This is a genomic window from Pseudotabrizicola sp. 4114 (assembly GCF_031457365.1).
GTDB lineage: Bacteria > Pseudomonadota > Alphaproteobacteria > Rhodobacterales > Rhodobacteraceae > Pseudotabrizicola.
Genome location: NZ_JAVDWP010000002.1, coordinates 286,920 through 402,262, shown reverse-complemented (window position 1 = coordinate 402,262; position 115,343 = coordinate 286,920). Strand labels below are relative to the sequence as shown.

At 63.1% G+C, this 115,343-nt stretch carries 101 protein-coding genes (2 of these 101 cut by a window edge); 59 read left to right on the top strand and 42 right to left on the bottom strand.

The features are described 5' to 3' along the window. Both J2X53_RS06420 and J2X53_RS06415 read left to right on the top strand, forming a co-directional pair. Positions 1 to 1,854 carry the 3' portion of an ATPase gene (locus J2X53_RS06420; protein ID WP_349036647.1) on the top strand. Its footprint begins 324 nt before the window's first position, so 1,854 of the gene's 2,178 nt are visible here — the last part of the coding sequence; its start codon lies beyond the left edge, outside the window; its stop codon occupies positions 1,852 to 1,854. Further along, entirely contained in the window at positions 1,851 to 2,528 is a 678-nt protein-coding gene (locus J2X53_RS06415) for a response regulator transcription factor (RefSeq protein ID WP_349036646.1), read from the top strand. The genes J2X53_RS06420 and J2X53_RS06415 overlap by 4 nt, the downstream gene beginning before the upstream one ends. A gap of 133 nt (positions 2,529 to 2,661) precedes the next feature. Here J2X53_RS06415 and J2X53_RS06410 read toward each other — a convergent pair whose 3' ends face one another. The 5 genes from J2X53_RS06410 to J2X53_RS06390 are packed head-to-tail and all read right to left on the bottom strand — an operon-like array spanning position 2,662 to position 7,544. Further along, on the bottom strand, positions 2,662 to 3,249 hold the full coding sequence (locus tag J2X53_RS06410; protein WP_349036645.1) for a DJ-1/PfpI family protein: 588 nt from the start codon (positions 3,247 to 3,249) through the stop codon (positions 2,662 to 2,664). Between the two features lie 57 nt (positions 3,250 to 3,306). Further along, positions 3,307 to 4,269: a substrate-binding domain-containing protein gene (locus J2X53_RS06405; protein ID WP_349036644.1), complete on the bottom strand. Its 963-nt coding sequence runs from the start codon at positions 4,267 to 4,269 to the stop codon at positions 3,307 to 3,309. 43 nt (positions 4,270 to 4,312) lie between these two features. Then, entirely contained in the window at positions 4,313 to 5,299 is a 987-nt protein-coding gene (locus J2X53_RS06400; RefSeq protein WP_349036643.1) for an ABC transporter permease, read from the bottom strand. Beyond that, positions 5,296 to 6,858, bottom strand: coding sequence for a sugar ABC transporter ATP-binding protein (locus J2X53_RS06395; protein ID WP_349036642.1), 1,563 nt, complete (start codon positions 6,856 to 6,858; stop codon positions 5,296 to 5,298). Before J2X53_RS06395 ends, J2X53_RS06400 begins: the two co-directional genes overlap by 4 nt. Next, complete coding sequence (locus tag J2X53_RS06390) at positions 6,855 to 7,544, bottom strand: GntR family transcriptional regulator (protein WP_349036641.1); 690 nt, start codon at positions 7,542 to 7,544, stop codon at positions 6,855 to 6,857. Before J2X53_RS06390 ends, J2X53_RS06395 begins: the two co-directional genes overlap by 4 nt. Positions 7,545 to 7,784: 240 nt before the next feature. Between J2X53_RS06390 and J2X53_RS06385 the strand changes: the two genes are divergently transcribed. The 6 genes from J2X53_RS06385 to J2X53_RS06360 all read left to right on the top strand — a co-directional run bounded on the left by J2X53_RS06385 (position 7,785) and on the right by J2X53_RS06360 (position 13,689). Next, positions 7,785 to 8,984 carry an iron-containing alcohol dehydrogenase gene (locus J2X53_RS06385; protein ID WP_349036640.1) on the top strand — a complete coding sequence of 400 codons (1,200 nt, stop codon included), beginning with the start codon at positions 7,785 to 7,787 and terminating at the stop codon, positions 8,982 to 8,984. A gap of 12 nt (positions 8,985 to 8,996) precedes the next feature. Then, complete coding sequence (locus J2X53_RS06380) at positions 8,997 to 10,463, top strand: NAD-dependent succinate-semialdehyde dehydrogenase (protein ID WP_349036639.1); 1,467 nt, start codon at positions 8,997 to 8,999, stop codon at positions 10,461 to 10,463. Positions 10,464 to 10,471: 8 nt separating this feature from the next. After that, complete coding sequence (locus J2X53_RS06375) at positions 10,472 to 11,317, top strand: alpha/beta hydrolase (RefSeq protein WP_349036638.1); 846 nt, start codon at positions 10,472 to 10,474, stop codon at positions 11,315 to 11,317. Positions 11,318 to 11,487: 170 nt separating this feature from the next. Beyond that, positions 11,488 to 12,000, top strand: a complete 513-nt coding sequence (locus tag J2X53_RS06370; protein ID WP_349036637.1) for a helix-turn-helix transcriptional regulator — start codon at positions 11,488 to 11,490, stop codon at positions 11,998 to 12,000. Then, positions 12,001 to 12,708, top strand: a complete 708-nt coding sequence (locus J2X53_RS06365) for an autoinducer binding domain-containing protein (RefSeq protein ID WP_349036636.1) — start codon at positions 12,001 to 12,003, stop codon at positions 12,706 to 12,708. Between the two features lie 105 nt (positions 12,709 to 12,813). Then, positions 12,814 to 13,689 (top strand): acyl-homoserine-lactone synthase, encoded by an 876-nt coding sequence (locus J2X53_RS06360; RefSeq protein ID WP_349036635.1) that lies wholly within the window; start codon positions 12,814 to 12,816, stop codon positions 13,687 to 13,689. Between the two features lie 205 nt (positions 13,690 to 13,894). Here the strand turns inward: J2X53_RS06360 and arsJ are convergent, their stop codons facing one another. The 6 genes from arsJ to J2X53_RS06330 all read right to left on the bottom strand — a co-directional run bounded on the left by arsJ (position 13,895) and on the right by J2X53_RS06330 (position 19,978). After that, the gene (gene arsJ / locus J2X53_RS06355) at positions 13,895 to 15,166 is read right to left on the bottom strand and encodes an organoarsenical effux MFS transporter ArsJ (protein WP_349036634.1); all 1,272 of its coding nucleotides are present in this window, start codon (positions 15,164 to 15,166) and stop codon (positions 13,895 to 13,897) included. Further along, complete coding sequence (locus tag J2X53_RS06350; RefSeq protein WP_349036633.1) at positions 15,163 to 16,173, bottom strand: ArsJ-associated glyceraldehyde-3-phosphate dehydrogenase; 1,011 nt, start codon at positions 16,171 to 16,173, stop codon at positions 15,163 to 15,165. Before J2X53_RS06350 ends, arsJ begins: the two co-directional genes overlap by 4 nt. A gap of 5 nt (positions 16,174 to 16,178) precedes the next feature. After that, positions 16,179 to 17,033 (bottom strand): metalloregulator ArsR/SmtB family transcription factor, encoded by an 855-nt coding sequence (locus J2X53_RS06345; protein WP_349036632.1) that lies wholly within the window; start codon positions 17,031 to 17,033, stop codon positions 16,179 to 16,181. 112 nt (positions 17,034 to 17,145) lie between these two features. Continuing rightward, complete coding sequence (locus tag J2X53_RS06340) at positions 17,146 to 17,910, bottom strand: ABC transporter ATP-binding protein (RefSeq protein ID WP_349036631.1); 765 nt, start codon at positions 17,908 to 17,910, stop codon at positions 17,146 to 17,148. Next, complete coding sequence (locus tag J2X53_RS06335; protein ID WP_349036630.1) at positions 17,907 to 18,947, bottom strand: iron chelate uptake ABC transporter family permease subunit; 1,041 nt, start codon at positions 18,945 to 18,947, stop codon at positions 17,907 to 17,909. The genes J2X53_RS06340 and J2X53_RS06335 overlap by 4 nt, the downstream gene beginning before the upstream one ends. After that, complete coding sequence (locus J2X53_RS06330) at positions 18,944 to 19,978, bottom strand: ABC transporter substrate-binding protein (RefSeq protein WP_349036629.1); 1,035 nt, start codon at positions 19,976 to 19,978, stop codon at positions 18,944 to 18,946. Before J2X53_RS06330 ends, J2X53_RS06335 begins: the two co-directional genes overlap by 4 nt. Positions 19,979 to 20,155: 177 nt before the next feature. Here J2X53_RS06330 and J2X53_RS06325 point away from each other — a divergent pair, with 177 nt between their 5' ends. Both J2X53_RS06325 and ligD read left to right on the top strand, forming a co-directional pair. Continuing rightward, the gene (locus J2X53_RS06325) at positions 20,156 to 20,992 is read left to right on the top strand and encodes a Ku protein (protein WP_349036628.1); all 837 of its coding nucleotides are present in this window, start codon (positions 20,156 to 20,158) and stop codon (positions 20,990 to 20,992) included. Between the two features lie 4 nt (positions 20,993 to 20,996). Continuing rightward, entirely contained in the window at positions 20,997 to 23,507 is a 2,511-nt protein-coding gene (gene ligD / locus J2X53_RS06320) for a DNA ligase D (RefSeq protein WP_349036627.1), read from the top strand. Between the two features lies 1 nt (position 23,508). On the opposite strand, the gene J2X53_RS06315 is transcribed toward ligD, so the two are convergent. Continuing rightward, positions 23,509 to 24,312 carry a Ku protein gene (locus J2X53_RS06315; protein ID WP_349036626.1) on the bottom strand — a complete coding sequence of 268 codons (804 nt, stop codon included), beginning with the start codon at positions 24,310 to 24,312 and terminating at the stop codon, positions 23,509 to 23,511. Between the two features lie 354 nt (positions 24,313 to 24,666). Continuing rightward, entirely contained in the window at positions 24,667 to 25,698 is a 1,032-nt protein-coding gene (locus tag J2X53_RS06310; RefSeq protein WP_349036625.1) for a sensor histidine kinase, read from the bottom strand. Between the two features lie 238 nt (positions 25,699 to 25,936). Between J2X53_RS06310 and J2X53_RS06305 the strand changes: the two genes are divergently transcribed. Beyond that, positions 25,937 to 26,938: a DNA topoisomerase IB gene (locus tag J2X53_RS06305; protein ID WP_349036624.1), complete on the top strand. Its 1,002-nt coding sequence runs from the start codon at positions 25,937 to 25,939 to the stop codon at positions 26,936 to 26,938. A gap of 233 nt (positions 26,939 to 27,171) precedes the next feature. Continuing rightward, on the top strand, positions 27,172 to 28,359 hold the full coding sequence (locus tag J2X53_RS06300) for a response regulator (protein ID WP_349036623.1): 1,188 nt from the start codon (positions 27,172 to 27,174) through the stop codon (positions 28,357 to 28,359). Between the two features lie 40 nt (positions 28,360 to 28,399). Here J2X53_RS06300 and J2X53_RS06295 read toward each other — a convergent pair whose 3' ends face one another. Together J2X53_RS06295 and J2X53_RS06290 are read right to left on the bottom strand one after the other, a co-directional pair. After that, positions 28,400 to 29,401: an ABC transporter permease gene (locus tag J2X53_RS06295; RefSeq protein ID WP_349036622.1), complete on the bottom strand. Its 1,002-nt coding sequence runs from the start codon at positions 29,399 to 29,401 to the stop codon at positions 28,400 to 28,402. Positions 29,402 to 29,414: 13 nt separating this feature from the next. Then, positions 29,415 to 30,155: an ATP-binding cassette domain-containing protein gene (locus J2X53_RS06290; protein WP_349036621.1), complete on the bottom strand. Its 741-nt coding sequence runs from the start codon at positions 30,153 to 30,155 to the stop codon at positions 29,415 to 29,417. Between the two features lie 154 nt (positions 30,156 to 30,309). Here J2X53_RS06290 and J2X53_RS06285 point away from each other — a divergent pair, with 154 nt between their 5' ends. The 13 genes from J2X53_RS06285 (at position 30,310) to J2X53_RS06225 (ending at position 49,521) form a co-directional block, all read left to right on the top strand. Further along, positions 30,310 to 31,284, top strand: a complete 975-nt coding sequence (locus J2X53_RS06285) for an NAD(P)-dependent oxidoreductase (protein WP_349036620.1) — start codon at positions 30,310 to 30,312, stop codon at positions 31,282 to 31,284. A gap of 50 nt (positions 31,285 to 31,334) precedes the next feature. Continuing rightward, positions 31,335 to 32,324 (top strand): substrate-binding domain-containing protein, encoded by a 990-nt coding sequence (locus tag J2X53_RS06280; protein WP_349036619.1) that lies wholly within the window; start codon positions 31,335 to 31,337, stop codon positions 32,322 to 32,324. 66 nt (positions 32,325 to 32,390) lie between these two features. Next, positions 32,391 to 33,335, top strand: a complete 945-nt coding sequence (locus J2X53_RS06275) for a sugar-binding protein (protein WP_349036618.1) — start codon at positions 32,391 to 32,393, stop codon at positions 33,333 to 33,335. Between the two features lie 70 nt (positions 33,336 to 33,405). Then, positions 33,406 to 34,956 carry a sugar ABC transporter ATP-binding protein gene (locus J2X53_RS06270; RefSeq protein ID WP_349036617.1) on the top strand — a complete coding sequence of 517 codons (1,551 nt, stop codon included), beginning with the start codon at positions 33,406 to 33,408 and terminating at the stop codon, positions 34,954 to 34,956. Next, positions 34,953 to 35,915, top strand: coding sequence for an ABC transporter permease (locus tag J2X53_RS06265; protein WP_349036616.1), 963 nt, complete (start codon positions 34,953 to 34,955; stop codon positions 35,913 to 35,915). The genes J2X53_RS06270 and J2X53_RS06265 overlap by 4 nt, the downstream gene beginning before the upstream one ends. Positions 35,916 to 36,044: 129 nt before the next feature. After that, a complete protein-coding gene (locus J2X53_RS06260) occupies positions 36,045 to 36,812 on the top strand; it encodes a FadR/GntR family transcriptional regulator (RefSeq protein ID WP_349036615.1) in 768 nt (255 codons plus the stop codon). Between the two features lie 83 nt (positions 36,813 to 36,895). Then, positions 36,896 to 38,866 (top strand): 3-hydroxyacyl-CoA dehydrogenase NAD-binding domain-containing protein, encoded by a 1,971-nt coding sequence (locus J2X53_RS06255; RefSeq protein WP_349036614.1) that lies wholly within the window; start codon positions 36,896 to 36,898, stop codon positions 38,864 to 38,866. 361 nt (positions 38,867 to 39,227) lie between these two features. Then, positions 39,228 to 40,457, top strand: coding sequence for a ferric reductase-like transmembrane domain-containing protein (locus J2X53_RS06250; protein ID WP_349036613.1), 1,230 nt, complete (start codon positions 39,228 to 39,230; stop codon positions 40,455 to 40,457). A 19-nt stretch (positions 40,458 to 40,476) separates the two neighbouring features. Continuing rightward, positions 40,477 to 44,013: a c-type cytochrome gene (locus tag J2X53_RS06245; RefSeq protein WP_349036612.1), complete on the top strand. Its 3,537-nt coding sequence runs from the start codon at positions 40,477 to 40,479 to the stop codon at positions 44,011 to 44,013. Positions 44,014 to 44,029: 16 nt separating this feature from the next. Next, the gene (locus J2X53_RS06240; protein ID WP_349036611.1) at positions 44,030 to 45,208 is read left to right on the top strand and encodes an OmpA family protein; all 1,179 of its coding nucleotides are present in this window, start codon (positions 44,030 to 44,032) and stop codon (positions 45,206 to 45,208) included. Then, positions 45,198 to 46,775 (top strand): caspase family protein, encoded by a 1,578-nt coding sequence (locus J2X53_RS06235; RefSeq protein ID WP_349036610.1) that lies wholly within the window; start codon positions 45,198 to 45,200, stop codon positions 46,773 to 46,775. The genes J2X53_RS06240 and J2X53_RS06235 overlap by 11 nt, the downstream gene beginning before the upstream one ends. Before the next feature lie 68 nt (positions 46,776 to 46,843). After that, positions 46,844 to 48,697: a caspase family protein gene (locus J2X53_RS06230; protein ID WP_349036609.1), complete on the top strand. Its 1,854-nt coding sequence runs from the start codon at positions 46,844 to 46,846 to the stop codon at positions 48,695 to 48,697. Next, entirely contained in the window at positions 48,691 to 49,521 is an 831-nt protein-coding gene (locus J2X53_RS06225; protein ID WP_349036608.1) for a M15 family metallopeptidase, read from the top strand. Before J2X53_RS06230 ends, J2X53_RS06225 begins: the two co-directional genes overlap by 7 nt. Before the next feature lie 53 nt (positions 49,522 to 49,574). Here the strand turns inward: J2X53_RS06225 and J2X53_RS06220 are convergent, their stop codons facing one another. The 4 genes from J2X53_RS06220 to J2X53_RS06205 all read right to left on the bottom strand — a co-directional run bounded on the left by J2X53_RS06220 (position 49,575) and on the right by J2X53_RS06205 (position 53,009). Then, on the bottom strand, positions 49,575 to 50,810 hold the full coding sequence (locus J2X53_RS06220) for a saccharopine dehydrogenase family protein (RefSeq protein ID WP_349036607.1): 1,236 nt from the start codon (positions 50,808 to 50,810) through the stop codon (positions 49,575 to 49,577). Positions 50,811 to 50,855: 45 nt separating this feature from the next. Beyond that, a complete protein-coding gene (locus tag J2X53_RS06215; RefSeq protein WP_349036606.1) occupies positions 50,856 to 51,950 on the bottom strand; it encodes a carboxynorspermidine decarboxylase in 1,095 nt (364 codons plus the stop codon). A 92-nt stretch (positions 51,951 to 52,042) separates the two neighbouring features. Beyond that, positions 52,043 to 52,747 carry a hypothetical protein gene (locus J2X53_RS06210; protein WP_349036605.1) on the bottom strand — a complete coding sequence of 235 codons (705 nt, stop codon included), beginning with the start codon at positions 52,745 to 52,747 and terminating at the stop codon, positions 52,043 to 52,045. Further along, positions 52,719 to 53,009: a hypothetical protein gene (locus J2X53_RS06205; protein ID WP_118154142.1), complete on the bottom strand. Its 291-nt coding sequence runs from the start codon at positions 53,007 to 53,009 to the stop codon at positions 52,719 to 52,721. The genes J2X53_RS06210 and J2X53_RS06205 overlap by 29 nt, the downstream gene beginning before the upstream one ends. A gap of 210 nt (positions 53,010 to 53,219) precedes the next feature. Here J2X53_RS06205 and J2X53_RS06200 point away from each other — a divergent pair, with 210 nt between their 5' ends. From J2X53_RS06200 to J2X53_RS06180, 5 genes are all read left to right on the top strand, one after another. After that, positions 53,220 to 53,801 (top strand): hypothetical protein, encoded by a 582-nt coding sequence (locus J2X53_RS06200; protein ID WP_349036604.1) that lies wholly within the window; start codon positions 53,220 to 53,222, stop codon positions 53,799 to 53,801. 115 nt (positions 53,802 to 53,916) lie between these two features. Continuing rightward, the gene (locus J2X53_RS06195; protein WP_349036603.1) at positions 53,917 to 54,552 is read left to right on the top strand and encodes a ribonuclease HII; all 636 of its coding nucleotides are present in this window, start codon (positions 53,917 to 53,919) and stop codon (positions 54,550 to 54,552) included. Between the two features lie 90 nt (positions 54,553 to 54,642). Then, on the top strand, positions 54,643 to 55,776 hold the full coding sequence (locus tag J2X53_RS06190) for a site-specific DNA-methyltransferase (RefSeq protein ID WP_349036602.1): 1,134 nt from the start codon (positions 54,643 to 54,645) through the stop codon (positions 55,774 to 55,776). Positions 55,777 to 56,127: 351 nt separating this feature from the next. Further along, positions 56,128 to 57,441, top strand: coding sequence for a mechanosensitive ion channel domain-containing protein (locus J2X53_RS06185; RefSeq protein ID WP_349036601.1), 1,314 nt, complete (start codon positions 56,128 to 56,130; stop codon positions 57,439 to 57,441). After that, positions 57,441 to 58,592, top strand: a complete 1,152-nt coding sequence (locus J2X53_RS06180; protein WP_349036853.1) for a TIGR03862 family flavoprotein — start codon at positions 57,441 to 57,443, stop codon at positions 58,590 to 58,592. The genes J2X53_RS06185 and J2X53_RS06180 overlap by 1 nt, the downstream gene beginning before the upstream one ends. 60 nt (positions 58,593 to 58,652) lie before the next feature. Here the strand turns inward: J2X53_RS06180 and J2X53_RS06175 are convergent, their stop codons facing one another. From J2X53_RS06175 to J2X53_RS06160, 4 genes are all read right to left on the bottom strand, one after another. Continuing rightward, complete coding sequence (locus J2X53_RS06175; protein ID WP_349036600.1) at positions 58,653 to 58,964, bottom strand: hypothetical protein; 312 nt, start codon at positions 58,962 to 58,964, stop codon at positions 58,653 to 58,655. A gap of 100 nt (positions 58,965 to 59,064) precedes the next feature. Further along, entirely contained in the window at positions 59,065 to 60,078 is a 1,014-nt protein-coding gene (holA, locus tag J2X53_RS06170; protein WP_349036599.1) for a DNA polymerase III subunit delta, read from the bottom strand. A gap of 87 nt (positions 60,079 to 60,165) precedes the next feature. Continuing rightward, a complete protein-coding gene (gene leuS / locus J2X53_RS06165) occupies positions 60,166 to 62,721 on the bottom strand; it encodes a leucine--tRNA ligase (RefSeq protein ID WP_349036598.1) in 2,556 nt (851 codons plus the stop codon). 167 nt (positions 62,722 to 62,888) lie between these two features. Then, positions 62,889 to 63,440 carry a DUF3576 domain-containing protein gene (locus J2X53_RS06160; protein ID WP_349036597.1) on the bottom strand — a complete coding sequence of 184 codons (552 nt, stop codon included), beginning with the start codon at positions 63,438 to 63,440 and terminating at the stop codon, positions 62,889 to 62,891. A 284-nt stretch (positions 63,441 to 63,724) separates the two neighbouring features. On the opposite strand from J2X53_RS06160, the gene J2X53_RS06155 reads away from it, so the two are divergent. Both J2X53_RS06155 and J2X53_RS06150 read left to right on the top strand, forming a co-directional pair. After that, positions 63,725 to 64,660, top strand: a complete 936-nt coding sequence (locus J2X53_RS06155) for a porin (RefSeq protein ID WP_349036596.1) — start codon at positions 63,725 to 63,727, stop codon at positions 64,658 to 64,660. A 94-nt stretch (positions 64,661 to 64,754) separates the two neighbouring features. After that, complete coding sequence (locus tag J2X53_RS06150) at positions 64,755 to 65,423, top strand: YggS family pyridoxal phosphate-dependent enzyme (RefSeq protein WP_349036595.1); 669 nt, start codon at positions 64,755 to 64,757, stop codon at positions 65,421 to 65,423. Between the two features lie 27 nt (positions 65,424 to 65,450). On the opposite strand, the gene J2X53_RS06145 is transcribed toward J2X53_RS06150, so the two are convergent. Genes J2X53_RS06145 through ribA form a run of 3 tightly spaced genes read right to left on the bottom strand, consistent with a single transcriptional unit; the run spans position 65,451 to position 68,985 of the window. Further along, the gene (locus tag J2X53_RS06145; protein WP_349036594.1) at positions 65,451 to 67,337 is read right to left on the bottom strand and encodes an amylosucrase; all 1,887 of its coding nucleotides are present in this window, start codon (positions 67,335 to 67,337) and stop codon (positions 65,451 to 65,453) included. Between the two features lie 59 nt (positions 67,338 to 67,396). Next, positions 67,397 to 67,900, bottom strand: coding sequence for a L,D-transpeptidase family protein (locus J2X53_RS06140; protein WP_349036593.1), 504 nt, complete (start codon positions 67,898 to 67,900; stop codon positions 67,397 to 67,399). Beyond that, a complete protein-coding gene (gene ribA, locus J2X53_RS06135) occupies positions 67,897 to 68,985 on the bottom strand; it encodes a GTP cyclohydrolase II (RefSeq protein WP_349036592.1) in 1,089 nt (362 codons plus the stop codon). Before ribA ends, J2X53_RS06140 begins: the two co-directional genes overlap by 4 nt. 153 nt (positions 68,986 to 69,138) lie before the next feature. Here ribA and J2X53_RS06130 point away from each other — a divergent pair, with 153 nt between their 5' ends. Further along, positions 69,139 to 69,825 carry a response regulator transcription factor gene (locus J2X53_RS06130; protein ID WP_349036591.1) on the top strand — a complete coding sequence of 229 codons (687 nt, stop codon included), beginning with the start codon at positions 69,139 to 69,141 and terminating at the stop codon, positions 69,823 to 69,825. Positions 69,826 to 70,080: 255 nt separating this feature from the next. Here J2X53_RS06130 and J2X53_RS06125 read toward each other — a convergent pair whose 3' ends face one another. Next, positions 70,081 to 71,301: an MFS transporter gene (locus tag J2X53_RS06125; RefSeq protein ID WP_349036590.1), complete on the bottom strand. Its 1,221-nt coding sequence runs from the start codon at positions 71,299 to 71,301 to the stop codon at positions 70,081 to 70,083. Between the two features lie 104 nt (positions 71,302 to 71,405). Between J2X53_RS06125 and J2X53_RS06120 the strand changes: the two genes are divergently transcribed. Then, a complete protein-coding gene (locus tag J2X53_RS06120) occupies positions 71,406 to 72,194 on the top strand; it encodes an exodeoxyribonuclease III (protein WP_349036589.1) in 789 nt (262 codons plus the stop codon). 190 nt (positions 72,195 to 72,384) lie between these two features. Beyond that, positions 72,385 to 72,939: a DUF2087 domain-containing protein gene (locus tag J2X53_RS06115; protein ID WP_349036588.1), complete on the top strand. Its 555-nt coding sequence runs from the start codon at positions 72,385 to 72,387 to the stop codon at positions 72,937 to 72,939. Positions 72,940 to 73,043: 104 nt separating this feature from the next. Here the strand turns inward: J2X53_RS06115 and J2X53_RS06110 are convergent, their stop codons facing one another. Genes J2X53_RS06110 through J2X53_RS06100 form a run of 3 tightly spaced genes read right to left on the bottom strand, consistent with a single transcriptional unit; the run spans position 73,044 to position 77,332 of the window. Beyond that, entirely contained in the window at positions 73,044 to 73,862 is an 819-nt protein-coding gene (locus J2X53_RS06110; protein WP_349036587.1) for a glycosyltransferase, read from the bottom strand. Continuing rightward, the gene (locus J2X53_RS06105) at positions 73,856 to 76,387 is read right to left on the bottom strand and encodes a hypothetical protein (protein ID WP_349036586.1); all 2,532 of its coding nucleotides are present in this window, start codon (positions 76,385 to 76,387) and stop codon (positions 73,856 to 73,858) included. Before J2X53_RS06105 ends, J2X53_RS06110 begins: the two co-directional genes overlap by 7 nt. A gap of 9 nt (positions 76,388 to 76,396) precedes the next feature. Beyond that, positions 76,397 to 77,332, bottom strand: a complete 936-nt coding sequence (locus tag J2X53_RS06100; protein WP_349036585.1) for a hypothetical protein — start codon at positions 77,330 to 77,332, stop codon at positions 76,397 to 76,399. A 71-nt stretch (positions 77,333 to 77,403) separates the two neighbouring features. Here J2X53_RS06100 and J2X53_RS06095 point away from each other — a divergent pair, with 71 nt between their 5' ends. The 11 genes from J2X53_RS06095 (at position 77,404) to rmuC (ending at position 90,274) form a co-directional block, all read left to right on the top strand. Continuing rightward, positions 77,404 to 77,640 carry a WGR domain-containing protein gene (locus J2X53_RS06095; protein ID WP_118154211.1) on the top strand — a complete coding sequence of 79 codons (237 nt, stop codon included), beginning with the start codon at positions 77,404 to 77,406 and terminating at the stop codon, positions 77,638 to 77,640. Continuing rightward, positions 77,637 to 78,686: a saccharopine dehydrogenase gene (locus J2X53_RS06090; protein ID WP_349036584.1), complete on the top strand. Its 1,050-nt coding sequence runs from the start codon at positions 77,637 to 77,639 to the stop codon at positions 78,684 to 78,686. Before J2X53_RS06095 ends, J2X53_RS06090 begins: the two co-directional genes overlap by 4 nt. Before the next feature lie 13 nt (positions 78,687 to 78,699). Then, positions 78,700 to 79,851 (top strand): saccharopine dehydrogenase C-terminal domain-containing protein, encoded by a 1,152-nt coding sequence (locus tag J2X53_RS06085; RefSeq protein WP_349036583.1) that lies wholly within the window; start codon positions 78,700 to 78,702, stop codon positions 79,849 to 79,851. Positions 79,852 to 79,963: 112 nt separating this feature from the next. Further along, a complete protein-coding gene (locus J2X53_RS06080) occupies positions 79,964 to 81,712 on the top strand; it encodes a heparinase II/III family protein (RefSeq protein ID WP_349036582.1) in 1,749 nt (582 codons plus the stop codon). A 15-nt stretch (positions 81,713 to 81,727) separates the two neighbouring features. Further along, positions 81,728 to 83,317 carry a bifunctional phosphoribosylaminoimidazolecarboxamide formyltransferase/IMP cyclohydrolase gene (gene purH, locus J2X53_RS06075; RefSeq protein ID WP_349036581.1) on the top strand — a complete coding sequence of 530 codons (1,590 nt, stop codon included), beginning with the start codon at positions 81,728 to 81,730 and terminating at the stop codon, positions 83,315 to 83,317. 3 nt (positions 83,318 to 83,320) lie between these two features. Beyond that, on the top strand, positions 83,321 to 83,821 hold the full coding sequence (lspA, locus tag J2X53_RS06070) for a signal peptidase II (RefSeq protein WP_349036580.1): 501 nt from the start codon (positions 83,321 to 83,323) through the stop codon (positions 83,819 to 83,821). 53 nt (positions 83,822 to 83,874) lie between these two features. After that, a complete protein-coding gene (locus J2X53_RS06065) occupies positions 83,875 to 84,393 on the top strand; it encodes a DUF3035 domain-containing protein (RefSeq protein ID WP_349036579.1) in 519 nt (172 codons plus the stop codon). 95 nt (positions 84,394 to 84,488) lie between these two features. Next, the gene (locus tag J2X53_RS06060) at positions 84,489 to 85,898 is read left to right on the top strand and encodes a pitrilysin family protein (RefSeq protein WP_349036578.1); all 1,410 of its coding nucleotides are present in this window, start codon (positions 84,489 to 84,491) and stop codon (positions 85,896 to 85,898) included. Next, positions 85,895 to 87,205, top strand: a complete 1,311-nt coding sequence (locus J2X53_RS06055; protein ID WP_349036577.1) for a pitrilysin family protein — start codon at positions 85,895 to 85,897, stop codon at positions 87,203 to 87,205. Before J2X53_RS06060 ends, J2X53_RS06055 begins: the two co-directional genes overlap by 4 nt. Positions 87,206 to 87,263: 58 nt before the next feature. After that, positions 87,264 to 89,117 carry a DNA mismatch repair endonuclease MutL gene (mutL, locus tag J2X53_RS06050; protein WP_349036576.1) on the top strand — a complete coding sequence of 618 codons (1,854 nt, stop codon included), beginning with the start codon at positions 87,264 to 87,266 and terminating at the stop codon, positions 89,115 to 89,117. Further along, the gene (gene rmuC, locus J2X53_RS06045; RefSeq protein ID WP_349036575.1) at positions 89,114 to 90,274 is read left to right on the top strand and encodes a DNA recombination protein RmuC; all 1,161 of its coding nucleotides are present in this window, start codon (positions 89,114 to 89,116) and stop codon (positions 90,272 to 90,274) included. The genes mutL and rmuC overlap by 4 nt, the downstream gene beginning before the upstream one ends. On the opposite strand, the gene J2X53_RS06040 is transcribed toward rmuC, so the two are convergent. Both J2X53_RS06040 and J2X53_RS06035 read right to left on the bottom strand, forming a co-directional pair. Next, entirely contained in the window at positions 90,275 to 90,919 is a 645-nt protein-coding gene (locus J2X53_RS06040) for a ChrR family anti-sigma-E factor (RefSeq protein ID WP_349036574.1), read from the bottom strand. Further along, complete coding sequence (locus J2X53_RS06035; RefSeq protein WP_349036852.1) at positions 90,916 to 91,479, bottom strand: sigma-70 family RNA polymerase sigma factor; 564 nt, start codon at positions 91,477 to 91,479, stop codon at positions 90,916 to 90,918. The genes J2X53_RS06040 and J2X53_RS06035 overlap by 4 nt, the downstream gene beginning before the upstream one ends. Positions 91,480 to 91,740: 261 nt before the next feature. On the opposite strand from J2X53_RS06035, the gene J2X53_RS06030 reads away from it, so the two are divergent. The 4 genes from J2X53_RS06030 (at position 91,741) to J2X53_RS06015 (ending at position 95,953) form a co-directional block, all read left to right on the top strand. After that, complete coding sequence (locus tag J2X53_RS06030) at positions 91,741 to 93,030, top strand: FAD-dependent oxidoreductase (protein ID WP_349036573.1); 1,290 nt, start codon at positions 91,741 to 91,743, stop codon at positions 93,028 to 93,030. Continuing rightward, positions 93,027 to 93,779, top strand: coding sequence for a DUF1365 domain-containing protein (locus J2X53_RS06025; protein ID WP_349036572.1), 753 nt, complete (start codon positions 93,027 to 93,029; stop codon positions 93,777 to 93,779). The genes J2X53_RS06030 and J2X53_RS06025 overlap by 4 nt, the downstream gene beginning before the upstream one ends. Beyond that, positions 93,776 to 95,026: an MFS transporter gene (locus tag J2X53_RS06020; RefSeq protein ID WP_349036571.1), complete on the top strand. Its 1,251-nt coding sequence runs from the start codon at positions 93,776 to 93,778 to the stop codon at positions 95,024 to 95,026. The genes J2X53_RS06025 and J2X53_RS06020 overlap by 4 nt, the downstream gene beginning before the upstream one ends. A gap of 189 nt (positions 95,027 to 95,215) precedes the next feature. Then, positions 95,216 to 95,953 carry an SDR family NAD(P)-dependent oxidoreductase gene (locus J2X53_RS06015; RefSeq protein WP_349036570.1) on the top strand — a complete coding sequence of 246 codons (738 nt, stop codon included), beginning with the start codon at positions 95,216 to 95,218 and terminating at the stop codon, positions 95,951 to 95,953. Positions 95,954 to 95,968: 15 nt separating this feature from the next. Here the strand turns inward: J2X53_RS06015 and J2X53_RS06010 are convergent, their stop codons facing one another. Next, a complete protein-coding gene (locus J2X53_RS06010; protein ID WP_349036569.1) occupies positions 95,969 to 97,213 on the bottom strand; it encodes a transcription antitermination factor NusB in 1,245 nt (414 codons plus the stop codon). 72 nt (positions 97,214 to 97,285) lie between these two features. On the opposite strand from J2X53_RS06010, the gene J2X53_RS06005 reads away from it, so the two are divergent. Then, complete coding sequence (locus J2X53_RS06005; protein ID WP_349036568.1) at positions 97,286 to 97,468, top strand: DUF1674 domain-containing protein; 183 nt, start codon at positions 97,286 to 97,288, stop codon at positions 97,466 to 97,468. A gap of 7 nt (positions 97,469 to 97,475) precedes the next feature. On the opposite strand, the gene J2X53_RS06000 is transcribed toward J2X53_RS06005, so the two are convergent. Beyond that, a complete protein-coding gene (locus J2X53_RS06000) occupies positions 97,476 to 97,838 on the bottom strand; it encodes a dihydrodipicolinate reductase (protein WP_349036567.1) in 363 nt (120 codons plus the stop codon). A gap of 65 nt (positions 97,839 to 97,903) precedes the next feature. After that, positions 97,904 to 98,713, bottom strand: coding sequence for a 4-hydroxy-tetrahydrodipicolinate reductase (gene dapB / locus J2X53_RS05995; protein WP_349036566.1), 810 nt, complete (start codon positions 98,711 to 98,713; stop codon positions 97,904 to 97,906). 89 nt (positions 98,714 to 98,802) lie between these two features. On the opposite strand from dapB, the gene rbfA reads away from it, so the two are divergent. The 4 genes from rbfA (at position 98,803) to J2X53_RS05975 (ending at position 101,551) form a co-directional block, all read left to right on the top strand. Then, positions 98,803 to 99,261 carry a 30S ribosome-binding factor RbfA gene (rbfA, locus tag J2X53_RS05990; protein WP_349036565.1) on the top strand — a complete coding sequence of 153 codons (459 nt, stop codon included), beginning with the start codon at positions 98,803 to 98,805 and terminating at the stop codon, positions 99,259 to 99,261. A gap of 1 nt (position 99,262) precedes the next feature. Continuing rightward, positions 99,263 to 99,988, top strand: coding sequence for a phosphodiester glycosidase family protein (locus J2X53_RS05985; RefSeq protein ID WP_349036564.1), 726 nt, complete (start codon positions 99,263 to 99,265; stop codon positions 99,986 to 99,988). Between the two features lie 4 nt (positions 99,989 to 99,992). Next, the gene (gene truB, locus J2X53_RS05980) at positions 99,993 to 100,898 is read left to right on the top strand and encodes a tRNA pseudouridine(55) synthase TruB (protein WP_349036563.1); all 906 of its coding nucleotides are present in this window, start codon (positions 99,993 to 99,995) and stop codon (positions 100,896 to 100,898) included. Positions 100,899 to 101,038: 140 nt separating this feature from the next. Further along, positions 101,039 to 101,551 (top strand): DUF1643 domain-containing protein, encoded by a 513-nt coding sequence (locus tag J2X53_RS05975; protein ID WP_349036851.1) that lies wholly within the window; start codon positions 101,039 to 101,041, stop codon positions 101,549 to 101,551. Between the two features lie 9 nt (positions 101,552 to 101,560). Here the strand turns inward: J2X53_RS05975 and J2X53_RS05970 are convergent, their stop codons facing one another. Then, a complete protein-coding gene (locus J2X53_RS05970) occupies positions 101,561 to 102,628 on the bottom strand; it encodes a calcium-binding protein (RefSeq protein WP_349036562.1) in 1,068 nt (355 codons plus the stop codon). Positions 102,629 to 102,936: 308 nt separating this feature from the next. Here J2X53_RS05970 and rpsO point away from each other — a divergent pair, with 308 nt between their 5' ends. From rpsO to pheT, 4 genes are all read left to right on the top strand, one after another. Next, positions 102,937 to 103,206: a 30S ribosomal protein S15 gene (rpsO, locus tag J2X53_RS05965; protein ID WP_118154278.1), complete on the top strand. Its 270-nt coding sequence runs from the start codon at positions 102,937 to 102,939 to the stop codon at positions 103,204 to 103,206. A 306-nt stretch (positions 103,207 to 103,512) separates the two neighbouring features. Continuing rightward, a complete protein-coding gene (locus J2X53_RS05960; RefSeq protein WP_349036561.1) occupies positions 103,513 to 104,529 on the top strand; it encodes a hypothetical protein in 1,017 nt (338 codons plus the stop codon). Between the two features lie 397 nt (positions 104,530 to 104,926). Further along, the gene (gene pheS, locus J2X53_RS05955) at positions 104,927 to 106,000 is read left to right on the top strand and encodes a phenylalanine--tRNA ligase subunit alpha (protein WP_349036850.1); all 1,074 of its coding nucleotides are present in this window, start codon (positions 104,927 to 104,929) and stop codon (positions 105,998 to 106,000) included. Between the two features lie 310 nt (positions 106,001 to 106,310). Further along, entirely contained in the window at positions 106,311 to 108,719 is a 2,409-nt protein-coding gene (gene pheT, locus J2X53_RS05950) for a phenylalanine--tRNA ligase subunit beta (RefSeq protein WP_349036560.1), read from the top strand. A gap of 63 nt (positions 108,720 to 108,782) precedes the next feature. On the opposite strand, the gene J2X53_RS05945 is transcribed toward pheT, so the two are convergent. The 6 genes from J2X53_RS05945 to J2X53_RS05920 form a co-directional block, all read right to left on the bottom strand. Beyond that, on the bottom strand, positions 108,783 to 109,457 hold the full coding sequence (locus J2X53_RS05945; RefSeq protein ID WP_349036559.1) for a DUF1523 family protein: 675 nt from the start codon (positions 109,455 to 109,457) through the stop codon (positions 108,783 to 108,785). A 7-nt stretch (positions 109,458 to 109,464) separates the two neighbouring features. Continuing rightward, the gene (locus J2X53_RS05940; protein ID WP_349036558.1) at positions 109,465 to 109,743 is read right to left on the bottom strand and encodes a hypothetical protein; all 279 of its coding nucleotides are present in this window, start codon (positions 109,741 to 109,743) and stop codon (positions 109,465 to 109,467) included. After that, positions 109,740 to 111,098: a DUF6638 family protein gene (locus J2X53_RS05935; RefSeq protein ID WP_349036557.1), complete on the bottom strand. Its 1,359-nt coding sequence runs from the start codon at positions 111,096 to 111,098 to the stop codon at positions 109,740 to 109,742. The genes J2X53_RS05940 and J2X53_RS05935 overlap by 4 nt, the downstream gene beginning before the upstream one ends. A 193-nt stretch (positions 111,099 to 111,291) precedes the next feature. Beyond that, entirely contained in the window at positions 111,292 to 113,220 is a 1,929-nt protein-coding gene (locus tag J2X53_RS05930) for an ATP-binding protein (protein WP_349036556.1), read from the bottom strand. A gap of 8 nt (positions 113,221 to 113,228) precedes the next feature. Then, positions 113,229 to 114,359, bottom strand: a complete 1,131-nt coding sequence (locus tag J2X53_RS05925; protein ID WP_349036555.1) for a hypothetical protein — start codon at positions 114,357 to 114,359, stop codon at positions 113,229 to 113,231. Beyond that, positions 114,360 to 115,343 carry the 3' portion of a hypothetical protein gene (locus J2X53_RS05920; protein ID WP_349036554.1) on the bottom strand. 90 nt of this gene lie beyond the right edge of the window, so only the last 984 of its 1,074 coding nucleotides appear in the window; its start codon lies beyond the right edge, outside the window — the gene reads right to left on this strand; its stop codon occupies positions 114,360 to 114,362.

Genomic DNA, 115,343 nt, shown 5'->3' with positions numbered 1-115,343 from the left:
ATCCTGCGCAGCGAACAGGTTCTGGCGGTCATCGAAAACAACGGGCGTCAGGAAACGATAACTGCCGTGCCCGCGCCCTCCCGACCCGTCTCCGATCTGCCGTGGCAATTCTGGACACAGCTGTTTGTCGGCGTGGTTGGCTGGACGCTGGGGGCCTGGGTCGTCGCCTTGCGGCCCAACGATACCTCGGCGTGGATGCTGCTTGTCGCGGGTCTTGGGCTGTCATTTGCCGCCCAGGCGGCGGCGATTTACAGCACACGGGAGCTGGCGCTGGATTTTGAGACCTATGCTGTTGTCAGCCGCATAAACGGATTTGGCACATTGCTGTTCGGTGTTGGCATGGTCACGCTGTTCCTGATCTATCCAAAGCGTCTGGTGCGGGGCATCGCCATTGGTCTGCCGGCCATCGCGATCGGTGCCGGGGCATTTTACATGATCATTCCGGGATGGCCGGGAAATGTCCCCCTGTTGCAGCCGTTTGTCGCATTGATCATGGTCGTGCTTCTGGTTGCGATTGCCGAGCAGTTTCTGGCCAATCGCCGCGACCCGGCGGCGCGTGCCATGCTGGGCTGGCTTGGCCTGTCTGTCGTGCTGGGCGCCGGGGGTTTTGTGTTGACCGTCATTATCCCCCCGCTTCTGGGGCGGCCAACGGTCATCGAGCAAAGCACGGCGTTTTTGCTTTTTCTGATCATCTATATCGGTGTTGCGCTGGGCGTCACGCGGTACAGGTTGTTTGATCTGGCGGACTGGTCAATTGGCGTTCTGTCCTATGCCATCGGTGTGGTACTGTTGCTGGTTCTTGACGCGCTGCTGATTTACGGTCTGGCGCTGGATCAATTGCCCGCGCTCAGCGTTTCCCTTGCGGTGGTCTGTCTGATCTATCTGCCGTTGCGAAATCGCATCGCCGAATGGCCACAACGCGGCATGATGATGCCGATGGAAGAGCTGTACCGACTGATTACAGAAATCTCTCATCTGCCGGAGAGCAAACAACAGGTGGACAGCATAAAGGCGCTGTGGGGTGACATCTTTCATCCGCTGGCCATCCGCCAGACCACAGGGGATGAGATTGGCTATAAATCACCCGCAGCGCCGACCCTTGCCGATGATGGCCGCACGCTTTTCCTGCCCGCGGGCCTCAACTTCCCCGCGTTTCGCCTTGATTACGCGGGCCAGGGCGCGCGGCTGTTTTCTTCGCGCGATACAAAGCAGGCGGCGACGATCGTTCATCTGCTCGATGACACTTTGGGCCGTCACCGCGCCTACAGGCAGGCGGTAGAGGCTGAGCGGACGCGCATCAACCGGGACATGCATGACAACATCGGCATTCTGCTGCTCGGCGCGCTGCACAACCCCGATACTGACCGGAAAAACAGTCTCATCCGGCAAACCCTGTCCGATCTGAGAGAGATTGTTTCAAACCCGATGCAGGAGCCTTTGCCGCTGCGCCATCTGATTGCAGATCTTCGCGCTGAACTGGGCGAGGCGATGGAGGCTGCGGGGGTGGCGTTGCGCTGGGAAAAGTCTGATCTGCCCGATATCGAAATCCCCACGCGGACCATCCGGTTGCTTCAGGCCTTTCTGCGGGAAGGTGTCAGCAACATTCTGCGGCATTCAGGCGCGCAATGTGCAGTCGCCACCGTTGATGTGGCAGAAGGCCAGATTTCTGCAACGCTCTGGGACAATGGGCCAGGATTTGATGTTGAAAATGCGTCCTTGGGGAACGGCCTGAAAAACCTGCGCAGCCGGATGCTGCAATCCAGCGGCACCTTTGTGATTTCGTCGTCAGCGTCGGGGACGCGGGTGTCGGCAAGCGTGCCTTTGGACCTGTCTCGCGAAAGGAGGATGGCATGAAGCATGTTCTGATCGTTGAGGATGTGGCCGAGGCACAGCGCTGGCTGTCAGAGATCGTGAGTACGGCCTTTCCATATGCGGAGATAAGAACGGCAAACTCGGTGTGGGCGGCCAATGCGCAGATCGACGCCCCGCTGGACCTGGCGCTGATTGATCTGGGCCTTCCGGATGGGTCTGGCCTGGATGTCTTGCGATCTGCCCGCAAGGCGCACCCACAGGCAACCTGCATCGTCACAACCGTGATGAGCGATGATGCCAGCATCGTGGGCGCATTGTCTGCCGGGGCAGATGGCTATCTTCTGAAAGAGGCTGCGCCAGCCGTTTTGATCCGGCAGCTTGAGCAGTTGTCGATCGGCCTGCCTGCCCTGTCCCCCGCCGTTGCCCGCCGTGTGATGGAACATTTCCGCCTGACCGGCCCGGTGTCAGAGGCCGAGGCGCAGCTGACCCAGCGGGAGGCGCAGGTATTGGACCTTATTTCCAGAGGGCTGCGCAACTCTGAAGTTGCCGCCCAGATGGGCATCGCCAGCACAACGGTTGCAGGATACATCAAGATTATCTACCGGAAGCTGGGCATTGGTTCGCGTGCAGAAGCTGCGTGGCACGCTGCACGGCTTGTTTCAAAACCAGACTCCGTTGGCGAACGACCCTTCGCTGCGCCCGGCAGTCATGACTGAGGCCGGACAGGCGCATTCTGTCATCTGATCAAAGGTGCGCTGCGGATCATGTTTCAGCAGAAACCTGATCCGCAGTCTGTCGTTTGCGCCCCGTCCGACCCGTGTCATGCAAGGGCAGTTCCTGCAGAATTTATCAGCTGTGCGTAATCTGCGTGCCCAGAACCTTCAGGCATTCGCGCATGAAGGCGGCCAGCCCGGTCCAGCCTTTGGCCGAGACCATCGAGCCATCGACATAAGCCTCATGCGGCTTTACGTCGATATAGGTGCCGCCTGCCAAGGTGACCTCGGGCTCACAGGCACCAAGAGCGGCGACCTTTTTGCCGCGCACCACGCCGTCAACGGCGATCAGGATCTGAACACCGTGGCAGATCGTGAAGATCGGTTTCTTGGTCTCGTGGAAGTGCCGGACCATGGCCTGAATGCGTTTGTCGGTGCGGATGTATTCCGGCCCGCGCCCGCCGGCGCAATAGACGGCGTCGTATTCGTCCAGCACCACCTCGGAAAACGTCTTGTTGATTTCGGCAAGGTGGCCGAAGCGTTCGATATAGGTCTGATGACCTTCGAAATCGTGCAGGGATGTCTGGATCATCTCGCCCTTTTTCTTGTCGGGGCAGATGACGTGGACGGTATGGCCAACAGCCTCCATCCCTTGTTGGAAGACAAAGATTTCATATTCTTCGGTAAACTCACCGCAGAGCATGAGGATTTTTTTGCCGGGCATTTTAATCTCCTGTTCGTGGACAGACCGGGGCGCTCTTTTCAGGGCGCCCCGGCAGGATCAGAATGGTGAATCGGGGAAGTAGAACTGATCAGCGTTTTCAGGCGTGATCAGCGGGGCGTCCAGTTTGAAGCTGCCGCGCATCGGGGCCTGACCCGTGAACTGGCCCGCAACCATGTAAATCGCGGTCTTGATCATTGATGGCGGATAGGGGGTCGAGATTGGCGTCATCGGATCATTCGCGATGACCATCTCGATCACGTCTTTCATGCCATTGCCACCGAGAGCGTATTTGATCTCGGTCCGGCCTGACTGTTTGACAGCCTCAAGAACACCCAACAGCATATCGTCGTCATTGGCCCAGACGGCGTCAATCTGCGGATACTTGGCCAGATAGTCCTGCATCAGGGTAAAGGCTTCATCCTGGTTCCAGTTCGCATACTGGATATCCAGAATCTCGATGTTGGTGCCTTTGATAACGTCAGTGAAACCCTGAATACGTTCATCGTCGATGACGGTCGGAATGCCGCGCAGCACAACGACCTTGCCTTCGTTGCCCAGCTTGTCGGCCAGCCATTTTGCGGTGTTGGCACCCACGGCGATGTTGTCGCCCGCGACATACAGATCCTGAATCGACGGATCGGTCAGGCCGCGATCAACGACGGCAATAAAGGTGCCATTTGCCTTCACTTGCTCCACCGGCCCGGTCAGCTCTTCAGAGGTGAAGGGCAGAATGACCAGCGCATCCAGCGTTTGTGCCGCAGCCAGATCTTCCAGCGCCGAAACCTGCGCTGTGGCAGAGGGTGATGTTTTCACGATCACGTCGATATTTGGAAACGCGGCTTCGATCTCCTTTTCCGCCTGCTCGGCATGGTAAACCACGCCGCCGGTCCAGCCATGGGTCGCCGCCGGAATCGACACCGCGATGATCTTTTTGTCCTGCGCGATTGCGGTGGTTGCCATAAGCGCCGCAAGACTGCTTGCCGCAATCAGGCCAAGCGCCCGTCTGTTGATGAACGTCATTGTCGTTTTCCTCCCTTTGAAAGTCTCCGTCCCTCCCGGACGGCTATTTGATGAAGCGGTGGGCCAGCATCGCCAGGATGATGATCACCCCCTGAACCGCCGCGACGAGATACTCGGACACCATATTTGACAGCACCATCAGGTTGGCGATCACCTCAAGGATGAGGGCCCCGGCGACCGTGCCCCAGACCCGCGCCTTGCCGCCGCGCAGAGCGGTGCCGCCGATCACGACTGCGGTGATGACCTGCAGTTCCCACAATTGCCCCGTTGTCGGCGTGGCTGCGCCAAGCCGGGGGATGTAGCAGATCGCGGCAATCGCAACGCAGATGCCCTGAATGACAAAGGCCATCGTGCGGACCCGCGCCACTGACACGCCCGAGAACCGTGCAACCTCGGCGTTGGACCCGGCAGCCATGCAGCGGCGGCCATATTTCGTGCGGTACAGGATGAACGCCCCGATCAGAACCACGATCAGCGTCAGGATGACCGGCAGGGGAACGCCCAGAACATTGCCGAAATAGACCGGGCGGTAAGGTTCGCGCAGGGCGCGGTCGATGGGAATGGATCCGCCATCCGACATCCAGGTGATCAGCGCCCGAAAGATCCCCATCGTGCCCAAGGTTGCAATGAATGGTTCGATCCTGCCGACGGTCACAATCAGACCGTTCAGCAATCCGCACAGCGCCCCGACCACAAGCCCGATCCCCGCACCCAGCCAGATGGCATTTGCCCCCATCGACGGTTCCAGCCGGTTCATCGCCAGAATCATGATGCCGGTGACAAAGGCCATCATGGACCCGACAGACAGATCCAGGCCCCCGGAAGAGATGACAAAGGTGGCCCCCACGGCGATGATCGCCACAAAGGCAGACCGGGTGACCACATTTGCAATATTCGTGCCGCTCAGAAAGCTGGAGTTGAGCATCACGCCCACCAGAATCACGATGGCAAGCGCGATGAACGGCCCCATATCGGCCCAACGAATGCGGCGCGGCACGGCTGTGCCTTCGGTCAGAACTGTTGCAGTCATGCTCTTCCTCCTCCGGCCTGCGCCGATCCGCTGGTGGCGGCATAGACCACGTTCTGTTCGGTGACCTGATCGCCCGAAAGCTCGGCCACGATGCGCCCTGCACGCATCACCAGCACCCGGTCAGACAGGCCGACCAGTTCGGGCAGCTCAGACGAAATCACGATGCAGGCCTTGCCCGCCCGCACCAGAAGATTGATGAATTCGTAGATCTGGTTCTTGTTGCCGATGTCGATGCCGCGCGTGGGCTCGTCGATGATCACCACCGAAGGGTCCGTCAGCATGACCTTGGCCAACAACAGCTTTTGCTGATTGCCGCCCGACAGTTGCCCCGCATCCAGATGCAGGGACCGGACCCGGATGTCATAACTTGCGACGGCTTTTTCCAGGGCGGCGCCTTCTTTCCGGCGATCCAGCGTTGCGCGCTTGTGAACCGTATCGAGTGCCTGAAGCGTCAGATTGGGGGCCAGCGGTTCGTCAAGCAGCAGGCCCTTTCCCTTTCGGTCTTCGGTCAGGTAGACCAGCCCGGCCGCCTGCCATGTGCCAACCGACCGATGGGACATAGCCACGCCATTCAGGCGGGCGTGGCCCTGTGATGGCCGAAGCCCCATCAAACCCTCGAACAGCTCTGTCCGGCCGGCACCGATCATGCCACCTATGCCCAGCACTTCGCCGGGACGGGCTGAAAAGCTGCCCTGCACCGCACCATGATCAACCGACAGATCGGTGACCTGCAACAGCGCGTCACCCGTCGGAGTTGGGCGTTTGGGCGGGTAAAGCATGTCCAGCTTGCGCCCGACCATCTGTTCCGCCATTTCGCGTTGCGTCAGGCCTGACGCGGGCCAAGTGCCGATCATCCGGCCATCGCGCAGCACGGTGATGCGGTCGGCCAATGCCTCAACCTCATCCAGCCGGTGCGAGATATACAGAACAGCCGTACCCTGTTGCCGCAGGCCGCGCACCACGGCCAGAAGTGCGGCAACTTCGTCATTTGCCAGAACCGCGGTCGGCTCATCAAAGACAACAACCTTGCGCGGTTCCAGTAGTGCGCGGGCGATCTGCACCAGCTGCCGCTGTGCCAGCGGCAGGTTGCCGACCCGGTCGCGTGGATGGCACCGCGCGCCGATCGACGACAGGATCTGCGCCGCGCGGTGGTTCATCGCGCGGTCATCGACCATCCAGCCGCGTGTCAGTTCACGGCCCAGAAACAGGTTCTCGGCCACTGTCAGATCACTGGCGAGCAGGATTTCCTGATGCACCAGAACGACACCCGCAGCCTCGGCAGCAACCGCATCGGCAAAGGCGACCGGCTCACCCGCCATTTCCAGATGCCCGGTCGTGGGCAGGACATGACCGGACAGCAGTTTCATCAACGTGGATTTACCGGCACCATTCTCACCAATGATGGCGTGAACCTCGCCCGCCCGGATATCCAGCGCCACATCGGACAGAACAGTGATCGGGCCATAGGCTTTGCCCAACCCCGTGGCGCGCATTGCCGGAACCGGGGTGGCAGGCAGGGTGCTTGCGGCACCCGCTATGGGCAAAGCCTGACCCATCATTCGAAAGCAGACAAAAGGCGGTCGCGCGAGCGCAAAATATGCTCCCGCATTGCGGTCTCGGCGGCACCCGCATCGCCCGCTCGGAACGCAGCGAGCAAGTTTTCATGCTCCTCCAGCGCTTCCTGCGTGACGCGGGTATGGAACATGAGACGAAAGATGTGCAGATGCACATGCTGATTGAACAGTGTGGACTGGATCACGTCATTCCCGGCAACCTTCAGGATTGCGTCGTGAAAATACGCATCCGCCCGTGCAAAGCGCGAGTAACGGCTGGTCCGGTCCACTGGCGGCGCGCCATGGCCCATATCGGCAGCCGCTTCTTCCAGCAGTTTCAGCGCGTCTGGGGTCATGTTCTGGGCGGCAAGCCGCGCGCCTTCCGGCTCCAGCAGGAGGCGGAAGGTGTAGAGGTCATCAAACTGTTTCCGGGTCAGTTGCGGGGCGGCCGAATAGCCGATCAGATGCTCCTTGAGCACAAGACCTTCACGTTCCAGACGCGACAAGGCTTCCCGCACCGGGGTTTGCGATACGTTCAGATCCCGCGCAATGACATCAATGGGAATGCGCGCACGCGGTGCGATCTCCAGCGACATCAGGCGCTCGTAGATATTGTTGTAAACGCCATCCACCACACTGACCGGCCGCACCGAAGCCGCCTTCTCTGCTGTACGACTTGCCGCGATTCCCATCCGTCTCACCTTTGCATCTTCGACTTGACACGTGCCAATGACTGACAAATAGAATATCGAATGTCAAACACAATATCATATACGATCTGATATATGATCGGTATACGTCGTAAGGAGCTGGGCACCGCGTCACAGGACAAGAAGGGCTAGCACGATACCGGCAGCACCGGTCTGTTTGACCTGTGCTGAACAAATGGCGGGGCCTGCGGGCTGTCTGAGGCGAAGGGGAGAAGCAAGTCCATGGATTATTTCGGCACGATCAGGGGGCCGCGTGAGGTTATCTTCGGCTCCGGCCAACGCCGGGCGCTGGGCGCAGTCGCGGGGCGGCTGGGAAAGCGCGCTCTGGTTGTCACAGATGAACGGCTGGCAAAAGATGCGGAATTTCTGTCGCTGATTGCGGAGATACAAGCGGCCGGGCTGGCCGTGCGGGTCGAAAGCGGCACGCTGCCAGATGTGCCGGTAGACTCTGTGAATGCCGCCACTCAGGCTGCCCGCAGCTTTGACCCTGATCTGATCATTGGCATCGGGGGCGGGTCTTGTCTTGATATGGCCAAATGCGTTGCCCTGCTGTTGTCGCATGGCGGCAAGCCACAGGACTATTACGGAGAGCTGAAGGTTCCCGGCCCGATCCTGCCCCTTATCGTGCTGCCAACCACGGCGGGGACCGGATCAGAGGTCACTCCCGTTGCCGTGCTGTCCGACGCCGAACGCAGTCTGAAGGTCGGCATTTCCAGCCCGCATCTCATTCCCACAATTGCCATCTGCGACCCCGATCTGACCCTGACCTGCCCGCCCGGTTTGACGGCCATCGCCGGGGCCGATGCGCTGACACATGCGATCGAGGCATTCACCGCAACCCGTCGGCCCGTGACACATGGGTTGACGCAGGAACGGGTCTTTATCGGCAAGAATGCGATTTCCGATCAGTTCGCCTTGTTGGCAATAACCCTGTTATGGCAGGGGCTTGAAGCTGCCTGCGCCGATGGTGCCAACGTGACGGCGCGGGCGCAGGTGATGATGGGCGCGACATATGCCGGTCTGGCCTTTGGTGTGGCCGGCACTGGCGCGGCCCATGCCGTTCAGTATCCGGTCGGGGCGTTGACCCATACCGCGCATGGGCAAGGCGTGGCCTGCCTGATGCCATGGGTCATGGAATGGAACCGCCCTGTCATTGGCCCCGAACTGACGCAGATGGCCGTCGCCATGGGTCTTGCGTCAGGGGATGAGGTCATTCCCGCCATTGCCGCGCTGTTTGCCCGAATCGGCATACCACCGACTCTGGCCGCGCTTGGCCTGGCGGAGGATCAGATTGATTGGGTGGCCGGACAAGCCTGCGGCATTGAGCGGCTGATTCAGAACAACGCCCGGCCGATCGCGCGGGATGAAATGGTCAGGCTTCTGACCGCCGCCTTTAGCGGCGATCACGGTCTGATCCAGTAACAAGGAAAAACCATGACACTCGACCCACATCCCGCTGCTTCCTATGCCGACCCGTCCCTGCATGCGCATGGCCTTTTCATTGGCGGCGACTGGCATGCCGGTCGCGGCATTCCTGTTGTGAACCCTGCAACCACAGAGCGTCTGGCCGAAGTGGCGGATGCTTCGGTCAGTGATGCCTTGCGCGCGGTTGATGCCGCCGAGGCCTCTGCCGCAGACTGGCGCGCCATGCCCCCTCGTCAGCGGGCCGAGATTCTGCGCCGCTGGTTTGGTCTGATGACTGACCATGCCGAAGAGCTTGCGGTGCTGATATCTTTGGAAAACGGCAAGGCACTGGCAGATGCACGGGGTGAGATTGCTTATGCCGCCGAGTTCTTCCGCTGGTATGCCGAAGAAGCGGTCCGCATCGCTGGCGAATTCCGCCATGCACCGTCAGGCGCAAACCATATCCTTGTGGATCACGACCCCATTGGCATCTCGGTGCTGATCACCCCATGGAACTTTCCTGCCGCCATGGCGACCCGCAAGATCGGCCCCGCGCTGGCCGCAGGCTGTACGGTCATTCTGAAACCTGCGTCTGAAACCCCGTTGACTGCCTATGCCATGGCCCGGCTTGGGGCCGAGGCCGGGGTGCCGGCGGGGGTTGTCAACGTGCTGACCACCAGCCAGCCCGGCCCCGTGGTCAATGCCATGCTGGCCGATCCACGGGTGCGCAAGCTGTCATTCACCGGATCAACCGGCGTTGGCCGGACCCTTCTGGCCGAAGCGGCGAAAACCGTTGTTTCCTGTTCGATGGAGCTGGGGGGCAACGCGCCGTTTCTGGTCTTTGACGATGCCGATCTGGACGCAGCGCTGGATGGCGCAATGATCGCCAAGATGCGCAACGCGGGCGAGGCCTGCACCGCCGCCAACCGCTTTTATGTTCAGGCGGGTATCCACGACGCGTTTGTCGCCGGGCTGACGCAGCGTATGGCGGCGTTGAACGTCGGTCCGGGCACGCAAGCGGGTACGCAGGTCGGGCCGATGATCACGGCAAAGGCCGTGACAAAGATTGACCGGCTCGTCCGTCAGGCCGTCGCGGGCGGGGCGCATGTCACGACCGGTGGCGCCCCGTTGCCCGGACCGGGGTACTACTATCCGCCCACAGTGATCGAGAACGTGCCGGAAGATGCCGAAATGGCCCATGAAGAGATTTTCGGCCCGGTCGCCCCGGTCTACCGTTTCGAGACAGAGGCGCAGGTGATCCGCCTTGCCAATGCCACCGACTACGGGCTTGCTGCCTATGTCTATTCGCGCGACCTTTCGCGTGCATTGCGGGTGGGAAAGGGAATTGAAGCTGGCATGATCGCGATCAACCGCGGCCTGATGTCTGACCCCGCCGCGCCATTCGGTGGCGTCAAACAGAGCGGACTCGGCCGTGAGGGCGGCGTCACCGGGATCATGGAATTCCTGGAGCCGAAGTATTTCGCGGTAAACTTCTAAGGGGGCGCATGGAACAGGATCTGTACCGGAACCGCGATTTCATCGCAGATTTTGATGCGCTGATGGCCGAAACGGCGGCGAGGTCACGCGAACTTGCCGCACGGGTCACGGTGCAGGCAGATGTTGCCTATGGCCCGGAACCCCGTGCGCGGATGGATATTCTGTTTCCACCGAACATGCGCAAAGGGGCTCCGCTGCACATGTTCATCCACGGTGGCTATTGGCGGTCGGGGTCCAAAACCGATCACCACCTTGTCGCAGCCCCGGTACATGCGGTGGGTGGCGTGGCGGTCATTGTAACCTATGATCTGATGCCATCGACCCGGCTGGGGCAGATCGTGGCACAAGTCCGTCGCGCTGCCCGGCATGTAGTGGCCATGGCCCCCGCACTTGGCGCCGATCCCGCGCGCTTTACCGTCAGCGGGCATTCGGCGGGCGCGCATCTTGCCAGCTACCTTGCCGCCTATGGTCCACAAGAGTCGTCCGGGCCCGAGGCTCTGCCCAGGCTTCCGGCTGTCCGCTCTATCCTGATGGTCAGCGGCGTTTATGATCTGTCAGGAATCCCTTCCAGCTTTCTGAAGCATGAAGCAGAAATGACAGCAACCGAAGCCAGCGACTGGTCGCCGCTGACCGCCACCCAGCTACCGGTGCCATCCAGAATCATCACCCGTGGCGCGCTGGAAACCGCGCCGTTTCATGATCAGGCCCGCGCCTTCGCGGCGCTTCATGGTCACAACGGCCAATCCTGCACTTTGCGCGAGGAGCCGGGATTGAACCACCTGAGCATTGTGCTGGCCCTTGCCGATCCTTCCTGCGGTCTTGGCGGTATTCTGTCAGACATGACAGCGGGATAGGGCCCGTCAAGACACCGGCACATAGGTGCCGGGTGCCGTCTCCTTCCCGGATCAAGGCAAAGAAATCGCTGCTGGGCAGGTGATTCAACGCAGGTGAGTCAACAGGCGAAAGGCTGCAGCCTGCTGTCCGGTTGCCACTGGCCGGCACTGATGCCCAAAGATAGAACCGCATGAGGGTTTTTGACGGCAATCATCCATTGGTTGATTGCGTCCAAGATGCTATAAGCCTTAAAGAGGAGCAGTTCTTTATGGTGACGCGCAGTATGAACAATGTGGATTTCTTTATCGGGCGTCGAATGCGGCAGTTTCGCTGGGTTCGTGGCATCAGCCAGGCTGATCTTGCCCAAAGCCTGGGGGTCGGCCCCGAGCAGATAGATGCCTATGAAACGGGTGCTGCACGGGTCGCGGCAGCACAGTTGTTTCAGATCGCGGAAGCCATGGACCTTCCGGTTACCGCATTTTTCGAAGGCATGGACCAATCAGGCGAAGATGAGCGCGCCGACTCGCGAAAGGTGCTGACCCCGCGTGAGTCTCAGATGCTGGCTCATTTCAAACGCATGTCGGACCGGCAGCAGGATACAATGCTGAGTATGGCGCAATCCATGGCGGATCAACGGCACCGGGTGGTGAAACCGATGCGCGCTTCCAATGTCTTTTGGCCGGAAGTGGCAAGAGAGGGCTAGGTGAGTGCAGAGCTGATTGATCTTGGCAGCGAGTCCCGTCAGGCGGATAGTTTTGTCACGTTCCTTGATCAGATCTGCGACCGCTTTGAACTTGATCATGCGGCATATGCGGGGACCAACCCGATTTCGGGTGCTGTCCATGGCTATGTAAACTATCCCGAGCCGTGGAAACGCCATTACGCCGAAAATGGCCTGCACCGGATTGACCCCACGCTGCTGGTCGCCAGCCGGTCGATTGCGCCGGTTGACTGGCAACGGCTGGAACGCACGCCGGGTTTTGACAAGACCTTTCGCGACGCCTGCGATTTCGGCATTACCGACCGTGGGCTGACCATTCCGGTGCGTGGACCTTATGGCGATATCGGCATGCTCAGCGTGACCCGCGATTGCAGCATTGCAGAGTGGAACAAGCTGTCAGCCCATATCCTGCCGGACCTGCAATCGGTGGCGGTGCATGTGCATGACACTGTGATGCGGTCAGATGCGGTGTCACGCGCTCTGCGCTACCCGACCTTGTCCACGCGCGAGCGCGAGATTCTGCAATGGATCGCCGCAGGCAAGTCGCAGCAGGATGTCGGTGACATCCTTGGCATTTCGCACCGCACGGTTGAGGTGCATCTGCGGTCGGGACGCGAAAAGCTGTATGCCCTGACCACGCCTCAGGCAGTGGGCCGCGCCATCATGCTGGGGCTGATCTACCCGCTTTAGGGTCAGATGGCGACGATTTTACGGGATTCCCCTCATAGTCTTGCCCATGCCGCTCAGGTTACCCTGACATGTAGAAAAGACCACACATGTCAGGGAACAACGAAAATGATCATAGTGATTGATGCGCTGAACAAAGATCGTTTTGGCGATCTCCTGGACGAAATGTTTCAGTTGCGCGCACGGGTTTTCGGCGACCGTCTGGGATGGGAAGTCGAGATCATCAACGGGCGGGAGATTGACCAGTTTGACAGGCTGGACCCGGCCTATGTCATTGGTCTGGATGATGAAGGCCATGTCGTCTCGTGCGTCCGTGCGCTTCAGACCACCGGCCCGCATATGCTGTCGGATGTGTTTCAGGTGCTGCTGGATGGCGAGCCGCCGCTGCGCAGCGCGACGTTGTGGGAATCGACCCGCTTTTGCGTTGATACCCAACGGCTGTGCCGCGATGGCAATACGATGAAGGCAGTGTCGCTGGCGACCTGTGAGCTGATGATCGGCTCGCTGGAATATGCCCGCCGCTCGGGGATTTCCGACATCATCACCGTGATCGACCCGGTGGTGAACCGCGTGCTGAAGCGGTCGGATAACGCGCCATATGATTATGTCGGCTCTACCAAACAGATGGGCAAGGTTCCGGCGATGGCAGCACTTCTGGATTGCACCGAAGAACGCATCAACCGCGTCCGCGCTTTTGCCGGGATCGACCACGATGTTTTTGCATCGGATGAATCAGTGCGCGCCTTGCTGGATGCCCGCAACGCCGCCATGGACACGGTGACCGCAGATGAGTCGGAGTGGATGGCCATCCTGTCCGAGATGGACGAACCCGATCTGCCGGTTCTGTCAGAGGACATTCAGGACTATTGCCGCGCCCAGATCGAAAGTGCACTGAACGAGGCTGAACGCGCGGCTGCCCTGCGTCTTGTCGAAGTTCTGGTACGCCAACGCATCCACCCCGCCATGCATCAGCTGGTGTCTTGACCGGAGCCGTTGTGGGACAGGATGATGGGACGCGGCAGCCGGTCTGATTGCCAGAATGTCATGGTGTCCTGACCGGCTGAGTGCCGGTTGGTTTAAGCGATGACCTGCATCAGATGTTGGGGCCAATGTGCTTGACGGCAGGCCATGACTGGCGGGCGTGGCTGTTGCCACGGCACCGCCGTCGTTTTGATCCTGGGTCCGCTGCTCAGGCGAAGTTCAGCCGTCGCGCTGCCAGCCAGCTGGCCAGTGCCATGATGCCTGCGGTGGCAAGGCAAAGGGGAAGGCCGCCGATCTGGTAGCTGAGACCCGAGAGGAGCGTGCCGATCAGTCGGCCCGCAGCGTTTGCCATGTAGTAAAATCCCATGTCACGCGTGATCCGTTCGGCCGATCCAAAGGCCAGGATCAGGTAGGAATGGACCGAGGAGTTTACGGCAAAGACAAAGCCGAACAGAAGCAGCCCGCCGATCAGCACCGCCGTCAGCCAGGGGGCAGGCCCGCCCGCCACCCACGCAGCGGCAGCGAGACCGAAAGGGATCGGCACCAGAAGCCCCGCCCAGAAAATCGCTTTGCGGGTGGTTTCGGCTTCGGGCTGGCCCTTTGCGCCCAACAACCGGGGGGCAAAGGCCTGCACCGCGCCATAGGCGATGATCCAGAGCGCAAGGAAACTGCCGATCAGAAAGAACGCCTCGCGCCGACCCTCGGCAGTACCGTCCGACAGCACCGACTGGAAATAGACTGGAATGCCGACGACAAACCACACATCGCGCGCACCGAACAGGAACATGCGAGCAAGGCTCAGCCGGTTCACCCGCGCATCTTTTGACCGCCAGCCGCCCCACGCTTCGTCTGTTTTCATCCGACCGGGAAGTCCGGCAGGCAGGAACAAGACGACCGCGATCAGGATCACGGCGAGTATCCCGGCCATGCCCCAGACAGCAGCCTTGAACCCTGCGAGTGCCAGAACGACCGCGCCGAGGAAAAAGCCAAGCCCCTTGACCGCGTTTTTTGAGCCGGTAAGCAGTGCGACCCAGCGAAAGAGGCCACCGTCCTCTTTCGGAGCCAGCACCTTTACCGCGGATTTTGAGGACATCTTGGCCAGATCCTTGGCCACGCCCGAGACACCTTGAACCCCCATCACAAAGGCTACCGAGGCTGCGACACCCCAGGACGGATCAAGCTGCGCCAGTGCCACCAACGCCCCGATCTGCAAGGCCAGCCCACCGTATAGCGTGGCCGCCAGTCCAAAACGTGCGGCCAGCCAGCCGGCGGCAAGGTTCGTGACGATCCCCGCCACCTCGTAAAGCAGAAACAGCCATGCCAGCTGCACGGGTGTGAATCCCAGGCTGTTGAAATGCAGCAGCACCAGCATCCTGAGCGCGCCGTCTGACAGCATGAAAGCCCAGTAGGCTGCGGTGACAGCCGCATAGGCGCGCAGCGGGTTGGGCGGCGGGCAGATTTGTTGCGCGGCGATGGTCACAGCGCACCCGCCACCATTCGCGTGATGTCAGCAAGGCGGCAGGAATAGCCCCATTCGTTGTCATACCAGGCGTAGATCTTTACCTGCGTGCCGTTGGTCACCATGGTGGACGGCCCATCGACGATGGCAGAGCGCCGATCATTGATGAAATCGCAGGAAACGAGCGGCCGGGTCTCGAACCCCAGGATGCCCTGCAACGGGCCCTCGGCGGCGGCGGCAAAGAGCGCATTCACCTCTTCGGCTGTGGTCGCCCGCTCTACCTCGAACACGCAATCAGTGAGGGATGCGTTCAGCAGCGGGACGCGCACCGCATGGCCATTCAGCCGGCCTGCAAGTTCCGGGTAGATCAGGGTAATCGCCGTTGCGCTGCCGGTTGTTGTCGGGATCAGGTTCATCAGGGCGGACCGCGCGCGGCGCATGTCCTTGGCCGGGCGATCCACGATGGTCTGGGTGTTGGTGACATCATGGATCGTGGTGATGGACCCGTGGCGGATGCCAAGTGACTCGTGGATCACCTTTACCACCGGGGCGAGGCAGTTGGTGGTACACGATGCGGCGGTGACAAGGTTCTGCGCGCCGTCATAAAGGTGATGGTTCACCCCATAGACAAGGTTAAGCGCGCCGCCATCCTTCACCGGGGCAGAGACGATCACCTTCTGCACCCCGGCGGCAAAGTAAGGCGCGACCTTTGCAGCGGTCTTGAAGACGCCGGTGCAGTCGATCACCAGATCGACGCCCAGTGACGCAAGCGGCAACGCCTCGATGGTTTTCTCATGCGTCAGGCGAATGGTCTGGCCGTTCAGCACCAACGCCCCGGAGTGATGACTGACAGATGTGCGCCAGCGACCGTGGACCGAGTCGAACTCCATCAGCAGCGCATGCTGTTCGGTATCGCCGACAGGATCGTTGATCAGGACGATGTCACCGCACGCACCCGTGTCGATCAGGTCGCGCAGCACCAGTTTTCCGATCCGGCCAAGGCCGTTCAGGGCAATGCGAGGGCTCATGCGGATCAGGCCTTTGCTTGCGCGTCGGTGCCGATGGCATCCACACTGGATTGCAGAGACATCCGGCTGAGTCCCTCGAAGGGCAGTGCGACAAAGGCCGTGATCCGGCGGCGCAGCGCGGCGTAGGTCTGGGCAAAGACCAGCGCCTTTTCAGCATCGGTGCCGGTGGCTTTCACCGGGTCTGGCAGGCCCCAATGGCCGGTGATCGGCTGGCCCGGCCATGGCGGGCATTCCTCTGCCGCCGCCGTGTCGCAGACCGTGAACACGAAATCCATCACGATGGAGCCGGGCTGCTGAAATTCGGAGATATGCTTTGAGCGCAGGCCGGACGTGTCGTGGCCATTGCGTTCAAGGATCTCCAGCGCAAAGGGGTTCAGCTGGGTGTTGGGGCGTGTTCCGGCGGAAAAGGCCTGAAACTTGTCCTTGCCCAGATCGCGCAAAAGCGCTTCGGCAAAGACTGAGCGGGCAGAATTGCCCGAGCAGATGAACAGCACGTCAAAGTCGGTGTCACGATGGGGGGCGGTCATCGGTGCGGTATCCTTTTGAGGAGAGAGCAGGGTGGCAAGGAGATCAGGGCGCGCGCGCCCCACATCGAGGGCGAGATAGCCGATCAATCCCTCTGTCGCGTCGATATCGACCGAGTAGAAAAGCGACCGGCCTCGGCGCGTGACCGTGACAAGGCCCGAGGCGGTCAGGTCAGCCAGATGGTGCGACAAGGTGTTTTGCTTCAGGCCAAGCGCTTCGGCGATCTCGGTCGGGCGCACGCCTTGCGGGGCAAAGCGCATCAGCAGGCGAAAGACGGCCAGCCGGCCGGGGTGGCCGAGGGTGGCAAAAGCATGAGCGGCGCGATTTTGTTCCATAATTCCCGATTAAAGGAATTGTCTTTGTGCGTCCAATGAAGGTTTCATGACGGCTGACATGCTCCGATCTGCGAAATGCGTCCGGGTGATCCGGTGTATCGCGCCAGTCCGGTCAGGCCGCTTTGAAGCGGATATGCGGTTGGCAGGCAACGGGCCCGGCGCAGACCTCTGCATTGACCCGGAACACATCGCGCAACAGGGTTTCGGTCAGCACAGCATCGGGTGTGCCGCAGTCCACCACCGCCCCGGCCTGCAACACCACGATCCGGTCGCAAAACATCGCGGCAAGGTTAAGGTCGTGCAGTGCGATGATGCTCGTCAGGTCTAGGTCACGCACCATGCGCAGGATTTCGATCTGGTGGTGAATGTCCAGATGGTTTGTCGGTTCATCCAGAAACATCACTTTCGGCGACTGTGCCAGGGCGCGGGCGATGTGAACACGCTGCCGCTCGCCACCAGACAGCGTTTGCCATGCCTGCGCGCGGTGCCCGGTCATGTCTACCCGTTCCAGCGCGGCGGAAACGACAGCTTCATCCGCAGCCGTCCAGCCGGCCAGGGCCGAGCGATGCGGGGTGCGTCCCAGCCGGACGACATCGCGCACAGACACGTTGGTGTCGGTCGCGGCGTTCTGCTGGACAAAGGCCACCTGGCGCGCCAGCGTGCGGCGCGGGACGCGGGCAATGTCTTGTCCAAGGATTTCGACCCGGCCGGACAGCGGTTGCTTCAGCCCGGCCAGCAGCCGCAACAACGACGACTTGCCCGATCCGTTGGGTCCGATCAGGCCCAGCGTCTCGCCCGGTGCAACCGTAAGTGACACGTCGGCAACGATGGTCTTGCGGCGCACACCCCAGACCAGATTATGTGCGGATATGCTCATTGTTGCGGCCTTGCGCGGTAAAGAATGATGGCAAAGAACGGGACGCCAACCATTGCCGTGACGACCCCGATGGGAATGGTCTGCTGTTCTGCCACCACGCGTGAGGCGATGTCGGCCAGCACCAGAAATATGGCACCGACCGCCGCGCAGGCGGGCAAAAGACGCAGGTGCATTGGCCCCACGATGTAACGCGCGGCATGTGGCACCACCAGCCCGACAAAGCCGATCGTGCCCACCATGCTGACGATTGTCGCGGTTATCATTGCCGTCACGCCGAACAGGATCAGCCGGATGCGCGCCACCGGCACACCAAGGGCCGCTGCATCCTCGTCGCCAAAGGTAAACGCGTCCAGCGACCGCGACATCAGAAGGCAGATCGCAAGGCCAATAAACACAACCACGACCAGCAACTGAAAATCCGGCCAGCGTACACCGCCAAAGCTGCCCAAAAGCCAGAACATCACATCACGCGCCTGCTGCGCGTTGCCAGAGGTGGTCACGATATACGAGGTCAGCGCGTTGAACAGCTGCGACGCCGCGACGCCCGCAAGGATCGTGTGGTTCGGCCCGCTTGTGGCGCCATTTGACAGCAGCGCGACCATCGCAAAGGCAGCAAATGCCCCGGCAAACGCGCCCATGGAAAGCGAAACACTGCCCGCCCCGATGCCCAGCACGATCACCGCCACCGCCCCGGTCGAGGCCCCGGCGGAGACACCCAGCACAAATGGCTCGGCCAGTGCATTGCGCAACAGCGCCTGCAGGATCGCACCGCAGATTGCCAGCCCGGCCCCGGCCAGTGCTGCGACCAAAGACCGGCTCAGCCGCAGATCCCAGACCACACTTTGCTCGATCGGCGGGATGTCAGCGGCCGTCAGGCCAAGCCCGTTGGTCACGGCCAGAAACACCGTACCGACCCCGATGCTGTAATCGCCAATCGCGGCCGCCAGAGCGACCGCGACGGCAAGAACGATCAGGGCAAGCGCCAGGAAAATGGCAAGCCATCCCGCCCCGGCTTCTTTGTCGTCCGCGATGCTCACTTCAGATCGAAGGTCTTGAGCTGTTCGGCCAGTTTCTCGGCGCCATAGATCGTGTTGATCGAAGGGTTCATGGATGCCCCGCTGATCACGGCAATCCTGCCTGCTTTCACCGCCTCCATCTGGCTGACTGCCGGATCGTTGGTGAGAAAGTCGATCTTGTTCTGCGCCTCGTCCAGACCCCAACGTTTACGGTCAACCTGGGCCGCGACGATGACTGTCGGATTGGCGGCCATGATGCCTTCCCAACCAAGGGCCGGCCACTCTGCCTCGGTCTTCAGGGCGTTGGACCCTCCAAGAAGATCGGCGATATAGGCCGACGGACCGTTGCCGCCGGTCAGATAGGCGTCATCTGCGGGCGACGGGGAAGAGAACCAGAACAGAAAAGTCAGATCCTCGCGCTTGGCAAATTCCGCCCGCAATCTGGCCTCACGCTGTTTGAAGTCTTCTATCAGAGCCTGCCCTCGATCCTGCACGTCAAAGATGCGCGCAAGGTCGTCGATTTCCTGATACATAAGGTCCATGGACCAGAGATCTTCCCGCATGCCGTAAACACTGGTTGCCTTGCTGCCGGCCGCATTCTTGGTGTCTGCCACCGTGGAGCAAGCGCTGGGCGACAGATAGGTCGGAATGCCAAGATTTGCAAAATCCTCGCGTTTGGCCACTTTGCTGTCGGGACCCATCAGCGTCACAATCATCGCCGCGACGAAATCGGGTTGCTTGGACAGAACCGCTTCCAGCGTCGGAAACTCCACCGTCAGAACGTCGACCTTGTCATAGGCGGCCTCAAGCTCTGGCAGCACCCGGTTCGGCCAGAATGCGGTGCCCGCCATCCGGTCTTCCAGCCCCAGCAGGAACAGGATCTCGGCGCTGTTGTGGCCAAGGGCGACGGTGCGTTCGGGGGCTTTGTCAAAGGTGACCTGCTGCCCGCAATTCTCGATGGTCAGGGGATAGGTGGTCGGCTCTGCCAGCGCGGCAGAGGCAAAAACGACGGCGGCAAGGCCACTGAGCGCCACAAGGCTTTTGGTCCGCATGGGTCTTTCCAATTCTGACAAAAACAGTTTGATTGCCGTAGACCGGAGATGGGTGAACATCAAGAGTGTTTTTATCGGGAATCGCGGTGCCAGTAAGCGGGCAGCGACGGAACCGGAACAATCGGCCCGCTACCGGGTTGTGCCACCGTAAACCGGAAGCGGAGGGGCACGGAAACCATGGCACCGCGCGCAAACTGGAAGGGCACGCTGAAAGTTGCCGAGGTGACTTGCCCGGTCGCGCTTTATACGGCGGCCTCAACCTCGGACCGGCTGGCCTTTCACACCATCAACCGGGCCACCGGCAACCGGGTAAGGCGCGAGTTTGTCGATGCGGAAACAGGCAAGCCGGTCGCGCGGGAAGATCAGGTCAAGGGATACGAGGTTTCGGATGGCGGACATATTCTGCTTGATCCGGAAGATATTGCCGCGACCGTGCCAGAGAGCGACAAGGTGCTGGCCATTGATGCCTTTCTGCTCTGCGGCGAGATAGACAATGTCTATTTCGACAAGCCGTATTATCTGGCCCCGACAGATCGGTCCGGGCAAGAGGCCTTTGGTCTGATCCGGGATGGTATGTCTGCAAAGAATGTGGCTGCCATCGCGCGCACCGTGCTGTTCCGGCGTATGCGGACAGTTCTGATCCGCCCTCATGGGCCGGGGCTGGTCGCAACGACGCTGAATTTCGACTATGAGGTCCGGTCTGCAGAGGCGGCGTTCAAGGATATTCCCACGCCAAAAATCGCGACCGAGATGCTGGATCTGGCCCGGCACATCATTGACACCAAGATGGGTAAATTTGATCCCGCTGCGTTTGATGACCGCTATGAGACAGCATTGGAAGACCTGGTCCGGGCCAAGACCGAAGGGCGCAAGATCAGGCCACGCCCAGCCGAAAAGCGCGAAAAGGTCGTCGATCTGATGGAGGCGCTGCGCGCAAGCGCGACGCTGGGCGCGCAAGACAAACCTGCCCGAAAATCCCGTGCAGAACCTGCGCCAAAGCGCAAGGCAGGGTGAAATCATGGCGCTGGAAAAGTATCGGCAGAAGCGCGATTTTACCGCGACATCGGAACCGAAGGGCCGCACGCGCAGCAAGCGGGGCCGCAGCTTTGTCATCCAGAAACATGATGCCCGCCGTCTGCACTACGATCTGCGGCTGGAGATGGACGGCGTGTTGCGCAGCTGGGCGGTGACGCGCGGCCCCAGCCTTGTCGCCGGTGACAAGCGGCTGGCCGTGCATGTCGAGGATCATCCTCTGGATTATGGCGACTTTGAGGGCACCATTCCAAAAGGCGAATATGGCGGCGGCACAGTACTGCTGTGGGATCGGGGTACATGGTCGCCGATCGGGGATGCTGCAAAGGGCTATGTCAAGGGTCATCTGGAATTCGAGCTGGCAGGCGAAAAACTGCAGGGGCGTTGGCATCTTATCCGCATGCAGGGCAAGCCGCGTGACAAGCGCGAGAACTGGCTGCTGATCAAGGCGTCTGATGATGCCGCCCGGCCCGACGATGCGCCGGATATTCTGACAGAGCTGCCGCTGTCAGTGAAAACCGGACGCGACATTCCCGAAATCGCCGGAGAGGCACAGGGTTTGCCATCGAAACCGGTGCCGAAGAAACGCGCGAAACCCGTGCCGGAGGAAGAAACCGAAACCGCCCCGCCTGACCCGGCAAAGGTCAAAGGCGCAAAGCGGGAAAGCCTGCCGGATTTCATCCCGCCGATGCTGGCGACACTCGCGCGCGCCGCGCCAACCGGTGACCGGTGGCTGCATGAGATCAAGTTTGATGGCTACCGGCTTCAGGCGCGGATCGACGCGGGACAGGTAAAGCTGCTGACCCGCAGCGGATTGGACTGGACCGACCGCTTTGGTCAGGATGTGCCTGCTGCTCTGCGGGACTTGCCGGTTAAAGCGGCGGTGATCGACGGGGAGGTGGTGGTCGAAGGCGGCAATGGCGCCTCGGATTTCTCGGCCCTGCAGGCTGATCTGAGCGAGGGCCGCGCCGACCGCTTTCTGTTCTACGGCTTCGATCTTCTGCATCTTGATGGCTACGACCTGCGGCCCCTGCCGCTGACCCGACGCAAAGCGATGCTGGAACACATTCTGACCGATGCTGCCGGCCCCTTGCGCTACAGCGCGCATTTCGAGGAAACGGGGGCCACCGTTCTGCGGCATGCCTGTCGGTTGAGCCTTGAAGGGATAATCTCGAAAACGCGGAACAGCCCCTATCGCGAAGGGCGTGGCAAGGCGTGGGTAAAATCCAAATGCTCGGCCCGCCAGGAGTTTGTGATCGGCGGCTATATGCCTTCTACCGCCGCGCGCAATGCCATCGGCTCACTGGTGCTGGGGGTCTATGAGGCTGACAGACTGATCCATGTCGGGCGGGTCGGCACCGGATTTTCGGCGCGCGTGGCGCAGGATCTGTTCCGGCGGCTGGACCGGATTGGCAGCGCACACAGCCCTTTTGCCAAACCGGTGACAGCCGAACAGGCGCGGCAGGTGCGCTATGTGAGCCCGGAGCTGGTCGCCGAGGTCGAGTTCCGCGCCTGGACGGCTGACGGCCACCTGCGCCATGCTGCCTTTCGGGGCTTGCGTGAAGACAAGCCTGCAACCGAAATCCGCCGCGAGGCCGCCCCTGACACGGTGAAGCCTGCAAAGCCGGTGCCGCGCCCCAAGGTGAAGCTGACGCATCCGGACCGGATCTATTGGCCGGAAGCAGGGGTCACCAAAGAGGGGCTTGCCGATTACTACACACAGGTCTGGCGGCGGATCGCCCCTTTTGTGGTCAATCGTCCGCTGGCCTTATTGCGCTGCCCCACGGGGATCACCGGGCAGACGTTCTTTCAGAAACACGCGTGGAAGGGGCTGAACAGCAATATCCGGCTGGTGGATGACCCGAAGGAACCGGGTGATCCGCTGATCAGCATCGACAGTCTGGATGGTCTGATCGGTCTGGTGCAGTCGGCGGCGCTGGAAATTCACCCTTGGGGCATCTCGCTGGAAGACTGGGAGCGCCCGGACATGATCACCCTCGACCTTGATCCCGGCGAAGGCGTGGACTGGCCGCAGATCATTGAGGCGGCCAAAGAGGTGCGCCAGCGTCTGACGGATGCGGGACTGGCCGCTTTCGTCAAGACATCGGGCGGCAAAGGCCTGCATGTCGTGGCCCCGCTGAAACCGCATGCACCATGGCCCGAGGTGAAGGCATTCACCAAAGGCATGGCTGCGGCGATGGCCTCTGATACGCCTGCCCGCTATGTTGCAACGATGGCCAAGGCAAAGCGCAAGGGAAAGATCCTGATCGACTATCTGCGCAACCAGCGCGGGGCGACGGCGGTGGCGGCCTATTCGTCACGGGCGCGTGCCGGGGCGGCGGTATCGACGCCGCTGTCGTGGGATGAATTGGGGCCAGAGATCGGGCCGGCTCATTACACCGTTTCCAACCTGCCCGCCCGGCTGGCCGGACTTTCGGCCGATCCATGGGAGGACTTCCGCGCAGCTGCAGCGCCCCTGAAGCAAAAGAAGCGCTGATCTAGTTGCCCTTTTTCTCGGCTGCGAGGCTGCGTTTCAGCGCATCCATGATGCTGACAACATTGTCTTTCGGCGCGGTATCGGCACTGGCCTTTGCCTTTGGCGCGCGCTTGCGGCCCTTTTTCTTTGCGGCGATCAGATCCAGCAGCCGATTCTGCACCGGGTCTGTGGCCATGTCGGGCGACCACGGCTCTTTACGCTCGTCGATCAGCCGTTTGACCAGCTTCATCACCTGTGTGTTGGGCTTTTCCGTTCCCGCTTTGTCAAAATACTCCGCCGCATCGCGCACTTCATCGCCATAGCGCAGGGTCCAAAGCACGATGCCATTGCCCCGTGGTTCCAGCATGACCGCGCGTTCGCGGCGGTAGAGCACCAGCCGGGCGATGCCGACCGTTCCGGTTTCGGCCATGGCGGCACGGATCACGGCGAAAGCCTCCTCACCCACGCGGTCGGCGGGGGCGAGATAATGGGGCGTGTCATACCAGATCCAGCCGATGCTGTCGGCGGGAACAAACATGTCAATATCAATGGTTCGGGTGCTTTCCAGTGCAACCGAGGCGATTTCATCATCTTCCAGCAGGACATAATCATCCTCGCCCCGCGCATAGCCCTTTACCTCGTCCCCGTCGCGCACGGGTTTGCCGGTGACACTGTCGATATAGCGGCTGATGACCCGGTTGCCGGTGCTGGCGTTCATGGTGTGGAAGCGGACCTTTTCGGCCTCGCTGGTGGCAGGGGCCATGGTGACCGGGCAATTGACCAGCGACAGTTTCAGATAGCCTTTCCAGAACGGGCGGGGGGCCATCTGCGCCTCAACAACTGATGTGCGCGGTGATCCGTATCGGATGGCTGCGGTCGTCGGATTGGAAGGGTTTGGCCATGTCATATCCTCGGGTATCCAGCTGCAAACCCCATCAGGCGCCATTTGTTCCAGCTGCATCTGACTGCGGGGTCAACGCACCTGCCGGAGCAGTTCTGACGGCTGCTGCCAGCGCTGGTCAGTATGGCGTTTAGACGTACGCAGGCTGAAACGGGCCCGGCACGCAGTAGAGAGGGCGTTGGGACGCTGACAAATTCCAATCTGGCGGGGGGTAATATTTGTTCTGGCGACGAGGGAAGGATGACTTTTCGTGTGCCGCCTGTCGCGGCGGCTGTCTGTTCAATCCAATCGCGCCCGCAGCGTGAACTCTACCCCGTCCGGCGCAAACTCCAGCTTGGCCTCGCCGCGGAATTCATGACTCAAGGATGCTTCGATCAGATCACGCCCGAAGCCGCTGGTCTGGGGCGGGGTGACGGGAGGACCACCCTGTTCGCGCCAGACAAGCTGAAACTGGCCTTCGGTCTGGCTCCAGTCAATGTAAATCCGTCCCGTGGCATTCGACCATGCCCCGTATTTCTGTGCGTTGGTGGCGAGTTCCCCCAAGGCCAGGCTAAGGGCAAAGACCTGCTCTGCCTCCAGTGTCACGGTCGGGCCCTGCATGACAAGCCGCTCGTCCTGCAGGTTTCCGGCCAGGGCGTCGGCAATCAGATCGCGGATTTCCAACGTGCCGCCGGTATCTTCCAGCAGCGCGCGCTGAGCCTGATCCAGTTGCTGCAAACGGGTGATTGCAGCATCCAGCGCGTCTTTTGGCGAAGTGGCGCGTCGGAAAGTTAGGCGCACGATGGCAATGGCCTTGGCATAGGCATTCTTGATCCGGTGCCGCAATTCGCCGTTCAGCAGGCGGATGCGACGTTCGGCCAGCATCTCGCCGGTGGTTTCAATCACGGTATCCATGAAACCACAGATCCGGCCCGTCTCATCCGTGACCGGGCTGTAGCAGAACGTGAACCAGCCCTCGCGCATGCCGTCGCCCCGGTCAACGGTCAGCGGAAAGTTCTTGATAAAGACCGATTCCCCTTCCAGCGCGCTTTGCGCAAAGGGGCCGATCTCGTCCCAGGCTTCGGCCCAGATCCGGTGGAACGGCTGACCCAGACAGAACGGCTTTTGTCCAAGGATCGGAACAAAGGCATCGTTGTAGATCGTGATCATTTCGGGCCCCCAGCACAGACACTTGGGGAACCTGGACCGGAGGATCAGATCAACCGTGATTTTCAGCGCAACGGGCCATTGGTCCCGCGGGCCAAGCGGTGTCCGGCTCCAGTTGAAGGTGCGGACCTGTTCGGCCATTGACCAGTCATGTTCGGTATCCATGTCTCTGGCGTGACCTTTCCGATGCCTGACGCGGCAGAAGAACCAAATTCTTCTGAAAGATGCCAATGAAACCGTGAGTTGTACAAGGGTATTTCGATGCGTCGACAACGGATTTTCCGGCTTTCGGTGCCTGGCATGGGTGTATTGCAGGCGATAGTGCATCGGCCGCAACGCCCCCCGGAACTTGTTGGCTTGCCCGTGTGTTTTCTGGGGCGCAACCCATCGTTTTGGAGCCGTCATGGCGAACAGCCTTGTTTATGTCTCGGATCAGGACCCCGGCATTCGCCGTAAAAGGGCGGGCCGGGGCTTCAGCTATGTCGGCCCCGATGGCCGGTGCCTGACCGGAGCTGCGCGGCAGCGGGCTGAAAAGCTGGGCGTGCCACCAGCCTATAGCGATGTCTGGATCTGCCTGACCGAGGACGGCCATCTGCAGGCGACGGGCCGCGATGCACGGGGGCGCAAGCAGTACCGCTATCACCCGGACTGGCAGGCGGCGCAGGCCAGCACCAAATATGCCGGGCTGATCCCCTTTGCCATGGCTTTGCCAGCCTTGCGTGCGCGTCTGAACCGTGACCTGCGCCACGCCCCCGGCGGGCGTGATTTCACGGTGGCGGCGCTGGTCCTGCTGCTGGACCGCAGCTTTCTGCGGATCGGCAATCCGGAATATGCGGCACAGAATGCGTCATTCGGCGCAACCACGCTGCTGCGTCGGCATGTGCGGATCGGCAAAGACGGGGTCCACCTGGATTTTACGGCCAAGGGCGGCAAGAGACTGCGAAAGGTGTTGCGCGACCAGAGGTTGCACAGGGTTTTGCAAGCGGTAGGCGATCTGCCGGGTCGCCAGCTTTTCACTTATGTCGACGCAGATGGTGCGCCACGCCCCGTCACTTCGGGCGAGGTGAACGACTGGCTTGCCACCGTGATGGGCGAAGGGGTCTCAGCCAAGACCTTTCGGACATGGGGCGGCACACTGGCGGCATATGCCTATGCAGAGACCCTGCCGCCAGACACACGCCTGACGGTAAAGGCGATGGCGCAGGCGGCTTCGGATGTTCTGCACAATACCCCGGCTATCTGCCGCAGTTCCTATATTCATCCGGCGGTGCTTGAGCTTGCTGTGCTGGATCCGGCAGAGCGCCAACAGTCGCTTGCCACACTCAAGCCGACGGCGTTGCGGGGATTGCGCGCCGATGAACAGCGGCTGCTGTCATTTCTGCAATCAACCGGAAACGGCCGGTAATCTTGCGGCCCGGATTGCTGTTGCGCCAATGGACGATCCGGCGAAGGTCGCACATCTGTTCGTTGTATGCGCGCAGCCGCTCTGCTGCCGGACAGGCAAAGCGGGGGTTTGCAGGCTCATACGACCAGCGCCGCATCCGGTTGCCATTATTTTGCCGCACTATTTAACTACTCATTCAAGAACGTCCGCTATGCCTTCCCTGAGTGAGCGCCAATGCGAGGGTCGTTGAAGAGATGATTGCTTTTGTTGCCATCGGCATTCTGGCTGGAACCCTGAGCTTTGCTGTCGCCCTGAGTCTGGGTGCATCGTTCTGGTTCGCGCTGTTGCTCTACAGCCTGATCGGGGCCGCCTCTGTACTCGGCGCGGCTCTGGTCTTTGTGTTCAGAGGCAAACGCACAGAGCGTGATTCAGACGGCTGGCAAGATGTGTCATTCCCGGCGGATGCCGGACCATCCGTTCCCGAACCAGACCTGCCTGCGGCCTATCTCACACAGCGGGGCATGCGAATTCTGGCTGTCGATGATGACCCGATCATCCTCGGGTTGATCCCCAGAATCGCGGCAGAGATTGGCTGTGCGGACACGACAATTTCAAGTTCCGGCGCGCAGGCGCTGTCATTTCTGGAACAGTCTTCCAGACCATTTGATTGCTTGTTGCTGGATATCAACATGCCGGGGATGGACGGGATAGAGCTTTGCGGCCGCATCCGCCGTATCCCTGCCTATCGGGATACGCCGATCATCATGCTGACGGCGATGCAGGATTTTGACTTCCTTGACCGTGCCTTCCGGGCCGGAGCGTCGGATTACATCACCAAGCCGTTCGATGTCATCGCTTTCGGCACCTGTCTGCGGAATGTTCAGGACAAGATACTGCTCACCCAGGTCGATACGGTGGTCGCAGACTCCGACGGCGGTATCGGCGATGCGGGCTGGGATGTGCCGACGCCGGGGTCCATTGCGGGCGTCGCGTCGCTGATCGAGCATGCCGCATTGCAAAATTATCTGGTCCGCCTGTCGGGCGTGGCGCTGTCACGGGCCTATGTCATGGCGGTTGAGGTTCACCACAGTGCCGGATCGGCCGATGCGCCGGTCGCGCTCGCGCCTGTGGTTGTTGCACTCGACACTCTCTTTACCAAACAACCCTGTGTCATGTCTTACATCGGGGAGGGACGGTTTATTCTGGTGTCCAGCGGGGTGAATTTGCCTGACCCGGCTGGCCTTGAGCGCGCTATCGAAGATCAACTGCACGGGCAGGCCGGGTATGGCGACGCGATACCCGACAGCGGGGTCACCGTTTACGTGGGTCCGGCTGTCCGTCCCGGCCGTGACCGGACGCATCGCGCACAGACAGCGATTGAAAACGCACTCTTTGCTTCAGGGCACCCGCCGGTTGCAAGCAAGGGTGTGGCGCGGGGCTAGGGGTGCCCTGCACCCACTGGACTGCCAGCGACGGCGCTGCCTATAGCTGGTTTGTGCGAAGGGCGCGAATCCGGTCGAATGCCACCGCCAAGATGATGAAGAATCCGACGAACGCTCCCTGCCAAAAGGTCGATATGCCCAGCAGGATCAGGCTGTTGCGGATAATTTCGATCAGCGCTGCCCCGACCACGGCACCGGCAACAGTTCCAGATCCGCCGAGCAGATTGGCCCCCCCGATGACCGTGGCGGCAATCACGGCCAGTTCCATCGACTGGCCAAGATTGGTCGTGACGCCACCCAGCCAGCCCGCTTCGAGTATGCCGGTGATGCCTGCCATCAAGGACGAAAACACATAGACGCTGATCTTGACCCGCGGCACCGCGATACCCGTCAGCACTGCCGCGCGCTCGTTCGCGCCGATGGCAAAGATATGCGTGCCCCATTGCGACCAGCGCAGTAGAAAGGCAGTGACGCAGCCGAAAAGGGCAAGCGCAATCACCGGATGCGCGATGCCGAATGTCGATCCACCGCCAAGGGCAAACAAAAACGCCTGATCCGGCCCGAATTCGTAAATCATCCGGTTGCCAGACAGCACCATCGCCAGACTGCGGGCAATCGAAAGCATTCCCAATGTCACCACGAAGGGCGGCATCCGCAGCCATGCGATCAACGCACCGTTCACGAAACCGACCAAAGCCGAAGCCCCCAGTGACAGGGCCGCAGCCGTCCAGAACCCGTACCCCGCGTTCATCACGATGGCCTGCACCATGGCGGCAAGGCAGACCACTGACCCAACGGAAAGATCAATCCCGCCAGAAATGATCACCACTGTCATCCCTAGAGCGACCAGACCGACAAAGGCAAAGTTGCGGCTGACGTTGAAAAGGTTCTGCGACGACGCAAAGGTGTCTGTCGACAGGCCCAGCACCACCGCCGCCAGAACCGCCGCGAGAAAGACCCACGTGGCCTGTTCGGCAAAAAGAGCGGTCACCCGCGTGTTGGTCTGCTGATCTATGACACTTGTGAGTTCGGCATTGTTCATCGGGGGCTTTCCGTCAGGCATGTTCGATGGCTCCGGTTATCAGTCCGGTCACTTCCTCGGGCGAGGTGCTTCCTACGGGCTTGTCGGCCACGATGGACCCGCGGCGCAGCACGACCACCCGGTCAGCAAGGCCAAAGACATCAGGCATCCGGTGGCTGATCAGCACGACGGCAACACCCTGATCACGCATCCGGCGGATCAGGCGCAGCACTTCGGCCACCTGCCGCACGGAAATTGCGGCCGTCGGTTCGTCCATCAGGACGATATCGGCGTTTGAAAGCCGGGTGCGCGCAATGGCGACCGCCTGACGTTGCCCGCCTGACATCTGGCGCACCAGATCGCGCGGCCGGGTTTCGGACTTCAGCTCTGCGAACAGCGCGCCCGCGCGACGGTTCATGGCAGCATAGTCATTGATCCGTACCGGGCCAAGGCGGCGCGTCAGTTCGCGCCCCAGAAAGACATTCGCGGCGGCCGTCAGGTTGTCGCAAAGCGCGAGATCCTGATACACGATTTCGACGCCATGACGCCGGGCATCCAGCGGGCCGGAAAACGTCACCTCTTTGTCGTGGATGAAAACCTGCCCGGCCGAAGGGCGGAAATTCCCGGCGATGATCTTGACCAGCGTGGATTTGCCCGCGCCGTTGTCACCCATCAGGCCGATCACCTCTCCCTTGCCGATTTGCAGCGACACACCCTTCAGCGCCTCGATCGCGCCGAAGTTCTTGGCCACGCCTTCAAGTCTCAGGACTGACATTTCCATCCTCTTCATGCTGCCTCAGCGCTTTATGGCCGCAAGGCAATGCTTCCGTCAATAGACCTATTTAATCGTTTTATCCTATTTGTCCGATAAAAGTGTTGACCAGAATATCTGACGCCGTTTATCACCTCGGAAAGGATCAGGAGGGCACATGCAGATTCTGGTGACAGGGGCGGCGGGAAAGGTGGGTCAGGCGCTGCTGGCAAAGCTGCCAACTGCATTTCCAACCGCCACGATCCGCGCTCTGCTGCACCATCGTGATCTTGCGCCCCAGCCGGGTCTGACCACGCTCAAGGGGTCGCTTTCTGACCGTGCAACGGCCGAGGCGGCGGTCGCGGGCTGTAGTCATGTCGTCCATCTGGCAACCTGCAAAGAGGTGCCGGATGATGTGATGGACGTGACAGTCAAGGGCCTGTTCTGGCTGCTGGAGGCGTGGCGGAACAATCCGCTTGCCCGCCGCTTTGTTCTGATCGGCGGGGATGCGGCGGTAGGGCATTTTCTCTATCCCCATGACGGCCCGGTGACCGAGACCACGCCGCACCGCGCCTATCCGGGCTGCTACGCTCTGTCCAAAGTGCTGGAGGAAGTGATGCTGAGCCAGTTTGGCCAGCAATATGATCTGGACTGGACCTGCCTGCGCGCGCCATGGATCATGGAGAAGGATGATTTCCGCGCGTCTTTGTCGTTTGGTCCTGACCGTTTTGGCGGACTGGACTGGGCTGCGCTTGCCGGGCCGGATCGCAGCGCCGAGGCGATCCGCACCGGCGCAATTCCCCTGTTGCAGGACCATGACGGTCAGCCGCTGAAGCGTAATTTTGTTCATGTCTCAGACCTTGTTTCTGCCATCTGCGCGGCACTGACCGCTCCGGCGGCGCGTCAGAGGCTTTACAACATCGCGATGGACGAACCGGTCGACTATGCCGAGGTCGCCCGTATTCTTGCACAAACCCGCGGGTTGCCGTCGATCCCTGTCCGGTCCGGCTACCACTCCACCTGGCTGTCGAACGCCCGTGCCAGGTCCGAGCTGGGGTGGCGCCCCGCTTATGACACCCACCGTCTTGTGACCGAATCCTGGGCCTTTGCCCGCGCGCCGGATGATCCGCGCCGGGTCTGGTACCCGGGCTGACCCTGGCCCCCGGGCCGCAAAGCCAACCAACAAACTTCGGGAGGAACGATATGCACCGCAAGATCCTGATGGCCAGCACGCTGGCCGCGCTACTGCTCTCTGGCGCCGCATGGGCGCAGGACAAGACCCTGGCTATTGTGGTCAAAGGTCTGGACAACCCGTTTTTTGAACAGATCAACAAGGGGTGCCAGAAGTGGAATTCCGAAAACACCGGCTCGGGCTATACGTGTCTTTACACTGGCCCGGCCTCTTCGGCGGATGAGGTGGGTGCCGTGCAGATCGTCGAAGACCTGCTGAACCGGCCCGACATTGCTGCCATCGCCATCTCGCCGTCAAATGCGCCGCTGATGGCCAAGCTGTTGCGTGAAAAGGCACCGTCGATTCCGATCATGACCATCGACGCCGATCTTCTGCCCGAGGATGCCGCTCTGCGCGCCACCTATCTTGGCACCGACAACTATCTGATGGGTGTCAAATTTGCCGAGCATCTCAAGGCGTTGAAACCCGAGGGTGGCACGGTTTGTCTGCAGCTTGGCAACGTCGCGGCGGCAAATATCAATGCCCGTGCGGCGGGCACCCGGGACACGCTTTCGGGAGAGGAAGGCATCGAGCGGCTGGAAGGTCAGGGCGGCTGGACCGAGATTGCCGGGTGCCCGGTCTTTACCAATGACCAGATTGATCTGGCGAACCAGCAGATGGCCGATACCTTTACCGCCAATCCCGACCTGACCGCGTTTATGCTGATCGGCGGCTGGGCGCAGTTTGCCCCGCAGGCCTATGCACAGGTCACCGATCAGGTGATGGACAAGCTGACCGCGCAGTCGATGGTCATTGTCGCCGGTGATACGCTTCCGCCGCAGATGGACGCGTTGAAAGCGGGTCGCAGCCATGTCCAGGTCGGCCAGCGTCCGTTCGAGATGGGGTATCGTGCGCCCACCGTGATGCTGGATCTTTTGAACGGGACGGCCGTCGAACCAGTGATCTTCACCGGCCTTGACGAATGCACCCAAGAGAATGCCGAAAGCTGCATCGGCGGCTGACGGCAGCGCCGGGGCGGGGTCCCTATGCTCTGCCCCGGCATCCAACCCCTGACAATGGAGACCCAAATGAAAGCCCGGATTTCCGCGCTCGCCCTTGCTGTTGCGCTGGCCGCAACCACAAGCCAGGCGCAAGACAAAAAGACCCTCGCCTTTGTCGTCAACGGGGCTTCCGATTTCTGGAAGCTGGCTGAAGCCGGTGTGAAAAAGGCGCAGGAAGAACTGCCGGACTATGACCTGCAGTTCAAGTACCCCGAGCAGGCCGCCGCCGCGATTCAGCAGCGCCTGATGGATGATCTTGTGGCCGCCGGGGTGGCCGCAATCATGGTTTCGGCTGTCGACCCGAAATCCTCCACCGACGCCCTGAACCGTATCGGTGCGCAGGTTCCGCTTTTCACCACAGACAGCGATGCGCCCGATTCAAACCGGGTGGCCTATATCGGTTCGTCCAACACCGATGCGGGCAGGCAGGCCGGTGAGATCGCTTTGAAGGCGATGCCCGACGGCGGCCAGTGCATCGGCTTTGTCGGCCTTTTGGGTGCCGATAACGCGCGGGAGCGGATTGACGGGATGAAGGCCGCGCTGGAAGGATCGAATGTCCAGCTGATCGACGTGCGCGGCGATGACATCGACATGACCCGCGCCAAGAGAAACGTCGAAGATGCGCTGGCCGCAAACCCGGATATTGACTGCATGGTGGGTTTTTACAGCTACAATCCACCGCGCATCTACGAGGTGCTGAAGGAATCCGGGAAGCTGGGTGAAATCACCGTTGTCGCCTTTGACGAAGATCCGATCACTCTGGGCGGTGTCAAGGAAGGCACCATTGCCGGCACCGTGGTCCAGCAGCCCTATGAATGGGGATATCAGGGGATGAAGCTGATGGCCGCCCATCTGGAGGGTGACAGCTCCATGATCCCGGCCGACGCCCTTGTCATCGTGCCGACCGCCATCATCGACGGGTCCAACGTCGATGCGTTCGAGGCCGAGCTCAAGGCCCGCATTGCGGGCTGAAACTCTGGCCAGATGCAGGCCGGTCCCGGTTTCCTCCCGTTCCGGCCTGCATTTCTTTCAGGATATTCCCATGACACCCGTTATTCAGCTGACCGGCATACATAAACGCTTTGGCGTGGTTCCCGCGCTGTCAGGCGTCGATCTGCATGTTTCGCAAGGCGAGGTGCTGGGGCTTGTCGGCGAAAATGGGGCGGGCAAGTCCACGCTGATGCGGGTCATCGGCGGGGTTTACGTGCCGGATTCCGGCCGGATTGTGCTGGACGGCGTGGAGGTGGACCGGCTGAGCGTTCAACGATCCATGGCCGCCAGAATTGCGTTCGTGCATCAGGAATTGTCAAACTTTGACAACCTGACTGTGGCGGAGAATATCTTTCTGGGGCGGATGCCGACACGGTTCGGTCCGCTGCGGCTGGTCGACACAAAGACGATGAACCGCCACGCCGATGTGCTGCTTGCCCGCCTTGGGGCCACATTTACCGGCGACACCCCACTGGCGCGGCTTTCTTTGGCGCAGATGCAGCTGGCAGAGATTGCAAAGGCCCTGTCCCTGCAGGCGCGGCTTATCATCATGGATGAGCCGACCTCTTCGCTCACAGCGACGGAAACCGACCGCCTGCTGTCCGTGATCGAGGCCTTGCGGGGGGATGGCGTGGCAATCATCTTTATCACCCACCGTCTTGGCGAAATTGAGCGGCTTGCCGATCGGGTCACCGTGCTGCGCGACGGCCACCATGTCGCCGATCTTGACCGGAGTGATATCCGCGCTCCGGTGATGATCCGGCACATGATCGGGCGCGACCTGAAGGCGCTCTACAGGCCCCCGGCCGCTCCCTCTGGTCCGCCACTCTTGCAGATCTCGGGCCTGAGAACCCCCCGCTATCCCGCCTGTGCTGTCGATCTGACGTTGCACAGGGGCGAGATTCTGGGCCTTGCGGGCCTGATCGGCGCAGGTCGCACCGAGCTTGCCGAAACCATCTTTGGCCTGACGCCGGCACTGGCCGGACAGGTCATGCTGGAGGGTCAGCCCCTGACCATAACCACACCGCGTCAGGCCATCGCCAGGGGCATCTTTCTGGTGCCCGAAGATCGCAAGCAGAATGGGTTGATCCTCGACTTTCCGATTTCGCAGAACATCTCGCTCCCCAGTCTGCGTGCGCTTTCCCGCTACGGCATTGTGAACCACACGGCAGAGGCCGGGCTGGCCGGCCGGCAGAAAAAGGCCCTCGACCTGCGGGCGGCAAACCTGACCCTGCCCGCCTCAGCCCTGTCTGGTGGCAACCAGCAAAAGGTAGTCCTGGCCCGCTGGCTGGCGCTGTCCCCCCGCGTGATCCTGTTTGACGAGCCGACGCGGGGTGTCGATGTCGGTGCCAAGGCCGAGATTTATCGCCTGATGCGCGCGCTGGCCGATCAGGGCGTCGGGGTTCTGATGATTTCCTCTGACATGGAAGAGGTGATCGGTGTGGCTGATCGTGTGCTTGTCATGCACGAAGGCCGCATTGCGGGCGCCCTGACCCGCGCCGGATTGTCCGAACATGCCATCCTTTCCCTGGCAGTCGGCCACGATACCGCAGTGAAAACCACAGAAGAAACCGCAGAAGAAACAACAGAGAAAACCGCATGATTGACCGCAAGAATCTTGGCCTTCTGATCCTGATCCTTATTGTTTCCGGGGTGGTGGCCTTTCTCAACCCGCGCTTTCTGTCGCCGGTCAACCTGTCGAACACGGCCAATCTGATCGGGCTTTTTGGCATCTTTGCCATTGCTCAGGCCTTTGTCATCATCTCGGGCGGGATCGAGCTGTCATCCGGTTCCGTGATCGCGCTGCTGGGCGTGATCTTTGTTGATCTGGTCGGCAATGGCGTTTTGTCGCCGCTTGCCGCTGTCATTCTGGTTCTGGCCATCGGGGCGGTGATCGGTACGCTGCATGGCATTCTTGTTGCGCGCGTTGGTCTGCAACCCTTTGTCGTCACGCTGTGCGGGTTGCTGATCTATCGCGGCATCGCCCGCTATTACACCGAGGATGCCACCGCAGGCTTTGCCTTTGGCGCCAGTTTTCCGGGGCTGGAATGGCTGACCACCGGGCGTGTGCTGGGGGTGCCGAACAGTCTGACCACGATGGTAATTCTTGCAGTGGTGACGGGTATTCTGCTGCACCGTTCGGTTTATGGCCGCACGCTTCTGGCCACCGGACGAAACCCGCAGGCTGCGCGCTATTCGGGCATCAACACGACTGCAGTTCTGATCACCGCCTATCTGCTCTGCGCCGTGCTCACCGCCATCGCTGCGATCTATCTGGCAATGTACACCCGATCAATTTCACCCTCATCCCATGGCAATTTCTACGAGCTTTACGCCATCGCTGCAGCCGTTCTGGGCGGCTGTTCGCTGCGTGGGGGCGAGGGGTCGATTCTTGGCGTCGTTCTGGGCACCGTCCTGCTTCAGGTTCTGCAAAATCTGGTGAATCTGCTCGGAATTCCCTCTTCGCTCAACTTCGCTGTCATGGGATCGGTGATCATTCTGGGCGTTCTCGCAGACAATTGGTTTGCCAGACGAAAAGACCGCGCCATATCCCGGTCCTGACGCCGGGAGGCTGAAAAATGCAGGCGTTGTCAGGCGCATCCTCTGGCGATAGGGATTGGCAGGCATAGAAAAGGCAGGTGTTTTGTGGCGGGCAGGCAAGAAAAGGACAAGACGGCGCAATCAGCCGCAGTGCCAACAGCAAAGGCCGCGTCGCAGTCCGGGGCAGGCTTGCCGCGACAGACCGGATCTTTCGCCCACTTCTCCGTCGCCCAGGAAATCGGGCGTCGCATTGTGTCAGGCGACTATCCCCCCGGTTCGATCCTGCCGAACGAGGCGGAATGGTCGGAAATGTTCGGCACCAGCCGTTCGGTTGTCCGCGAAGCCATCAAGATGCTGATGTCCAAAAATCTGCTGGTTTCCCGCACCAAGATCGGCAGCCGGGTTGAGCCGCGCGAAAACTGGAACCACCTGGATCGTGATGTGCTGGCCTGGGCGTCCCAGTCTCCCCATCGTGACGCCCTGATGCGATCTGTTCAGCAACTGCGCCATATTATTGAACCCGAAGCCGCTGCCCTCGCCGCCGGGATGCGGAGTGAGGCCGAGATGACCCAGATCAGCGCCGCCTGTCAGGACATGGGCACAGCCACCACATTGTCACAGCGCACCCGTGCCGACCGGAGGTTTCATCAGGCCATTCTGAACGCAACGCGCAACGAATTGCTGATGCCGCTGGGGGCCATGATCGATTCCTCTCTGGATTATCTGTTTACCCTGGTCACGCGTGAGGCGAATGACCTCCGCCATGCACAGGATCTGCATGAGGCGATAGAGCGCGCGATCCGGCTGAAGCGGCCAGACGCCGCCCGTCGCGCGGTCAAGGCGTTGCTGAGCAATACCGATGACATCTTGCAGAAAAAGGGAATGATGGAACCACCAGCGCCCAATCAGGGTGTGTGACGTTGCCTGAACCGATTGTTGGGTTACGGTAACGCGCGGCGCTTCTATAAGCGGGGCAGTCATTCAAAGTGAGGTTCCAGGCGATGGAATGCGTAACCACAGAGATACATGGCGATCTGGCCCGCGTCATCATCGACAACCCCCCTGTCAACGCTCTGGGGCAAGCCGTCCGGGCTGGCCTGCTGAACGCGCAGAAACAGATTTCGCATCGGCCTGAGGTAAAAGCGGTGGTGTTATGCTGCGCGGGGCGCAGTTTTGTTGCCGGGGCCGACATCCGGGAATTTGGCAAGCCACCCATGGCGCCATTCCTGCCCGATGTTCTGGCCGCACTCGAATCCTCACCCGTGCCGTGGGTCGCGGCGATCCACGGCACCGCACTGGGAGGCGGGCTTGAACTTGCAATGGCATGCCATGGGCGCGTTGCAAGCGGATCCGCTAGAATGGGTCTGCCAGAGGTCAACCTTGGCATCATTCCGGGGTCTGGTGGCACTGTGCGCCTGCCGCGTCTGGTCCCCATGGCCGATGCGATTGCACTGGTCACCGGGGGCAAGCCGGTCGGCGCAGAGCAAGCACTGGCAAGTGGTCTGATCGACCGTCTTGCCGAGGATGACCTGATTGCGACCGCCGAGGCGCTTGCCCGCGAGCTGGCAGCTCAGGGCGCGCCACGTCCGACCTTGTCACGCGCTTTGATATCAGGCGCAGGTATTGATTGGGAGTCAGAGGAGGCGGCGCTGCGCAAGCGCAGCCGCGGTGCCGCCGCACCGCTGGAGGCGTTGGCTGCGTTGCGCTTTGCCGCCACGGCTGCGGCGAACGATGCGCTGGCGGCAGAGCGCGGGCGGTTCCTGCGGCTGTCTGCTTCACCCGAGGCAGCGGCTTTGCGCCACATTTTCTTTGCCGAACGGGCAGCCGGAAAAAGCCTGAAGTCGCAAGGCGTTGTGCCTGCTGATCTGTCGCGCGTCGGTGTGATCGGCGGGGGCACGATGGGCGCTGGCATTGCCACTGCACTTTTGGTGTCCGGTTCAGAGGTTCACCTGATTGAACGCGATACCTCTGCCGCTGCTGACGCGCAGGGCCGTGTCGCGGAGACGCTCGCTGCCAGCGTGAAGCGGGGGGCTGTCGCGCCGGATAAGGCCGATGCTGCGCTGGCGCGCCTGACCACGGGCGACGACTGTGCAACCCTCGCCGGTTGTCCGCTGGTGATCGAAGCGGTCTTTGAGGATATGGCGGTCAAGCAGCAGGTGTTTGCCCGGCTTGATACCGTCATGCCGGATGACGCTGTTCTGGCGAGCAACACGTCTTATCTCGATCTCAACACACTCGCCGGGCTGACCCGCGACCCGTCACGCATTCTGGGGCTGCACTTTTTTGCCCCCGCGCATGTGATGAAATTGCTCGAGGTGGTGCGGGGCGATCAGACCGGGGCGCGGGCCTTGGCCACGGGCGCGGCGCTGGCGCGGCGTCTGGGCAAGGTCGCGGTCGTGGCAGGCGTTTGCGACGGTTTTATCGGCAACCGGATCATGTCGGCCTGTCGCCGCGAGTGTGAATTCATGCTGGAAGAAGGCGCGCTGCCCCAGCAGATTGACGCCGCAATGGAGGGCTTTGGCTTTGCCATGGGCATTTTTGCGGTGCAGGACATGAGCGGGCTGGATATCGCCCGGGCGCAGCGCAAAGCCCAAGCCGCGAACCGGCTCTCACGTGAACGCTACGCCCATATTGCCGACCGGCTGTGTGAAACAGGCCGGCTGGGGCGCAAAACAGGCAAGGGCTGGTACGAATACAGCACGGGCCGTGCCACCCCTGATCCCGAAGTGGAGCGCATCATCACAGAGGAAAGCGTCCGCGCCGGGCTTACACGGCGTGCGTTTGCCAGTGATGAGATCATGGCCAGGATTCTGCGTATCATGCAGGCCGAAGGTCAGGCGCTGTTGAAAGAAGGCATCGCAGAAAGCGCGGGTGATATTGATGTCGTCATGGTCACCGGCTTTGGGTTTCCGCGCCACAAGGGCGGACCGATGCACATGGCGGCAACGGGCGTTATTTCATCAACTGATTGACGGCGCTGCAGTCTTTTTCCCCGGACAGACACGCCGCGCGAAATTGTAAACAACCCCCGTGGCCGGGAGTTTCACAATCGGCCGGTCGAGGCTCCATATTTTGAACCTCTGGCCCAGATCAGCGCAATACCCGCAAAATACATCTTATGGTTGCCAAACCTTTTGTCAGCCGGGCTTCCAGGTCCACAGGCGCCGGTATTTCTGTGAATGGTAGTGAATACGCTACTTTTAAGAATCATTTTTTTCACAGAAAGTTGTGCGAATAATAAGCACCAAGGGGGTTTTGGCCCCGACTTTTTGAAGACTGATTGGAAGAAGCGTTTTGATTGGCAAGGTATCCCTCTTTGTGTTGGGCGTCCTGATGCCCGTGATGTTGGCTTATGCAGCAGCAGGCCACCTTCCGGGTAAAACATGGCCCGTGATTGCGCTGGGCGCGGTGGCTTTTAGCCTGATGGCGATGAATCTGGTTCTGGCAGCGCGACTGCCGGGCCTTGATGCGGCCTTTGGCGGCCTGGACCAGATCTATTGGGTTCACAAATGGACCGGCATGATCATTCTGACCACCGCCTTTCTGCACCAGCAGATCAAGATTGCCACCGACGGGCTGGAGGTGAACGCAGCGCTGAGCCAACTGGCGGTCGAAGTGGCCGAAGTGGCATTCATCGCGCTGGTTGTGCTGATCCTGATCAGTTTCTTCAAACGCGTGCCAAAGATGCCAAAGATCACCTGGGAAATTCCCTATGGGCTGTGGCGCTGGTCGCATCGCTTGCTGGGGGTGGTGTTCATCGCGCTGGCGTTTCATCAGTCTTTCGTCAAGGCGCCGTTTGACGGCAATGCCTTGTTGTCGGTCTGGCTGAACATCGTGGCGCTGGCCGGGACAGCGGCGTTTCTGTGGTCGCAGTTCGGGTTCCTGTTGCGCCGCCGCAGCTATCGCGTGGTCGCGGTGGACAAACATGCCGCCGCTACTATCGTGGATCTGGAGCCGGTAGGCAGGGGCGTGAATGTGCGGCCCGGCAGCTTTGCATTCGTGCATTTCTCGTCAAAGGGATTGCGCGAGCCGCACCCCTTTACCGTGTCGCAGGTGCGGCCCGGCGGCGGCATCCAGTTCTCGATCCGGGGTCTGGGGGATTACACCCGCCATCTGCGCGATGTGATCGCGGTGGGCGATACCGCGCGGGTCGAGGGCGGCTATGGCCGGTTTCACCACCATCGCGGCGGGGCCAAACAGGTCTGGGTCGCGGCGGGCATCGGCATCACCCCGTTTCTGGCCTGGGCCGATCATCTGAAGCCTGACGATGCCGAACAGATTGTGCTGATCTACTGCGTCAGGAACGAGGCCGAAGGTGTCGCGCTGGACCGCCTGCGCGCAGCAGCGGACCGGGTGCCGGGCTTTACGCTGAAACTGCACATGTCGGATACCGATGGCCGCTTTGATGCGGCCAAACTGGTCAGTTACCTGCCGTTTGAGATCGGGCAGGCCAGCCTGTGGTTCTGCGGACCGGCCCCGATGCGCGACGGGTTGATAAAAGATCTGAAAGCCGCCGGGAAAGCGCCCCGGTCGGTACATTTTGAGCGTTTCGAATTCCGGTGAATTTCTCAGGGAGGCAATCATGACCCGCATGACGACCCAGACCACAGCCCTAGCCGCGATAACTTTGGTTTTGTTTACGGCAGGGGCGGCGCTGGCTGATCTGCCGGAGTTCAAGGACGGTGATTTCGCCAGTTACATCCCTGATGCCACCCGTGGGAAAGAGCTTTATAACGCCGCCGGTTGCGCCACCTGTCATTCGATCGAGGGCGATATGATGACCCTCGGCGGGGGGCGCGCCTTTGAAAACCGGCTGGGCACGGTTTATGCGCCCAATATCACCCATGATGCGAATGCCGGGATCGGCAGCTGGACCGACGCGCAGTTCCTGAATGCCCTGCTGCGCGGGGTAGCGCCCGATGGGCGGCAGTATTACGGCGTGTTCTTCCCCTATGCCGCTTATTCCCGGATGAAGCCCGAAGACGCGCTGGATATCCGCGCCTATCTGGGCACGATGGAGGCCAGTGATCTGCCCTCGAAACCGCATGCGGTAAACCTTTTGTCAGACAAGGCGTTGCAGCTGATGAACAGCGACCGCGCGCCGCTGAGCGCGCCCGCCGATCCGCAACTGGCGCGCGGCGAGTATCTGGTCGAGGCGCTGGGCCATTGCGGTGAATGCCACAGCCCGCGGGACGGGTTTTCGGTTGATACCACCAAGGCCTATAGCGGGTTCCTTGGGTTCTTTGGCGATTACTCCCCCGATATCACCGGCGCGCGTCTGGAAAAGACCGGGCCAGAGGCTTTTGTAAATGGCGTGCTGGCCGAGGGCAAAAAGCTTAACGGGCGGCCCCTGGCGGCGGGGTCGATGCGGCGGGTGGCGGAACAGACCGCCAAGCTGAGCCTTGAGGACCGCGCCGCGATCTACGCCTTTCTGACCGGCAAGCCGCTGGATGTCTCGACCCTGCCGCAGGCTGCACCGGAACTGGTGCAGGTGGCCGAGGTTGCGGGTGCGGGGAGTGCGACGGTAACGGACGCATCGGTCGCAGCGCCGCCGATGGATATGATGGCTTTGGCCAATGAAACCGGGTCACAAGGGCTGATGCAGGTGGTGCAGGCGGCGTGCGAGATGCCGGTTGACGTGCCTGTACTGGCGGCGGCTCCGGCTGTCGATCCGGCCCCGGTTGCCGCGGTGGCCGGGGTGCCGGCAGAGATTGAACAGGCGGCGGACCGGGTGATGGATCAGCATTGCCGCACCTGCCACGGGCCGGGGCAGCGCAATGACCGCACGTTCCCGATGCATGACATTGCCGATATGGCGATGGACACGGCGGCGGTAACGCCGGGCGATCCCGACAAATCGCCGGTCTATGCCTCGATCGCGCTGAACCGGATGCCGCTGGGCACCAAGCTGACCCCGGCAGAGCTGGACGCGATCAAGGCGTGGATCTTGGCCTTGGGCGCGGTGACACCCGCCGCACCCGCCCCGGTGGCTCAGGCCCCGGTCGCAACAGCGGAACCGGCCGCGGTGAACCCGGCGCGGCCCAACACTGATGTGACCCTGCCGCGCTTTGTCGGAGGGGACTTCACCCAGCTGATGATGGCCGGGGTCGCCGATCTGCAAAAGATGGATGACCGCGACCGGCAATTTGCCCGCTATTTCAGCTTTGCCGATACCGAACTGCCAGAGCTGGATTGCACTGCCGAAGGCATGAAGCGCAATCCGATGGCGTTTCTACATGCCGGTCTGAACAAGTTCATCAACTCGATCAGCCGCGCGGCGCGTCTGGCCAAGGTGACGCCCGTGGATGGCACTGATGGCGCGCTGGTGCGGATTGATATCCGCGATTATGGCTGGACCGAGGATGACTGGGCCGCGATTTCAACCGGGGCCTTTACCCAGGGCGCGGTCGAGGCGGGGTTCAGCGCGGAAAGCTGGGCCGATCTGGCGCGGGTTTACCCCTATGCGATGGACCCGACCTCGGACAGCCTTTTGCGCGTGCTGGCCGATGGCACCGGCGCACCGGTGCCGCTGCTGGGGGCCAGCTGGTTTACCCATGTCGCCTCAGAAGCCCCCTATTACGACATGTTCCTGCGCCTGCCCGAAGATATCCGCATTCTGGAACAGCGGATGGGCGTGGATGTGGACCGCAACATCCAGTCGGGTGAGGTGATCCGGGCGGGGATGCTGGAGGGCGCATCGGGCGTGTCCGATCACAACCGCATGCTGGAACGCCACGACCTGCCGCGCGGCGGGTATTACTGGAAATCTTATGACTTTGCAGGCAGCTCGGGCGAGCAATCGTTGTTGCAGCACCCGGATGGCCCGCGTGAGATGTCGCATACGCCCTCGGACACGGCGGCGTTCGAACATGATGGCGGCGAGATGATCTTCAGCCTCGCCAACGGGTTGCAGGGGTATTACCTGTCCACCAATCTGGGCCAACGGCTGCTGGTCGGGCCCACCTCTATCGTGTCGTTCCGCAACAAGCCGATCGGTAAGGGGGTAGAGATTGAAAACGCCCGCTCCTGCTTTGATTGCCACGAAAACGGCATGATCCGCAAAGCCGATCAGGTGCGCAAGTTCATCGAATCCAGCAACAGCTATACCCGCGACCAGCGCGAGATTTTGCTGGAAATGTATGTGCCGAACGAAGAGCTGGATCAATGGTATCAGCAGGACACACGGGCATTTCTGGCCGCGCTGGAAGAGTTGGGCGTGACCGAGAAATCGGCGGCCGGGGTCAATGTCTCGATGCGCGCACCGGAACGGGCGGGCGGCGGCGAGATTGTCACCTACCTGTCGGACATCCAGTTCAACAACCTTGATCTGGCACAGGTGGCGCGGGCGTTTTTTCTGACCGAGGATGAGTTCCGCGCCCGTATCCGCGAGGTGGGCGACCCCAATGTCATGCAGATCGTGCAGCAATGGGTGCAGCGGGTGGATGACGGGTTGCACGTGCGCCGCGCCGAGCTGGAGGCGGTCTATGCCGACCTGTTGCCGCGCCTGACCGACCTGCGCCCCTATGACTATGGCGGCGCGGTTGCCTATACCCCGCAGCCGGTGGCGGATTATGTCGCCGTGGCCACCACTGCCTATGAGGTGGCGGCGCAAAAGGAACAGGCCCCGTATCAGCCGCAGGCCGAAAGCACGCTGCAACCCTATGTGCCTGTGGTGGCCCCCGACGATCCGCTGATCCTGCAACTGTCGGTGCCCTATGTGGAGGTCAAGGTGAATGACCTGCTGGAATTCGACGTGACGGCGAACCGGCGCTGCGAATTGCAGATCCTGTATGTCGAAGAGACCAAAACGGTCGAGGAGCTGCCGCCCGAAGTGCTTGGCCCCGCCTTCCTTGAGGCGGGAGAGACACGGCGCATTCCTGCGCCGGGGTCGGGCCTGCAGTTGCGCTTTGATACGCCGGGCAAGGGCGAAACCATGGTGGCGTTCTGCCGCGAGGGCGGCTTGGGCGACAAGCGGATCAGCGGGCAGGGCGCGGTGGCCTATGCCAACGAACGGTTCCAGCCGCTGTCACGCGGTCTGGTGATCGAACGGACCGAGACGGTGGCGCGCGACAATGGCCAGAGCGCGACCAATGTTGTCACCTTTAACGTGCGCCCCTGAGCGGAGGATGATGATCATGACCCAGACTCTGACCCATCACGCCCTATGGCGGAACACACTGGCAGGGGCGGTCTTTGCCCTTGCCCTGCCGGGTGCTGTACAGGCTGCGGCCTGTGAGGATGCGCTGACGGCCTTGCAGGTGGCCGCATCGGCCCCCGATGTCGCACAGGTGATTTCGGCATGGAACGCCGTGCAACCGGCCGGCTGTGATGACGCGCGGTTCCGCGCGGCGCGCTCGCAGACCTCGGCCCTCGTGGCGCGGGCGGCGCAGAGCGCGCTTGCGGCTGGCAGGACGGATGACGCCGAAGAGATCGTGTTGCAGGCCCCCGGCGTGCATTGGGCGGTGCAGGCGGTGCGGGGCGACATCGCCGCCAAACGTGGCAACCGGGCCGAGGCGGCACGGATGTATAACGCCGCGCTGGACACTCTGGGCGACCCCGGCCAGACCACGCAAAGTGAACAGCTGGTGCCAGTGGCCGAACGGCTGGTGGCACTGGCGCAGGAAAACATGATGCTGGCAGGCAGCATGGAAAGCACGGTCACCCGTGGCGGGGGTGCGGCGGGCGTCATGACGGTGATGCAGCGCGGGCTGGCGGTAGAGGCCGTGGCGACAAAGCCGGAAGCCGCACCTGCGGCTGCGGCAGAATATGTAGCACCCCCTGCCGACTACGTGGCGCCTCCGGCTGATTACGTCGCGCCACCTGCGGAGTATGTTGCCCCCCCGGCAGACTACGTGGCCCCAGCAGCCGGTTATGTTGCCCCGGCGCAGGACTATGCAGCAGCAGCCCCCGCCTATACGCCGCCCCCCGGTCAGCTGAACGTGCTGACCGAAGCGGCGAAAAAGGTCGACTCGGTGTTCCTGCCCATTCGCTTTGGCTTTGACAGCGACCGGCTGGATGCGTCCGGCGTTAAAGAGGCGCTGCGGCTGTCCGAATTCCTCAAGGCGCAACAGGTGCCACGCCTGGTCATCACCGGCCATACCGACGATGTGGGCGACGCCTCTTACAACCTTGATCTGTCGCTGCGCCGTGCGGCGGGCCTGCGTGACTTTTTGCTCAGCGATGGTGTTTATGCGGCCATCGAGATCATCGGCAAAGGCGAGAGCCAGCCGCCGCTTTACACCGACGCGGCGATCTATTCGCTGGACGAGCTGCGCACCATCGCCCGTCGGGTGGAGATTGCCTTTGGCCATTAAGCGCATCATCGCTGTGGCACTGGCCGGTCTTGTTCTGGCAGGACCGGCTGTTGCCCGCGACTGGGCCATTGTCGTCGGCATTGACGATTACATTCACTTTGAGCCGTTTGATCCCGACCGACCCGGTGGCGGGCACTTCGATCTGCAAGGGGCGACCAATGATGCCAAGGTCGTCGCTGCCGCGTTGCGCAAGGTCGGGGTCGATCTGCCCGACAACCGGCTGCTGCTGGATCAGGCGGCAACCGTGGCCGCGTTCGAGGCGGCTTGGCGCGAGGTGACGGCGCAGGCGGTGGCGGGGGACCGGCTGTTTGTCAGCTACGCCGGGCATGGCGGGCAGGAGCGCGAGGTATCGGAACCGTTTGACGAGGCCGATGGTCTGGACGAGACGCTGATGTTAGCCGATTTCGATCCGGCCAACCCGCGCATCGGCCGCCTGACCGATGACCAGCTTCACACCATGCTGCAATCTGTGCCGCATCTGCAGGTGGTCTGGGTGATGGACAGCTGCCATTCCGGCGGGCTGGAGCGCAGCGTCAATCCGCGCGCGGGCGGGCTGACCCGGTCGGGCGGGATCTGGGACATCCCGGTTGATCCGGTTCCGAACGAGCTGCCGGGCGGGCAGGGTGAAACCGGCGCGCCGGATCTGGCCCATGTCACGCAGATCCTTGCCACCGCCACCGATGACCGTCTGGTGCAGGAAACCGCCTTTGACGGGGTGCCGCATGGGGCGCTGTCATGGTTCTTTGCCAAGGCGATTGAGGGCGAGGCTGATATGAACGGCGACGGGGTGATCACCCGGCTGGAAATGGCGGCCTATGTCGGCGACCGGGTGTTCACCCATATGGACCAGAACCAGCAGCCAAGGTTTCTGCCGCGCGGTGATCCGTCGGTGATGCTGAGCCTGCAGGCAGAGGTGCCGCCGCCCCCCGCGCCGGTGCCGCCCGGCCTGCCGGTCCGGGTGGTCGGTGCCCCACCCCCGGGGCTGGAAGGCGGGCAATGCCCCGGTTGCCGTCTGGTCGATGTCGGCCATGCCGTGATGTTCGAGCAGGTGCCGGGCGGCTGGGCCGTCTACAACGGGCAGGGCGATCAGGTGACGGTGATCACCGGCGACGCCCGCGCGCAGATCGAACGCGCCCGCTTTCTGCTGGAGCTGAACGAGGCCAAGCAGCCCAACCTGCCCCCTGTGGCGCTGCGCCCGCACCAGTCGGCGGCGCGGCAGCCGATCGGAGCAACGGTGGGCTTTGACTTTCCGCCGCCGGCGCCGGATCTGAACTTTCTGACGCTGTTCAACCTCGCCTCGGATGGCACGGTGCAATACGGCCTTTATCCCCCCGGTTTCCGCGAGGATGCGCCCGCCGATGCCGGGTTGCAGCTGCGGTTCTCGGTCTCGCCCCCCACGGGCGAGGATCAGTTGGTGGTGATCTGGTGCCGTCGCCCGCCCTTGAACCTGCATGCGCTGTTGCGGGCAGTGAACGGTGGCCCGGTGCCGCCGATGGCCGAGGTGCAGGCTGCCAGCGCCGATACCGCCTGCCAGTTCGGGCGCATCGGATTGTTTACCGAAGGCTAGGCTGTGGCTTGCGCGATGCGGGGCTGACGGGCAGGATGATGCAAATGCTTGGGGGGAGAGGGTCGGACATGCGCGGTCTTGTTGCACTCAGGCAGCTCTGTGCCGCCTTTGCGCTGCTGGTGCTTGGCCTGTCTCCGGCCCTTGCCGAAAAGCGCATTGCGCTGGTGATCGGCAACTCTGCCTATAGCAACGCCACTGCGCTGGCCAATCCGCGCAACGATGCCCGTGCGCTGGCCGACAAGCTGGCCTCGATGCAGTTTACCGTGATGCTGCACGAGGATCTGGATGGCCAGACATTCCGCATCGCCTTGGGCGAGTTTTCCGAAGCCGCTTTGAATGCCGATATCGCGCTGGTGTTCTACGCGGGGCATGGCATCGAGATGGCGGGGCAGAACTATCTGATCCCGGTCGATGCCAGAATGCGGTCGGAATCGACGGCGCAGTTTGAAACCATCCCGCTGGAGCAGGTGCTGGAGTCGGTACGTGGCGCGAAAAAGCTGGGCATGGTGCTGCTGGACGCCTGCCGCGACAATCCCTTTGCCAATACGATGCAGCGCAAGGATGGCACCCGCGCAGTTAAACGCGGCCTCAGCCCGGTGCCGGTGGATGGCGAACGTGGACTGATCATTTCCTTTGCCGCCGAGGCGGGGCGCACGGCGGATGACGGCGACACACGGCACAGCCCCTATACCGAGGCATTGCTGGAAACCATCGACCAGCCGGGGATCGAGGTGAACCGCCTGTTCCGGGCGGTGCGGGCCAAGGTGCGGGAAAAGTCCGGCGGCAAACAGGTGCCGATCGAATATGCGCAACTGCCGGATGAGGATATTTATCTGGTCTCAGGCGCAGCCCCGGCCCCCGCACCGGCCCCTGCGCCGCAGCCGGTGCCCGCTGCGCAGCCAGCCCCGCCGGTCGAAGACCCGCTGCTGATCTATATTCAGGCGTCAGCGCGGCGCGATCCGGCGGCACTGGAAGATTTTCTGCGCCGCTATCCCGACCATATCCGCGCGCCCGATGCGCGGCGTCTGGTCGGGCAATTGCAGGAAGACAAGATCTGGGCCGCCACGCAGTCCGCTGACACGGCAGAAGGGTATGAGGCCTTTCTTGCCGCCTATCCAGAAGGGGGCAATGCCGACCGCGCAAAAGAGCGGCTGGCCGCTCTGCGCCCGCCGCCCGCGCCGGAATACACCGGCAGCTGTACGGCCCTGAACGGCGCGCTGGCGGTGTCGGGCATTCCGCCGGATGACACGCTGTTCCTGCGGCAGGGGCCGGGCACCAGTTTCGGCGAGGTGGGTGAGCTGGCGTTCAACACGGTGGGCGTGCATGAGCTGGGCTGCAGCAATGGCTGGTGTGAGGTGGTCCATGGCTGCACCCGGGGCTATGGGTCGCAGACCTACCTGCGCGCGGGCGTCGCCAGCCAAGCGTTTTCCACAGATCAGGGCAATTACAGTGCCACCGGCTTTGCGACGGGCGCGCGCATTCCGGTGCTGTCTGGCCCCGGCGCGCAATACGCCGCCGTGTCGGAACTGCCTGCCGATGCCACCGGCATCTGGGTCAATGCCTGCGACACAAATCCGGGCGATCCCTATGCCTGGTGCGCCGTCAGCTGGCGCAATGTGGCGGGCTGGGTTTACGGCGCCTACCTGCTGGATGGCATGGGCCGTCAGCCCTTTGCCGCATCTCAGCCGGTGCCTGCGCCTGCACCGCAACCGGCGCCTGTCGCCACCACCGGGCAAAGCTGCTTTGATCTGTGGTACGCGCGCAATGCGATTTTTGCGGCGCGCGGCTATTGCTTCAACTCGGCAGAGGGCAAGAAGTGGTTCGACAATTCGCAATGCCACACCTCGTCCCCCAGCCTGAGCGCGGCGGAAAAATCCACCGTCGATGCGATCAAGGCGCGGGAAAAGGCGCAAGGGTGCTGAGGCGACTGCGCCACGCGTTGTTTCTGGCCAGCATGATGGCCGCCCCGGTCTGGGCCGCCGACTGTACGCCGGTCGATTTTCTGACCCTGCCGCTGCCGCAGGGCGATGATCCGGTGATCACGGCCCTGCGCGGGGCCTATCCGGGGCTGAGCGTCGATGCGGCGGGGGTGCGGCTGGCCGATGGCAGCCTGATCCCGCTGGGCGAAGACCCGGGCCGCCCGCCCGCCGCCCGGCTGGCAGACCCTTCGCTGCGCGAGCAATTTCACGATATTTATCCGCTGGCGTTCGATCTGACCGCGCGGGAAGCGCCCTGGCACGATCCGGGCCGGGCGCGGGTCGAGGCGGTGTTTGCCGCGCTGTATGGCGGGAGTGAACAAGCGGTGCGTGCGGGTCTGAAAAAGGTTGCGATCAGTGGCAAGGCCAGTTTCCTGATCTCCGAACGGCAGGGCGCGGCCTGTCAGATGCGCGCCGCGCTGGCCGGGGTTGAGGCCCTGTCAACCGACTGGGCTCCTGCGTTCCGCAACGTGGGCGGCAGTTTCAACTGGCGCAAAATTGCGGGCACCGCGCGGATGTCGACCCACAGCTACGGCATCGCCTTTGATCTGAACGCCGATCTGGGCGGTTATTGGCGCTGGTCCAACCGGCCCGAAGGCGACGCCGGACCCTATGACAACCGCATCCCGGCCGATGTGGTGCAGGTGTTTGAGCGGTTCGGCTTTATCTGGGGCGGCAAGTGGCATCATTTCGACGGCATGCACTTTGAATACCGGCCCGAAATCATTCTGTATGCGCGGCTGAAAGGCCAATCCGCTCCGCCGCGCTGAGGGGCGACCCGTCAAAGCAAAACTCCCGCCGTTTCGGGCGGGAGCGTTGATGCTCAGAATTCCAGCAACCGGTCGCCTGTGACATCCTTGATCCGTGTCGGCAGGCCGATCTGGTTCAGCAGGTTGATGAATGGTGCCGGGTCCATGTCTTCGACATTGGCCATCGTGCCCACATCCCAGACGCCATCCGCAATCAGCAGCGCGGCGGCCACCGGCGGCACACCGGCGGTATAGCTGATGCCTTGCGAACCGACTTCGGTATAGGCGTCCTTGTGGTCGGCAACGTTGTAGATCAGCACCTCGACCGGCTTGCCATCCTTGGTGCCCTTGACAAAGTCACCGATGCAGGTCTTGCCGGTATAATCAGGCGCAAGGCTTGCGGGATCGGGCAGCACCGCCTTGACCACCTTCAGCGGAATGACCTCCAGCCCTTCGGCGGTGGTCACAGGCTGTTCGGACAGCAACCCGAGGTTTTTCAGCACGGTAAAGACGTTAATATAATGGTCGCCAAAGCCCATCCAGAACCGCACATCGGCCTGAGGATAGCGCGCCGACAGCGAATGCACCTCGTCATGGCCGGTCAGGTAAGCCTTTTGCTCGCCGACGACCGGCAGATCAAAAGTCTGGCCGACCTCGAACATGCTGTTGGTCTGCCAGGCCCCGTTCTGCCAGGAATAGACCGTGCCGGTGAACTCGCGGAAGTTGATTTCGGGGTCGAAGTTGGTGGAGAACCATTTGCCGTGTGATCCGGCATTGATGTCAACAATGTCGATCGACTCGATGCTGTCCATCAGCCCTTCGGCGACGCGGGCATAGGCGTTGACGACGCCGGGATCGAAGCCGACGCCCAGAATGGCGGTGACACCTGCGGCCTTGCAGACCTCGCGCCGTTTCCATTCGTAATTGCCGTACCATGGCGGCGCTTCACAAATCTTGCCTGCGTCTTCGTGAATGGCGGTGTCCATATAGGCCACACCCGCCTGAATACAGGCATCGAGCACGGTCATGTTCACAAAGGGCGAGCCGACGTTGATTACGATCTGACAGCCCGTTGCCTTGATCAGCGCAACCACCGCTGCCGTGTCCATCGCATCCAGCGCATGGGCCTGAAACACGCCCGGCACCTTCATCGCCGCTTTGGCGTGCACGGTCTCAATAATCGCTTCGGCCTTGGCCACGGTGCGACTGGCGATGTGCAGATCGCCCAGCCGGTCATTGTGCTGCGCCGCCTTATGCGCCACGACCTGAGCGACGCCACCAGCGCCGATGATCAGAACATTCCGTTTCACTTCGAACCGTCTCCTTTAAGGACAGAGGGAAGGCCGCAACCCGGATTACCCAAGGTTGCCTTCAAAATCGGCATAGCCGAATTCACGAGCGACAGTCATCGACCCGTCCAACTCCTTGATGACGATGCCCGGCATCTTCACCCCGTTGAACCAGTTCTTCTTGACCATGGTATAGCCCGCCGCATCGGCGATGCTCAGCCGGTCACCGACCTGCAACGGCGCGGGGAAATTGAATTCGCCAAACACATCGCCCGCAAGGCAGGACTTGCCGCAGATCTGGAACGGGTGGTCGCCGGTTGTCTCGATCTTGGCGCCGATGCGGTAGATCAGCAGATCCAGCATATGCGCCTCGACCGAAGAGTCGACCACGGCCAGATCCTTGCCGTTGTTCAGCACGTCCAGCACCGTCACCTCAAGGCTGGCCGCCCCGGTGATCGCGGCTTCACCCGGCTCAAGGTAAACCTGCACGCCGAAGCGTTCGGAGAATGCTTTCAGCCGCGCGGCGAGCTTTGCCACCGGATACCCCTCACCCGTGAAATGGATGCCGCCGCCTAGGCTGACCCATTTCAGCCGCGACAACAGCGGGCCGAACTCATCTTCGATCCGGGTCAACTGGCTGTCGAACAAATCAAAATCGTCATTCTCGCAGTTGTAATGGATCATGAAGCCGGAAATCCGGTCCATTACCCGCTCGATCCTGGTCGCATCCCATTCGCCCAACCGGCTGAACGGGCGGGCCGGATCGGCCAGATCGAACCCGCTGGTCGAAAAGCGCGGATTGAGGCGCAGGCCACGGCTGATGCTGGCCGATTGATTGTCGAACCGCTCCAGCTGGCCGATCGAGTTGAAGATGATCTTGTCGGCATAGCTGACCGCTTCGGCAATCTCGTGATCCGCCCATGCGACCGAATAGGCATGCGTCTCTTTGCCAAACCGCTCACGGCCCAGCTTCAGCTCATAGAGGCTGGAAGAGGTGGTGCCGTCCATATGCTGCCGCATCTGGTCAAACACGCCCCATGTCGCAAAGCATTTCAGCGCCAGCAGGGTCTTTGCCCCGGACGCTTTGCGCAGCTCATCCATGATGGCCATGTTGCGCGCCAGTTTGGTGCGGTCGATCAGGTAAAACGGCGTCTGGATCATCGCATCCCCCATTCGGACAGCATAACGACAAGAGGGGCGCTATGTATGACCCCCCACCCCCCTATGCAAGCCCTGTGACGGGCGGATGACACTCAGACCATGCGGATCACGTCTTTTCCCACCGCCAGAACATAGCCGCGCCGGGCGATGGTCTTGACCAGCAGCTCACTGACCAGCTGATTGCCCAGCGTGTCACGCAGGCGTTTCACCCGTGTGGCCCCGGCGGCTTCGTCGCAATCCACCTCATTGCGGCCCGAGATCACCGATTCGATCTGCGCGCCGGTCAGCACCTCGTCATCCATCCGCGCTTCGGCCAGCACCGCCAGCGTTTCCAGCGCGGCCTCGGTCAGCGCGAATTCCATGTCGTTGATATAGACCGCGCGACCCTCACGGCTGATCATCAGGCTGGCCACCTGAATGCCCGAGCGCTGGATCGCCGAGATCCGCCGGTTCAGCGCGATGATCATCACCAGAAACACCAGCGCCGCCACCAGCAGGGCGGTGGAAAACACCAGCAGCACAAAGATCACCATGCGATAGCTTTGCAGCACCTCGGAAAACGAAGTGCCGCTTTGCGCCAGAATCTCCAGCAGCTTGATCTCGGCCCCGGTGGTCAGGTTGTCGTTTTCGACAAACAACCGTTCCACCCGCGCGTTGAAGGCGTTGGCGTCAGGCAGGCTGAGGAACAGAAACAACGCCGCCCCGAACAGGATCAGCACAATGCCGGCGATGCCAAAGCTGACAACCCTGTTGCCAGCCTTGAGACTCTCAGTAACGGAGGTAGAATTCTCCTGCACTCGCTTGCCTTTCGCCAAGGCCCTCGGGGCCGAATGTTGCCAGCACGTTCAACAACGTCCAGCCCGCTGACGCAAGCCGGGGTTTCAGCTCACGCTGGGCCGCGCCGGGCGAACAATTGCCGTCGCTGACTTGTGCTACTCCGTAATGCAGACGCAAGGGGCCATCCTGCTTGGCCTTGTAATCTGCGTAGCATTCCGCCGACGCAGGCGCTGCCAGAGCCATGGCCAGGACGGACGCGATGATCAGCAATGGGGTTTTCATATCTGGCTCCTGCCCGGGGCGTTGTTCTGTGACCCAGAGTTGCGCGCGATTGCCGCGATATTCAATATCAACCGGCGCAGACAGTGGCGGTTATCGCATATCAATCCGCCGATATTGCCTGTCCGGGACAGGGGCGCGCACCGTCAGGGCATCGGATCTGGTGCGATGGTCGCGCCGGGCAGATTGCATTTCCCCTGACAGGAGGCCCAGATGTTTCCCGCATATAAAGCCATTTTGCCGACCGCCATTTCCTCTTGCATGCCCCGCCCCACCTCGCAACCGTTGCGCCGGGCGGCAGGCGCGCTGATTGCCGCCGTCGCCGTTCTGGCCTTGCTGGCCGCCAGTGCCGTGCCCGCCCGCGCGGACCGCGCTGGCGACAATCTGGCCAAGGCGGTTGTTGCTGCGATTGCCATTGGCGTCATTGCACATTCAATCGACCAGGGCCGCGCCAGACCCGCCCCGGTGCCGCAGCCGGTTCAGGTGCGCAGCCCGCGTGTGCCTGCCGTTTGCGCCATCGAGATTTCCGGCGCGCGCCGCGATGTGACCGTCTACCCCGAGCGCTGCCTGCGCCGTCAGGGCTTTGACTACCGCCTGCCGCGCCAATGCGCGCATGAGGCACGGGTTTTTGGTCGCACCGACCGGGTGTATGGTGAAGACTGCCTGCGCAATGCAGGCTTCCGGGTCGACTCTGGCCGGGGTGAAAAAGGGTGGGGCCGTGACCATGGCTACCGCGATCACGGGCGGGGGCATGGCCGTGACCACGGCCGCGGTCGCCCGCGCCACTCTTACTGAGCTTGCGTTCGCGGATGCGGCCGCGCCCCCGCAACAGGGCCGCATCTGCAGGGGGTGGGAGGGTGAGCAGCTCCCACCCCTTTTTTCTGCTGTGCCGCCGCGCTATGCCGGGGGCATGACAATCGTATACGTTCCCGATTTCAGCCATGAGCACACGGCCCAGTCCGAGGGGGCGGGTTTTGTCGTCGGTGTGGATGAGGTGGGCCGTGGACCGCTTTGCGGCCCGGTCACCGCTGCTGCCGTCCGGCTTGATCCTGCGCGCATTCCGGCGGGGCTTGGCGATTCCAAAACTCTGACTGCTGCCCGCCGCGAAAGCCTGTTTGCCGAACTGCAACAGGTGGCGCTGATCGCGGTCGCCCATGCGAGCGTCGAAGAGATCGACGCGCTGAACATCCTGCGCGCCAGCCATCTGGCGATGGAGCGCGCGGTGGCCGCGCTGGGCGCCGATTATGCGCTGATCGACGGCAATCTGCTGCCGCGCAACCTGTCGTGCCGGGGGCTGGCGATTATCAAGGGCGATGCCAGATGCCTGTCGATTGCCGCCGCCTCGATCTGTGCAAAAGTGTCACGTGATCGCCTCATGGTGGATTTGGCGCAACAATACCCCGGTTATGGCTGGGAACTGAACGCAGGTTATCCGACCAAAGCGCATCTGTCGGCGCTTCTAAATCTTGGGGTGACCCCTGTTCATAGACGTTCGTTCAAACCTGTCCACAATATCTTGTATCAAGAGAAATACATAACCCCTTGATTCAATAAAGAATTTGACGCCGAATCATCTCTGACTCATTCTTATCCACAGATACGGCGCGCCAAATGACGCCGGGGACAGAGGCAGAAGATGACGTCAAAGACCAAAGCAACAGGGGCTGCCATTGCGGCAGATCTGCCCCTGAACCAGATCCTTGCAGGCGACTGCATTGACCTTATGAACAGCCTGCCAGCGGGTTCTGTTGACCTGATCTTCGCGGATCCTCCGTACAATCTGCAACTCAAGGGCGATCTGCACCGGCCTGACAATTCCAAGGTTGACGCGGTCGATGACCATTGGGACCAGTTCAGCAGCTTTGCCGTTTATGACGAATTTACCAAAGCCTGGCTGAAGGCGGCCAAGCGGTTGCTGAAGCCGAATGGCGCGATCTGGGTGATCGGCAGCTATCACAACGTGTTCCGGCTTGGGGCAGAGCTGCAGAATCAGGGTTACTGGATCCTGAACGATGTGGTCTGGCGCAAGTCGAACCCGATGCCGAACTTCAAAGGCAAGCGTCTGACCAACGCGCATGAAACCCTGATCTGGGCGTCGCGCGATGAGAATGCGAAATACACCTTCAATTATGAGGCGCTGAAAGCGCTGAACGACGGCATCCAGATGCGGTCTGACTGGGTGCTGCCGATCTGCACCGGGCATGAGCGGCTGAAAGATGCCAATGGCGACAAGGCGCATCCGACGCAAAAGCCGGAAAGCCTGCTGCACCGCATTCTGATTGCCACCACCAACCCCGGCGATGTGGTACTGGACCCGTTCTTTGGCACCGGTACCACCGGCGCTGTGGCCAAGATGCTGGGCCGCGATTTCATCGGAATCGAACGCGAAGAAGCCTACCGCACCGTCGCCGAAGCCCGGCTTGCCCGCGTGCGCAAATTCGACGCCTCGGCGCTGGAGATCACCGGATCGAAGCGGTCGGAACCGCGCGTGCCGTTCGGGCAGGTGGTGGAACGCGGCATGCTGCGCCCGGGTGAGGAGTTGTATTCGGTCGGCAACCGCTTCATGGCCAAGGTCCGCGCCGATGGCACGCTGATCGGCAATGATGTCAAAGGCTCGATCCATCAGGTCGGCGCCGCCTATGAGCGCGCGCCATCCTGCAACGGCTGGACCTACTGGCACTTCAAGCGCGATGGCAAGATGATCCCCATCGACATCCTGCGCCAGCAGATCCGCGCCGAGATGGAGGCCGATCACGCCCGCCCGAACTGAGGGCAGTCTGCGCTGACGCGGTCTGAACGGGTGGCGGGGTGAACCCCGCCCTACCCCCCTTGTCATACCATTTTTCATACCGGGTACGCCTGCACCGTAGTCCGCCTGCGGTGCCACTTGCCCCGCCATGTCCGCATGGCGGGGTTTTTTTTTGATGCCAGGTACCGGCCACCTGCACCCACGGGGCGCTGCCACGGACCCCAGGATAATGTTTGGCAGGAAGCGAACAGATGCAGTGGGTTTTGTCCTCCGCGTCTGGCAGGACGATGCGGGTGACTTGCCATCGGGCCGCTTCCGCGCCAAAGGAGTGCAGGGCACAACGGAGTTTCGGGCAGGGTTCGGAGGCAGACAATGGACGGGCAATCCGAGGTGATCACGCAGGCGCTGGACTGGCTGGATCAGGCCGGACAGATTGCCCTTGGCTGGCTGGTGTCTCCTGCCGCATGGTCGCAGTTTGCCTTGCTCGCCTTGGCCTATCTGCTGGCGCGGGTGATGGCCGGGCGCTTGTCGGCCGCCCTGACCAGACTGCTGACGCCAAGAGCCGATGCGCAGGGCCTGTTCGCCACCGCCCGCCGCTTTGCGCTGCCGTTCCTTGCGCTGTTGCTGCCGCTGATCGCCTATGCGCTGACCGCGACCGGCGAAAGCCTGACCCGGACGATGTTTGGCTCGGGCGAGGTGATTGCCTTTGGCAAGCGAGTGTTCCTTTTCCTCGCCGCCCGCGCGCTGGTCAGCCATGTCATCACCGACCCGTTTCTGCACCTGTTGGGCAAATATGTGCTGATCCCGGTCGCCGCGCTCTATGCGCTGGGCCTGCTGGATCAGATCACGCTGGCACTGGCAGAAACCCGGGTGGAGCTGGGCAATATCCAGTTTTCCGCGCTGTCGCTGATCCGGGGCATCATCGCCGGATCGCTGCTGTTCTGGCTGGGGTCATGGTCAAACCGGCAATCCGCCAGCTACATCAAGGCAAAACAAGAGCTGCGCCCCGCCACCCGCGAACTCGCCGTCAAGGCGACCGAGATCGTGATTTTCGGCGTGGCCTTCCTCTTGCTCATGAGCATCATGGGTATCGACCTGACCGCGATTGCCCTTCTGGGCGGCGCGCTGGGTGTCGGCATCGGGCTTGGCCTGCAACAGATCGCCGCCAACTTCATCTCGGGCATCATCCTGCTGGTCGAGGGTCAGACCACGGTGGGCGACTATGTTGAACTCGACGGCGGCGAAAAGGGCACCATCGTCAAGATGACCGCCCGCGCCTGCGTGCTCGAGACGTTTGACGGCAAATGGATCGTGGTTCCGAATGAGCATTTCATCACCAGCCGGGTGATCAACTATTCTGATCAGGGCAGCGCCAACCGCTATCAGGCAGAGTTTTCGGTCAGCTATGACACCGACATCAACCGCGTGCCCGCCCTTATCGAAGCCGCCGTCGCTGCCTTGCCCTTTGTGCTGCAACATCCCGATGGCCCGGATTGCGAGCTGGACGGCTTTGGCGAGTCTTCGGTGGATTTCGTGCTGGAATACTGGGTGAACGGCATTGACGACGGCAAGAACAAGTACCGGTCGCCGGTGCTCTTTGCGATCTGGAACGCGCTGAAAGCCGAAGGCATCGAGATGCCATTCCCGCAGCAGGTGGTGCACCTCAGACCGGCCCCTGCCGCATGATTGATGCGCTGGTCATAGGCGCTGGCCCCGCCGGGCTGATGGCAGCAGAGGAACTGGCCCGCGCTGGTCGCCGGGTTGTGGTGGCCGAGGGCAAGCCCACCCCGGCCCGCAAATTCCTGATGGCTGGCAAATCCGGGCTGAACGTCACCAAGGACGAGCCGGCGGAGGTTTTCGCCGCCGCCTTTGACAGCGATGTGCTGGCCCCGATGCTGGCCGCCTTTGGCCCGGAACAGGTGGCAGACTGGTGCCGTGATCTGGGGCAAGAGGTTTTCACCGGCACTTCGGGCCGGGTGTTTCCGCAGGTGATGAAAGCCTCGCCGCTGTTGCGCGCATGGCTGCACCGCTTGGCGGGGCAGGGGGTCGATCTGCGCACCCGCTGGCTGTGGCAGGGGTGGGAGGGCGACGCTTTGCGCTTTGCCACGCCGGATGGCGCGCAGCTGTTGCGCCCCCGCGTGACCGTGCTGGCTCTGGGCGGTGCCAGCTGGGCGCGGCTGGGGTCTGATGCGGCCTGGGTGCCGTGGCTGGCGGCGCGCGGCGTAGGCATCGCGCCGTTCCGCCCCGCAAACATGGGCTTTGGCGTCACCTGGTCGGCCCATATGGCCCCGCATTTCGGCCAGCCGGTCAAACCCGCGCTCCTCACATCCGGGCCGCACACGGTGCGGGGGGAATTCGTGGTGTCCGCCCGCGGGGTGGAGGGCAGCGCAATCTATGCGCTCAGCCGCGCGTTGCGTGACGGGCCTGAGCTCAGCATCAACCTGCTCCCGGATCTGTCACCGCTGGCCCTTGCCGCCCGCATCGCGCGGCTGAAGCGCAATGACAGCCAGAGCAATCGTCTGCGCAAGCTGGGTCTGTCGCCTGTCGCCGCCGCTCTGGTGATGGAGTTTGGCCGTCAGCTTCCGCTGGAACAGGCGCTGACCGCTTTGCCGCTGCCGCTGACCGGCCCACGCCCGATGGATGAAGCCATCTCCACCGCAGGCGGCATTACCCGCGACAGCCTGACTGACGGGCTCGAACTGCGCGCCCTGCCCGGCGTCTTTGCCTGCGGCGAAATGCTGGACTGGGAGGCGCCGACCGGTGGTTACCTGCTGACCGGCTGCTGGGCAACCGGTCGCTGGGCGGGCCGCCATGCGGCGCAATGGCAAGACAACTGATCGGGTGCCGTGACCCGGATCTGTCGGGTCAGGACCGCAGACCGGCGCAAACAGCCGCCGCTAAGCCGCACTGGTGCCGCCCGTCAACCGCGTGCTGCCTGATGGCAGGCCGGGCAGCGCGGGCCTGTCGCCTTGCCAGAAACACAGCCGGATATGATCACCAAAGCCGGGATCCGTCAGATGATCCCAGGCCAGCTGGAAGCCCTCCATCAGCAGGCCCTCGGCGTAAAACACGATCTCTTCGGTTTCCAGCGACTCGCCTGCCGCATCCGACCACGCGCCGTCACGAAACCAGAACGCATAGGCCTCAATCGTCTTGTGCTTGCGGGTGACGCGCGCCAGCGGCTCCAGCACGGTTTCAAACTCGGTCATTCTGACGCTCCTGCACAGTCATTTCGCGGCTTATCCATTTCATCTTGGCAAAAATACTCCGGGGGGGCCGCAGGCGGGGGGCAGCGCCCCCCTGATCCCGCTACCGCCGCGTCATTGCCAGCCGGATCAGCGCCCGCTCCATCAACGCCATCCCCGGCGCGCGTGAGGCCGAGCGCAGGGTCAGGTCGGTCTCCAGCAGATCCGACACGGCTTTTTCCAGATTGCGCTGGCCCAAGGCCTGCGCCTGCCGCTGCATCTGGTCGCGTCTGGGGCCAAACACCCGTGCCCTTTGCAGCCCGTTTACGATGCCGGACGGGTCCGATGCTGCGATATGCAACGCCCGGAAGTGCCGCAGCGCCTGAATGCAGATCGTGACCGGCAGCACACCTTGCCCCTCCAGCCGCCGCATCAGCAGCCCGATGGCGGGGGCGCGGCCATCGGCCACCGCATGCAGCAGGTCATCCACCTCGGCCTCCAGCGTTGCCGGGGCCATGGCGGCCACATCGGCAGGGGTCAGCGGCGTAGGGTCGTCAAACTTGTACAGCGCGATCTTTTCCAGCGTCTGCCGGAAATCGCCGGGGTCCAGCGCCCGCGCCAGCGTGGTCAGATCGGCCATTGCCTCGCGGTCGATGCTGGTCAGACCCGCCTTCTTCAACGCGTCCTCGATCTCCTCGCGCGTTGGCGGGTCGTCGTAGAGAATGGCGCAAAACGCCTGCGTGTGCTTTTCAAACAGCATCTTCAGCGCGGATTTCGCGGTCAGATTGCCTGCCGTGACCACGATTGTCGCATCGCCCGGCTTCCAGTCTTTCAGCGCGGCGCCGATGGTCGGGGCCAGCGCATCGGTGACATCCTCGACAAAGGCGACGCGCGGGCCGGGGAAAAAGCCGACGGCCTTGATCGCATCCAGCAGCGCCGCGCCATCCTTGCGCAACTCTGCCGCCTGTATCCGGGTCAGGCGCATTTCACCCTCGCCTTCGGGGCCGATCAGCGCGGCAATCACTTCCTGCCGCTTCAGCGCCACCCGCATCGCATCGGCCCCGGCGATCAGAAGCCCGGCCTTGGTCGGGTCCGGTTTGGCAAAATACCGGCTGGCCTCGACCCCGCGCAGGATCATGCCCGACGGCCCCGCACGGTCCTGCGCGGCGTGTCAGCCCTGTCGACAGCCCGCAAGGGCTGTGGCGGGAAGGACACGATTCTGGGGTCAGGCAACGACATTTATGATACGCCCCGGCACGACGATGATTTTCTTCACCGGCTGACCGGCAAGGAATCGGATCACATCCTCATTTGCCAGCGCGATCTTTTCAATCTCCGGCCCCGGCATATCCTTTGGCACCGCGATTTCCGCCCGCCGTTTGCCGTTAATCTGGATCGGCAGGATTACGGTGTCATCGACCAGCAGCGCCGGATCGGCCGAGGGCCATGCCGCCTGACAGCACAGACCCTGCCCGCCCTGATACGCCCAGATCGACTCCGCAATATGCGGCACCATCGGTTGCATCAGCTGCGCCAGCGTGCGGATCGCCTCTTTCATCACGGGGGTCGAGGCATTGGCCTTGGCCAGCGTGTTGGTAAAGCCATAAAGACCCGCAATCGCCTTGTTGAAGGCAAAGCTGTCGATTGACTTTGTCACCTCGTCAATCGCCTTGGCGGTGGCGCGGCGCAGATCATCGTCGCCGGTGCCCACATGACCCTCTGGCATATCGCCAATGCGCGCGCACAGGGTCCAGACCCGGTTCAGGTGCTTGAACGCGGCCTCTGCCCCCGACGATGTCCACTCCACATCCCGCTCCGGCGGGCTGTCCGACATCACGAACCAGCGCGCGGTATCGGCGCCAAAGCTGGCGATGATGTTCATCGGATCGACGACATTCTTCTTTGATTTCGACATCTTGGCCGAGGGAATCACCTCCACCGCGGTGCCGTCTGCCAGCGTCACACCGGCGTCACCATGCACCACATCTTCCGGCAGGTGATAGACTGGGCGGCCATTGGCGTCGGCGGTCTTGTAAATCTCATGCGTGACCATGCCCTGCGTGAACAGCGCATTGAACGGCTCAATCGCCGACACGGGCAGGTGCCCGGTTTTTGCCATCGCGCGGGCAAAGAACCGCGAATAGAGCAGATGCAGAATCGCATGCTCGATCCCGCCGATATACTGGTCGACGTTCATCCAGTAGGCAGCATCTTCGGCGACCGTGGGCGTTGTGGCGCGGGGCGCGGTGAAACGGGCGTAATACCAGGACGAATCGACAAAGGTATCCATCGTATCGGTCTCGCGCCGTGCGTCTGCGCCACATTTCGGGCAAGAGCAGTTGCGCCAGGTCGGGTGGCGGTCCAGCGGGTTGCCCGGCACGTCAAAGCTGACATCATCGGGCAGACGGACCGGCAGGTTTTCCTTGGCCTCGGGCACCACGCCGCAGGTTGGGCAATGCACGACAGGAATCGGGCAGCCCCAATAGCGCTGGCGCGACACACCCCAGTCGCGCAGCCGGAATTTGGTCACACCGGTGCCATAGCTGTTTGTTTCGGCATGGGAAATCGCGGCAGCCACAGCCTCATCGCCGGTCTGCACGTCATCCCCGGCAAAGCCGCGCACATAGCGGACCCGTTCGGATTTCATCGGCACAAACGCCTCGGTCAGCGCGGCGTCGCCGCCCGCTTCGGGCAGAAACACCGGGTTGATCGGCAGGCCATACTTTGTCGCGAACTCGAAATCGCGCTGGTCATGCGCCGGGCAGCCGAAAATCGCCCCGGTGCCATAGTCCATCAGCACGAAATTCGCGATCCAGACCGGCAGTTCCCACGCGGGGTTCAGCGGGTGTTTCACCCGGATGCCGGTGTCATAGCCGATCTTTTCCGCCGTCTCGACCTCTTCGGCACTGGTGCCGCCCCGGCGACACTCGGCCACAAAAGCCGCCACCTCCGGATCGGATTCCAGCGCCCGCGCCAGCGGATGATCGGCTGAAATGGCAGCAAAGGATGCCCCCATCAGCGTGTCGGGCCGGGTGGTGTAAACCTCCAGCGAGCCGAAACCCTCGGGCGCGCCCACGGTTTCGAACCCGAACTGCAACCCGCGCGACCGGCCGATCCAGTTGGCCTGCATCAGCCGCACCTTTTCGGGCCAATGCGTCAGTCCGTCCAGCGCTGTCAGCAGCTCTTCGGAATAGTCCGAGATCCTGAAAAACCACTGCGTCAGCTCGCGCCGTTCCACCGCAGCGCCCGAACGCCAGCCTTTGCCGTCGATCACCTGCTCGTTGGCGAGCACGGTCATGTCTACCGGGTCCCAGTTCACCACCGCATTCTTGCGGTAAACCAGCCCGGCTTCCAGCATATCAATGAACATGGCCTGCTGCTGGCCGTAGTACTCGGGGTCGCAGGTGGCAAATTCGCGGGTCCAGTCGATCGACAGACCCAGCGGCTTCATCTGTCCGCGCATGTCGGCGATGTTGCCATAGGTCCAGTCTTTCGGATGGCCGCCGCGCTCTATCGCCGCATTCTCGGCGGGCATGCCAAACGCATCCCAACCCATTGGATGCAAAACCGAAAAGCCCTGCGCCGATTTGTACCGCGCCACCACATCGCCCATGGTGTAATTGCGCACATGGCCCATGTGGATGCGCCCTGAAGGATAGGGAAACATCTCCAGCACATAGTACTTCGGTTTTGCCGGATCACGCCGGGCCAGAAAGGCCTGGGCCTGATCCCAGGCGGCTTGCCATTTCGGTTCGATCTGGGCGGGTTCGTAGCGCGACATGTCTGGACCTCCGGGTATGGGGCGGAGTTACACCGATGCGGGGCAAAAGGTCCAGTGGGCAGGCGGTTTCTGTGGGTTTACTGTTGGCGCGTGCGCTGCGGCGGCGGGCAAAAAGAACAACGGGGCGCCAGAGCGCCCCGTCAATGCCTTGCAGCGTCGTGCCGCGATTACAGATTGCTGTCGCGGATCCGCAGCTGACGCGCGCGGGTCAGGATCGCATCTTCGATGGATCGTGCGGTTTCCGCCGCCACGGCACCACCGCCCCGCGTTTGCAGTGCCACGCGCAGCGACCGGGCATCAAGCGCCGGATCCTGCACATACACCGTGGCGCGATAGGCACGTCCGCCACCGGGGGGTGTGCCATATCCGGTTGAAATCACGCCGGTAAACGGGTCCACCGACTCGATCGGCAGGAAATTCAGAATCTCAAGGCTGGCCTGCCAGAGATACTTGTTCACCTCGACCGTGGTGTTCGGGTCATCGCTGTTGCGGAACAGATCCCAGATGGTCGAGCCACGCTCATCCTCACCCGAGGCGCGGGCCAATGCCTCACGCTGGGCATCGGCGCGGGCCTTCTGGTCCAGCTGGCGTTCGCTGGGAATACCGGGGGACCGGCGGAACAACCCGCTGTCGCCACTGGCAAACCCGCCGCCACAGGCCGCAAGCCCGCCGACCACTCCGGTCAAAATGACAACCCGTGCCAGACGGTGAAAGAACATCCGCACCCCCGCAATCTCTTTAGATGGTTGTCTAGCCTAGCCCTTGGGGCGTGCCAAGGCTTTTCACAGCCAGCAGGCGCACGCGGGCACGCCTTATACAGGAGAGATACAGACGAGGGCCCCGGCCACCCCGGCCATCTGTGGCATTGCTGCACCACGCCCTCCCGGTTTTTCTGTGGCAGTGGTGGTCGTCGTTGCAATCATCCGGGTCTGGGTAGAAAACACCATCATTCCGACTGCGGATTCCCCTGCGGCGGGCTTACCTTGAGGAAAGAGGGAATAACATGAAAAAAGTTCTTCTCGCGACGACCGTTCTGGCAATGACCGCCACCGTCGCCGCTGCTGAAGTCACTCTGTCGGGCAACGGCCGTATGGGTGTTGTGTATAACGGCAACGCCGCTTCCGACAAACTGCAGTTCTCCAGCCGTATCCGCGCTGTGTTCACCATGTCGGGCGAAACCGATGGCGGCCTGGCATTCGGCGGTACCTTCCGTGCTGACAACGCTGGTCCGGCTGCAGCTGGCGCTGCTGGCAACGTGTTCATCTCGGGTGCCTTTGGCAAACTGGCGATGGGCGACGTGGTTGGTGCTGCTGAAGAAGTCATCGGCGACCTGCCAGAAATCGGTTTCACCGATCTGTCCGGCGGCCTGATCCTGGACGCAAACGACAACGACATTCTGTTCCTGACCGGCGACGGCGTCATCTATGCAAACGCTGGCAACCCGGGCGCTCTGTACACCTACTCGACCGGCGGTCTGACCTTCGCTCTGGGTATGAACGACGGCAACAACAACCTGTCCGGCGCTGCTTTCGACGGCACGCAAGCTTACTCGGTTGGTGTGAAGTACGCTGTTGACGCCTACTCGGTGTCGCTCGGCTACGAAGTTGCTGATCCGACGGTTGGCGCTTCCGCCAAGCACCTGATCATCGGCGGTGAGGCCACCTTCGGCACCACCACCCTGAAAGCTTACTACGGTGACGGTTCGGGCGCTATTTCGGGCCTGAAGCACTACGGTCTGGGCGTGTCCCACTCCATGGACGCTCTGACCCTGAAAGCCTATGTCAAGCGCACCGAAGTTGGCGCTTCCAGCGCAACCGGCTACGGCCTCGGCGCTGCTTACAGCCTCGGTGGCGGTGCTACCGTTGAAGGCGGCATCGTTGACAACAACGTCGCTGGCACCAAGCCAGTTGCTGACCTCGGCGTGAAGTTCACGTTCTGATCTTAACCGATCAGTGTGATGGAAAGAGCGGGCCTTGTGCCCGCTCTTTTCTTTTGTGCTATGGGGAGGCAACCGCTCCTTCGAAAGGTTTCCCATGTCCCTTGCCGCCATCCAGTCCCGTCTGACCCAAGCCTGCGCCGCCGCAGGCCGCGCGCCCACATCGGTGCAGCTGATTGCCGTGTCAAAGGTGCAGCCGCTGGAACGGGTGGTCGATGTGCTGGAACAGGGCCACCGGCTGTTTGGCGAAAACTATGTGCAAGAGGCGGTTGCGAAATGGCCCGACCTGCGCGACCGTTTTGGTGCGGTGCAGGTCCATATGATCGGCCCGTTGCAGACCAACAAGGCAAAGGTCGCGGCAGAGCTGTTTGACGCCATCCACACCCTCGACCGCCTGTCACTGGCCGAAAAGCTGGCAAAACTGGCGCAAACGCGCGGGGCCAGCCCGCAGCTGTTCGTGCAGGTCAACACCGGGGCCGAGCCGCAAAAGGCAGGCATTCTGCCGGATGATACCGATGCGTTCATCACCCGATGCCGCGCGATGGATCTGCCGGTTCAGGGCCTGATGTGCATCCCGCCCGAAGGTGAGGACTCTGCCCCGCATTTTGCCATGCTGGCGCAAATGGCCGCGCGCAACGGCCTTGCCGGTCTGTCGATGGGGATGAGCAGCGATTTTGAGGCCGCCATTGCGCATGGCGCGACCCACATCCGCGTCGGCAGCGCCATTTTCGGCGCACGTGATTATGGTGCGGCTCTTCCGGCGTAAACGCCGCACTGCCGGATCATCGGCCGTTCAGGTCAACCAGACCCGCGCATAGGGTGGCAGCGCCACTGCGCCTTGATGCGTCTCGACCGGGTGATCCGACAGCGCGTCATGCATCAGGCTGACCCCCTGCGCGCGGACCCAATCTTCGGGAATGTGCTGCCAGTGTTCGGTAAAGTTGAACATGCACAGCACCACCCCGGTCGGGGCCAGCCGCTGAAACGCAAACACGCCCTGCGCGTCGGGAAACACGACCCTCGTGCCGTTGCCCGCATGCAGGGCCGCTACCGTACGCCTGCGCGCCAGAATATGCCGCGTGCCCCAGAACACCTGCGCTGCCGGTGTGTTATCGTCATCCCGCCGCGCCACGGCCTGCCAATCCATCTGTGGCCGATGCACCCAGCGGCTGTCATGCGCGTGCGCTGCGACCTGCAGATAGCCGTAGTCATTGGGCAGGGCCAGCTCATCGCCCATATAGATCAACGGGATACCGCCAAAGCTGGCAATCAGCGCATGCCCCATCAGCATCCGCTGCACCGCCATTTCTACCCCCGCCACATCGCCTGCCGCCTGCGCCCGCTCCAGCCCCGCCAGCGCGGCAAAGCTGCCGGAAATGCGCTTGTCGCCGGTTTCCTCATTCACCTGAAACAGCGCGCCCTGGGCAAACGAGCCCGGAAAGCTGCCCTCAAAAAAGTCCGACAAAAACCCCCGGTGCGCCGGACCGGACATGCCGACGGCCTGCGCATCCTCATCCGTCACCGCCCAGCCGATATCATCGTGGCAGCGGATATAGGTGGCATAGGTGGCGTTGCGCAGGGTTTCGGGGAAATGCGTGGCCAGCACATGCCGCATCAGCCGGGTGTCGCGCGTGGCCAAGGCACTCCAGAACTGCACCATCAGGCTGTTGTGATAGGCAAGGTTGCCCTCTTTGCCATCATGCTGGCCACGCCCCAGATAGGGCAGCATCTCGGCGGGCGAGACGATCGCCTCCTCCAGATGAATGACCGCCGGGGCGGCAATGCGCGAACAGGCCCGCAGCGCCTGCAACAGCATATGCACCTCGGGCTCCGACTGGCAGCGGGTGCCCAGCCGCTTCCACATAAACGCCACCGCATCCAGCCGCAGTACATCCACCCCGCGATTGGCCAGATGCAGCATGATCTCCACGATCTCCAGAAACACCTGCGGATTGGCCCAGTTCAGGTCCCACTGGTGTTCGTTGAAGGTGGTCCAGACCCATTTGCCGAACTCCGGGTAGTGGGTGAAATTCCCCGGCGCATGCTCGGGAAACACCTCGACCAGCGTTTCCGAATAGCGCTCCGGCATTTCGGCGGAGTCGAACATCAGGTAATAATCCTGGTAGCGCGCATCGCCCTTGGCCGCTTTCTTCGCCCAGGCATGTTCCTTGGCGGTGTGGTTCAGCACCAGATCAATGCACAGCGACATGCCCCGCGCCCGCAGCGCCGCGCTGACCGCCTCGAAATCCGCCATCGTGCCATAGGCGGGGTTGATCTGGCGGTAATCCATCACCGAATAGCCGCCGTCACTGTCGCCGGGGCGCGGCTTCAGGCAGGGCATGAAATGCACATAGGTGATGCCCAGATCAGTCAGATAATCCAGCTTGTCCAGCACCCCGCGCAGATTGCCTGCGAACCGGTCGATGTAGAACACATAGCCCGCCATATCCGGGCGCTGAAACCAGTCGGGTTCCAGATCGCGTTTCAGATCAAGCCGTTTCAGATCGGCGGGCCGCGCCGCCCAGGCCTTTTGCAGCGCCTTCAGCAGATTGGCGCGAAAGGCGTCAAAGGCCGGGTGGCGGCCATACAGCGCCTCCAGCATCGGCCACAGATCGGGGGCAGACCGCTCCAGCCGCAGCGCGAAAATCTCGTCATCCGCCGATGCCGCTGCCTTGGCCATGCTGTGCTCTCCCTGTTTGCAGCGGCAGAATAAGCAAGCCAAAGCGGTTTGGAAAGAGGTTACCCCCGGATGATCAGTCGGGTCTGGTGGCGGATGCGCGCGGCGATCCACAGCAGATCTGGCCGCGCAAAGGCAACGCAGCCCGCCGTGGGAAAGCGCGGTCTGCGCCATGTGTGGATGAAAATCGCCGAGCCACGCCCCGGCTCGGCCTGCGGCCAGTTCCAGTCGGTGATCAGGATCAGATCATACAGAGGGTCCGCCCGTTGCAGCCGCTCATGTCTGAACCTGTGCGGCAGGCGCACCATCAGGTTGTAGTCGGGATCAGTGCTGTCATCCGACCAGCGATCGGCAGGGGCGGTGGGCAGCGCCCAATCGGCAGGCGGAGTCAGCCGCGCCGGATGATAGAGCATCCCGACAATCCGGTGCTTGCCCGATGGTGTCGCCCCATCGCCCTCGCGCTTGTCGCGCGCGGGCACAATGCCACCGCGCCCGACCGAGCATGGAAAGCGCCGCCCCAGAAACCGCGCACCCCCGCGCGTGACCACCAGATCAAGCGGCGTCACAGCAGGTGCCCCGATTTCGCCGCCTTGGTCGCCAGATAGCCCGCGTTCTGCGCGGTCTGGCCCACCTTCAGCGGCACCCGTTCCACCACCTGCACGCCGCACGATTCCATCATCGCCAGCTTCTTGGGGTTGTTGGTCAACAGTCGCACCGCCGAAAACCCCATCCGCCGCAGAATATCGGCCCCGATACGGAAATCGCGCTCGTCATCTTCAAACCCCAGCCGGTGATTGGCCTCTACCGTATCAAAGCCCTGATCCTGCAAGGAATAGGCGCGCATCTTGTTGGCAAGGCCAATCCCGCGCCCCTCTTGGTTGAGGTACAGCAGTACCCCCGCCCCCTCGGCCCCCATCTGGGCCAAAGCGGCGCGCAACTGAGGGCCGCAATCGCATTTCAGCGATCCCAGCACATCGCCGGTGAAACAGGCCGAATGCAGCCGCGCCAGCACCGGGGCCTTGCGGTCGGGCTGGCCGATCTCGATGGCATAGTGTTCATCCCCGCCATCTTCGGGGCGGAAGATATGCACCCGCCCGGCTTGCGACGCCATCATCGGCAAACGGGCCGATGTCACCTCATGCAGCGGTGACAATTGCAGCAGGGCAGGGGCCACCGCATCCAGCGGCAAAAAGGTCAGCCCCAGTTCTGCCGCCAGTGCCAGCCCCTTGCTGACCGGCACCAGCAGCGCGGCAGGCAAAAGATGCCCCGACTTGGCCAGCGCTATAGCCGCGCGGTGCAGATCCGCCGCGCCGTCGCGCAATGACCGCAGCGGCCCTTTCATCGGCATCCGCAGATCATCCGCCGGATCGGCCAGCGCGCGCAGCCATTCGACCCCCGCATCGGCGGGCACCATGATCCGCGCCAGATCGCCGTCATAGGCCCGCGCCTTCAGCGTCTCGGCCCGCCGCGCCGTCAGGGCCAGTTCCGCCGCGCCAAGATCGCGCAACGCGGCCAGCCGCTCTGCCGTCAGCGCCTCGACCGCCACCACCAGCGCCGCGCGCCCGTCTGCCGCCAGCACAACGGGCACGCCCATGCGCAGATCGCCCCGCGCGCGGGTCAGCCGTTCGATGATGGTGGGTGCCAGGGTCATTGGTGCTCTCCTGTCGCTATCTCTAGCCGGGGAATTACGGAATTGAAACATATCCACCGCAGCCGACACGTCCGCGTGAGCCAAAGGTTACAATTCTTGTGAGCCGGATCACGCACGCTCATGTGATATCCAAGACGAACAAAGGAGGCCCCCATGGCGCAACTGCGCAAGATCCTGCTGGTGGATGACGACGACGATCTGCGCGAAGCGCTGAGCGAGCAGTTGGTCATGACCGAAGATTTCGATGTGTTTGAGGCCAGCACCGGTGCCGAAGGCATGGAAAAGGCCAAGGCCGCGCTGTACGATCTGGTGATCCTCGATGTCGGCCTGCCAGACACTGACGGTCGCGAGCTGTGCCGCCGCATGCGCAAACAGGGCGTCAAATGCCCGATCCTGATGCTGACCGGCCATGACAGCGATTCGGATACCATTCTGGGGCTGGACGCTGGCGCGAATGATTACGTGACAAAGCCATTCAAATTTCCCGTACTTCTGGCCCGTATCCGCGCCCAGCTGCGTCAGCATGAACAATCCGAAGACGCGATTTTCCAGCTCGGCCCCTATACCTTCAAACCGGCGCAGAAAATGCTGCTGGATGAGAAGGAAAAAAAGATCCGGCTGACGGAAAAAGAGACCAATATCCTGAAGTTCCTGTATCGGGCGCAATCAGGGGTTGTGGCGCGCGATGTGCTGCTGCACGAGGTCTGGGGCTATAACGCCGGGGTTACGACCCACACATTAGAGACGCATATCTACCGTTTGCGGCAGAAGATCGAACCCGATCCCTCAAATGCGCGCATTTTGGTCACAGAAAGCGGCGGATATCGGCTGGTGGCCTAACGTCCTATTGCCGCCGCATTCACCCTTATTATACCTTTAGGGTTGAGTATGAAGACATGAGTTCCCCTTGTCGTGTCGGGGTTATGGCACGGCACCTCCCTGTTGGACCTGGCCGGGCCTTGTGCCCGGCCTTTTTTTGCCCAAACATCGGGGCTTTCAGCTTTCAGGGAACCAGAAGCGGCTTTCGGGGTTTTTCAGATACCTCCCCTTTGAAACTTTTGCCCGGACCGGATGGTCCGGGCTTTTTTGCACCGGTCACACCCGCCGGGGGATGCGCAGCATAGCCACCACCGCAACCAGCACCATCCCCGCCGCCGCCACCACAAACGGCAACCGAAGCGCCATGTCGCGGCCCAGACCCGGCTGTGCCATGGTCACGATCAGCCCGCCCGCCAGCGCGCCAAACGGCATCGAGCCCCAGCCGAAAAACCGGTAAATGCTGTTCACCCGGCCCAGAATGCCCGCCGGAATGATGCGTTGCCGGTACGACACCGTGACCACATTCCACAGCATCGACGCCACCGCCTCGACAAACAGCGCCGCCGCTGCCGTGACGGCGTTGGCAGACACCGCCATCACCAGATACCCTGTCCCGAACCCCGCCAGCGCCAGCAGCAGGCTTGCCTTCATCCCCAGCCGTTTTGCAATCGCGGGCGCGATCAGCCCGCCGATCACGCCGCCCGCCGCGCCCACGGTCAACAGGAGCCCGTGGCCAGCGGCGCCCAGCCCCAGCACCTCCTGCGAATAGAGCACGAGCATGGTGAACGCGCCCATATGCAGGAAATTCACCGCCCCCAGCATCAGCGCCAGCGTCAGGATCACCGGCTGCGCCCGGATCCAGACAATCCCCTCGCGCAGCGCCGGCCAGAACGTCTGTGGCACCGGCAGCGCACGCGGCGGCATCGCAATCAGCCAAATCAGCCCCGCCGACAGTGCAAAGGTCAGCACATCAAAGCCGAACGGCACCGCCAGCCCCAGCCCGATCAGCACCCCGGCCAGCGGCGGCCCGATGAAATCGCCGGTGACCTTCTCTGCGCTCCACATCTGACCATTCGCCCGCTCCAGATCGGCACTTGCCACGACCGATGGCAGGATGGTTTGCGCCGCATTGTCCCGGATGACCTCCACCGCGCCCAGCAGGAACGCCAGCAGCGCCAGTGGCCAGATCAGCAGCGCCTGATCCGGGGTGGTCGACAGCGCCAGCATCAGGATGCCCGCGGCCATCACCGCCCGCACCGCATCGGCGCGCCAGATCAGGCCGCGATGATCGGCCCGGTCGGTCCACACCCCGGCAGGCAACGCAAACAGCAACCACGGCAGGCGCTGCGCCATGGCGACCAGCGCCACCAGCATCGGATCGCGGGTCAGCACCGTCGCCAGCCAGGGCAGCGCCAGCGCCAGAACCCCGTCCCCAAGGTTCGACACAACCGAGGCCGAAAACACCAGCCGGTAATTGCGGTTCTTTGCCAGCAGCATGCGCGCCCCCCGTTTTGCGCAGCTTTGCGTAATCGCACAGCCACGACAAGGGTTGAGAAGCGCGCGCCTGCCGCCTAACCTGCGCCCAACAAAAGGAGACCCGCATGACCTTCACCCTCGCCACCTGGAACATCAATTCCGTCCGCCTGCGCGAAGGTCTGGTGGCGCGTCTGATGGCCGAAGAATCGCCCGACATCCTGTGCCTGCAGGAATGCAAAAGCCCGGTCGAGAAAATCCCGGTGGAGCAGTTTCAGGCGCTTGGCTACCGCTACATGGTCGCGCGCGGCGAAAAGGGCTACAACGGCGTCGCGATCCTGTCGAAACTGCCGATCATGGATGCCGGTGAGCGTGACTTCGCCGCGATGGGCCATGCCCGCCACGTCGCCGCCCGGCTGGAAAACGGCGTGACGATCCACAATTGCTATGTTCCCGCAGGCGGTGACATTCCCGACCGCGAGCTGAACCCGAAATTCGGCCAGAAACTCGATTTCCTGACCGACATGCGCGAATGGTGCCGCTGGGACAAACCAGACCGCGCCATCCTCGTCGGCGACCTGAACATCGCCCCGCGTGAAGATGATGTCTGGAGCCACAAGGCCCTGCTGAAAATCGTCAGCCACACCCCGGTCGAGGTCGAGCATCTCAATCAGGTGATGGAGGCGGGCAGTTGGCAGGACATCACCCGCAAGGATATCCCCGAGGGCCTGCTTTACAGCTGGTGGTCCTACCGCGCCGCCGACTGGGATGCCGCCGACAAGGGCCGCAGGCTCGATCACATCTGGGCCTCGCCCGATATCGCCAATGCCGGCCACTCCAGCCGCATCCTGCGGCCGGTGCGGGGCTGGCTGCAACCGTCAGATCACGTGCCGGTGTTTGCGACCTTTGATCTGTAAGCCGGTGGTGTGGCGGGGCTTTACGTGCCCCCGCCTGCCGCGCTAGACTGCGCACGGGTCAGCAGTTCACCCAGACGTCACCGGGCCATCAGGCCAGCTAAACCTGCGGACTATACCCGATCCTTGTCCCCATGGGGCCCGATCGCAAGCCGGTGACTCCGATACGCAAGGGCCTGACCATGAGGATGTCATGACGCAGACCGTCAGCCCCAAACCTGTTCCTTCCAGAACCGTCACGCCTTTGCCCGTGGCCGATCTGTCGGCCTTTACCAAATCTCTGCGCCAGCATCTGCAGGCTCAACCGACTCCGCCCGGTCATCTGGCCCTGATGAACATCGTTGCCCGCGCCGCTGGCTTTCGCAACGTGCAGCACCTGCGCGCCACGCAAACAGCGGTGCAGCATCCTCCCGCACCCGCCATTGATCAGGCCCAGATTGCGGCCGTCCTGCGCCATTTCGATCCGCAGGGCAGGCTGGCCACATGGCCCGCCCGCACCGGCCTGCAGCGCCTCGCGGTCCGGGCGCTCTGGGCACGGCTTCCGGCACGGGTCGTCCTGACCGAGCGTCAGATCAGCGACACCCTGAACCGCTGGCACAGCTTTGGCGATGCCGCCATCCTGCGCCGCACCATGGTCGAGCTTAAACTGGTGACGCGCAGCCCCGATTGTCGCGACTACACCCGGGTCGAGGCCCCGCCCACGCCAGAGGCGCGGGCGTTGATCACGGTTCTGGAAAGCCGGACCTGATCAACGCGCAAACAAGCGGTGAGTGATGGCGTGCAGAGCAACACACCCAACAAGCGGCCCCCTCCCCCTTGTGGGGAGGGATGGGGTGGGGGGCCGCGCCACGCTTACCGCCCGCGCGTAAACCCCGCCCCGCCGCGCCGCATCCGCACCGCCAGCGACACGGCGCCATAGCAGGCAAACCCAACCGGGTCCGCCAGCGCCAGCCGCAGCAGCGCGGCTTTGGTCAGCGCCGGTTTGCCCTCGCGCGCCAGCAGCGCCGGATACTGCGCTTCCAGCTCGCGCACCCCGGCATCCTGTCGCCTGCGGACCCGGACCAGCGCGGCAAACCCCTCGATCATCGGCCAGAGATAGGGGTCAGCAACCTGCACCCGCTCATCGGGCAGAAACTGCAACCGCACAAAGGTATCGTCCGAAATGATCGCCGGAAACGCCCCCCACCTTGCCCGCCCCGTCGCATTCACCGCAAACAGGCCATAGCCGGGCGCTGCCGTCTGGTTGAACGGCAGCCGCTGCCAGAAGCGCGCATAAGCGCGGGTCACCGCGCTTTGGGCGGCAGGAATAACCGGCGTGCCGCTGGCATAGCGCGGGGCCTCCGCCGCCAACACAGCCACCAACGCCGACAGCAGACCCGGCGACACCACCACATCGGCATCCAGATAGACCCGCACCGGATGCAGCGCCGCCGCATCGCCCGCGTTCAGCGCGCCGGGTTTGGAGCCTTGTGCCAGATCCAGCACCGTGCTGGTCCAGCCCTCGGGCAGCTGCGCGGCCAGCGTCTCGCGTGCCACGTCGGCGGTGGCGTCGCGACAGCCATTCGCCACCACGATCACCTGCACCCCCGCCGCATCCGAGGCGCACAGATGGCGCAGACACGCGCCGATATAGCCTGCCTCGTTCGAGGCCGGGATGATCACGCTCAGCACCCATTGCACCCCTTGGCCAGAACCTGCCAGCGCGGGTTGTCATCGCCCAGATGCCGCAGCGCGCCCCAGCTGCCCCATTTGCCCGGGCTGGCCAGATCGACAAAGGCGTTGAACGGCTCCGGCGTCACCGCCGTCCAGCCTTGCAGCATGCGGTCATACAGTTGCGCCATCTCGGGCGTATAGCTCAGATGCACGAAAAACGCGGTCAGCAGATCGTCATCGACCTGCGCGCCATGCCCCACCACATGGCTGCCGCCTTCATACATCATCAACCGCAACCCATGCGCCGCCGCCGCCTGCGCCTGATGCGGCAAGGTGCGGGTCAGGTAATCGGCCACGCTGTCCTCCGGCTTTCCGGTCACCGCGCCACTTTCCAGCTCGGGCACCGCCCTTGCCACCGCAAGGTCAAAGCGGTGCGCGGCGACAAAGGCTTCCGCCTCTGCCGCTTGTAGCCCCTGCGCCTGCGCCACCGTGCGGGCTGCTGCCTCTGACTCGGCGATCCAGTCGCGGACCATGGCGGCCTTTTCATCGCTGCCCAGCAAAGCACTGAAATAGCCGGTGATGGCATAGGCATCGAACAGGGTCGCGGGGGCCACCCCGCCCTCGGCGATCACATCGGGCGCGGTCAGGATCTGATCTTCCAGCCCCAGCCAGCCGGTCTGTGTTGCCAGAATGCGCACCAGCCGCGTGCTTGCCTCATCGCCATAAACATCGGCCCAGAGCGTCGCAACCTCGCCCGCGCGCAGCGCATAATACTGCACCCATTTCGAGTCGCCGCCCCAGCGTATCCGGCCCTGTTCCTCGGCCCAGGCCGCCTGATCGAACTGCCAGTTCCAGACCTCGTTGGAAAATTCGACATGCGCCACCAGCCCCGGTTCCAGACCGTCGCGCGCGGTTTCTGCGTAAAACCGCACCAGAGCATCGCTCGCCAGATGCGGCATCGTAAACCACGGGTTGGCATCCAGCTCATTGGCCAGCGCCACCATCACCTCGACCGGCGCGCCGATCCGGGTCCAGGTGTAATCCTCTGGCTTCGGTCGATCCTCCAGATGCGCCAGCTTGCTGTCATTGGTGCGCATCCAGTCCATCAGCCGGATGGTTTTCACCCCGCGCAACCGGCTCAGCCAGTCGGGGTTGAAGATCTGCCCCTGCGCCAGCAGCGCCGCCCGGTCCTCGCGCACGATGACAATCTCGCGGATCGGGTCCACGGCGTCGATGGCATCGAGTGTCAGCACCACCCCGCCCTCACCGGGGGTGAAGTCAAACTGCGCCATCCCGTCGCCGATGACCACATTCTGCGCCCGGCCCTCGATCCGCAATCCGCCCTTGCCCGCGTAAGTCACCAGATACCGCCCGGCCACGCCACCCGCATCCGCGGGCAGGTCCACCAGCACCAGCGTTGAAATCCCGGTGATCTCGGGCGGAATGGCGATGGGCCAGCCATTTGGCCCCAAGGCCCCCGCCGCTGCCAGCCGGTCATGGTCCCAGCCGCCATATTGGCCGGGCAGATGCCCGGTCCATTCGCGGGCGGTTTTCATCACATCAAGGAAAGGCTGCTGCACCGACCAGTCGGTGATGCCATGCAGCCCCAGCGCAAGGTTCGGGTTGGTGATCGGCGTCAGCACCGCCGGGTCAATCACGGCCTGCGCCATGGGCGGGGCAGGGGCGGGCACAGGGTCTACCGCCTCGGCCTCAGGTGCGTCCACTGCCGCCTGCACCGGACCTTGTGCAGGCCCGGCCGCAGCTGTCGCCGCAGCGGGGGAATACCCGCTCACCGCCTCCCAGGCCAGTCGTTGCAGCACCGCCGCCAGATCAGCGGCAATCACCGCCTCCCGGCTTTGCCAAGTGCGGGTCATCTGCGCGGGCAACCCCTCGGGTGAGGTGCCGGTGATCGCGGCCATATGCACCAGTGCCACGAAATACCTGCCCTTGTCCGACGGATGAATGTCGTCGGAAAAGAAGGCATCCATCGACGCGACCCCCGGCACCGTGCCTGCCGCCACCGCATCCGCCAGCCGCGCCATCGCCTGCCCCGCCGGGATCAGTGCCACGTCTGCGCCGGAGTCGCGCAAGGCCCCCTCCCACAGCGGCAGATCCGCCGTCAGCCGCTCGCGCCAGGGTAGGGCCGAGTTCGGGTCGCCCTCCACCACCGCGCCAGTGCGGCTGTGCCATGTCTCATAGACAAACACCCGCACGTCGGGATTGCCCGCCCGCGCCAGCTCTGCGAAAGCCGCAATCGCCCCCGGCGTGTCGTTCCAGCGCAGGTGTTCGGCCAGTGGGATTGCCTCGGTCAGGATAAGCACCTCGGTCTGGCCCTTGGCCAGTTCGGCCCGGGCATCCACGCCTTCGGCCGTGGCCGAGTTCTCCAGGTTGAACCGCAGCGGCGCGCCGTTGATGATCTGCGCTGAAACGCTCGCGGGCCGTTCCATCAGCCGCAACCCGCCCTCGACCAGAGGTGGCAGATCCGGCCCGATCAGGCTGTGACCCACAAACAGAACATCCGTCAACAGCGCAAGAAATCCCACCGTGTCACCTTAACCGTTTGACATGCCTGTCAGACCATAGCGAAAAACCGTGTCCCAGACTATCCGTTGCAGGGCTTGCGCGGTGTCTTCCGACAGCCCCGTGATCTGGCTGCCATCGGCGTGGCTCAGATCCTGCGGCAGGCCCTCCGGGCTGCGCTGATAGATCACCGCATAATGGGTCAGCGCCATCAGATAGGCGCCGACATCATTGAAGTGGATCGTATCCACCGCGCCCTTTTCATCCCGCGCAAACAGATCGTCACGGCTGGTCAGACCGGGCACCTCCCCCGCTTCGATCGCGCGCACCGCCGCCGCCATCACCGGGCCGCCGGGGATCACGTAAATATCGCCCACCCCGCCCTGTGCCATCGCGCCCGCCAGCAGATCGCCCTGCCAATAGCGCGCGCCATCGCGGTCAATCCGCTCCAGCCAGCCCTCGGGGTCATCGGTGCGGTGCCATGTCTCATACAGATACAGCCGCACATCCGGCCGCGCATTGCGCGCGCGCGCAGCCCACAGCGCCAGATGCCGGGCGCTGTCGTGATAGCGGATCGCATCGCGGATCTCGACCATCTCGGTCAGCACCACCACCGGGTAATCGCCACTGTCCAAAGCCTCCGCCGCCGGGCGGTGGTCGGCATGCGCATTCTCGGTGTCAAACCCCGCGACGGTGCCGGTCCAATGATCCTTCAGACTGCTGCCCCAGCCCAGCTGGCTGGCGTGATCATGCCCCGCCATCTGCGCCAGCAGCGCGGGCATATCGCGCCCCACCAGCGAATGCCCAAGGTGATACACCGCCACCGGCCCCGTCGGTGCTGCCACCGGCACCGCCAGCCGCGCGGCCACCACCTCGGGCGTCAGCGGCTTGGCTAGACGCCCCTGCCACCACCACCCCAGCGCCCCTGCCAGTGCGAGGCCGACCAGTGCCAGCATCCCTTTGCGCATCGCTTTCCCCCCTGTTTCCCGCTGTCATATCTGATAACTCTGAACCCGAAAGACCAGATGGAGGCCACCTTTTGCTGACCTTTCTCATGACCCGCACCGCCGAATCCCGCGCCCGCTTTTACCGGGTCGAGGTCGCTTATAACCTGTTCGGCGAATATTCCGTGGTCCGCGAATGGGGGCCAAAGGGGCGGGGCGGGCAGCATCTGCTGGTCTGGTTCTCAAACCTGCGCGATGCCTGCATGGCCGCCGAGCGGTGGCGCAAGCGGGCGATGCGGCGCGGCTATGTTACCGAAGGAACAACCGTATGACACATCTCTGGGTCCGGGCCGAACAGCGCCCGAATGAGGAACGCGTGGGCCTGACGCCCGAAGGGGCCGCCGCACTGGTGCAGGCAGGCTTGCGGGTGACGGTCGAGAAATCCTCGGTCCGCGCGATCCCGATTGAGGGCTATGTGCAGGCCGGGGTTGAGATTGCCGAAGAAAACACCTGGCCGCAGGCGCCCGCCGATGCCATCATCTTCGGGCTAAAGGAGTTGCCCGAAGACGCCACCCCGCTGACGCACCGCCACATCATGTTCGGCCACGCCTACAAGGGCCAGCCTGCAGGGCAGGAGCTGCTGCGGCGGTTCAGGGCCGGGGGCGGCACGCTCTATGATCTGGAATATCTGGTCAACGAAGACGGCCGCCGCGTCGCCGCCTTTGGCTATTGGGCGGGCTATGCCGGGGCCGCCGTCGCACTGAAAACCTGGGCCGCGCAACAGCGCGGCGCGCTGATCGGCCCGGTTGCCAAATATCCGGGGCGTCAGGCGCTGCTCGATGATCTGGCCGCCGAAATGCACTCCATGCTGCGCCCCCGCGCCATCGTCATCGGCGCGCTGGGCCGCGTTGGCACCGGGGCCAGCGACCTGTGCGAAGCCCTGGGCGTCACCGTCACCAAATGGGACATGGCCGAGACCGCCAGCGGCGGCCCGTTCCCGGAAGTGCTGCAGCACGAGATATTCCTCAACTGCATCCTCGCCCGCCCCGGCTGTCCGGTGTTCGTGCCTGCATCCGCAAAAACCGAATCCCGCGCGCTGACCGTGATCGGCGACATCGCCTGCGATCCGACCTCGGATTTCTCGCCGATCAAGGTCTATGACCGCGCCACCGACTGGTCGGCCCCCGCGCTGCGCGTGGCCGAACACCCGCCGCTGGACGTGACCGCCATCGACAACCTGCCCTCGCTGCTGCCAGTCGAGTCGAGCGAGGATTACGCAGCCCAGCTTCTGCCCAGCCTGCTGACGCTGACGGCTTTGGATGCGGGCGTCTGGGGCCGGGCAAAGGCGGAATTTGACCGCCACATCGCAACAGTCTGACGGGAACATACACATGACAATTCATTGGTGCGGCACCGGCCTGTCCTCGATCCCCGGTCTGCGGCGGCTGATTGACGGCGGGCATGACGTGGTGGTGTGGAACCGCACGGTCGACAAGGCGCGCGAGGCGGTGGGCGACATCGCCACCGACATCCGCGCCTTTTCCCTGCAGGCGCTGTCCGATGCGCTGCACCCCGGCGACATCGCCATTTCCATGCTGCCCGCAGATCAGCACGTGCCGATTGCGCAGCTTTGCTTGCAGAAAGATGCAAACTTTGTCTCCTCCAGCTACATCGCGCCGGACATGCGCGCGCTGGATGGGCAGTTCCGCGAGAAGGGTCTGGTGTCACTGAACGAGATCGGCCTCGACCCCGGCATCGACCACCTGATGGCGCATGATCTGGTGGCGCGCTATCGCGCCAGCGATGGCTATCACGCCGACAACATTCTCAGCTTTACCAGCTATTGCGGCGGTGTCCCGAAACAGCCCAATGCGTTCCGCTACAAATTCTCATGGGCCCCGGCTGGCGTGCTCAAAGCCTTGCGCTCGCCCTCGCGCTCGTTGCGCAACTTCTCCGAACTGCGGGTCAGCCGCCCGTGGGATGCGATCACTGCCTATGACGCGCCGCTGCCGAACCCTGAATCGTTCGAGGTTTACCCCAACCGCGACAGCCTGCCCTTTGTCGCGGACTACCGCTTTGATCCGGCCTGGAAACTGCGCGATTTCGTGCGCGGCACCATCCGGCTGAACGGCTGGGCCGAGGCGTGGGCCCCGATCTTTGCCGAAATCGAGGCGCTGGAGGGGGCATCCCCCGCCGAGATCGACAAAGCCCTGACCGACCGTGCCAATGCGCTGCTGAAAGACAATTCCTACGCCCCGGATGAGCCTGACCGCGTGGTTCTGTTCGTGTCACTGAAAGCCGAACGCGACGGCAAGCCGGTGTTCCATGAGACATGGGCGATGGACGCCGCAGGCGATGCGCGCGGCACCGCCATGGCGCGGCTGGTCTCGGTCCCGGTGTCGCTGGGGGTTGAGGCGGTGGTCCGGCGCGAAATCGCCGCCGGGGTGCATCCCGCCCCGCATGACCCCAAACTGATCGCGGCGTGGATGGATCAGGTGCAGGGTCTGGTCCAATACCTTAACCGCGTCGATCATCTGGCCTGAGCTGCGCCGCGCGGGGTTTGCGTTCTACTTGCGTGACACAGACCCCGCGCATCGGCTATGCTCAAACCTGACAAGCACCGGGAACCCGGGCGGGCAGGGCGGGCGGAACCTTATGGCGGCACATCGCGCATCTCAGGGCAGCTTTGGCGCGGGCGGCTGGCGCGCGCGCCTTGCCGTCTGGCGTGCCGCGCGTGGCCCTGTGGCGCAGGGCTTTTCCTCCTCTCCCGAACCTCGCTCCATCGGTCTGGTGGCGAAGGGGCGGCAGCTGGTGGCGGGCAATTTCCTGTTCGCGGGCCATCTGATCGAATCCCCCGGTGCCGGGCTGTGGGATATCGACCCGCCCGACGCCGATTATGCCGCCGAATTGCAGGGCTTTGTCTGGCTGGATGATCTGGCCGCGCTGGGCGATGCACAGGCCCGTGCCCGCGCCCAAGGCTGGACGACAGACTGGATTGCCCGGTTCGGCGCGGGCCGAGGCCCCGGCTGGACGCCCGATCTGACCGGGCGACGGGTGATCCGCTGGATCCACCATGCGCTGTTCCTGCTCAACGGGGCTGACCGCCCGGCCACCGAAGCCTATTACCGCGCGCTGACCGTGCAGACCCGTTACCTGTCACGTCATTGGGCGCGTGCCGCCCCCGGCCTGCCCCGGTTCGAGGCGCTGACCGGGCTTGTCTACGCCGGTCTGTCGCTGATCGGGATGGAGCCGCTGGTCGCCCCCGCCGTTGCCGCCCTCGCCACCGAGGCGCGGGCCGAGGTGGATGCCGGCGGCGGCATCACCACCCGCAACCCCGAAGAGCTGCTGGAGGTGTTCACCCTGCTGAACTGGGCCGCGCAGGCCCTGACCGAAGCAGGCCATCCGGTCCCGAATGATCATCTTGATGCCATCGAGCGCATCGCCCCCACCCTGCGCGCCCTGCGCCACGCCGATGGCGGGCTGGCGCGGTTTCACGGTGGCGGCAAAGGCGCCGAAGGGCGGCTGGATCAGGCCCTTGCCAGTGCCGGCATCCGCCCGCAAAAGCCGCTGGGCCACGGCAATGCCCCGGCCATGGGCTTTGTGCGGCTGTCTGCCGGGCGCACCTCGATCATTCTGGATGCCGCTGCCCCGCCCGGCGGGCGCGCAGGTGGGTCGGCCCATGCCTCCACCCTCGCGATGGAGGTGACATCGGGCCGCAGACCGCTGGTGGTCAACTGCGGCTCAGGCGCGCCGTTTGGCACCGAATGGCGCAGGGCAGGGCGGGCCACGCCGTCACATTCCACGCTGGGGATCGACGGGGTGTCGTCCTCGCGGTTTGGCACCGGCACGGGGGACGTGCTGGAAGAGCGCGCCGCCGTGCTGACCCTGCGCCAGCAAGCCACGCCTGAGGGGGCGGCCTTGCATGCCGCCCATGACGGCTGGGCGCTGACCCACGGGCTGACCCACGCCCGCGATCTGGCGCTGTCGTCCGATGGCCGCCACATCGTCGGGGCCGAGACGCTGATTTCGCTGAACCCGCAGGGCAAGGCCCGGTTTGAACAGGTGCTGACCGGCACCGGCCTGCAGGGCATCGTGTTTTCGATCCGGTTTCACCTCCACCCCGACACTGATTCGACCCTCGACATGGGCGGCAACGCCGTTTCAATCGCCCTGAAATCGGGCGAAATCTGGGTTTTCCGCCATGACAGCCGCGCGAAACTGGCGCTGGAGCCGTCGGTTTATCTGGAACGGGGCCGGCTAAAGCCGCGCGCGAGCAAACAGATCGTGCTTTCGGGCTTTGCGGCCGAGATTGAAACCCGTATCGGCTGGACCTTGGCCAAAGCACAGGATACTCCGCTGGCCATCCGCGATCTGGACCGCGATGACACCCCGGTCCCCCTCTGACCAAAGGGCTGCTCCATGACCAACCTCGTCCCCATCGGCCGCGCGCTGATCTCTGTTTCCGACAAATCCGGCCTGCTCGATCTGGCCCGCGCGCTGCATGCCATGGGGGTAGAGCTGATTTCCACCGGCGGCACCGCCGGCATGCTGCGCACCGCCGGTCTGCCGGTGCGTGATGTGTCAGAGGTGACGGGCTTTCCCGAGATGATGGATGGCCGGGTCAAGACCCTGCACCCGGCGGTGCATGGCGGGCTGCTGGCGCTGCGCGATGATGACGAACATCTGGTCGCCATGGCTGCCCACGGGATCGAGCCGATTGATCTGTTGATCGTCAACCTCTACCCGTTCGAGGAAACCGTGGCCAAGGGTGCCGACCACGCCACCTGCATCGAGAATATCGACATCGGCGGCCCCGCGATGATCCGCGCGGCGGCAAAGAACCACAAGTTTGTCGCCGTGGTCACCGATCCCGCCGATTACACCCCACTGCTGGATCAGCTCAAGGCGCAAAATGGCGCGACCAGCCTTGCCTTCCGCCAGAAGCTGGCGCTGTCGGCCTATGCCAAGACCGCCGCCTATGACACCGCCGTCAGCACCTGGCTGGCGGGGCAGATCAAGGAAAGGGCCCCGCGCAACCGCTCGTTCGCAGGCAAACTGGCGCAAACCCTGCGCTATGGCGAAAACCCGCATCAGTCGGCGGCGTTCTACACCGACGGATCAAAGCGCGAAGGCGTGGCCACAGCCCGCCAGTGGCAGGGCAAGGAACTGTCCTACAACAACATCAACGACACCGACGCCGCCTTTGAACTGGTCGCCGAATTTGCCCCTGATCAGGGCCCGGCCTGCGCCATCATCAAACACGCCAACCCCTGCGGCGTGGGTCGCGCCAGCAGCCTGAAAGACGCCTATCTCCGCGCCTATCACTGTGACCAGACCTCTGCCTTTGGTGGCATCGTCGCGCTGAACCAACCGCTGGATGCCGAAACGGCGGAAGAGATCGTGAAGATTTTCACGGAAGTCGTCATCGCCCCCGGTGCCAGCGACGAGGCCCGCGCGATCTTTGCCACCAAGAAGAACCTGCGCCTGCTGACCACCGCCGGTCTGCCCGACCCTCGTGCTGGGGGGCTGGCGTACAAACAGGTGTCCGGCGGCATGCTGGTGCAGGACCGTGACAACGGCTGGCTGAACCACGCTGACCTGAAAGTGGTGACCAAACGCGCGCCGACCGAAGCCGAACTCGCCGACCTGTTGTTCGCGTGGAAAGTCGCCAAACACGTCAAATCCAACGCCATCGTCTACGTCAAGGATGGCGCGACCGTCGGCGTTGGCGCGGGCCAGATGAGCCGCGTCGACAGCACCCGCATCGCCGCCCGCAAATCGCAGGACATGGCCGAGGCGCTGGGCTTGGCCCAACCGCTCACCATCGGCTCTGCCGTGGCGTCGGATGCGTTCTTCCCCTTTCCCGATGGCCTGCTGACCGTGGCCGAGGCCGGGGCCACGGCCGTCATCCAGCCCGGCGGCAGCATGAACGACCCAGCAGTGATCGCCGCCGCAGATGAGGCCGGGCTTGCCATGGTCTTTACCGGCATGCGCCATTTCCGGCACTGACCCATGCGCACAGCCACCCTCACCGCGCTTGTCACCTTTGCCATCGACCAGATCTCCAAGGTCGCGGTGGTTCAGGGCCTGAACCTGATCGAGCGCGGCGTGATCGAGGTGGTGCCGCCCTACCTTGTGTTCCGCATGGCGTGGAACCGGGGGATCAACTTTGGCCTTTTGGCCAATGATGCCGATCTGGTGCGCTGGGGCCTGATCCTGATTTCACTGGCGATTTCCGCCTGGGTCTGGGTCTGGATCCGGCGTGAAAATCCGGGCCGCTGGGCGCAGATTTCTGCCGGTCTTCTGGTGGGCGGCGCACTGGGCAATGTGATCGACCGCGTCCTTTACGGCGCGGTGGCCGATTTCCTGAACATGTCCTGCTGCGGCTTTGAAAACCCCTATGCCTTTAATGTGGCTGATATTGCCATCTTTGCCGGGGCGGCGGGGCTTGTGCTGTTCACCGGCGGCGGCAAAGATAAGACACCGCGCAAACCCCGCCGAAAGACCCCGTGACGCGGGCGGATGATTGCGCTAAGACGGGGGCGACAGGCTTGGTGGAGGCAATGATGCAGACAGCACGGACAATCCTCGCGATGACCTGCGCGGCGATTCTGGCTGGCTGCGCTGCTGGCGACAAGCCACCACAGCTGATGAATATCCGCTCCACCACGGCCGGGCCGGACGAATTCGGCATCCTGCCGCCCAAAGCGCTGGAAATGCCGACCGATCTGGCACAACTGCCCCAACCCACCTTGGGCGGCAGCAACCGCACCGACCCCACGCCCGAGGCGGATGCGATCATCGCCCTTGGCGGACGGCCCGGTGCCGGGGCCGGGCTTGATGCCGGTCTGGTCAACCATGTTTCGCGCTATGGCGTGGCGGCAGGCATTCGTCAGACCGTCGCCTCAGAAGATCTGCAATGGCGGCGCGACAACAATGGCCGCGTGCTGGAACGTCTGTTCAACGTGAACGTCTATTACCGCGCCTATGAAGACCAGTCGCTGGATCAGCACGCCGAATTGTGGCGCTGGCGGCAGCGCGGGGTGCGCACCCCATCGGCCCCGCCGCCAAAAGACGGCGAATAGCCGACACACCCTCCGGTCACTTTGCCGTAGGCAGGGCTTGCGCATCGCGCCCCGCAGCGTAGCTTTGCCGGGCAACGATCAAGGATACTCCCGCAATGCTGCGCCGCACACTTGCGCTATGCCTACTGGCCGCTTCCCCTGCCTTTGCCGATGATGTCACCACCTTTCGCCTGACCAATGGCCTTGAGGTGGTGGTGATCGAAGATCACCGCGCCCCGGTCGTCACCCAGATGGTCTGGTATCGCACCGGCGCTGCCGACGAGCTGCCCGGCAAGTCCGGCATCGCGCATTTTCTGGAACATCTGATGTTCAAGGGCACCGAAACCCTTGCTCCGGGTGAATTTTCCGCCACGGTCGAGGCGCAGGGCGGCAATGACAACGCCTTTACCAGCTGGGACTACACCGCCTATTTCCAGCGGGTTGCCGCCGACCGGCTGGACCTGATGATGCAGATCGAATCCGACCGGATGCGCAATCTGCGGATCTCGGAAGAGGACATCACCACCGAACGCGCCGTGATCATCGAAGAACGCAAGCAGCGCACCGACAGCAGCCCTGCCGCCCTGTTGCAGGAACAGATGCGCGCGGCCCAGTTCCTGAACCATCCTTACCGCATCCCGATCATTGGCTGGAAACACGAGATGGAGCAGCTGGACCGGCAGGACGCGCTTGACCACTACACCCGGTTTTACGCCCCCAACAACGCCATTCTGATCGTCGCAGGCGATGTGACGCCCGACGCGGTGCGCCAGATGGCGCAGACCCACTACGGCCCGCTCGCCCCGTCGGATGCGATCACCGACCGCGTCCGCCCGTCCGAGCCGCCGCAGATTGCCGAGCGCCGCATCACTCTGACCGATGAGCGTGTGTCAGAACCTTATGTCATGCGCACCTACATCGCCCCCGAACGCAATCCGGGCGACCAGCAGCAGGCTGCCGCGCTGACCATGCTGGCCGAACTGCTGGGCGGCTCTGCTCAGACCTCGCTGTTTGCCCAAGGCTTGCAGTTCGGCCCCGAACCCGTCGCGCTCTATGCCTCGGCCTATTACGATGGCACCGCACTGGATAACTCCACCTTTGGTCTGGTCGTCGTGCCGACGCCCGGTGTCGATCTGGCAAAAGCCGAGGCCGCGATGGATGAGGTGATCGCCAAATTCATCGAAACCGGCCCCGATGCCGAAGATTTCGCGCGCATCAAGACCCAGATCCGCGCCGACCAGATCTATGCCCGTGACAACGTCGACGGCCTCGCCCACCGCTACGGCGCGGCGCTGGCAGTCGGCCTGACGGTGCAGGATGTGCAGGACTGGCCCGGCGTGCTGGATGCCGTCACCGCCGAACAGGTCGTCGATGCCGCGCGCACTGTGCTCAACCGCAATGCCGCCGTGACCGGCTGGCTGATGCCGGCAGAGCCTGACGATACCCCGGCAGGTGCCCCCGCAGCAATACCCGCACAATCCGCAGAGACCCCGGCACAGATGCCGACAGAAGAGGCCGCAGAATGAAACTCCTCAAACTCGCCGCCCTTCTGCTCACCTTCGCCCTTCCGGCTCATGCCGAGATCGAGATTCAGACCGTCACCTCGCCGGGGGGCATCACCGCATGGCTGGCGTCCGAACCGGGCATCCCCTTTACCGCGCTGGAAATCCACTTTCGCGGCGGCACCTCACTGGATATGCCCGGCAAGCGTGGGGCCATCAACCTGATGACCGCGCTGATCGAGGAAGGCACCGGCGATCTTGATTCCGTGGGCTTTGCCCGCGCCCGTGATTCCCTTGCCGCCAACTACAGCTTTTCATCGGATCAGGATTCCATCGGCGTTTCTGCCCGGTTCCTGACCGAAAACCGGGATCAGGCGGTTGATTTGTTGCGCCGCGCCCTGACCGAGCCGCGTTTTGACCCCGAGGCGATAGACCGGGTGCGCGGTCAGATTCTGGCCGGGCTGCGCGCCGATGCCAAAGACCCCGGCACCCTCGCCAGCCAGCGCCTGAGCGAGATGGCCTTTGCCGACCATCCCTATGCTACATCCGGCGACGGCACCATCGAGAGCGTCACCGCCCTGACCCGCGATGATTTGCTGGCCGCACAGCGCGCCACCATCGCCCGCGACCGCATCTATGTTGCTGCGGCGGGTGACATCACCGCTGCCGAACTGGGGCCGCTGCTCGACTCCCTGCTCGGTGGCCTGCCCGAAACCGGGGCTCCGCTGCCGGACCGCGCGCCGATGAACCTGACCGGTGGCATCACCGTACAGGATTTCCCCGGCCCGCAAGCCACCGTGCTGTTCGCGCATGAGGGCATCAAGCGCGACGATCCTGATTTCTTCGCCGCCTCCATCCTCAACGAAATTCTGGGCGGCGGCCGCTTTTCCGCCCGGCTGATGACCGAGGTGCGCGACAAGCGTGGTCTGACCTATGGCATCGGCAGCTATCTGATCGGCTATGATCAGGCCGAAATGCTGATGGGTCAGTTCTCCTCTGCCAATGGCACCGTGGGGCAGGCGATTGACGTGATCCGCGACGAATGGCGCAAGATCGCGACCGAAGGCGTGACCGAGGCAGAACTGGAGCGGACCAAGACCTATCTGACCGGCAATTATCCGCTGCGGTTTGACGGTAACGGCCAGATTGCATCTATGCTGGTCGGCATGCAGATGATTGGCCTTACGCCCGATTATCCCAAAACCCGCAATGCCAAGGTCGAGGCGGTGACGATGGACGATGTCAAACGCGTGGCCGCCACCCTCTTCCGCGAGGGCGATCTGCGGTTCGTCGTCGTCGGCCAGCCCGAGGGCGTCACCTCGACCGACTGACCGAAGCGATAAACAGAATCTGTGGCCCTTCACGCGGGGCGGTGCTAGACTTGGGGGTATGAACATCGTCACCCCCAACATATCCACAGGCCGCCCAGAACCCCGGCCCGTGATCCGCCCGCTGGACGAGGCTGCCATCAACCGCATCGCCGCGGGCGAGGTGGTCGAACGTCCGGCATCGGCGGTCAAGGAGCTGGTGGAAAACGCGCTCGACGCCGGGGCCACCCGCATCGCGGTGGATTTTGCAGGTGGCGGCAAGACCCTGATCCGGGTGACCGATGACGGCTGCGGCATGACCGCCGCCGATCTGCCGCTGGCCATCGCGCGGCATGCCACGTCAAAGATCGACGGCTCTGATCTTTTGAACATCCACAGCTTTGGCTTTCGCGGTGAGGCGCTGGCCTCGCTCGGCTCGGTCGGTCGCCTGACCCTGACCTCGCGGGCGCAGGGGCATGACGCGGCGCAGATCAGCGTGGCGGGCGGGCGCATCGGCGATCTGCGCCCCGCCGCGCTGACCCGTGGCACCGTGGTCGAGCTGCGCGACCTGTTCTATGCCACCCCGGCGCGCCTGAAATTCCTGCGCACCGACCGTGCCGAAGCGCAGGCGATTGCCGAGGTGATCCGCCGTCTGGCCATGGCCGAGCCGCATGTCGGCTTCACCCTGACCGAAACCTCGGGTGGCGACAGCCGCGTGATCTTCCGCGCCGATCCGCAATCGGGCGATTTCTTCGACGCTCTCCATGGTCGCCTCACTGGCATCCTGGGTGCTGATTTCACCCAGAACGCCCTGCGCATCGACATTCCCCGCGACGGGCTGCACCTGACCGGCTATGCCGCTTTGCCCACCTATTCACGCGGCTCCGGCGCGCAGCAATTTGTCTTCGTCAATGGCCGCCCGGTGCTCGACAAGCTGCTGCTGGGCGCTTTGCGTGTCGCCTATTTCGATTTCCTGTCGCGCGACCGCCACCCAGCTGCGGTGCTCAACCTGAGCTGCGACCCGGAGCGGGTGGATGTCAACGTCCACCCCGCCAAGGCCGAGGTGCGCTTTCGCGAACCCGATGCCGCCCGCAGCCTGATCATCACCGGCCTGCGCACGGCGCTTTCGGGCGCAGGTCACCGCGCGTCGACCACAGTGGCCAGTGAAACCCTCGCCGCGATGCGCCCGGAGCGTCCGGTCTATCAGATGGACCGCCCGTCACAGGCCAGCTTTGCCCGCGCTTTTGCCTTTCAGGCCCCCGAGTCACATATCTCCGAACCGGCCACCGGCTTCGCCGAAGCGCCGACCGCCCGGCTTGAAGAGCGCAGCGCAGCAAGCGATGAAAGCCACCTCAGCCACCCGCTCGGCGCCGCCCGCGCGCAGGTGCATGAAAACTACATCATCGCCCAGACCTCGACCGGCATTGTCATCGTCGACCAGCATGCCGCGCATGAGCGGCTGGTCTATGAGCGCCTCAAGCGCCAGATGGCCGACACCGGCATCACTGCACAGGCGCTGCTGATCCCCGAAATCATCGAGCTGTCCGCGACCGATGCTGCCCGCATCCTCGATGCCGCGCCCACGCTGGCGGAGATCGGCCTGCGGGTCGAGCCGTTCGGCGGCAACGCCATCGCCGTGCGCGAAACCCCGGCGATCCTTGGCGCGGTCAACGCCGCCGCGCTGATCCGCGATGTGCTGGACGAGCTGGCCGATGCCGGTCAGTCCCACCTTATCCGCGCGAAAATCGACGCGGTGCTGTCGCGCATGGCCTGCCATGGCTCCATCCGCTCGGGCCGCCAGATGCGCGCCGAAGAGATGAACGCGCTGTTGCGCGAGATGGAGGCGACGCCGCATTCCGGCCAGTGCAACCACGGCCGCCCCACCTATGTGGAATTGAAACTCCACGATATTGAACGGTTGTTCGGACGCAGATGATCACCCTTTTCGGCCAGACTTTCGCCATCACCGATCCCGAGGTGCTGATCCTTGGTGGTGCGGCGCTGTTTCTCGTGCTCTTCCTCGCCCTGATCCTGCGCACGGCAGGCCGGTCCGCCACCATGGCCGCGCCCCTGATGCGCGAAATGGGCTGGCTCAGCCAACGCGTGCAGCAGCTGGGCGACGGGCAGGAACGGCTGGCCGGGGGTCTGCACCATGTGTCCGAGGCGCAGGCGGTCAGCCAGACCGCCATGCTGCAGGTGATGGAACAGCGCCTTGCCGAAGTCTCGCGCCAGATGGGCGAGAGCTTGCACGGCACATCGACCCGCACTGCCCGCAGTCTGGGCGAACTCCAGCAGCGGCTGGAAACGATCGACAAGGCGCAGGCCAATATCGAAAAGCTGTCGGGCAATGTGCTGTCCTTGCAGGATATTCTGTCCAACAAACAGACCCGTGGCGCGTTTGGCGAGATCCAGCTGCATGACATCGTGCAAAAGGCGCTGCCGAAAGATGCGTATACGATGCAGGCGACGCTGTCGAACAACCGCCGCGCCGATTGCCTGATCCACCTGCCCAACCCGCCGGGGCCGATCGTGATCGACGCGAAATTCCCGCTGGAGGCGTATGAAGCGATCCGCCGCGCCGAAACCCCGCGTCAGGCGCAAGAGGCCGCGACCTTGATGCGCGGGGCCGTGCGCCAGCACATCCGCGCCATTGCCGAGAAATACATCATCGAGGGCGAAACCGCCGACGGCGCGCTGATGTTCCTGCCGTCTGAGGCGGTCTATGCCGAACTGCACTCCAACTTTCCCGACGTGGTGCGCGAGGGCTTTGCGGTCAAGGTCTGGATCGTGTCGCCCACCACCTGCATGGCCACGCTCAACACCATGCGCGCGGTGCTGAAAGATGCCCGCATGCGCGAACAGGCCGGCGCGATCCGCAAGGAGTTGGCGTTGCTTTATGCCGATGTCGACCGTCTGGGCACCCGGGTGGAAAATCTTGACCGGCATTTCGGGCAGGCGTCAAAAGATCTCGAAGAGATCAAGATCAGCTCTGAAAAGGCCACCAAACGCGCGCGCCGACTGGACAATTTCGACTTCGAGGAAATCGCCAACACGCCGCCCACGCCGGTCATCGCCCCCAGCGCCGCCGAATGATCAGATCCGGAAAAACGGCTGCGCCAGCCGTGGCAACAGCGCGTTGAACTTCAACGCCCCTTGCGTCGCCGCCAGACAGATGCAGGCCTCGCCTTCCTCTGCCACCGGCGTATGTTCGACCGAGGCATCGGCAATCTCGATATCGCCGCGCGCGAAACGGTCCACCTCATCGCGGAACGCGCCCTGCAACACCAGCGTCAGCTCCAGCCCACGGTGGCCGTGGTCGGGCATTGCCGCCCCGGCGGGAATATACAGCAGCCGGGCCGAGGCCCCCTTGTCGCCGGTGCGCAGAATGGCCTGCCGCACGCCCATGCCCAAAGACCGCCACTTCACCGCCTCCAGCCCGCCGCCGACATAATCCTGCACCGGCGCAGGCAACACCGACCCCGCAGGCCGCGTCAGCGGTGCTTCGGCCTGTGGCAGGCTGTCGATGCGTGCCAGACACGCCTCCAGACTGCCCGCTGCCATATCGCAGGTGCTGTCCTCGATCACCGCGCCGCCCAGCGCGTCAAAGGCCATCGACCGCGCGCGGCATTCGTCACACAAGGACAGATGCGCCGCGATCACCAGATTGAACGCCTCGGGCAGCTCCGCCGCCGCATAGGCCATCAACAATTCATCCGACAGGTGGTGCTTGATCTTCATCGTTCTGTTGCCTTCACGTCCATCTGATGGCGCAGCCGTTCCAGCGCCAGGCGTATCCGCGATTTGATCGTGCCCAGCGGCAGCCCGGTTTCAGCCGCAATCTCGCTGTGCGAGAGGTCGCCGAAATAGGCCCGTTCGATCAGCACACGCTGTTTCAGGGGCAACCGCGCCAGCGCCGCCCCCAGCCGTTCGGTTTCCTGCTGCGCCTCGAACACCTCGGCCTGATCGGGTTCAGGCTCCGGCCCCCAGGGCAGGTCTTCGGGTTCGGGGCGGCGCGATTTGCGCAGCGCGTCGATCCGTCGGTTGCGGGCGATGGTGAACACCCAGGTCGCCACCGAGGCCCGTTCAGCATCAAACAACCGCGCCTTTTGCCACAGCGTTGCCATGACATCCTGCGCACATTCCTCGGCCAGCGCCTCCGACGCGCCCGATTTCATCAAGAACGCCTTCACGCGCGGTGCGAAATGCCGGAACAGGGCGGCAAAGGCCACCTTGTCCTGATGATCGCGCACCCGGAACACCAGGGCCGACCAGTCTGTTTGCTCTGCATCCGCCACCAAGCGCAGGATCCCTTTTTGCCGCATCGCTCTGTTCCGCCCCGCAGCATAAAGCTGTGGGGCGACAGGCGCATCCGGTTTCTCTGGGCTCATGGCATCTAGCATCATGGACTGTCTACGCGGGACAGCAGCGGCTGGATCACATTTCGGGGATGTGGGCCGTGTAAATCTATCATCACGCGACGAATGTCAACAAAACTGGACAAGTGATCCGTTAAGCTGCATCTGCGTATAACAAGCAAATCGCTTACAGAAAGCCTGCCCATGCCGTTCGAAGCCATCGCCTCCCCCCGCCGTATTGCAATCATCGGGGGCGGAATTTCCGGCATGTCAGCCGCGCATATGCTCGCCGATGACAATAGCGTGGTGCTGTATGAGGCGGAGCCCCGGCTGGGCGGCCATGCCCGGACCGTCATGGCCGGCAAGCGCGGCGATCAGCCGGTGGATACCGGCTTTATCGTGTTCAACCACGTCAACTACCCGCATCTGGTGCGGCTGTTTGAAAAGCTCGACGTGCCCACTGCCAAAAGCACCATGAGCTTTGGGGCCAGCATTGATGGCGGACGCATCGAATATGCGCTGGCCAGTCTGGATACCCTGTTTGCGCAGCGCAAAAACCTGCTCAACCCGCAGTTCATCGGCATGATCCGCGATATCCTGCGCTTTAACAAACACGCGGTGCGGGTGGCACAGCCCGGCATGGTGATCCGCGATCTGCTGTCAGCGCTTGGGACCGGCGATTACTTCCGTGACTACTACATCACCCCGTTTTCCGGCGCGATCTGGTCTACACCGACCAAGGGCATTCTGGATTTCCCGGCCGAGGCGATGATCCGGTTTTTCGACAATCACCGTCTGTTGCACACCGAAGGTCAGCACCAATGGTACACTGTGCAGGGCGGTTCGGTGCAATATGTCCAGCGGTTGCACTCCGCGCTGACCCGGCAGGGCGTTGACCTGCGGCTTGGCACTGCCATTGCAGGGGTGCGGCGTGAAAACGGCATGGTCCATATCCGCGCCCATGGCGCGGAATGGGAGGTGTTTGATGATGTGATCTTTGCCACCCATTCCGATGACACCCTGTCGCTGCTGTCCGACGCCACAGCGGCAGAGCGTGCAACTCTGGGCGCAATCCGCTATCAAGAGAATGCGGCGGTGCTGCATTGTGACCAAAGCCTGATGCCCCGCCTGCGCAAAACATGGTCCAGCTGGGCCTATGTCGAACCAAAGGGCGGCCCGGGCGCGCGGATCGACCTGACCTACTGGATGAACAGCCTGCAACCGATCCCGCAGGACGATCTGCATTTCGTCACGCTCAACAGCAACCGCGCGATAAGGGAAGAGTGTATTTATGACGCCGTCACCTTCCGCCACCCGGTCTATGACGCGGCAGCGCTGTCGGCACAGGGGGCGATCCGCATGATGAACGGCACCGCCAACACATGGTTCTGCGGCGCATGGATGAAAAATGGCTTTCACGAAGACGGCATCGGCAGCGCGGTTGATGTGGTGCAGGCGATGCGCCACCGCAGCGCCTCTGGCGTGGCTGCATGACGGTTGACCTGATCCACGGCGAAACCTTTCACGGCCGCAAAGGCGCGGTCCGCAACAGTTTTCGCTACACCGTGGATTATGTCGCCCTCGATGCCGAAGCGCCAGTGACCGGCCCCTCGCTGTTCAGCCGCAACCGCCGCAACCTGACGGCGCTGTGGGATGCAGACCACGGCGGCCCGCCGGGGCAGGGCAGGGGCGCGGTCTGGGTGCGCGAGGTGCTGGCCGCGCAGGGTCTGCCCGCGCCCACCCGCATCATCCTGATGGCACAGCCGCGCATTCTGGGCCATGTCTTCAACCCGGTGTCGTTCTGGCTGTGTTATGACGCGGCAGGCGCTCTGCGCACCGCGATTGCCGAGGTGTCGAACACCTATGGCGACCGCCACGCCTATCTTGCCCATCACGACACCCACGGCCCGATCACCCGGACTGACACCCTGTCCGCCCGCAAGATCTTTCACGTCTCACCCTTCCAGCCGGTCGAGGGCAGCTACGACTTCCGGTTCGACGTGACTGACGCGCGCATCGGCATCTGGATCGACTACACCACCCCCGGCGGCGGGCTCTACACCAACCTGACCGGCCCGCGCGTGCCGCTGACCAACCGGGCCATCCTGCGCGCCTGCCTGCGCCGCCCCTTCGGCTCGCGCCGGGTGCTGGCGCTGATCCACTGGCAGGCGCTGAAACTGGCGCTCAAGGGGGCCAGGTTCCGCAGCCGCCCCCAGCCCCCGGCCAAAGACGTTACCCGATGACCCCTTCGCCTCTCTGGCCATGGTCGCTCTTTGCCGCGATGATCGCCGCCGCAGGCCTGCCGATCTATATCCACGCGCCGAAATTCTACGTTGACAGCTACGGCACCAGCCTTGCCGCCCTCGGGTTCACCCTGGCGGCCCTGCGGCTGATTGACGTGGTGCAAGACCCAGCTCTGGGCTGGCTGGCAGAAGCCGGGCGCAAACGCCGCGCCACCCTTGTCTGGGTCGCCACCATCGTCATGGCCCTCGCCATGACTGGCCTGTTCGCCGTCACCCCGCCCATCGCACCGCTGGCATGGTTCGCGCTGACCCTGACCCTGCTGTTCAGCGGGTTTTCCTTTCTCACCATCACCTTCTACGCCCAGGGCGTCGAGAAAGCCGCCCAGCTCGGCCCCAAAGGCCACTTCCGCCTCGCCGGCTGGCGCGAGACCGGCTCGCTGCTTGGCGTCTCTGCCGCTGCCGTCGCACCCGTGGCGCTGGGCAGCCTGACCGCGACGCCTTTCACCGGCTTTGCCATCGGTTTTGCCCTGCTCGCCATCATCGCCGCCACCGCGATGCGCCGCGAATGGGTCAGCACCTCACCCGCAGCCGCGACATCCCCCGGCACCACGTTCGCCCTGTTCCGCCCCATCCTGGCCGACCCGCTCGCCCGGCGCCTGCTGCTGATCGCGCTGCTGAATGCGGCCCCGGTCGCCGTCACCTCCACCCTGTTCCTGTTCTTCGTCGAAAGCCGCCTGAACGCCCCCGGTCTTGAGGGCCCGCTGCTGCTGCTGTTCTTCCTCTCCGCCGCCGCCTCCGCGCCCTTGTGGAGCCGCTCTGCCGCCCGCTTTGGGGCAAAGCGCAGCCTGCTCGCCGCCATGGCCCTCGCCATCGCCGCCTTTCTCTGGGCGGTGGCCCTGCGCGAGGGCAATATCCTGCCCTTTGCGCTGATCTGCGCCGCCTCCGGTGCGGCCCTCGGGGCCGACCTCACCCTGTTGCCCGCGCTCTTTGCCCGACGCCTCGTCACACTCGGCCGGGGCGAGGGCGCGGGATTTGGCCTGTGGTCCTTTGTCTCCAAACTCTCGCTGGCTCTTGCCGCCGCCACCCTCCTGCCCGCGCTTCAGGCCGCAGGCTTCACCCCCGGCACGACCAATACCGCCGATGCGCTCTTTGCCCTGTCGCTCCTGTACGCCGCATTGCCCTGTGCGCTGAAACTCCTTGCCATGGCCTTGCTCGCCACCACCGAAACCGGGGAATCCGCTGCATAAGGCTTGACCCAAACCCATGCGGGCACGACGCTGCAACCAGACATCACGGATCCAACCGCCGACAAACGGAACCATCACCACGCACGCCCCGTTGATAAAACCCAAGGTGTCAGCTGCCGGACGGGCCGCTCAAAGCGCGCCACAGAACCAAAAATACCGGGTCAAACCAGATTGAAGGAGACGCAGACGATGAGAGAGTGGACAGGAAAACGCTATTGGCTGGTCGGCGCATCCGAAGGTCTGGGCCTCGCCCTCGCACAGATGCTGTCCCGCGCCGGGGCCGAGGTTATCTTGTCCGCCCGCTCGCAGGATCGTCTGACCGCCGCCGTCGCCACACTGGCGGGCAAGGGCAGCGCCGTGGCCTGCGATGTGTCGGACCGCGCCTCGGTTCAGGCCGCCGCCGATCAGATCGGCCCGGTCGATGGCGTTGTTTATCTGGCGGGAGTCTACTGGCCAACCAAGGCGCAGGAATGGAAGGCCGAAGAGGTCGAGGCGATGTGCGATGTCAACTTCACCGGTTGTGCGCGCGTGATCGGCGCGGTGCTGCCCGGCATGGTGGCACGTGGCGCGGGCCATGTCGTGCTCACCGGCTCGCTTTCCGGCTTTCGGGGCCTTCCCGGTTCGATCGGTTACACCGCGTCCAAGGCTGGGGTGATGTCACTGGCCGAATGCCTTTACGCCGATCTGCGCGACAGCGGCATTGATGTGCAGGTCGCCAACCCCGGTTTCATCCGCACAAGGCTGACCGACAAGAATGACTTTTCGATGCCGTTCCTGATGGAACCGGATCAGGCCGCGCGCGAAATGTTTGAGCATATGAACAGCGATGCCTTCAAGAAAAGCTTCCCGCTGGTGTTTTCCTGGCTGTTCCGTGTGTCGCAATTCCTGCCCGACTGGGCCTATTACCGGCTGTTCGCCCGCAAATAGCGGCTGTTTCGGCGGTCAGGGCGCGGTCAGTGTGGCGATGAAAAACCCGTCCATCCCGCCCCAGTAATCCGGGCGCAGCCGCACACCGCCTTGCGGTGTCACCCACTCCGGCGGCAGCCATGGCAGCGCAGGGGGCACCACAGCCAAGCCCGGATGCCGCAGCAGCGCTGCGGCCAGCTGATCCTCACCTTCGGCGGGCAGCAGCGAGCAGGTGCAATAGACCAGCCGCCCGCCGGGCTTCAGCCAGCCCAGCGCCCGGTCCAGCAACGCGGCCTGCAGCTCCACCAGCCCCGCCAGTTCTGATCCATCCTTGATGAACGGCAGGTCCGGATGCCGCCGCAGCGTGCCGGTTGCCGAACAGGGCGCATCCAGCAGGATCGCGTCAAACTGCGCGTCTGGTGGTGTCCAATGCAGCGCATCCGCCACCACCAGCTGCGCGGTCAGCCCGGTGCGCGTCAGATTCTCCTCGACCCGCACCATGCGCGGGGCCGAGATATCCAGCGCCGTCACCGCCGCTCCGGCATCCGCCAGTTGCAGGGTCTTGCCTCCCGGTGCCGCGCAGACATCCAGCACCGTCTCGCCCGGCTGCACCGCCATCAGGCGCACCGCGATGGCGGCGGCGGCATCCTGCACCCACCAGTCGCCCGCGTCATAGCCCGGCAGTTGCGTGATCTGCCCCGGCGTGGCCAGACGGATGCTGCCCGATGGCAACCGCTCACCCTCCGGCACCGCAACCGCCGCTGCTTTCGGCGTAATATCGACCGCCGGCACCTGTGCCTGCACCGCCTCAATTGCGCTCACCGCCTCACGCCCGTAAGCATGGACCATCGGCTGGCGCAGCCAGCGCGGCATCTGCGGCGCGGGCAGGGCGGCCAGATCGACACCCTCGGGCAGGGCGCGCAAGACCGCATTCACCAGCCCCGACAGATGCGTGGTGCGCTTGCCGCGCCGCGCCAGCGACACCGCCTCATTTACCACGCCATGCGCCGCCGCCCCCTCGGCGCGCTCATAAACCGCCAGCCGCAGGATGTTGAGCACCGCCAGCGGCGGTGCCTTGCGCAACAGCGGCTTCAGCACCCGGTCAATCCGGTCCAGCTGGCGCAGCACCTGTGTCGCCAACCGCTCGGCCCGCGCCCGGTCCGGCCCGGACAGACCATCGGGCAACACCACCTGCGACAGCATCTCGCCTTCGCCCAGTACCGCGTTCAACACGCCCACGGCGGCACTGCGTGCGGTGACGTTTTCGGTTACGGCCTTCATCCTACGACGCCCCTGCTTCTTGTCTCGCTGGCCAAAGGCCGTATATCAATCTTCACACACAGGAAAGCCGCCATGACCGACAGTGCCGACACACCCGATCTTCCCCCCGCCGCGCAACGCGCCCTTGCCGAAGCCGCAGAGCGCCGTCGCGCCGCCGATGCGCTGACGCTGCCACCAGAGCTGGGCGGCAGGGACGGCCCCGAACCTGTCCGCTATGGCGATTGGGAGAAAAAGGGTCTGGCGATCGACTTCTGAGCGTTTCTCACCGCAGCCGGAACGACGCCGCCTGTCCTTGCCCCTTGTCCGAGGTAAAGCGCAACCGGCTGGCATCCACCGCTTCGACCAGCTGGCAGTTGTAGGGAATGGCATAACCGCTCCAGTCGATGTCCCGGCAGAAATACCCGTCCTGCCAGGACCATGTGCCGCTGATCCCCCAGCCAAGGGCTGATCCGGTGATCCGGCCCTCCGGCGAAAGTTTCAGCGACAGATTGTAAATCCCGATCCGCAATTCCTTACCCTGCACCAGCGCCAGAAACTCATCCTTGTCGCGGATCGCCCCGGCGGGTTCGGCATGTGTGAGGGAAGGCAGGAAACACAGCAGCAGGGCAAGGATCAGACGGCGCATGGCGACCTCGGCAATCAATACCGACGGTATACGAGGCCCGCACGCTTTTGGTTCACTTTGCCGGCTTACAGCCCCAGCACATCCATCATGTCATAATGCCCGGGCTTCTGCCCTTGGCCCCACAACGCTGCCCGCAGCGCGCCGCGCGCGAAAATCGCGCGGTCGGTGGCCAGATGGCGCAGCACGATCCGCTCGCCATCGGCGGCAAAGATCACATCATGCTCGCCCACCACATCGCCACCGCGAATCGCGGAAAACCCGATGGTGCCACGCTCGCGCGCGCCGGTGATCCCGTCACGGCCCGACACCATCGCCTGCTCCAGCGCCACCCCGCGCCCATCGGCGGCGGCGGCCCCCAGCATCAGCGCGGTGCCCGAGGGCGCATCCACCTTCATCCGGTGATGCGCCTCCACCACCTCAATATCCCAGTCGGCATCCAGCGCCTGCGCCACCTTTTGCGTCAGCCGCACCAGCAGGTTGACCCCAAGGCTCATGTTGCCCGCCCGCACGATCACCGCATGCCGCGCTGCCGCCTCGATCGCGGCGATGTGCTCCGGCTCCAGCCCGGTGGTGCCGATCACATGAACCGCCCGCGCCTGCGCGGCCAACGCCGCAAACTCCACCGTTGCGGCAGGCGCAGTAAAGTCGATCACCCCCTGCGCCTGCGCAAACGCCTCCAGCGGGTCATCGGTGACCAGCACACCCAACGGCCCGCCGCCCATGCACTCCCCCACATCGCGGCCCACCCAGGCGTGGCCCGGACGCTCCAGACAGCCCGCCAGCCGTGCCTTGTCCGACGCGGCAATCGTGCGGATCAGCATCTGCCCCATCCGGCCCGAAGCCCCGGTGACGACGAGTCCCGGCAAAGTCTGCATGATGCGTCTCCCTGTTGTGCCCGCGCGGTGTAGCGTGTTGCGCTGCTGCACAAAAGCCTGCCGTTGCGGGGCGGGCAAAAACAGCTTACATGGCGCCCATGTCGAACAAACGCAATTCCCCGGGCGATGGCCCCAATCAACGCCAGCTCCGTGTCGGCGAACTCATCCGCCGCACGCTGGCCGATGTGCTGAACCGTGCCGAAATCCACGACCCCGAGCTGAACCGCATGTCGATCACCGTGGGCGAGGTGTCGTGCTCTACCGATCTCAAGGTGGCCACGGTCTATGTCATGCCGCTGATGGGCTCGGTGCCGGTCGAGGATGCCATCGCGGCCCTTGCCCGCAACAAGGCCGAACTGCGCCACCGCGTCGCCTCGCAGCTGACGCTGAAATACGCGCCCGACCTGCGCTTCCGCCCGGATGAGACCTTTGACCGTCTGGACGAAACCCGCCGCCTGTTCGCCGACCCCAAGGTTATCAAGGATCTGGCCGCCCCGGATGAAGAGCCCGAAGGCGACGCCCCGGACGGTCGCGACGGGACCGCCTGAGATGCTGCGCCTTGCCGCCCTGTTCGCCGTCCTGTTGCCGCAGGTGGCGGCTGCAAACACCTGCGACACGGTCCGGTTCGAGAATACCTCGTTCACCACCTGCGCGGTCAGCGCGGGCGAAGATCTGCGCCTGTTCCATTCTGGCCCCTCTGGCCCCTTGGGCAGTTTCTCTGCGGTCAACGACCTGTTGGCGGCTGAGGGCAAGACGCTGGGCTTTGCGATGAATGCGGGCATGTATCACCCCGACCGCGCACCGGTGGGCCTGTTTGTGGATCAGGGCCGCACCGAATCAGAGATCGTCACTGCCGAAGGGCCAGGCAATTTCGGCCTGCTGCCCAATGGCGTGTTCTGTATCGGCACCCGGTTTTCGGTGGTCGAAAGCCGCGCCTTTGCCGCCAGACCGCCCGAATGCAGCTATGCCACCCAATCCGGCCCGATGCTGGTGATGGATGGCGCGCTACACCCCCGGCTGATCCCCGACAGTGACAGCACCTATATCCGCAACGGTGTGGGCGTCAGCGCCGATGGTCGTCGTGCGGTGTTTGCCATTTCCAACGACCGGGTGAACTTTCACCGCTTTGCCCGGTTCTTCCGCGATGGTCTTGGCCTGCGCGATGCGCTGTATTTCGACGGCAAGATCTCGCGGCTCTATGCCCCTGCGATCCGCCGCAACGACCTTGGCTTTGCCATGGGGCCGATGGTCGGCACCGTCGTCAAAAAGGACTGAACTCATGGGCCGCGTGAAAAAGGGCCGGGCCGTTTCCGGCTGGGTCATCATCGACAAACCGGCAGGCGTCGGCTCCACCACCGTGGTCAACAAGGTGAAATGGGCGTTTCAGGCGCAAAAGGCCGGCCATGCCGGCACGCTGGACCCGGATGCCACCGGCGTTCTGGCGATTGCCTTGGGTGAGGCGACCAAGACCGTGCCTTTCGTCACCGACGGGCTGAAATGCTATCACTTCCGCGTGGCCTTTGGCGCGGCCACCAGCAGCGACGATGCCTCGGGCACCGTGCTGGAAACCCGTGATCAGCGTCCCTCGGATGCCGAGATCGAGGCGGCACTGACGGCATTTCGCGGCGACATAATGCAGGTGCCGCCGCAGGTCTCGGCGGTCAAGGTCGAAGGCGAGCGCGCCTATGATCTGGCCCGTGAGGGGATCGAGATGGATCTGGTCGCCCGGCCATTGTGGGTGGAGCGGCTGGCGGTGCTGGCACGCCCGGATGCGGACCATGTCGATCTGGAAATGATCTGCGGCAAAGGCGGCTACGTGCGCGCCATCGCCCGCGATCTGGGGCAGGCGCTCGGCTGCCTCGGCCACGTCGCCTGGCTGCGCCGCACCTGGTCCGGCCCGTTTGACGCGACAGGCGCGGCCACGATGGCAGACATCGAGCGTCTGGCCCGGACGGATGAGATCGACACCCTGCTGCGCCCGCTGGAACTGGGCCTGACCGACCTGCCCGAACTGCCCGCCACGCCCGAAGGCGCCGCGCGCCTGCGCAACGGCAATCCGGGCATGGTGCTGGCATCATCGGTAGAGTGGGGCGACGAAGCCTGGGCCAGCCATCAGGGCCGCGCGGTCGCGGTGGGAGTCTACAAGGCCGGAGAGCTGCACCCGAGCCGGGTGTTCAACCTGTAACCGGGGTGCCGCCGCGCGGAGCATCGAGCCCCGCCCGGCGGCGTTGCCACGGCCCGGTCTTGTCAACGAGCACCTGGCGGGTCTGTCGGAGCCTCCGGCGGGAGTATTTGGGAGAGCTGCAAATGCAAAGTGGTGCGGGACTGATTGTGCGGCAGCATGTGAAGGGTGATGCCGCGTCGGAGGCGGTCTATTCGCCTTGTGAACGCTATCGCTATCTGCTGACGCGGGTCTGGGACGGCGCGGGAGAACGGGCGTTGTTTGTCATGCTCAACCCCTCGACCGCGACCGAGACGCAGAATGACCCGACGGTGGAGCGCTGTGAGCGGCGCGCGCGGGCCCTGGGGTTTGGCGCGTTCCGGGTGGTGAACATCTTTGGCTATCGCGCCACGGATCCGCGGGTAATGCGGGCCGCAGATGACCCGGTCGGGCCGGGCAATGATGCGGCGATCCTGTCGTCTGTGGTGGACTGGCAGCCCGACCGGGTGGTCTGCGCCTGGGGCGGGCATGGGCTGTATCTGGGTCGCGGGGACGCGGTTGCGGCGCTGCTGCGCGGTACCGGGGTGGCGTTGTGGCATCTGGGGCTGACCGCTGCGGGTCAGCCAAAGCATCCGCTGTACATCGGCTATGCGCAGCAGCCGGAGCGCTGGACCTGAGCGGAAGCCTCAGGCCGCGCGCAGGCTGATCAGCGACAGGTCCAGCCCCGCCGCATCGCGGATCAGCGCAACGGCCACGCCGTCGAGCAAGAGCGTCACATCGTCGGAGCCGTCAACGGGTTCTGCTGTGAGGGTGGGGGCGCTGTGGACTGTGGCATCGTAGAGGACCACAAGCTCATCCTCATCCGCATTGTAATCCACGATTTCCGACACCGGCAGGCCGGGGCCAAAATCCTGCAGCTGGAACAGATCGGCCCCATCGCCGCCCATGGCGATATCGCCGGGGCCGATCCCGAAGACGTCATCGCCCGCGCCACCGTTCAGCACATCGGCCGCGGCGTCGCTGTGGCCCTCAAATCCGCCCCAAAGCGTGTCGTTGCCGGTGCCGCCGTCCAGCGTATCCTGCCCGCCGCTGCCCACCAGCAGGTCGTTGCCTGCGCCGCCCGCCAGCCAGTCGCGCCCCATGCCGCCATCCAGTGTGTCCTGCCCTTCGCCGCCCAGCAGCGTATCGGCCCCGCCGCCGCCGCTCAGCCGGTCATCATCAGCGCCCCCGGCCAGTTGATCCGCCCCTCTGCCGCCAACCAGCACATCATCATCATCCCCGCCGTTCAGCGTATCGTTGCCGCCCTGACCGGATAGCCTGTCATCACCGTCGCCCCCTTCGAGCCAGTCCGCCCCCGGCCCCCCCGCCAGCCGGTCATCGCCGTCGCGCCCGGTCAGCTGGTCATCGCCCGCGCCGCCTGCCAGCCGGTCGCCGCCGCCGCCACCGCTCAGGATGTTGTCGCCCGCATCGCCGGTCAGCGAAACTGCGGCGTCCACCGGGTCGGGACTGTCATCTGACACCGGCATTCCGTCATCCACATGGCCAGCGGGGGTGCCGGCTGCCACCGGCTCTGCCATATCCGGGCTGTCATCGGTAAAGATCCAGCCGATCTCGGCCACAGCGTCCGCGTCACCCTCCGCCTCTTCCGGCGACTCTTCGTCTTCGCCCTCGTCCGCAGCATCGGAGGGCCGCATCAGGCTGTCGGCCACCAGGCCCGCCCCGAACACACCCAGAATGGCCATGAATGCCAGCATCGCCCAAACCCTTTGCAGACGCGCCCCACGCGCGTTAACCAACTTCGCCGCAACCCCCCGATTGCAAACGAAAACCCTGCCGTCAGCCCTATCACGAATCGCCCGTTGCGCCCAGCATCCGGCAAGACAATCTGCGCGCATCGTTAACGACCCGCCCCAGCCTCCGGAACCGCCCCGCCGCACAGCAGGGCTTTCCTTTGCCCGGATTTTCCCCTATACGCGCGCATCCCCCGGTTCCGGGGGGCCCATGGTCTTGCTGGACGACATCCCGGCTCGCACCTTCACCCTTCTGCACAAGGAGACATCCGATGTCGATCACCGTCGAAGAAAAAGCCCGCCTGATCAAGGAATACGCCACCAAAGAGAACGACACCGGCTCGCCGGAAGTTCAGGTGGCGATCCTGTCGTCGCGCATCGCGACCCTGACCGAGCATTTCAAGAGCCACAAGAAAGACAACCACTCGCGTCGTGGTCTTTTGATGATGGTCGCCCAGCGCCGCAAGCTGCTGGACTATCTGAAAGGCAAGGAAGAGGCCCGCTACACCGCCCTGATCGCCCGCCTCGGCCTGCGCCGCTAAGCGGTTTCAGCCTTGGCTGACACAGCGCCCGCCCCGAAAGGGGTGGGCGTTTTGCGTTTGGGGGGGCTTTGTTTGGGATGTCGTTTATGCAACGGGCCGAAAGCCAACTGATGCCGCCGCACCATGGCAGTCGCAGCAAACCTAAATAGCGGTCGTTCGTGTCCGAAACAGGGAAAAGCCTTGTGCTTTCCTCTCCTACGACCGGCTGCGCCGGAATAAATGTGTTGAATGGACATTGCAGCTACAGTTCAGTCTGCTGACGCTATAGCAACCCAAGCCTGAAAGCTGCTCCGGAGAACCACTTACATGCTGACAATTAGTTCTGACGCCAATTTGGTCAAATGGGCATTCGATACATGGCGTTCGGCTCTTCTCGAGGAGGGCATCCGTGATGGGTACCTCTGGCGCTTGCCAGAGCAACGCATTGTTTTCCGCAATCAGCCCGACGCTAAAAGCGATAAGCTCGATCTCAGAACTGCGCTTGGTACAGATCCCACTGGAGCCTGCTGGGCAGTTCAGATCAACGAGGCAGAAAAGCCAGGTGACCCAAACAAACTTTCTTCTATCGCGCTCGACGAGAATGATCGGCCATTTTTGCTCCGGCAAGGGCGGCTAGTACCCCGGGTCGCAGGCAATGAACATATTTTAGAAGCTGAGTTTCGTGCACTTACTGGTCTCACGCCGGAAGCCGTCAAAAACGGAGACACACCAGGAAAGTCCCGCGAATGGTACATCGTAACTCCACTTGATGTTAGTGCAGACGAAATTCGGATTGCGACAGGTCGCTTCGTTGATATCTGTGCAAAGGCTCGAGAAAGGGGGGCAACTGGGAACGGTGCGCTTCCTGACACAACGCCCATTGCCGGAATGGGTAACGACGAAACTGGCGGAACCTATACGGTTGGCGCCCGGGACGCTCAGGATGCAAAGCAAATTCGGAAGCAACAAGGAGAGGTTTGGTTTCGCTTAGCAGTCATGTTGCGTGAAGCTGGAATTGCTATGGATAAACCTAGGCATGCGCGTGGATACGAGGTTGACGCAGTCATTGCAGGGCCAACCGACTCCATTCTGCTGGAGATCAAGTCGGGAGCGACTGCTGCTGACGTTTATGCTGGCATGGGGCAGCTACAGCTCTATCCTAAGCTCTTGCCGCAACTTTCTCGCCATCAGTTGATTCTCCTTCTGCCAAGCCTTCCACAACAAGCCTTGGTTAAGGCTGTTGAAGAAAGTGGTGTGCGGCTCTGCACCTACGAATTTCTTGACGAAAGGGGAGAACTGACAATTACTTTTAGCGGCCAGTTCAAAGAGATCTGTGGGATTTAATCGGCTTACCAAATGCGTTGACTGGCGTGCGTCTGACGAAGCAGTTGGTGCAGTGCACGGCCGGAGAACAATAGGAGGTTGGCATGTGATTGCTAGCACATGCTGCTTGACCCATCTCGCTTCATCGGGAACCAAAGGCAGCCTGAACAAAACAGAAATTCAGCAGCTGATGGGAGTCGACCGTCTGTAATGGGCCGTTCACGACGCTGAACTAAAACGCCCTGTTACTCACAAGTCGACCCCATTTCTTTATAACTCATGAATCCCCGCACCCTAACCCCTTGATACAACTCACCCCGACCCCTTGTAACACAGTGGGAACCACGCCGCCCCCTTGCATCCTTGCCCCCTTGCCGCTAACCCAAATCCGCACACTCCAGGGGGATGCGACATGGACCTGACCAATCTGCGGGGCAAGTATATCGAGGCCGTGGCCGGGGCGGCGTCCGAGGCGGCGCTGGAGGAGGTGCGGCTGGCGGCTCTGGGCAAGAAGGGCGAGATTTCTGCCCTGATGGCGACCCTCGGCAAGATGGACCCCGATCAGCGCAAGGCTGCCGGGGCCGCGATGAACCTGTTGCGCGACGAGATCGACGCCGCCCTGCGCGCCCGCAAGGCCGGCCTTGCGGATGCCGCCCTTGATGCGCGGCTGCGGTCCGAGTGGCTCGACGTGACCCTGCCGGGCCGCCCGCGCCCGCGCGGCACCATCCATCCGGTCAGCCAGGTGATGGAGGAGCTGACTGCCATCTTTGCCGACATGGGGTTCTCGGTGGCCGAGGGGCCGCAGGTGGAGAGCGACTGGTATAACTTCGACGCCCTGAACATCCCGCCCGAACACCCGGCGCGGCAGGAGCATGACACGTTTTTCATGCACCGGGCCGCGGGTGACAACCGCCCGCCCCACGTGCTGCGCACCCATACCAGCCCTGTCCAGATCCGGGCGATGACCGAGCAGGGCGCGCCGATCCGGGTGATCGCGCCGGGCCGGGTTTACCGGATGGACATGGACCAGACCCATACCCCGATGTTCCATCAGGTCGAAGGTCTGGCGATTGACCGCGACATCAGCATGGCCAATCTGAAGTGGACGCTGGAAGAATTCTGCCGCGCGTTTTTCGAGGTGGACCGGGTGGAGCTGCGGTTCCGTGCCAGCCACTTCCCCTTTACCGAACCCTCGGCCGAGGTCGATATCCGCTATTCGGTGGTCGGCGGCCAACTGCGTATCGGTGAGGGCGACAAGTGGATGGAGATCCTTGGCTCGGGCATGGTGCACCCCAAGGTGCTGGCCGCAGCCGGGGTCAACCCGGATGAGTGGCAGGGCTTTGCCTTTGGTCTGGGCATCGACCGGATTGCCATGCTGAAATACGGCATCCCCGACCTGCGCGCGTTTTTTGAATCCGATCTGCGCTGGTTGCGGCACTATGGCTTTGCCGCGCTGGATATGCCTGATCTGGCAGGTGGCCTCAGCCGCTGACCGCTATCACAGCGGATGCACACCCTCGGTCGCCGTCTGTATGCCTTGTGACGACAAGACAAGACACAGTGCGGCGATCCCGATCATCAGGATGAGGGGCCAAGGGTTCCTGACCGTGTGGTTCTTGGGTTTGGTGAGCATTGGGTCCATCATCTGACCGGGTCTACAGGACAGGCCCAGCAAGAATGTGGCGAACTGCCCCCCTGTGGCGCGACAGCCCGTTTCCAAACCGGAAACCCCTGCCGCCCCGCTTCCCCTTTGCCCGGCTTTGCGCTAAGGCCAAAGGCAATAAATCCAAGGGACGACCGCGATGAAATTCACCCTCTCCTGGCTCAAGGATCACCTCGACACCGAGGCAGCACTTGATGACATTCTTTACGCCCTCACCGATCTGGGGCTGGAAGTGGAAGAGGTGGTGAACCCGGCCGCCAAACTCGCGCCGTTTACGATTGCAAAGGTGCTGGAGGCGACACAGCACCCCGATGCCGACCGGCTGCGGGTCTGCCGGGTGCTGACCGATGAGGGCGAAAAGCAGATCGTCTGCGGCGCACCCAACGCACGGGCGGGCATCACGGTGGTTCTGTGCAAACCGGGCGATTACGTGCCCGGCATCGACACCACGCTGGGCGTGGGCAAGATCCGGGGCGTTGAATCGCATGGGATGATGGCGTCCGAGCGCGAGCTGGAGCTGTCGGACGAACATAACGGCATCATCGAGCTGCCTTCGGGTGAGGTGGGGGACAAATTCATCGACTGGCTGGCCGCGAACCGGCCCGGCACGGTGGACCCGATGATCCATGTCAAGGTCACGCCGAACCGTCCCGATGCCTTGGGCGTGCGTGGCATTGCGCGCGATCTGGCGGCGCGGGGCCTGGGCACATTGAAGCCGTTGGCCATTCCGCAGGTCGACGGGCAGTTCGATTGCCCGGTTGTGGTGCAGATCGACCCGGAGCTGAAGGCCAAGGGCTGCCCGCATTTCGCCGGGCGGCTGATCCGGGGTGTCACCAACGGGCCGTCGCCGGACTGGCTGCAACAGCGGCTGAAGGCCATCGGGTTGCGGCCGATCTCCACGCTGGTGGACATTACCAACTATTTCACCTTTGGCCTGAACCGCCCGCTGCATGTGTTTGATGCCGCCAAGGTGCAGGGCCCCCTGCGCATCCATCCGGCGGCCGGGGGCGAAGAGCTGCTGGCGCTGGACGGTAAGACCTATACCCTGCGCGCCGGGATGATGGCGATTTCCGATGACGTAGGGGTGGAATCGCTGGCCGGGATCATGGGCGGTGAGGTTTCGGGCTGCACGCCGGACACCACCGATGTCTTCCTTGAATCCGCCTGGTGGGACCCGATCACAATTGCCACAACGGGCCGCGCGTTGCGGATCAATTCCGATGCGCGCTATCGGTTTGAGCGGGGGGTGGACCCTGCGTTCACTCTGCCGGGGCTGGATCTGGCCACGCAGATGGTGCTGGACCTGTGCGGCGGTACGCCAAGCCACCTTGCGCAGGATGGTGCGCCAATCGACACCACACGCAGCTATCGTCTGAACGCGGCACGCGTGATCAGCCTTGTCGGGATGGACATTCCCGAGGCAGAGCAGCGCGCCACGCTGGAGGCTTTGGGCTTTACGCTCAACGGCGATATGGCCACCCCACCCAGTTGGCGGCCCGATGTGCTGGGCGATGCCGATCTGATCGAAGAGGTGGCGCGTGTGGCTTCGCTGACCAAGCTGGTCGGCAAGCCGCTGCCCCGGGTCAACACTGGCGTGCCACGCCCGATCCTGACGCCGCTGCAGCAGCGCGAGCGGACGGCGCGGCGCACGATTGCGGCTTTGGGCTATAATGAATGCGTGACCTACAGCTTCATTGATGAAGCTGCGGCGAAGCTGTTTGGCGGTGGCGATGATGCGGTGCGGGTGGATAACCCGATCTCGTCGGAGATGAGCCATCTGCGCCCCGATCTGCTGCCGGGCCTGTTGCGCGCGGCAGCCCGCAATCAGGCGCGCGGCTTCATGGATCTGGCGCTTGCTGAAATCGGCCCGGCGTTTTCGGGGGGCGAGCCGGGGGAGCAGCACTTGCAGGCCGCCGGTCTGCTGATCGGGCAGACCACGCCGCGCGACCCGTTTGGCAGCCGCCGCCCGGTGGATGTGTTCGACGCCAAGGCCGATGCCGAGGCGGTGCTGGCCGCGCTTGGCGCGCCGGCGCGGGTGCAGATCAACCGCAAGACTGCGGGCTGGTGGCACCCCGGGCGGTTTGGTGTGATCGGGCTTGGCCCCAATGTCATGGCGACATTCGGCGAGGTTCATCCCAAGGTTCTGGCGGAGATGGGCATCAAGGGCACCGCTGTCGCCTTTACGGTGTTGGTCGCCAACATCCCGTATCCAAAGGCAAAAACCCCGACCCGCCCGGCGCTGACCATCAGCGACCTGCAAGCGGTGGACCGCGACTTCGCCTTTGTGGTCGACAAGGGGGTTGAGGGGCTGACGGCGGTGAATGCGGCACTGGGCGCCGACAAGGCGCTGATCGAGTCGGTGCGGATCTTTGACCAGTTCATCGGCGACAAGGCCGAAGCGCAGATGGGGGCGGGCAAGAAATCCATCGCCCTGACCGTGCGCCTGCAACCGACGACCGCGACCCTGACCGAGGCCGAGATCGAGGCGGTGTCGGCCAAGGTGATCGAAAAGGTGACCAAGGCCACCGGCGGCACGCTGCGCAGCTGATCCGGGCACAGCAAAAAGCGCCGCGCAGCATTGCTGCGCGGCGCTTTTGTATTGGTGGGGTCACTATTTGCGCGGCTTGGCCCGCCAGGTCGCCAGCCAGGCATTGATCCGGCCAAAGAACCCCTTGGCCCGGTCGCGGGCGGCGTCGGCGCGGGCATCGACGGACTCCCAGACCTCACCCGCGTCGGTCAGGGCAGGGTCTATCGTGCGCTCACGGAACTGCGCCCACATGCGCCACAAAAGCAGCACGATAAGCCCAAGAAAGACAAAGAAAAAGATATTGAACCACGGGATGATGGTCACGTCCGGCCCTTCGACGGGGCGAACGGCGACCGCGTTCGGAAAGATCGACAGCAGCTCATTGCGCCAGCCGTAATGGGTGACAACGGCCCATTTCGGAACCTCGGCATTTGATTTCAGATCATCGGCTTCGGTCTGCAGGCTGGCCGTGTCGAACTTGAAATAGGGCGGCCAGCGCCAGCCGGTGTCTTCGTTGCGATACACCATCGGCCGGCCATTGGTGCCGATGGACTGGATGAACTGCACATCGCGGTTCGACAGGGTGCCTGCCTGATCATCCGGCTGTGACCAGAAGATGCTGGTCCAGTCATTCAGATCCTGCCGCTCCTGATAGGTGCCGACAATCCGCACCACATCATGTTGCGGAAGCGTGTAATGCAGCCATGACCCGAGGATCACAAAGATGACGGCCCAGAAGGCCCATTTGACATATCGCATCACATCCTCACGCGTAATTCACCAGATATAGGAGCAGGCCGATGGCAATGAAAGGCAGCACGATCACGCCCCACAGCAGTTTCCGGCGCAGACTGCCCTCATAGGCATGCATGCCCCGTTCGATAAACGCCTTGCGCGTCTCCGGGCTGGCATCTTCGGGTGGGGCGGCATCCCATTGCTTTTCCAGCGCTTCGCGGCGCAGGGATCGGGAGTAGATCAGCAAGGCCCAATAGGCGACGGCGGCAAACACCGCCCAGAACACCATCAACCGCGCAAAGCCGATCATCCGCGCCCCCTCGCCGCGCCCCATGGCCCAGCCACCGGGCCAAGGTCACGGGCGGGTTTGGGGTCGGGCCGGGTGCGATCTTCCATCCCCGGTTCCGGTCCGAACAGGGCCGCACGCGCGCCCTGTTTGTCGACCACATACTCGCGTTCCAGAAAATCGGCCACATACTGGCGTTTGCGGTCGGACCAGCGGGCATAGCTGGCGTAGAACAGCTCTTTATGCACGATGAACATCTGGCGTACGTCCATCGGGGCCAGTTCCGACAGCAGCATGTTGACCAGATCGCGGTCTTTGTGCGCCCGCGCCCGCAGCGTGTAGAAATAGGCCGGATGTTCGCTGGTGATGCGCGGCCAGGTGCCCCCGGCCTCGATCCAGCGCAACAGGGCGGCAAGGCCCTGAAACTCCATCGGCAGGCTGGTGCCAAGGCGGTGCGCGATGCTGCGCAGCTCGGTGCGCCGCGCGTCGCCGATCTCAAGACCCAGCGTATCCGCCGCCTCGACCAGAATGAAATCCATTTTCTGCCGGATCACCGCCGCCGCATCCATGCCGCGCGCTTGCACGATCGGCTCTGCCAGCTCGTTGCGCTCCAGCCAGTCGGCAATCTGGTTGCGGTTGGTCAGATCGAACACATTGGCAACCGGCACCGGCCCAAGGCTTTCGCGGGGCAGGGTGGCGATCACGGCGGGAAAGCTCACGTCGCGGAAGACGTAAAGCCCGCCGAAATGGCTGGTCCAGAAATTCGGCTGCTCAAAGCTCATCTGCGGCAGATGGATCGGCACCCGCGTCACATCGCCGGTTTTCCGGGCCAGCGTGATCATCTCGGCGATCAGCAGATCGTCGCGCCAGCCATCGGCCTCCTGCCGGAACCGCTCGATCAGCCGGGCCAGCTTGCCCGCATCGGCCACATGCCCGCCGATGGTATCTGCCTCGACCGTGATGCGGCGGATGTCGAGGAGTTTGGCGGGGGTGGAAATTTCAAAGACCGAATTCTGCAACTCCCCGGCCACCGCATCCCGCGCGGTCAGGGCAAACAGCTGCGCCTCATTGGTCTCGATGAACTGCCGGATGATGCCACGTGACGTGGAGAAACGGGCGTTCAGCAGGGGAGCGTTCTTTTGCGCCGTGGTCAGCAGGATGAACTGCCGGTTGGCGCCGTTGGGGTTGAGATAAAGGTCATCCCCCAGCTCGGCCCCGATTTCCGGCGAATAGCCGGAAATATCGATGTGGAAATCGGTGAGGCTGGTTTCTTTGCCGCACAGATGCTTCATCGCCCGCTTGTAACGGTCGACGAGCGCCGGAGAGGTGACCTCGATCAGGTTGCCGAACATCAGGCCTTTGGCGATGAGGCGTTTCATTCCTTTCCTTCATGACGTTGAACGAACGCGAGTACCGAACCGTAGCGGTCCTTTACGTGTCTCTGTTGCGAAGTCATCATTTTCGAGCCACGCTCTGGCCAATCATGCGCCTCAAACATTTGTTGTGTGCCGCCATACTTCTCTTCGGCGATTCTCGCGATTGCCTTCGAATCCCACCCTGGTTCGTGTGTCATTAGCCCTTCCCCTCCAGATACCGCCGCTTTGCCTCTTCCGTGCGCTGATAGTCCCGCACCAACCCTTCAATTGCCACCTCGTCCGACTTGTCGGCATAGCGGAACTCGGAATCGGCGTAGCGGTTGACCTCCTGAATCACCATGTCGACGGTGATCGGAGTCATCAGGTCGCGGATCATGGCCAGTTTGTCATCGTAAGCCTTGAACAGGAACAGATCGGGGCTTTCCATCCACGCGTCGGGCAGTTCAAAATCCATCGCCCGCACCTTTACCGCGTCGGTGATGTTCTTGATGGCGCGGCCGGTGAAGCGCGGGTCGGCCTGCTGGATCGCTTTCAGGTATCGGCCGATTTTGGCAATGGTATCCAGCGGGCCGATCTCGGCTGCGGTTTTCTCCCAGACCTTGATCAACCCGTCTTCGTGCGGCTTTGAATGGCCTTCAAAGCTGGCCGAAACCGCCTTTTTGATTTCCTGCGCGGCAAACAGATCGTGGTCGCCCAAGGGGATCGCGTGGTTCTTGCCCAAGAGCAGCGACAGGATGTCGATGTAATCCTCCTGCGTCTGGGGGCCGTCGACCAGAAACCGCGCGCCGGCGCGCTGGCGCAGGGCATCGTCGACATTCTCGGGGTAGTTCGAGAACATGCCAAAGGTGCAATTGCCGCGCACCACCGTGCCTGCCCCGGCAAAGGCCTGCATGAACACGGCTGTCACCTCTTGCTGACCGGCCGAGGATTGCCGGTCGCCGCGTTTGCCCGCCACCTGATCAATGTCATCAATCGTGCCAAAGCCGATCACCGACGGATCGAGCACGGTGTCGATGAACGCCTTGGCGTTCTGGCCGGATTTGCCCTGATAGCTGTCGATCTGGTCAATCGAGAAGTTCTGATAGCGGAACGGGTAGCCCGCGACCGTGCAATAGTCGTTCAGCAGCCCCGCCATCATCTGAATCAGAGTGGTCTTTCCGGTGCCGGGTTTGCCATCGCCCATGAAGGTGAAGATGAAACCGCCGAGTTCGGCAAAGGGGTTCAGCTTGCGGTCGAAATCATAGGCCATCAGCATCTTGGCCAGCCGCAGGGATTGGTACTTGGCGATGTGGTTGCCCACCACCTCATGCGGTTTCTTGAACTGCATGGTGATCGCGCTGCCCTTGGTCGCGCGGGCGGGTTTGAATCCGGCGATGGTCAAGCCATCGGCCTCGACCTTCCAACTGGCACCGGTAAAGGCCTCCAGCCGGGCAGCGGTTTGCGCGCGCAGGGCCACCTTTTCCATCAGCGCTTCGGCAAAACCGGCGGCGGTGGCGGCAAGGCGCGGCTCATCCGTGGCAAAGGTGGCGATGTCCTGATCCAGCTCCCACAGCACCCCTTGCAGCGCGAGGGGGGCGTTGTCGGTCAGGATTTCATCGACCGTGCCCACCTCGACCGTGGTGCTGCCCAGATGCGGCGCCAGCAGAAAGGCGGTGGCGTTGGCAAAGGTGTAGAGCACCAGCAGCGCCTCAGCCGTCAGCAGTTCGGTGAATTCGGCGCGTTTGAGGTCGGGCAGGCGGCCCTCGAGGTTGGCCTTTTTCAGCTCACCCAGCGGCGATTGCGCGGCAAAGGTTTCCCCCATCGCCAGAGCGATGGCAATGGCGCGGCGCAAGCCGTGCACGACCGAGGCTTGTGCGGGGGAGACAAGGCCATCTGACCCCGACTCCACCCGCTCTACAAGCCGCACACCACCGGGGCGGGTGGTGGGGCGGGTCACCAGTCCCGGCGTGGTGGAGCGAAACCGCGGTCGGCTGCCAAGCCCGGGAGAGCGTTCTTCCACCCGGTCGGGGGTCATCGCCTTGCCCAAACGGGGCGCATGGTCAAACCCGGTCAGCAGGGCAAGCGCCGCGTCATACTGCGCGCGGATCGCCTCTTCTTTCAATTCCATCGTGTCGCGTGTCGACATGGGGCCCCCTACCGTGTTGCAATGATGCGGCCGCCTGCACCCACCACGAATTTCCGCACATCGCGAAAGCCGGGCGGATTCAGTTCGGCCAGAGCCTGAAACGGCTGCTCGGGCAGCACAACCATCCGTTCCATCCGTGTTGTACCGGTGTCGGCGCCTTTGCCGGCAAAGGGATCGAGCGCAAAAATCTGCCGCTCCATCGTGCTGAACCAGCCGTCCTTGACCTGCTCCACCCGGTCGGCGCGCAGATCTTCGACGGTCCAGACCAGTGCCCAATCCTGCCCTTCGGGCGCGCGGGCGGTGGAGAGCACGTCGGAGATCGGCCCCGACTGCAGGGTGAAGCTGTGCGAATACATCGGGCCAAGGTGAATGCGGCGCAGGCGTTTGGGGTGCAGCGTCGGGAAGTCGGTGTCAAATCCTTGCGCGATGGTCAGCAGTTTCAGCCCAGCGGCGGATTGTGCCATCAGGTGATGCTGTGCCTGCGGCCAGCGGCTGTCATCGGTCGGCAGGGGGCGTTTGCCGCTGTCCTCAAGATCCATCAGATAAATGACGGGTAGGTTGACCTGGGTGTCATAGACCGCCCAATGCACCAGATAGCGGCGTCGGTCCTTGCGATCCTCGATCCATTGGGCGTCGGGGTCGTTGCGCGCCAGAAACAGCCCGCCCTGTGCCAGAGCCTCATAATACAGCCGCTGCGACAGGGCGAATTGCAGATCGGTGGGCAGGGCCAGATCGCCGACGATCCGGCGGATCATCCGGTCTTTCAGCTCGTCAACCGAGGCGCTGCCGGAGAGGTGCTTTTCCACCTGCGCGGCATCGACGGCCATCATCATCAGTTCCTGCGCCACCGGAAAGCCGCTTTCGTGGCGGTCAAAGGTCAGACGCAGGGCCGAGTCGCTGCGGCCGGTCATCAGGTATTTGAAGGACAGCGCCCGGAAGGTGGTGGCAAGCGCTGTGATATACCGCCCCAGCACGCGCGCCTCGGTCCGGGTCAGCATGCCTTCGGCTTCCAGCTCGCCCGCAACCCGGCCCAGATGGCCGGAAATGCGGTCGAATTTGGCGAAATAGCGCCGCGCTACAGCCGTGTCATACAGTTCCGCATGATCCTGCGTCAGCTGTTCCTTGACCTCGTTTGCCACTTATTCCCCATATGCATTCTTGTCGTGTTTTTCGACAATCGCGGCAAAGCGGCGGTTGAAACGTTCATCCGCCTTGGCCTTTTGCTCCAGAATCTTGCGGGCAAAGACCATGTGGCCTTCGTGCGCCTCCAGCATCCCCGCCATGCGGTCGTTGGTGGCCGAGCCGATTGCGGCCATGGCGGCCTGCGCCTCCTGGTCCGTCTTGACGCCGATTTCGTTGATCCGGTGCGCCACATCCTGCTGCTGCGCGGTTTTCAGGCTGCTGGACAGGGCGTCATACAGCACCACGCGCTGCTTGGTGTCGGTCTGCAGCTTGTTGATCAGCACCAGCTGGGTGGCGGCCTGATTTTGCAGGCTGTCCATCCAGGTCTTGCCCTTTTCGATGTAGCGTTCCAGCGTCTGGCTTTTGGCCAGCTGCACCTGTTCGTCCTGCACCAGCGCGTTGAACTTGGTGTTGATTTCGGCCAGCTGGGTTTCCAGTCTGGTGCGCATGGCGGCGTCCTGCTCGACGCTGATCCGGTTTTCCAGATCAATGATCATCGGGTCCATCCCGGCGATTTCGGCGCGCACAGCTTCCAGCGCGCTCACGGTCTGCTCGCGTTCGACCAGCGTTGCCGACAGGTTCGATTCCACGCGCTCTTTCTGGCCATTCAGCAGGTCAAGCTGGCCTTGCAGCAGTTTGACGATCACATCCGATTTGGCGATCAAATCCTGCAACTTGTCGTCGATGCTGGCAGTGCGCATCCGCTCTTGCCGCATCGATTCTGACTTGGCATTGCTGAAGATGCCGATAAAGCTCTCCATCCCGGTTTTCGACCGCATCTCGTCGAAATCCTTGGAGAAAGCCTCGGTCACATCGTCCAGCCCCATGATCAGCTCGGCGATATTGGCGTTCATCAGGTCGGTGTGCTTGTGCACATCCTCGAGCGTGGCGTTTTCGATGTCGATGGCGGGTTCGTCCTGATCCAGCTTTTGCCGGGCCAC

Coding starts and splice junctions, on each gene's coding strand:
- J2X53_RS06415 (WP_349036646.1), top strand. CDS start 1,851: ATGAAGCATGTTCTGATCGTTGAGGATGTGGCCGAGGCACAGCGCTGG.
- J2X53_RS06410 (WP_349036645.1), bottom strand. CDS start 3,249: ATGCCCGGCAAAAAAATCCTCATGCTCTGCGGTGAGTTTACCGAAGAA.
- J2X53_RS06405 (WP_349036644.1), bottom strand. CDS start 4,269: ATGACGTTCATCAACAGACGGGCGCTTGGCCTGATTGCGGCAAGCAGT.
- J2X53_RS06400 (WP_349036643.1), bottom strand. CDS start 5,299: ATGACTGCAACAGTTCTGACCGAAGGCACAGCCGTGCCGCGCCGCATT.
- J2X53_RS06395 (WP_349036642.1), bottom strand. CDS start 6,858: ATGATGGGTCAGGCTTTGCCCATAGCGGGTGCCGCAAGCACCCTGCCT.
- J2X53_RS06390 (WP_349036641.1), bottom strand. CDS start 7,544: ATGGGAATCGCGGCAAGTCGTACAGCAGAGAAGGCGGCTTCGGTGCGG.
- J2X53_RS06385 (WP_349036640.1), top strand. CDS start 7,785: ATGGATTATTTCGGCACGATCAGGGGGCCGCGTGAGGTTATCTTCGGC.
- J2X53_RS06380 (WP_349036639.1), top strand. CDS start 8,997: ATGACACTCGACCCACATCCCGCTGCTTCCTATGCCGACCCGTCCCTG.
- J2X53_RS06375 (WP_349036638.1), top strand. CDS start 10,472: ATGGAACAGGATCTGTACCGGAACCGCGATTTCATCGCAGATTTTGAT.
- J2X53_RS06370 (WP_349036637.1), top strand. CDS start 11,488: ATGAGGGTTTTTGACGGCAATCATCCATTGGTTGATTGCGTCCAAGAT.
- J2X53_RS06360 (WP_349036635.1), top strand. CDS start 12,814: ATGATCATAGTGATTGATGCGCTGAACAAAGATCGTTTTGGCGATCTC.
- J2X53_RS06350 (WP_349036633.1), bottom strand. CDS start 16,173: ATGAGCCCTCGCATTGCCCTGAACGGCCTTGGCCGGATCGGAAAACTG.
- J2X53_RS06345 (WP_349036632.1), bottom strand. CDS start 17,033: ATGGAACAAAATCGCGCCGCTCATGCTTTTGCCACCCTCGGCCACCCC.
- J2X53_RS06340 (WP_349036631.1), bottom strand. CDS start 17,910: ATGAGCATATCCGCACATAATCTGGTCTGGGGTGTGCGCCGCAAGACC.
- J2X53_RS06330 (WP_349036629.1), bottom strand. CDS start 19,978: ATGCGGACCAAAAGCCTTGTGGCGCTCAGTGGCCTTGCCGCCGTCGTT.
- J2X53_RS06325 (WP_349036628.1), top strand. CDS start 20,156: ATGGCACCGCGCGCAAACTGGAAGGGCACGCTGAAAGTTGCCGAGGTG.
- ligD (WP_349036627.1), top strand. CDS start 20,997: ATGGCGCTGGAAAAGTATCGGCAGAAGCGCGATTTTACCGCGACATCG.
- J2X53_RS06315 (WP_349036626.1), bottom strand. CDS start 24,312: ATGGCCCCCCGCCCGTTCTGGAAAGGCTATCTGAAACTGTCGCTGGTC.
- J2X53_RS06310 (WP_349036625.1), bottom strand. CDS start 25,698: ATGGATACCGAACATGACTGGTCAATGGCCGAACAGGTCCGCACCTTC.
- J2X53_RS06305 (WP_349036624.1), top strand. CDS start 25,937: ATGGCGAACAGCCTTGTTTATGTCTCGGATCAGGACCCCGGCATTCGC.
- J2X53_RS06300 (WP_349036623.1), top strand. CDS start 27,172: ATGATTGCTTTTGTTGCCATCGGCATTCTGGCTGGAACCCTGAGCTTT.
- J2X53_RS06295 (WP_349036622.1), bottom strand. CDS start 29,401: ATGAACAATGCCGAACTCACAAGTGTCATAGATCAGCAGACCAACACG.
- J2X53_RS06290 (WP_349036621.1), bottom strand. CDS start 30,155: ATGTCAGTCCTGAGACTTGAAGGCGTGGCCAAGAACTTCGGCGCGATC.
- J2X53_RS06285 (WP_349036620.1), top strand. CDS start 30,310: ATGCAGATTCTGGTGACAGGGGCGGCGGGAAAGGTGGGTCAGGCGCTG.
- J2X53_RS06280 (WP_349036619.1), top strand. CDS start 31,335: ATGCACCGCAAGATCCTGATGGCCAGCACGCTGGCCGCGCTACTGCTC.
- J2X53_RS06275 (WP_349036618.1), top strand. CDS start 32,391: ATGAAAGCCCGGATTTCCGCGCTCGCCCTTGCTGTTGCGCTGGCCGCA.
- J2X53_RS06270 (WP_349036617.1), top strand. CDS start 33,406: ATGACACCCGTTATTCAGCTGACCGGCATACATAAACGCTTTGGCGTG.
- J2X53_RS06265 (WP_349036616.1), top strand. CDS start 34,953: ATGATTGACCGCAAGAATCTTGGCCTTCTGATCCTGATCCTTATTGTT.
- J2X53_RS06255 (WP_349036614.1), top strand. CDS start 36,896: ATGGAATGCGTAACCACAGAGATACATGGCGATCTGGCCCGCGTCATC.
- J2X53_RS06250 (WP_349036613.1), top strand. CDS start 39,228: ATGCCCGTGATGTTGGCTTATGCAGCAGCAGGCCACCTTCCGGGTAAA.
- J2X53_RS06245 (WP_349036612.1), top strand. CDS start 40,477: ATGACCCGCATGACGACCCAGACCACAGCCCTAGCCGCGATAACTTTG.
- J2X53_RS06240 (WP_349036611.1), top strand. CDS start 44,030: ATGACCCAGACTCTGACCCATCACGCCCTATGGCGGAACACACTGGCA.
- J2X53_RS06230 (WP_349036609.1), top strand. CDS start 46,844: ATGCGCGGTCTTGTTGCACTCAGGCAGCTCTGTGCCGCCTTTGCGCTG.
- J2X53_RS06215 (WP_349036606.1), bottom strand. CDS start 51,950: ATGATCCAGACGCCGTTTTACCTGATCGACCGCACCAAACTGGCGCGC.
- J2X53_RS06205 (WP_118154142.1), bottom strand. CDS start 53,009: ATGAAAACCCCATTGCTGATCATCGCGTCCGTCCTGGCCATGGCTCTG.
- J2X53_RS06200 (WP_349036604.1), top strand. CDS start 53,220: ATGTTTCCCGCATATAAAGCCATTTTGCCGACCGCCATTTCCTCTTGC.
- J2X53_RS06195 (WP_349036603.1), top strand. CDS start 53,917: ATGACAATCGTATACGTTCCCGATTTCAGCCATGAGCACACGGCCCAG.
- J2X53_RS06190 (WP_349036602.1), top strand. CDS start 54,643: ATGACGTCAAAGACCAAAGCAACAGGGGCTGCCATTGCGGCAGATCTG.
- J2X53_RS06185 (WP_349036601.1), top strand. CDS start 56,128: ATGGACGGGCAATCCGAGGTGATCACGCAGGCGCTGGACTGGCTGGAT.
- J2X53_RS06175 (WP_349036600.1), bottom strand. CDS start 58,964: ATGACCGAGTTTGAAACCGTGCTGGAGCCGCTGGCGCGCGTCACCCGC.
- holA (WP_349036599.1), bottom strand. CDS start 60,078: ATGATCCTGCGCGGGGTCGAGGCCAGCCGGTATTTTGCCAAACCGGAC.
- leuS (WP_349036598.1), bottom strand. CDS start 62,721: ATGTCGCGCTACGAACCCGCCCAGATCGAACCGAAATGGCAAGCCGCC.
- J2X53_RS06160 (WP_349036597.1), bottom strand. CDS start 63,440: ATGTTCTTTCACCGTCTGGCACGGGTTGTCATTTTGACCGGAGTGGTC.
- J2X53_RS06155 (WP_349036596.1), top strand. CDS start 63,725: ATGAAAAAAGTTCTTCTCGCGACGACCGTTCTGGCAATGACCGCCACC.
- J2X53_RS06150 (WP_349036595.1), top strand. CDS start 64,755: ATGTCCCTTGCCGCCATCCAGTCCCGTCTGACCCAAGCCTGCGCCGCC.
- J2X53_RS06145 (WP_349036594.1), bottom strand. CDS start 67,337: ATGGCCAAGGCAGCGGCATCGGCGGATGACGAGATTTTCGCGCTGCGG.
- ribA (WP_349036592.1), bottom strand. CDS start 68,985: ATGACCCTGGCACCCACCATCATCGAACGGCTGACCCGCGCGCGGGGC.
- J2X53_RS06130 (WP_349036591.1), top strand. CDS start 69,139: ATGGCGCAACTGCGCAAGATCCTGCTGGTGGATGACGACGACGATCTG.
- J2X53_RS06125 (WP_349036590.1), bottom strand. CDS start 71,301: ATGCTGCTGGCAAAGAACCGCAATTACCGGCTGGTGTTTTCGGCCTCG.
- J2X53_RS06120 (WP_349036589.1), top strand. CDS start 71,406: ATGACCTTCACCCTCGCCACCTGGAACATCAATTCCGTCCGCCTGCGC.
- J2X53_RS06115 (WP_349036588.1), top strand. CDS start 72,385: ATGACGCAGACCGTCAGCCCCAAACCTGTTCCTTCCAGAACCGTCACG.
- J2X53_RS06100 (WP_349036585.1), bottom strand. CDS start 77,332: ATGCGCAAAGGGATGCTGGCACTGGTCGGCCTCGCACTGGCAGGGGCG.
- J2X53_RS06090 (WP_349036584.1), top strand. CDS start 77,637: ATGACACATCTCTGGGTCCGGGCCGAACAGCGCCCGAATGAGGAACGC.
- J2X53_RS06085 (WP_349036583.1), top strand. CDS start 78,700: ATGACAATTCATTGGTGCGGCACCGGCCTGTCCTCGATCCCCGGTCTG.
- J2X53_RS06080 (WP_349036582.1), top strand. CDS start 79,964: ATGGCGGCACATCGCGCATCTCAGGGCAGCTTTGGCGCGGGCGGCTGG.
- purH (WP_349036581.1), top strand. CDS start 81,728: ATGACCAACCTCGTCCCCATCGGCCGCGCGCTGATCTCTGTTTCCGAC.
- lspA (WP_349036580.1), top strand. CDS start 83,321: ATGCGCACAGCCACCCTCACCGCGCTTGTCACCTTTGCCATCGACCAG.
- J2X53_RS06065 (WP_349036579.1), top strand. CDS start 83,875: ATGCAGACAGCACGGACAATCCTCGCGATGACCTGCGCGGCGATTCTG.
- J2X53_RS06060 (WP_349036578.1), top strand. CDS start 84,489: ATGCTGCGCCGCACACTTGCGCTATGCCTACTGGCCGCTTCCCCTGCC.
- J2X53_RS06055 (WP_349036577.1), top strand. CDS start 85,895: ATGAAACTCCTCAAACTCGCCGCCCTTCTGCTCACCTTCGCCCTTCCG.
- mutL (WP_349036576.1), top strand. CDS start 87,264: ATGAACATCGTCACCCCCAACATATCCACAGGCCGCCCAGAACCCCGG.
- rmuC (WP_349036575.1), top strand. CDS start 89,114: ATGATCACCCTTTTCGGCCAGACTTTCGCCATCACCGATCCCGAGGTG.
- J2X53_RS06040 (WP_349036574.1), bottom strand. CDS start 90,919: ATGAAGATCAAGCACCACCTGTCGGATGAATTGTTGATGGCCTATGCG.
- J2X53_RS06030 (WP_349036573.1), top strand. CDS start 91,741: ATGCCGTTCGAAGCCATCGCCTCCCCCCGCCGTATTGCAATCATCGGG.
- J2X53_RS06025 (WP_349036572.1), top strand. CDS start 93,027: ATGACGGTTGACCTGATCCACGGCGAAACCTTTCACGGCCGCAAAGGC.
- J2X53_RS06020 (WP_349036571.1), top strand. CDS start 93,776: ATGACCCCTTCGCCTCTCTGGCCATGGTCGCTCTTTGCCGCGATGATC.
- J2X53_RS06015 (WP_349036570.1), top strand. CDS start 95,216: ATGAGAGAGTGGACAGGAAAACGCTATTGGCTGGTCGGCGCATCCGAA.
- J2X53_RS06010 (WP_349036569.1), bottom strand. CDS start 97,213: ATGAAGGCCGTAACCGAAAACGTCACCGCACGCAGTGCCGCCGTGGGC.
- J2X53_RS06005 (WP_349036568.1), top strand. CDS start 97,286: ATGACCGACAGTGCCGACACACCCGATCTTCCCCCCGCCGCGCAACGC.
- J2X53_RS06000 (WP_349036567.1), bottom strand. CDS start 97,838: ATGCGCCGTCTGATCCTTGCCCTGCTGCTGTGTTTCCTGCCTTCCCTC.
- dapB (WP_349036566.1), bottom strand. CDS start 98,713: ATGCAGACTTTGCCGGGACTCGTCGTCACCGGGGCTTCGGGCCGGATG.
- rbfA (WP_349036565.1), top strand. CDS start 98,803: ATGGCGCCCATGTCGAACAAACGCAATTCCCCGGGCGATGGCCCCAAT.
- J2X53_RS05985 (WP_349036564.1), top strand. CDS start 99,263: ATGCTGCGCCTTGCCGCCCTGTTCGCCGTCCTGTTGCCGCAGGTGGCG.
- truB (WP_349036563.1), top strand. CDS start 99,993: ATGGGCCGCGTGAAAAAGGGCCGGGCCGTTTCCGGCTGGGTCATCATC.
- J2X53_RS05970 (WP_349036562.1), bottom strand. CDS start 102,628: ATGCTGGCATTCATGGCCATTCTGGGTGTGTTCGGGGCGGGCCTGGTG.
- rpsO (WP_118154278.1), top strand. CDS start 102,937: ATGTCGATCACCGTCGAAGAAAAAGCCCGCCTGATCAAGGAATACGCC.
- J2X53_RS05960 (WP_349036561.1), top strand. CDS start 103,513: ATGCTGACAATTAGTTCTGACGCCAATTTGGTCAAATGGGCATTCGAT.
- pheT (WP_349036560.1), top strand. CDS start 106,311: ATGAAATTCACCCTCTCCTGGCTCAAGGATCACCTCGACACCGAGGCA.
- J2X53_RS05945 (WP_349036559.1), bottom strand. CDS start 109,457: ATGCGATATGTCAAATGGGCCTTCTGGGCCGTCATCTTTGTGATCCTC.
- J2X53_RS05940 (WP_349036558.1), bottom strand. CDS start 109,743: ATGATCGGCTTTGCGCGGTTGATGGTGTTCTGGGCGGTGTTTGCCGCC.
- J2X53_RS05935 (WP_349036557.1), bottom strand. CDS start 111,098: ATGAAACGCCTCATCGCCAAAGGCCTGATGTTCGGCAACCTGATCGAG.
- J2X53_RS05930 (WP_349036556.1), bottom strand. CDS start 113,220: ATGTCGACACGCGACACGATGGAATTGAAAGAAGAGGCGATCCGCGCG.